At 68.9% G+C, this 111350-nt stretch carries 105 protein-coding genes, 5 tRNA genes and 1 pseudogene (2 of these 111 running past the window's edge); 34 read left to right on the top strand and 77 right to left on the bottom strand.

The features are described from left to right. The 11 genes from guaA to ndk all read right to left on the bottom strand — a co-directional run. Positions 1 to 1395, bottom strand: partial view of a glutamine-hydrolyzing GMP synthase gene (guaA, locus tag IE066_RS03705; protein ID WP_189447008.1) — the 5' portion only. 174 nt of this gene lie to the left of the window's left edge; the window shows 1395 of its 1569 coding nt (coding positions 1–1395); it begins with the start codon at positions 1393 to 1395; the stop codon falls past the left edge of the window. 105 nt (positions 1396 to 1500) lie between these two features. Next, a complete protein-coding gene (guaB, locus tag IE066_RS03700; RefSeq protein WP_189447007.1) occupies positions 1501 to 2958 on the bottom strand; it encodes an IMP dehydrogenase in 1458 nt (485 codons plus the stop codon). 76 nt (positions 2959 to 3034) lie between these two features. After that, positions 3035 to 3910, bottom strand: coding sequence for a bifunctional methylenetetrahydrofolate dehydrogenase/methenyltetrahydrofolate cyclohydrolase FolD (gene folD / locus IE066_RS03695; RefSeq protein ID WP_189447006.1), 876 nt, complete (start codon positions 3908 to 3910; stop codon positions 3035 to 3037). A 63-nt stretch (positions 3911 to 3973) separates the two neighbouring features. Further along, positions 3974 to 5083, bottom strand: a complete 1110-nt coding sequence (gene moeB, locus IE066_RS03690) for a molybdopterin-synthase adenylyltransferase MoeB (RefSeq protein WP_189447005.1) — start codon at positions 5081 to 5083, stop codon at positions 3974 to 3976. A gap of 89 nt (positions 5084 to 5172) precedes the next feature. Next, positions 5173 to 6570: a ribosome biogenesis GTPase Der gene (gene der, locus IE066_RS03685; RefSeq protein ID WP_189447004.1), complete on the bottom strand. Its 1398-nt coding sequence runs from the start codon at positions 6568 to 6570 to the stop codon at positions 5173 to 5175. Positions 6571 to 6646: 76 nt separating this feature from the next. Further along, positions 6647 to 7840 (bottom strand): outer membrane protein assembly factor BamB, encoded by a 1194-nt coding sequence (bamB, locus tag IE066_RS03680; RefSeq protein WP_189447003.1) that lies wholly within the window; start codon positions 7838 to 7840, stop codon positions 6647 to 6649. Between the two features lie 11 nt (positions 7841 to 7851). Then, positions 7852 to 8475: a YfgM family protein gene (locus IE066_RS03675; protein ID WP_189447002.1), complete on the bottom strand. Its 624-nt coding sequence runs from the start codon at positions 8473 to 8475 to the stop codon at positions 7852 to 7854. Between the two features lie 87 nt (positions 8476 to 8562). After that, on the bottom strand, positions 8563 to 9333 hold the full coding sequence (locus IE066_RS03670; protein ID WP_189447001.1) for a helix-turn-helix domain-containing protein: 771 nt from the start codon (positions 9331 to 9333) through the stop codon (positions 8563 to 8565). Further along, positions 9326 to 10147, bottom strand: coding sequence for a tetratricopeptide repeat protein (locus IE066_RS03665; protein WP_189447000.1), 822 nt, complete (start codon positions 10145 to 10147; stop codon positions 9326 to 9328). Before IE066_RS03665 ends, IE066_RS03670 begins: the two co-directional genes overlap by 8 nt. Further along, entirely contained in the window at positions 10134 to 11375 is a 1242-nt protein-coding gene (gene rlmN / locus IE066_RS03660; RefSeq protein ID WP_189446999.1) for a dual-specificity RNA methyltransferase RlmN, read from the bottom strand. The genes IE066_RS03665 and rlmN overlap by 14 nt, the downstream gene beginning before the upstream one ends. A 14-nt stretch (positions 11376 to 11389) precedes the next feature. Further along, positions 11390 to 11815, bottom strand: a complete 426-nt coding sequence (gene ndk / locus IE066_RS03655; RefSeq protein WP_133501104.1) for a nucleoside-diphosphate kinase — start codon at positions 11813 to 11815, stop codon at positions 11390 to 11392. A gap of 227 nt (positions 11816 to 12042) precedes the next feature. Between ndk and IE066_RS03650 the strand changes: the two genes are divergently transcribed. Genes IE066_RS03650 through IE066_RS03640 form a run of 3 tightly spaced genes read left to right on the top strand, consistent with a single transcriptional unit; the run spans position 12043 to position 16337 of the window. Then, a complete protein-coding gene (locus IE066_RS03650) occupies positions 12043 to 12681 on the top strand; it encodes a TetR/AcrR family transcriptional regulator (RefSeq protein ID WP_189446998.1) in 639 nt (212 codons plus the stop codon). Between the two features lie 21 nt (positions 12682 to 12702). Continuing rightward, positions 12703 to 15072, top strand: coding sequence for a 3-hydroxyacyl-CoA dehydrogenase/enoyl-CoA hydratase family protein (locus tag IE066_RS03645; protein ID WP_189446997.1), 2370 nt, complete (start codon positions 12703 to 12705; stop codon positions 15070 to 15072). A gap of 53 nt (positions 15073 to 15125) precedes the next feature. After that, the gene (locus IE066_RS03640) at positions 15126 to 16337 is read left to right on the top strand and encodes an acetyl-CoA C-acyltransferase (protein WP_189446996.1); all 1212 of its coding nucleotides are present in this window, start codon (positions 15126 to 15128) and stop codon (positions 16335 to 16337) included. A gap of 47 nt (positions 16338 to 16384) precedes the next feature. Here IE066_RS03640 and IE066_RS03635 read toward each other — a convergent pair whose 3' ends face one another. The 9 genes from IE066_RS03635 to cmk form a co-directional block, all read right to left on the bottom strand. Then, entirely contained in the window at positions 16385 to 16723 is a 339-nt protein-coding gene (locus tag IE066_RS03635) for a tRNA-binding protein (RefSeq protein ID WP_229790646.1), read from the bottom strand. Then, the gene (locus IE066_RS03630) at positions 16720 to 18015 is read right to left on the bottom strand and encodes an NAD(P)/FAD-dependent oxidoreductase (RefSeq protein ID WP_189446994.1); all 1296 of its coding nucleotides are present in this window, start codon (positions 18013 to 18015) and stop codon (positions 16720 to 16722) included. The genes IE066_RS03635 and IE066_RS03630 overlap by 4 nt, the downstream gene beginning before the upstream one ends. A 42-nt stretch (positions 18016 to 18057) precedes the next feature. After that, positions 18058 to 18969, bottom strand: a complete 912-nt coding sequence (gene galU / locus IE066_RS03625) for a UTP--glucose-1-phosphate uridylyltransferase GalU (protein WP_189446993.1) — start codon at positions 18967 to 18969, stop codon at positions 18058 to 18060. 27 nt (positions 18970 to 18996) lie between these two features. Continuing rightward, on the bottom strand, positions 18997 to 20895 hold the full coding sequence (locus IE066_RS03620; protein ID WP_189448785.1) for a polysaccharide biosynthesis protein: 1899 nt from the start codon (positions 20893 to 20895) through the stop codon (positions 18997 to 18999). A 5-nt stretch (positions 20896 to 20900) separates the two neighbouring features. Further along, positions 20901 to 21884: an MraY family glycosyltransferase gene (locus tag IE066_RS03615; RefSeq protein ID WP_189446992.1), complete on the bottom strand. Its 984-nt coding sequence runs from the start codon at positions 21882 to 21884 to the stop codon at positions 20901 to 20903. Next, positions 21881 to 23056 (bottom strand): lipopolysaccharide assembly protein LapB, encoded by a 1176-nt coding sequence (lapB, locus tag IE066_RS03610; protein ID WP_189446991.1) that lies wholly within the window; start codon positions 23054 to 23056, stop codon positions 21881 to 21883. The genes IE066_RS03615 and lapB overlap by 4 nt, the downstream gene beginning before the upstream one ends. Before the next feature lie 76 nt (positions 23057 to 23132). Next, entirely contained in the window at positions 23133 to 23462 is a 330-nt protein-coding gene (locus tag IE066_RS03605; protein ID WP_268244871.1) for an integration host factor subunit beta, read from the bottom strand. Between the two features lie 90 nt (positions 23463 to 23552). Then, positions 23553 to 25241 (bottom strand): 30S ribosomal protein S1, encoded by a 1689-nt coding sequence (rpsA, locus tag IE066_RS03600; protein WP_189446989.1) that lies wholly within the window; start codon positions 25239 to 25241, stop codon positions 23553 to 23555. 189 nt (positions 25242 to 25430) lie between these two features. Then, complete coding sequence (gene cmk / locus IE066_RS03595) at positions 25431 to 26102, bottom strand: (d)CMP kinase (RefSeq protein WP_189446988.1); 672 nt, start codon at positions 26100 to 26102, stop codon at positions 25431 to 25433. 240 nt (positions 26103 to 26342) lie between these two features. On the opposite strand from cmk, the gene ykgO reads away from it, so the two are divergent. The 6 genes from ykgO (at position 26343) to IE066_RS03565 (ending at position 30704) form a co-directional block, all read left to right on the top strand. Further along, positions 26343 to 26468, top strand: a complete 126-nt coding sequence (ykgO, locus tag IE066_RS03590; protein ID WP_010342887.1) for a type B 50S ribosomal protein L36 — start codon at positions 26343 to 26345, stop codon at positions 26466 to 26468. Positions 26469 to 26632: 164 nt separating this feature from the next. Then, on the top strand, positions 26633 to 26956 hold the full coding sequence (locus IE066_RS03585; RefSeq protein ID WP_189446987.1) for a hypothetical protein: 324 nt from the start codon (positions 26633 to 26635) through the stop codon (positions 26954 to 26956). Positions 26957 to 26967: 11 nt separating this feature from the next. Beyond that, positions 26968 to 27999, top strand: a complete 1032-nt coding sequence (locus IE066_RS03580; RefSeq protein WP_189446986.1) for an agmatine deiminase family protein — start codon at positions 26968 to 26970, stop codon at positions 27997 to 27999. After that, a complete protein-coding gene (locus tag IE066_RS03575; protein ID WP_189446985.1) occupies positions 27999 to 28889 on the top strand; it encodes a carbon-nitrogen hydrolase in 891 nt (296 codons plus the stop codon). Before IE066_RS03580 ends, IE066_RS03575 begins: the two co-directional genes overlap by 1 nt. Before the next feature lies 1 nt (position 28890). Beyond that, entirely contained in the window at positions 28891 to 29436 is a 546-nt protein-coding gene (locus IE066_RS03570) for a GNAT family N-acetyltransferase (RefSeq protein ID WP_229790645.1), read from the top strand. Positions 29437 to 29489: 53 nt separating this feature from the next. After that, positions 29490 to 30704: a TraB/GumN family protein gene (locus tag IE066_RS03565; RefSeq protein WP_189446983.1), complete on the top strand. Its 1215-nt coding sequence runs from the start codon at positions 29490 to 29492 to the stop codon at positions 30702 to 30704. 47 nt (positions 30705 to 30751) lie between these two features. On the opposite strand, the gene IE066_RS03560 is transcribed toward IE066_RS03565, so the two are convergent. From IE066_RS03560 to IE066_RS03550, 3 genes are read right to left on the bottom strand one after another with little or no spacing between them, the layout of a single operon-like run. Further along, on the bottom strand, positions 30752 to 33856 hold the full coding sequence (locus IE066_RS03560; RefSeq protein WP_189446982.1) for an efflux RND transporter permease subunit: 3105 nt from the start codon (positions 33854 to 33856) through the stop codon (positions 30752 to 30754). After that, a complete protein-coding gene (locus IE066_RS03555) occupies positions 33853 to 37329 on the bottom strand; it encodes an efflux RND transporter permease subunit (RefSeq protein WP_189446981.1) in 3477 nt (1158 codons plus the stop codon). Before IE066_RS03555 ends, IE066_RS03560 begins: the two co-directional genes overlap by 4 nt. Before the next feature lie 10 nt (positions 37330 to 37339). Then, positions 37340 to 38458 (bottom strand): efflux RND transporter periplasmic adaptor subunit, encoded by a 1119-nt coding sequence (locus IE066_RS03550; protein ID WP_189446980.1) that lies wholly within the window; start codon positions 38456 to 38458, stop codon positions 37340 to 37342. A 288-nt stretch (positions 38459 to 38746) separates the two neighbouring features. Here IE066_RS03550 and IE066_RS03545 point away from each other — a divergent pair, with 288 nt between their 5' ends. Next, entirely contained in the window at positions 38747 to 39127 is a 381-nt protein-coding gene (locus IE066_RS03545) for a c-type cytochrome (protein ID WP_189446979.1), read from the top strand. Positions 39128 to 39135: 8 nt separating this feature from the next. Further along, positions 39136 to 39582 carry a c-type cytochrome gene (locus IE066_RS03540; protein ID WP_189446978.1) on the top strand — a complete coding sequence of 149 codons (447 nt, stop codon included), beginning with the start codon at positions 39136 to 39138 and terminating at the stop codon, positions 39580 to 39582. A gap of 81 nt (positions 39583 to 39663) precedes the next feature. Here the strand turns inward: IE066_RS03540 and IE066_RS03535 are convergent, their stop codons facing one another. Both IE066_RS03535 and IE066_RS03530 read right to left on the bottom strand, forming a co-directional pair. After that, positions 39664 to 41331: a hypothetical protein gene (locus tag IE066_RS03535; RefSeq protein WP_189446977.1), complete on the bottom strand. Its 1668-nt coding sequence runs from the start codon at positions 41329 to 41331 to the stop codon at positions 39664 to 39666. A 16-nt stretch (positions 41332 to 41347) separates the two neighbouring features. Further along, entirely contained in the window at positions 41348 to 41944 is a 597-nt protein-coding gene (locus tag IE066_RS03530) for an NfuA family Fe-S biogenesis protein (protein WP_189446976.1), read from the bottom strand. A gap of 118 nt (positions 41945 to 42062) precedes the next feature. Here IE066_RS03530 and IE066_RS03525 point away from each other — a divergent pair, with 118 nt between their 5' ends. Both IE066_RS03525 and IE066_RS03520 read left to right on the top strand, forming a co-directional pair. Next, positions 42063 to 42398 (top strand): 4a-hydroxytetrahydrobiopterin dehydratase, encoded by a 336-nt coding sequence (locus IE066_RS03525; RefSeq protein ID WP_189446975.1) that lies wholly within the window; start codon positions 42063 to 42065, stop codon positions 42396 to 42398. A 4-nt stretch (positions 42399 to 42402) separates the two neighbouring features. Beyond that, the gene (locus IE066_RS03520) at positions 42403 to 42822 is read left to right on the top strand and encodes an energy transducer TonB (RefSeq protein ID WP_189446974.1); all 420 of its coding nucleotides are present in this window, start codon (positions 42403 to 42405) and stop codon (positions 42820 to 42822) included. Between the two features lie 24 nt (positions 42823 to 42846). Here the strand turns inward: IE066_RS03520 and IE066_RS03515 are convergent, their stop codons facing one another. Beyond that, complete coding sequence (locus IE066_RS03515) at positions 42847 to 43797, bottom strand: RluA family pseudouridine synthase (protein ID WP_189446973.1); 951 nt, start codon at positions 43795 to 43797, stop codon at positions 42847 to 42849. Between the two features lie 429 nt (positions 43798 to 44226). On the opposite strand from IE066_RS03515, the gene IE066_RS03510 reads away from it, so the two are divergent. Next, complete coding sequence (locus IE066_RS03510) at positions 44227 to 47484, top strand: Rne/Rng family ribonuclease (protein WP_268244870.1); 3258 nt, start codon at positions 44227 to 44229, stop codon at positions 47482 to 47484. Between the two features lie 73 nt (positions 47485 to 47557). Here the strand turns inward: IE066_RS03510 and IE066_RS03505 are convergent, their stop codons facing one another. From IE066_RS03505 to IE066_RS03490, 4 genes are all read right to left on the bottom strand, one after another. Beyond that, positions 47558 to 48217 (bottom strand): response regulator, encoded by a 660-nt coding sequence (locus IE066_RS03505; RefSeq protein WP_189446971.1) that lies wholly within the window; start codon positions 48215 to 48217, stop codon positions 47558 to 47560. Between the two features lie 77 nt (positions 48218 to 48294). After that, positions 48295 to 49215, bottom strand: a complete 921-nt coding sequence (locus tag IE066_RS03500) for a DUF4097 family beta strand repeat-containing protein (protein ID WP_189446970.1) — start codon at positions 49213 to 49215, stop codon at positions 48295 to 48297. Positions 49216 to 49227: 12 nt separating this feature from the next. After that, positions 49228 to 49713: a hypothetical protein gene (locus tag IE066_RS03495; protein WP_189446969.1), complete on the bottom strand. Its 486-nt coding sequence runs from the start codon at positions 49711 to 49713 to the stop codon at positions 49228 to 49230. Beyond that, the gene (locus IE066_RS03490; RefSeq protein WP_425488890.1) at positions 49710 to 50318 is read right to left on the bottom strand and encodes an RNA polymerase sigma factor; all 609 of its coding nucleotides are present in this window, start codon (positions 50316 to 50318) and stop codon (positions 49710 to 49712) included. The genes IE066_RS03495 and IE066_RS03490 overlap by 4 nt, the downstream gene beginning before the upstream one ends. Positions 50319 to 50403: 85 nt before the next feature. Between IE066_RS03490 and IE066_RS03485 the strand changes: the two genes are divergently transcribed. Beyond that, the gene (locus IE066_RS03485; protein WP_189446968.1) at positions 50404 to 52131 is read left to right on the top strand and encodes a putative bifunctional diguanylate cyclase/phosphodiesterase; all 1728 of its coding nucleotides are present in this window, start codon (positions 50404 to 50406) and stop codon (positions 52129 to 52131) included. An 814-nt stretch (positions 52132 to 52945) separates the two neighbouring features. Here IE066_RS03485 and IE066_RS03480 read toward each other — a convergent pair. Continuing rightward, positions 52946 to 53686 carry a hypothetical protein gene (locus tag IE066_RS03480; RefSeq protein ID WP_189446967.1) on the bottom strand — a complete coding sequence of 247 codons (741 nt, stop codon included), beginning with the start codon at positions 53684 to 53686 and terminating at the stop codon, positions 52946 to 52948. Between the two features lie 146 nt (positions 53687 to 53832). Then, positions 53833 to 54054: a hypothetical protein gene (locus IE066_RS03475; protein WP_189446966.1), complete on the bottom strand. Its 222-nt coding sequence runs from the start codon at positions 54052 to 54054 to the stop codon at positions 53833 to 53835. Between the two features lie 181 nt (positions 54055 to 54235). Here IE066_RS03475 and IE066_RS03470 point away from each other — a divergent pair, with 181 nt between their 5' ends. Beyond that, positions 54236 to 54853, top strand: coding sequence for a hypothetical protein (locus IE066_RS03470; RefSeq protein WP_189446965.1), 618 nt, complete (start codon positions 54236 to 54238; stop codon positions 54851 to 54853). Between the two features lie 121 nt (positions 54854 to 54974). Here IE066_RS03470 and IE066_RS03465 read toward each other — a convergent pair whose 3' ends face one another. From IE066_RS03465 to IE066_RS03415, 11 genes are all read right to left on the bottom strand, one after another. Beyond that, a complete protein-coding gene (locus IE066_RS03465) occupies positions 54975 to 55565 on the bottom strand; it encodes a hypothetical protein (RefSeq protein WP_189446964.1) in 591 nt (196 codons plus the stop codon). Positions 55566 to 55970: 405 nt separating this feature from the next. Further along, entirely contained in the window at positions 55971 to 56153 is a 183-nt protein-coding gene (locus tag IE066_RS03460) for a hypothetical protein (protein WP_189446963.1), read from the bottom strand. Continuing rightward, positions 56153 to 57385 (bottom strand): phage major capsid protein, encoded by a 1233-nt coding sequence (locus tag IE066_RS03455; RefSeq protein WP_189446962.1) that lies wholly within the window; start codon positions 57383 to 57385, stop codon positions 56153 to 56155. The genes IE066_RS03460 and IE066_RS03455 overlap by 1 nt, the downstream gene beginning before the upstream one ends. A gap of 73 nt (positions 57386 to 57458) precedes the next feature. Beyond that, positions 57459 to 57731, bottom strand: a complete 273-nt coding sequence (locus IE066_RS03450) for a hypothetical protein (protein ID WP_189446961.1) — start codon at positions 57729 to 57731, stop codon at positions 57459 to 57461. Between the two features lie 565 nt (positions 57732 to 58296). Then, positions 58297 to 59274 carry an AAA family ATPase gene (locus tag IE066_RS03445; protein ID WP_189446960.1) on the bottom strand — a complete coding sequence of 326 codons (978 nt, stop codon included), beginning with the start codon at positions 59272 to 59274 and terminating at the stop codon, positions 58297 to 58299. Between the two features lie 222 nt (positions 59275 to 59496). Beyond that, complete coding sequence (locus IE066_RS03440; protein WP_189446959.1) at positions 59497 to 59703, bottom strand: DNA-binding protein; 207 nt, start codon at positions 59701 to 59703, stop codon at positions 59497 to 59499. Positions 59704 to 59815: 112 nt separating this feature from the next. Then, positions 59816 to 60436 (bottom strand): hypothetical protein, encoded by a 621-nt coding sequence (locus IE066_RS03435; RefSeq protein WP_189446958.1) that lies wholly within the window; start codon positions 60434 to 60436, stop codon positions 59816 to 59818. A gap of 226 nt (positions 60437 to 60662) precedes the next feature. After that, on the bottom strand, positions 60663 to 60887 hold the full coding sequence (locus IE066_RS03430; RefSeq protein WP_189446957.1) for a hypothetical protein: 225 nt from the start codon (positions 60885 to 60887) through the stop codon (positions 60663 to 60665). Positions 60888 to 61130: 243 nt separating this feature from the next. Further along, positions 61131 to 62180, bottom strand: a complete 1050-nt coding sequence (locus IE066_RS03425; protein ID WP_189446956.1) for a tyrosine-type recombinase/integrase — start codon at positions 62178 to 62180, stop codon at positions 61131 to 61133. A gap of 78 nt (positions 62181 to 62258) precedes the next feature. Then, a tRNA-Ser gene (locus IE066_RS03420) sits at positions 62259 to 62348 on the bottom strand. Between the two features lie 55 nt (positions 62349 to 62403). Then, complete coding sequence (locus IE066_RS03415; RefSeq protein ID WP_189446955.1) at positions 62404 to 63396, bottom strand: LysR family transcriptional regulator; 993 nt, start codon at positions 63394 to 63396, stop codon at positions 62404 to 62406. 109 nt (positions 63397 to 63505) lie between these two features. Here IE066_RS03415 and IE066_RS03410 point away from each other — a divergent pair, with 109 nt between their 5' ends. Further along, the gene (locus tag IE066_RS03410; protein ID WP_189446954.1) at positions 63506 to 64078 is read left to right on the top strand and encodes an FMN-dependent NADH-azoreductase; all 573 of its coding nucleotides are present in this window, start codon (positions 63506 to 63508) and stop codon (positions 64076 to 64078) included. Positions 64079 to 64139: 61 nt separating this feature from the next. Here IE066_RS03410 and serS read toward each other — a convergent pair whose 3' ends face one another. Beyond that, the gene (gene serS / locus IE066_RS03405; RefSeq protein ID WP_189446953.1) at positions 64140 to 65420 is read right to left on the bottom strand and encodes a serine--tRNA ligase; all 1281 of its coding nucleotides are present in this window, start codon (positions 65418 to 65420) and stop codon (positions 64140 to 64142) included. A 113-nt stretch (positions 65421 to 65533) separates the two neighbouring features. On the opposite strand from serS, the gene IE066_RS03400 reads away from it, so the two are divergent. Beyond that, on the top strand, positions 65534 to 66172 hold the full coding sequence (locus tag IE066_RS03400; protein WP_189446952.1) for an energy transducer TonB: 639 nt from the start codon (positions 65534 to 65536) through the stop codon (positions 66170 to 66172). On the opposite strand, the gene aroA is transcribed toward IE066_RS03400, so the two are convergent. Genes aroA through serC form a run of 3 tightly spaced genes read right to left on the bottom strand, consistent with a single transcriptional unit; the run spans position 66156 to position 69675 of the window. Next, the gene (aroA, locus tag IE066_RS03395; RefSeq protein ID WP_189446951.1) at positions 66156 to 67469 is read right to left on the bottom strand and encodes a 3-phosphoshikimate 1-carboxyvinyltransferase; all 1314 of its coding nucleotides are present in this window, start codon (positions 67467 to 67469) and stop codon (positions 66156 to 66158) included. The two genes, IE066_RS03400 and aroA, sit on opposite strands and share 17 nt — an antisense overlap. Continuing rightward, a complete protein-coding gene (gene hisC, locus IE066_RS03390; RefSeq protein ID WP_189446950.1) occupies positions 67466 to 68593 on the bottom strand; it encodes a histidinol-phosphate transaminase in 1128 nt (375 codons plus the stop codon). Before hisC ends, aroA begins: the two co-directional genes overlap by 4 nt. Beyond that, positions 68590 to 69675: a 3-phosphoserine/phosphohydroxythreonine transaminase gene (gene serC, locus IE066_RS03385; RefSeq protein ID WP_189446949.1), complete on the bottom strand. Its 1086-nt coding sequence runs from the start codon at positions 69673 to 69675 to the stop codon at positions 68590 to 68592. The genes hisC and serC overlap by 4 nt, the downstream gene beginning before the upstream one ends. A gap of 122 nt (positions 69676 to 69797) precedes the next feature. Between serC and msrP the strand changes: the two genes are divergently transcribed. Both msrP and IE066_RS03375 read left to right on the top strand, forming a co-directional pair. Beyond that, positions 69798 to 70769: a protein-methionine-sulfoxide reductase catalytic subunit MsrP gene (gene msrP / locus IE066_RS03380; RefSeq protein ID WP_189446948.1), complete on the top strand. Its 972-nt coding sequence runs from the start codon at positions 69798 to 69800 to the stop codon at positions 70767 to 70769. Beyond that, the gene (locus tag IE066_RS03375) at positions 70766 to 71431 is read left to right on the top strand and encodes a protein-methionine-sulfoxide reductase heme-binding subunit MsrQ (protein ID WP_229790726.1); all 666 of its coding nucleotides are present in this window, start codon (positions 70766 to 70768) and stop codon (positions 71429 to 71431) included. Before msrP ends, IE066_RS03375 begins: the two co-directional genes overlap by 4 nt. Here the strand turns inward: IE066_RS03375 and IE066_RS03370 are convergent. Further along, positions 71400 to 72185, bottom strand: coding sequence for an FHA domain-containing protein (locus IE066_RS03370; RefSeq protein WP_189446946.1), 786 nt, complete (start codon positions 72183 to 72185; stop codon positions 71400 to 71402). The two genes, IE066_RS03375 and IE066_RS03370, sit on opposite strands and share 32 nt — an antisense overlap. A gap of 61 nt (positions 72186 to 72246) precedes the next feature. Here IE066_RS03370 and IE066_RS03365 point away from each other — a divergent pair, with 61 nt between their 5' ends. Both IE066_RS03365 and IE066_RS03360 read left to right on the top strand, forming a co-directional pair. Further along, positions 72247 to 72522: a polyhydroxyalkanoic acid system family protein gene (locus tag IE066_RS03365; protein ID WP_189446945.1), complete on the top strand. Its 276-nt coding sequence runs from the start codon at positions 72247 to 72249 to the stop codon at positions 72520 to 72522. Between the two features lie 52 nt (positions 72523 to 72574). After that, on the top strand, positions 72575 to 73513 hold the full coding sequence (locus tag IE066_RS03360) for a restriction endonuclease (protein ID WP_189446944.1): 939 nt from the start codon (positions 72575 to 72577) through the stop codon (positions 73511 to 73513). 16 nt (positions 73514 to 73529) lie between these two features. On the opposite strand, the gene fabB is transcribed toward IE066_RS03360, so the two are convergent. Both fabB and fabA read right to left on the bottom strand, forming a co-directional pair. Beyond that, positions 73530 to 74744, bottom strand: coding sequence for a beta-ketoacyl-ACP synthase I (fabB, locus tag IE066_RS03355; RefSeq protein WP_189446943.1), 1215 nt, complete (start codon positions 74742 to 74744; stop codon positions 73530 to 73532). Beyond that, positions 74744 to 75259, bottom strand: a complete 516-nt coding sequence (fabA, locus tag IE066_RS03350) for a 3-hydroxyacyl-[acyl-carrier-protein] dehydratase FabA (protein ID WP_189446942.1) — start codon at positions 75257 to 75259, stop codon at positions 74744 to 74746. The genes fabB and fabA overlap by 1 nt, the downstream gene beginning before the upstream one ends. 211 nt (positions 75260 to 75470) lie before the next feature. Here fabA and IE066_RS03345 point away from each other — a divergent pair, with 211 nt between their 5' ends. Next, positions 75471 to 77264 carry a GGDEF domain-containing protein gene (locus IE066_RS03345; protein WP_189446941.1) on the top strand — a complete coding sequence of 598 codons (1794 nt, stop codon included), beginning with the start codon at positions 75471 to 75473 and terminating at the stop codon, positions 77262 to 77264. A 41-nt stretch (positions 77265 to 77305) separates the two neighbouring features. Here IE066_RS03345 and IE066_RS03340 read toward each other — a convergent pair whose 3' ends face one another. Then, positions 77306 to 77929, bottom strand: a complete 624-nt coding sequence (locus IE066_RS03340; RefSeq protein ID WP_189446940.1) for a response regulator transcription factor — start codon at positions 77927 to 77929, stop codon at positions 77306 to 77308. Between the two features lie 42 nt (positions 77930 to 77971). Here IE066_RS03340 and IE066_RS03335 point away from each other — a divergent pair, with 42 nt between their 5' ends. From IE066_RS03335 to IE066_RS03320, 4 genes are all read left to right on the top strand, one after another. Continuing rightward, positions 77972 to 79627 carry a histidine kinase gene (locus IE066_RS03335; RefSeq protein WP_189446939.1) on the top strand — a complete coding sequence of 552 codons (1656 nt, stop codon included), beginning with the start codon at positions 77972 to 77974 and terminating at the stop codon, positions 79625 to 79627. Between the two features lie 99 nt (positions 79628 to 79726). Further along, positions 79727 to 79801, top strand: a tRNA-Val gene (locus IE066_RS03330). Between the two features lie 294 nt (positions 79802 to 80095). Next, on the top strand, positions 80096 to 81439 hold the full coding sequence (locus IE066_RS03325) for a sigma-54-dependent transcriptional regulator (RefSeq protein WP_189446938.1): 1344 nt from the start codon (positions 80096 to 80098) through the stop codon (positions 81437 to 81439). Then, positions 81432 to 81662, top strand: coding sequence for a hypothetical protein (locus tag IE066_RS03320; protein ID WP_189446937.1), 231 nt, complete (start codon positions 81432 to 81434; stop codon positions 81660 to 81662). The genes IE066_RS03325 and IE066_RS03320 overlap by 8 nt, the downstream gene beginning before the upstream one ends. A gap of 58 nt (positions 81663 to 81720) precedes the next feature. Here IE066_RS03320 and IE066_RS03315 read toward each other — a convergent pair whose 3' ends face one another. Then, positions 81721 to 83526, bottom strand: coding sequence for a BON domain-containing protein (locus IE066_RS03315; RefSeq protein WP_229790644.1), 1806 nt, complete (start codon positions 83524 to 83526; stop codon positions 81721 to 81723). Between the two features lie 391 nt (positions 83527 to 83917). Here IE066_RS03315 and IE066_RS03310 point away from each other — a divergent pair, with 391 nt between their 5' ends. After that, on the top strand, positions 83918 to 84307 hold the full coding sequence (locus IE066_RS03310) for a hypothetical protein (protein ID WP_189446936.1): 390 nt from the start codon (positions 83918 to 83920) through the stop codon (positions 84305 to 84307). Positions 84308 to 84450: 143 nt separating this feature from the next. Here IE066_RS03310 and ligD read toward each other — a convergent pair whose 3' ends face one another. Continuing rightward, a complete protein-coding gene (gene ligD, locus IE066_RS03305; protein ID WP_189446935.1) occupies positions 84451 to 87189 on the bottom strand; it encodes a DNA ligase D in 2739 nt (912 codons plus the stop codon). Between the two features lie 3 nt (positions 87190 to 87192). Further along, positions 87193 to 88077, bottom strand: a complete 885-nt coding sequence (gene ku, locus IE066_RS03300) for a non-homologous end joining protein Ku (RefSeq protein WP_189446934.1) — start codon at positions 88075 to 88077, stop codon at positions 87193 to 87195. A gap of 101 nt (positions 88078 to 88178) precedes the next feature. Here ku and IE066_RS03295 point away from each other — a divergent pair, with 101 nt between their 5' ends. After that, a complete protein-coding gene (locus IE066_RS03295) occupies positions 88179 to 88541 on the top strand; it encodes an arsenate reductase family protein (RefSeq protein ID WP_189446933.1) in 363 nt (120 codons plus the stop codon). A 3-nt stretch (positions 88542 to 88544) separates the two neighbouring features. Here IE066_RS03295 and IE066_RS03290 read toward each other — a convergent pair whose 3' ends face one another. After that, a complete protein-coding gene (locus IE066_RS03290) occupies positions 88545 to 90164 on the bottom strand; it encodes an FMN-binding glutamate synthase family protein (RefSeq protein WP_189446932.1) in 1620 nt (539 codons plus the stop codon). 52 nt (positions 90165 to 90216) lie between these two features. Beyond that, positions 90217 to 90552 carry a hypothetical protein gene (locus IE066_RS03285; RefSeq protein WP_189446931.1) on the bottom strand — a complete coding sequence of 112 codons (336 nt, stop codon included), beginning with the start codon at positions 90550 to 90552 and terminating at the stop codon, positions 90217 to 90219. A 94-nt stretch (positions 90553 to 90646) separates the two neighbouring features. Here IE066_RS03285 and IE066_RS03280 point away from each other — a divergent pair, with 94 nt between their 5' ends. The 3 genes from IE066_RS03280 (at position 90647) to IE066_RS03270 (ending at position 93333) form a co-directional block, all read left to right on the top strand. Further along, complete coding sequence (locus tag IE066_RS03280) at positions 90647 to 91381, top strand: HupB (protein WP_425488889.1); 735 nt, start codon at positions 90647 to 90649, stop codon at positions 91379 to 91381. Positions 91382 to 91582: 201 nt separating this feature from the next. Further along, a complete protein-coding gene (locus IE066_RS03275; RefSeq protein WP_189446930.1) occupies positions 91583 to 91855 on the top strand; it encodes an HU family DNA-binding protein in 273 nt (90 codons plus the stop codon). Between the two features lie 149 nt (positions 91856 to 92004). Further along, on the top strand, positions 92005 to 93333 hold the full coding sequence (locus tag IE066_RS03270) for a hypothetical protein (RefSeq protein ID WP_189446929.1): 1329 nt from the start codon (positions 92005 to 92007) through the stop codon (positions 93331 to 93333). An 80-nt stretch (positions 93334 to 93413) separates the two neighbouring features. Here the strand turns inward: IE066_RS03270 and IE066_RS03265 are convergent, their stop codons facing one another. After that, positions 93414 to 93707 carry a hypothetical protein gene (locus IE066_RS03265; protein ID WP_189446928.1) on the bottom strand — a complete coding sequence of 98 codons (294 nt, stop codon included), beginning with the start codon at positions 93705 to 93707 and terminating at the stop codon, positions 93414 to 93416. 176 nt (positions 93708 to 93883) lie between these two features. Here IE066_RS03265 and IE066_RS03260 point away from each other — a divergent pair, with 176 nt between their 5' ends. Beyond that, entirely contained in the window at positions 93884 to 94378 is a 495-nt protein-coding gene (locus IE066_RS03260; RefSeq protein ID WP_189446927.1) for an MgtC/SapB family protein, read from the top strand. Positions 94379 to 94571: 193 nt separating this feature from the next. Here the strand turns inward: IE066_RS03260 and IE066_RS03255 are convergent. The 20 genes and pseudogenes from IE066_RS03255 to IE066_RS03160 form a co-directional block, all read right to left on the bottom strand. Continuing rightward, positions 94572 to 94652 (bottom strand) — tRNA-Leu (locus IE066_RS03255). 72 nt (positions 94653 to 94724) lie between these two features. Continuing rightward, positions 94725 to 94798 (bottom strand) — tRNA-Cys (locus tag IE066_RS03250). A gap of 100 nt (positions 94799 to 94898) precedes the next feature. Then, positions 94899 to 94974 (bottom strand) — tRNA-Gly (locus tag IE066_RS03245). A 66-nt stretch (positions 94975 to 95040) separates the two neighbouring features. Then, positions 95041 to 95616, bottom strand: a complete 576-nt coding sequence (gene pgsA / locus IE066_RS03240; protein ID WP_189446926.1) for a CDP-diacylglycerol--glycerol-3-phosphate 3-phosphatidyltransferase — start codon at positions 95614 to 95616, stop codon at positions 95041 to 95043. Positions 95617 to 95618: 2 nt separating this feature from the next. Further along, positions 95619 to 97520: an excinuclease ABC subunit UvrC gene (gene uvrC / locus IE066_RS03235; RefSeq protein ID WP_189446925.1), complete on the bottom strand. Its 1902-nt coding sequence runs from the start codon at positions 97518 to 97520 to the stop codon at positions 95619 to 95621. Positions 97521 to 97643: 123 nt separating this feature from the next. Next, positions 97644 to 98411 (bottom strand): 3-deoxy-manno-octulosonate cytidylyltransferase, encoded by a 768-nt coding sequence (gene kdsB / locus IE066_RS03230; RefSeq protein WP_189446924.1) that lies wholly within the window; start codon positions 98409 to 98411, stop codon positions 97644 to 97646. Further along, positions 98408 to 99409 carry a tetraacyldisaccharide 4'-kinase gene (lpxK, locus tag IE066_RS03225; protein WP_189446923.1) on the bottom strand — a complete coding sequence of 334 codons (1002 nt, stop codon included), beginning with the start codon at positions 99407 to 99409 and terminating at the stop codon, positions 98408 to 98410. Before lpxK ends, kdsB begins: the two co-directional genes overlap by 4 nt. Beyond that, entirely contained in the window at positions 99409 to 101157 is a 1749-nt protein-coding gene (gene msbA / locus IE066_RS03220; protein ID WP_189446922.1) for a lipid A export permease/ATP-binding protein MsbA, read from the bottom strand. The genes lpxK and msbA overlap by 1 nt, the downstream gene beginning before the upstream one ends. Then, positions 101154 to 101588, bottom strand: a complete 435-nt coding sequence (locus IE066_RS03215; RefSeq protein WP_189446921.1) for an ExbD/TolR family protein — start codon at positions 101586 to 101588, stop codon at positions 101154 to 101156. The genes msbA and IE066_RS03215 overlap by 4 nt, the downstream gene beginning before the upstream one ends. Next, positions 101588 to 102217, bottom strand: a complete 630-nt coding sequence (locus IE066_RS03210) for a MotA/TolQ/ExbB proton channel family protein (protein ID WP_189446920.1) — start codon at positions 102215 to 102217, stop codon at positions 101588 to 101590. Before IE066_RS03210 ends, IE066_RS03215 begins: the two co-directional genes overlap by 1 nt. A gap of 16 nt (positions 102218 to 102233) precedes the next feature. Next, entirely contained in the window at positions 102234 to 104561 is a 2328-nt protein-coding gene (locus IE066_RS03205; RefSeq protein WP_189446919.1) for a DNA internalization-related competence protein ComEC/Rec2, read from the bottom strand. A 6-nt stretch (positions 104562 to 104567) separates the two neighbouring features. Further along, the gene (gene lolD / locus IE066_RS03200; RefSeq protein ID WP_189446918.1) at positions 104568 to 105302 is read right to left on the bottom strand and encodes a lipoprotein-releasing ABC transporter ATP-binding protein LolD; all 735 of its coding nucleotides are present in this window, start codon (positions 105300 to 105302) and stop codon (positions 104568 to 104570) included. Further along, positions 105295 to 106539, bottom strand: coding sequence for a lipoprotein-releasing ABC transporter permease subunit (locus IE066_RS03195; protein WP_189446917.1), 1245 nt, complete (start codon positions 106537 to 106539; stop codon positions 105295 to 105297). Before IE066_RS03195 ends, lolD begins: the two co-directional genes overlap by 8 nt. 23 nt (positions 106540 to 106562) lie before the next feature. After that, complete coding sequence (locus tag IE066_RS03190) at positions 106563 to 107006, bottom strand: hypothetical protein (protein WP_189446916.1); 444 nt, start codon at positions 107004 to 107006, stop codon at positions 106563 to 106565. Beyond that, positions 106957 to 107211 (bottom strand): FAD assembly factor SdhE, encoded by a 255-nt coding sequence (locus IE066_RS03185; RefSeq protein ID WP_189446915.1) that lies wholly within the window; start codon positions 107209 to 107211, stop codon positions 106957 to 106959. The genes IE066_RS03190 and IE066_RS03185 overlap by 50 nt, the downstream gene beginning before the upstream one ends. Before the next feature lie 22 nt (positions 107212 to 107233). Continuing rightward, positions 107234 to 107921 (bottom strand): annotated as a pseudogene (locus IE066_RS03180) (succinate dehydrogenase iron-sulfur subunit). A 43-nt stretch (positions 107922 to 107964) separates the two neighbouring features. After that, positions 107965 to 109758 (bottom strand): succinate dehydrogenase flavoprotein subunit, encoded by a 1794-nt coding sequence (gene sdhA / locus IE066_RS03175; RefSeq protein WP_189446914.1) that lies wholly within the window; start codon positions 109756 to 109758, stop codon positions 107965 to 107967. Positions 109759 to 109772: 14 nt separating this feature from the next. Then, the gene (gene sdhD, locus IE066_RS03170) at positions 109773 to 110183 is read right to left on the bottom strand and encodes a succinate dehydrogenase, hydrophobic membrane anchor protein (protein ID WP_189446913.1); all 411 of its coding nucleotides are present in this window, start codon (positions 110181 to 110183) and stop codon (positions 109773 to 109775) included. Continuing rightward, positions 110180 to 110575, bottom strand: coding sequence for a succinate dehydrogenase, cytochrome b556 subunit (gene sdhC, locus IE066_RS03165; RefSeq protein ID WP_189446912.1), 396 nt, complete (start codon positions 110573 to 110575; stop codon positions 110180 to 110182). Before sdhC ends, sdhD begins: the two co-directional genes overlap by 4 nt. 49 nt (positions 110576 to 110624) lie before the next feature. Continuing rightward, on the bottom strand, positions 110625 to 110798 hold the full coding sequence (locus IE066_RS03160; RefSeq protein ID WP_189446911.1) for a DUF1674 domain-containing protein: 174 nt from the start codon (positions 110796 to 110798) through the stop codon (positions 110625 to 110627). A 29-nt stretch (positions 110799 to 110827) separates the two neighbouring features. Here IE066_RS03160 and ygfZ point away from each other — a divergent pair, with 29 nt between their 5' ends. After that, positions 110828 to 111350: the 5' portion of a CAF17-like 4Fe-4S cluster assembly/insertion protein YgfZ gene (gene ygfZ, locus IE066_RS03155; protein ID WP_189446910.1), read on the top strand. Its footprint extends 341 nt past the window's final position; 523 of the gene's 864 nt are visible here — the first part of the coding sequence; its start codon is at positions 110828 to 110830; its stop codon lies beyond the right edge, outside the window.

Below are 111350 nucleotides of genomic sequence, written 5' to 3'. Positions count from 1 at the left end.
CCACTCGTAGGCGCGCGCGTCGCCGACGACACCGACGGACCGCACCGGCAGGAACACCGCGAACGCCTGGCTCACCTTGTCGTAGAGGCCGGCGCGCCGCAGCTCGTCGATGAAGATGTGATCCGCCTTCGCGAGGATCTCCGCGTACTCCGGACGCACTTCGCCGAGGATGCGCACGCCGAGCCCGGGGCCGGGGAACGGATGACGGTAGACCATCGAGTGCGGTAGGCCGAGTTCGGTGCCGAGCCGGCGTACCTCGTCCTTGAACAGCTCGCGCAGCGGCTCGACCAGGCCGAGCTTCATGTGCTCCGGCAGGCCACCGACGTTGTGGTGGCTCTTGATGACGTGCGCCTTGCCGGTCTTGCTGCCGGCCGACTCGATCACGTCCGGATAGATCGTGCCCTGCGCGAGCCAGCGCGCATTGGTGAGCCTGTTGGACTCCTCGTCGAAGATCTCGACGAACAGGCGGCCGATGATCTTGCGCTTGGCCTCCGGGTCGTTCACGCCTTCCAGCGCGCGGAAGTAGCGCTCGCGCGCATTGACTCGGATCACGCGCACGCCCATGTGCTCGGCGAACATCGCCATGACCTGATCGCCTTCCTCGAAGCGCAGCAGGCCGGTGTCGACGAAGACGCAGGTGAGCTGGTCGCCGATCGCGCGATGCAGCAGCGCGGCGACGACCGACGAATCGACGCCGCCCGACAGGCCGAGGATCACCTCGTCGCTGCCGACCTGCGCGCGCACGCGCGCGATCTGGTCCTCGATGATGTTCGCCGCGTTCCACAGCGTGCGGCAGCCGCAGATGTCGACGACGAAGCGGCCGAGAAGCGCCTGGCCGGATTTGGTGTGCGTCACCTCGGGATGGAACTGCACCGCGTACCAGCGCTTGGCCTCGTTGGCCATCGCCGCGACCGGAATCCGGTCGGTGCGCGCGGTGACGACGAAGCCGGGCGGCGCCTTCGACACGTGGTCGCCGTGGCTCATCCACACGTCGAGCCTGGGCGGTGCGCCCGGGTGATCCTTGAGGTCGCCGAACAGCGAATCCTGCGCGACCAGTTCGACGGTGGCATGGCCGAATTCGCGCGCGTCGGCGGCTTCCGTCGCGCCGCCCAGCTGCGCGGCCATCGTCTGCATGCCGTAGCAGATGCCCAGCACCGGCAGGCCGGAATCGAAGACTTCCTGCGGCGCACGCGGCGCGCCCGGCAGCGTGGTCGACTCGGGGCCGCCCGACAGAATGATGCCCTTCGGCCCGAACGCCGCGATCTCGGCGGGATCGTGGTCCCAGGCCCAGATCTCGCAGTAGACGCCCAGCTCGCGCACGCGGCGGGCGATCAGCTGCGTGTACTGCGCGCCGAAGTCGAGGATCAGGATCTTGTCGCTGTGGATGTCGTGCACGGCCTGTTCCGGTCGTAGCGACGGCCCTGCGCCGGCGGGGCCGCGATGCGACGGCACGGCGGCCGTCGTCGATACCGCCGCGCGGCGCACGGCGGGAGCCGCGAACTACGTACGGTAGTTCGGCGGCTCCTTGGTGATCTGCACGTCGTGCACGTGGCTCTCGCGCGTGCCGGCGCTGGTGACGCGCACGAAGCTCGGCTTCTTGCGCATCTCCTCGATGGTCGCGCAGCCGACATAACCCATCGTCGCGCGCAGGCCGCCGGCGAGCTGGTGCACGACGCCGCGCAGCGGGCCGCGATACGGCACGCGGCCTTCGATGCCTTCGGGCACGAGCTTGTCGGCGTCGGAGGCGTCCTGGAAATAGCGGTCCTTGGACCCCTTCTCCATCGCGCCCAGCGAGCCCATGCCGCGATAGCTCTTGTAGCTGCGCCCCTGGAACAGCTCGGTCTCGCCCGGCGATTCCTCGGTGCCCGCGAACAGGCCACCGATCATCACGCTCGACGCGCCGGCCACGATCGCCTTGCCGATGTCGCCCGAGTAGCGGATGCCGCCGTCGGCGATCAGCGGAATGCGGTCCTGCAGCGCCTCGGCGACCATGTCGACCGCGGTGATCTGCGGCACGCCCACGCCCGCGACGATGCGCGTGGTGCAGATCGAACCGGGCCCGACGCCGACCTTCACCGCGTCTGCACCGTGGTCCATGAGCGCAAGCGCCGCGTCGCCGGTGACGATGTTGCCGCCGATGACCTGCACCTTCGGGAACTTCGACTTCACCCACTTCACGCGGTCGAGCACGCCCTGCGAATGGCCGTGCGCGGTGTCGACCACGATCACGTCGACGCCCGCGGCGACCAGCGCTTCGACGCGCGCTTCGGTATCGCCGCCCACGCCCACCGCCGCGCCGACCAGCAGGCGCTCGCTCGCGTCGTACGCCGCATTGGGGTTGTCGCGCTTCTTCTGGATGTCCTTGACGGTGATCAGGCCGCGCAGCGCGAAGTCGTCGTTGACGACCAGCACCTTCTCGATGCGGTGCTTGTGCAGCAGGCCGAGGACCTCGTCGTCCGACGCGCCTTCCTTGACGGTCACCAGGCGGTCCTTGCGCGTCATGATGTTGCGCACCGGATCGTCGAGCTGCTTTTCAAAGCGCATGTCGCGGCTGGTGACGATGCCGACCAGCTGGCCGTTCTCGTCGACCACCGGCACGCCCGAGATATTGCGGGCGCGCGTGAGCTTGAGGACTTCGGCGATCGTCGTGGACGGCCCGACGGTGAACGGCTCCTTGATCACGCCGGCCTCGAAGTTCTTGACCTGCGCGACCTGCGCGGCCTGCTGCTCGGCCGTCATGTTCTTGTGGATGATCGAGATGCCGCCCAGCTGCGCCATCGCGATGGCGAGGCGGGCTTCGGACACGGTATCCATCGCCGCCGACACGATCGGCAGGCGGATGGTCAGGTCGCGGGTAAGGCGGGTGGCGAGCGAGACGTCCTTGGGCAGGACCGTCGAGTGCGCGGGGACGAGCGAGACGTCGTCGAAGGTAAGCGCTTCAGCCTGGATGCGCAGCATGGGCGACCCCGGGAGGATGAAGCGCGTCATTCTACCGTGAGCGCCGCTCCCGCGACGAGGGCGCACGTGCGGCCACTCAGGCGGGATCCAGCGCCTCGGCGGCGTCCAGCGTGTTTTCCATCAGCGTGGCGACCGTCATCGGCCCCACGCCGCCCGGCACCGGCGTGATCCAGCTGGCGCGCTGCGCCGCCGCCTCGAAACCCACGTCGCCGACCAGGCGGCCGTCGTCGAGCCGGTTGATGCCGACGTCGATCACGACCGCCCCCGGCTTCACCCACTCGCCCGGGATCAGGCCCGGCTTGCCCGCCGCGACCACCAGGATGTCCGCGCCGCGCACCGACGCTTCGAGCACCGCTGGCGGCGTGAAGCGATGACAGGCGGTGACGGTGCAGCCGGCGATCAGCAGCTCGAGCGCCATCGGCCGGCCGACGTGGTTGCTCACGCCGACGATGGTCGCGCTCTGCCCCCGCACCGGCCGGTCGGTGTAGCCCAGCAGCGTGGTGATGCCGCGGGGCGTGCAGGGCCGCAGGCCGAACTCCCGCAGCACCAGCGCGCCCACGTTCTGCGGATGGAAGCCATCGACGTCCTTGCGCGGGTTGATGCGGTTGATCAGCGCGCTCGCGTCGCGCCGGTCCGGAAGCGGCAGTTGCAACAGGATGCCGTGGATCGACGGATCGGCGTTCAGGCGGTCGATCAGCGCGAGCAGCGTCGCATCGTCGGTATCGGCCGGCAGGTCGTGGTCGACGGCACGGATGCCGACCTTCTGCGCGGCGCGCCGCTTGTTGCGCACGTACACCGCCGACGCCGGGTCATCCCCGACCAGGATCACCGCGAGTCCCGGGGCCTGCCTGCCGGCGGCGAGGCGCGCGTCGACGCGGGACTTCAACTCGTCCAGCAGGGATTCGGCGATGCGCTTTCCATCGAGGATGCGGGCGGTCGTGGTGTCGGTCATCGGCGCGCCGTGGGAAACGGGGTGCGCATTATCGCCGGTCCGCCGACGCGCTGCGTCGCTGGCTCAACCCGCGCAGAAACGTACGTAGTCGATATAGCCCGGAAACGCGCGGCCGGGGGCGCAGACCGGGCACTCGGGGTCCGGCGGAATGCGCGTCTCGCGAAAACGCGTGGCCAGCGCGTCGACATGCAGCAATCGTCCGGCGAGCGGCTCGCCGATGCCGAGCAGCAGCTTGAGCACTTCGTTGGCCTGTAGCAGGCCGACGATGCCCGGCAGCACGCCGAGCACACCCGCCTCGGAGCAGTTGGGCGCGGCCTCCGGCGGCGGCGGCTCGGGAAACAGGCAGCGGTAGCAGGGCTGCTCGCCGCGGCGGCGTCCGGCGTCGAACACCGCCAGCTGGCCTTCGAAGCGGTGCACGGCGCCGTAGACCATCGGCTTGCCGTGCTTCACGCAGGCGTCGTTGAGCAGGTAGCGCGCGGGGAAGTTGTCGGCGCCGTCGAGCACCACGTCCACGTCGGCGACGAGGGCATCGACGCTTTCGGCGGTGACGCGTTGCTGCACCGCCTCGACCCGCACGCGCGGGTTCAGCGCCGCCAGCGTCTGTGCCGCGGACTCCACCTTCGGCCGGCCGATGCGCGCCTCGGCATGGAGGATCTGGCGCTGCAGGTTGCTGCGATCGACCACGTCGTCGTCGGCGATGCGGAGCGTGCCGATACCCGCCGCGGCGAGGTAGTAGGCGGAAGGCGAACCGAGGCCACCGGCGCCCACCACGAGCACGCGCGCAGCTTCCAGGCGCCGCTGCCCCTCCACGCCGACCTCCGGAAGCCGGAGATGGCGGGAGTAGCGGTCGAAGAAGTCGGCATCGCCTTCGGGCACGACGATCGGCAGCCCGTCGGCGCGCCAGCGACGCGTGCCGCCGTCGACCGAGGACACCCTCGCGTAGCCCGATTCGAGCAGCCGCTCGGCGGCCCTTGCCGAGCGGACGCCCGACTCGCAGATCACACAGATCTCGCGCGATCGGTCAGTCACGGCCGATTCGATGTCGGCTGCGGCGCAGGCCATGGCGCCCGCGGCCATGCCGGTCGCGCGTTCGTGGAGTTCGCGCACGTCAATGAGGACGGCGCCGGCCAGCTGACGCTCGCGCGCCTGATCGGGGGTGACGGTCGGGATCATCGACACATTGTCGCGCCTGGACGCGCCCGCGGGCGCCACCCGGCGGCATGGCGCGTTCCGCCAGGCTGGGGACGGAACGCGCGGAGCCCTTACTTCCGCTTGGCGTGGCGGATCAGGCGGCGCTTCTTGGCGACCTGCTTCTCGGTCAGCACGTTCTTCTTGCCCTCGTACGGGTTCGCGCCTTCCTTGAACACGAAACGCACCGGCGTGCCGACGAGCTTGAAGCGCTTGCGGAAGAAATTCTCGAGGTAGCGCCGGTACGTATCGCTGAGCGTGCGCAGGCGTGTGCCGTGCACGACGAATGTCGGCGGATTACTGCCAGCCGGGTGCGCGAAGCGCATCTTGGCGACGTGGCCGCGCACCGTCGGCGGCGGATTGGTCTCGTACGCGATCTCGACCGCGCGCGTGACCTCGCTGGTGCTGAATTCCTTCGTCGCCGAGGCATGCGCGCGGTGGATGGCGGCGAACAGCTCGCGCAGGCCCGAGCCGTGCTTCGCGCTGATGCGCACGGCTTCCGCCCAGTCGACGAAGCCCAGCTTGCGCGACAGCAGCGCCTGCGCCTGGTCGCGCTGGTATTCGGTCAGGCCGTCCCACTTGTTCACGGCGATGACCAGCGCGCGGCCCGCGTCGAGCGCGTAGCTCAGTACGGTGGCGTCCTGGTCGGTAATGCCTTCAGAGCCGTCGAGCAGCACTACGGCGACCTGGCACTGCTCGATCGCCGCCAGCGTCTTGAACGCGGAGAACTTCTCGACCGCCTCGTCCACCCGCGAGCGGCGGCGCAGGCCGGCGGTGTCGATCAGCCGGTAGCGACGGCCGTCGCGCTCCATGTCGATCGACACCGAGTCGCGCGTCGTGCCCGGCACCTCGGAGGCGATCATGCGCTCCTCGCCGAGCAGGCGGTTCACCAGCGTCGACTTGCCGACGTTCGGGCGGCCGATGAAGGCCACGCGGATGCGCGTGGGATCCTCGTCGAGCACCGGCGCGGCGCCCTCTTCCGGCAGGTGCGCGTACACGCGCGCGAGCAGCGCGTCGACGCCGTGCCGGTGCGAGGCCGCGACGGCGATACGGTCCGACAGGCCGTAGCGCACGAACTCGTTGAGCGCCTGCTGCGCGTCAATGCCGTCGGTCTTGTTGACCACGAGCACCGTCGGCCGGCCGGTGCGGCGCAGCCACTGCAGGATCTCGTCGTCGAGCGCGGACGGGCCTTCGCGGCCGTCGACGACGAACAGCACGACGTCCGCTTCCTCGGCGGCGGCGCGCGCCTGGCGCGCGGTCGCGCCGGCGAGGCCCTCGTCCTCGCCCGCGATGCCGCCGGTGTCGACGACCGCGAATGCAGGCCGCCCTTCCGGGCGCGCGACGCCGTAGTTGCGGTCACGGGTGACGCCGGGCTCGTCGTGCACGAGCGCATCGCGCGTGCGCGTGAGCACGTTGAAGAGCGTGGATTTGCCGACGTTGGGACGACCGACGAGGGCGACGAGCGGGAGCATGTTTCGACCTCGGAAGGTGCCGGAAAACGAAACGGGTCGCGCGGTGGCCGTGCCACCGACGCGACCCGGTCGGAACTTACTGTGCGCGAAGTGCGATCAGGCTGCCGTCGACGTCCTGCACCAGCACGACGTCGCCGGCGACGACGGGCGTCGCACGGATGGCGTCGCGGGTCGCGCGCAGGCGCGCGGCGAAGGCGCCGTCGGAGAGGCGCAGCCAGTGGACGTAGCCATCGAGGTCGCCGACCACGGCCGACTCGCCGACCACGGCCGGAGCAGTCACGTCGCGGCGCAGCAGCCCGGGCTGCTGCCAGAGGGCGGCGCCGCTCTGCTTGTCGAGCGCGAAGACGCCACCGTCGGCCTCGGTCACCACGACCGCTTCGGACGCGACACCGGGACGACCCGGGCCGCCGTGGTCGGCCGACCACAGCGGACGGCCGTTGGGCGCGTCGATGGCAACGGTCGAACGCTTCATGCTGGTCGCGAACAGCAGCCCGCCTTCCAGCACCGGCGTGCCGTCCACGTCGGCCACGCGCTCAAGCTCGTTGCGGCCCTCGGGCAAGCCGACGGGGAGTTCCCACAGCGGGCGGCCGTCATTGACCGCCAGCATGGCGACCGTGCCGTCGTCGTTGCCGACGAAGACCACGCCCGGGCCCAGGGTGACGCTGTCGTTGCCGCGGACCGCGAGCGACGGCAGGTCGTGATTCCAGAACCAGCGACGCTCGCCGGTCGCCGCGTCGAACGCGGTGACGCGGCCGTCGTTCGAACGCACGAAGACGCGGCCCTGGCCGATCGCCGGCGCGGACACCACTTCGGCGCCGACCTTGGCGGTCCACTTCTCCGTGCCGGTCGAGGAATCGAGCGCGATCACTTCGCCCTCCAGGCCGCCGACGACCACGAGGCCCTCGCCCACGCCCGGGCCACCGGAAATGTTGACCTTCGACTCGTAATGCCAGGCCGGCTTGCCGGTCTGCAGGTCGAGCGCGTAGACGCCACCTTTCACCGCGGCCGCGTAGACACGGTCGCCGTCGACGACAGGGCCCTGACGCAGGCCGAGACGGCCTTCGCCGCCGCCCACGTCCGCGCTCCACAGCTTGGCGACGTTGAGCGTCGGCGTGATTTCCGTCAGCTCGCTGGGCTTGGCGGCCTTCTTGCTCGAATCCTTGCCGCCGAACCAGCCACGCACCGTCGAGCAACCCGAGAGGGCGACGACCACGGCCGCGACCAGCGCCACGCGCGCGACGCGCACCGAGAGGGGACGAGCGGAATTCATCAGGGAGGACCTCACGGTGTCTGCGGCTGGGCGGGCACGCCGCCGACCTGGGTGTACTTGAGTTCGATCAGGCGACGCTGCGGCGAACCGACCTCCGTCGCGGCGAGCGCCTTACGGTAAGACTCGCGCGCCGCATCGACCTGACCGAGAGCGAACTGCGCGTCGCCGCGCAGGTCGAGGGTCGCGCCATCGGTGCCGTCGAGCAGCTTCAGCGCCTCCGCCGCCTTGCCCGTATCGATCTGCAGTCGCGCGACGCGCTGCTGGAAGACCGTACGCAGCGCGGGATCCTTCGGCATTGCGCGCTGCAGCGTGGCGATCGCCGCCGCCGCATCCTTTGCATCGGCCTGCGACTTCGCCAGGCGCAGCGCGGCAAGGCTGCGGAAGACGCCTTCCGGCAGTGCCGCCACGCTCGTCGCGGCCTTCACGCCATCGCGCTCGACAGCCTCGACCGCCGCCTGGAACGCGTCGGCCTCGCGCATATGCGCCTGGGCCTGACGCTGCTGCCACCACTTCCAGCCGCCGATCGCGGCCATTCCGAGCAGGACGCCGCCGATCAGGCCCGCGCCATTGCGGCGAAGCCATTCCTGGACGCGCCGGCTCTGTTCGTGTTCGTCGAGAATTTCGTCGATCGCCATGCTGTCTCGCCCTGCGTCGTTCGCAGGGACCGCTGGAGGACTGGGCCTCGCGCGGTGTCGGCCGGATCCTCCGGCCGGATGGCGGGATCAGGGCGCCGACGGCGCGAGGGAACCGTCAGAGGATAACGTAAAGCGCGCGACGTTCGCTCGTGTAAAGGGCGCGAGGTCGACGGGCTGGCCATGCAGGCGCGCCCTGACGGCCGTCGCGTTGCCCAGCACCAGTCGCGATGCGGAGGACGGCTTGAGTACGCGACGATCGCCGACCCGCAGCAGTCCCTTTTCGACGACGGAGCCGTCGGCGGCGAACACCTGCACCCAGCTCTCGCCCTCGAACACCAGCTCGAGCGGCGTGACGGAAGGCGCTTCCGCGGTGATCGGCGCGATGGAGGCCACCATCGGCGTCCGGACCGTTTCCGCCAGCGCGGTCTGCGAGGGCGCGAGATCCAGCGACGCCACCTCCGGCGCGCCACCGTGGCCGCGCGTCGCCAGCCAGACGGGCACCACGAGGGAGACCGTCAGGACGACGTACACCGCCCGGCGCGCGAGGTTCTCCGCCATGTGGCGATAGCGTGGTACGTGCGCGTGGCTGACGAGGCTGGGGATCTGCGTCGTCGTGAACGGGCTCGGAAGCACGTCGCTGTCGAGGTTGACGCCGAGCATCCGCGCATATGTGCGGGCCTGGCCGCGAACGAATACCGGCGGCCCCAGCGATTCCCACTCGCCGCGCTCGAGGGTATCGAGCACGCGGACCGGCAGCTTCATGCGCAACGAGGCATCGGCCAGGCTCATCCCGGCAGCTTCGCGCGCCCGCTTCAAACGCTCGCCGGCGGCAGGACCGGCCGAGTGCGTATCAGTCATCGTTTGTCCCCGTGGGACGGGAGTTTGGGGGGAACTCCGTCCGCAGGCGCTGAACGTAGCGTTCGGCCGCGGCGGTGTCGCCGAGCGATTTCTCAATTTGTGACGCCAGCAGCAAGGTGTCGGCATCTGCCGGACCAGCGGCAAGCCGCCGCTCGACGAAAGCGCGCGCTTCCAGGCCACGGCCGGCGTCGAAGGCGAGTCTCGCCAGGGTCGCCAGCGCTACCGGATTGGCCCGATCGATATCGAGCGCGCGCCGTGCCGACACCGCCGCGCGTGCCGCGTCTCCACTCTGCCGCGCGCAACTCGCCGCATTGGCATGAGCGGCGCCCGGCGTGTCATAGCCGGGCGCGGCCGCGGCGCGGTCGAACCAGTCCAGGGACGCCGACGCCTGCCCATTGCTGCAGAGCCAGATCCCGTAATTGTTGAGGAACGCGCCGCGATCGGGCGCCAGTTCGGCGGCGCGGCGATGATGCGGGCCCGACTGCTTGCCACGGCCCAGTGCATCGAGCGACAGCCCCAGCAGGCTGTGCGCCTCGGGCGATTGCGGATACGCCTTGAGGGCGCTTTCGGCGGCGGAGGCGGCGCCCGCTGCGTCGCCGGACACCAGGCGCATCTGCGACACCTGGACCATCGTGTAGGCGGTGCCGCGCGCCTTCGCGGCCGGATCGATCTGCACTTCGCGGGCGACCTGGCGATACGCGCCCCGGCTGCCGTCGCGGCGGATGGCGGTGGAATTACTGCAGGCGGGCAGGAGCAGGACGATGGCAGCGCCGACGAGCAGCGCCGCGGACTTCACCGACTCATGCTGCGGCATCGCCCTGTCCCTGCTGTTCGAGCCGGCGCCGGAAATCGGCATTGCGGCGAGTGCGGTCCATCACCTGCCCCTTGAGTTGCCCGCAGGCCGCGTCGATGTCGTCGCCGCGCGTGCGGCGCACCGGCGCGATCATGCCGGCCTCGTTGAGCAGTTTCTGGAAGGCGCGGATCGCCTGGTCCGTCGGGCGCTCGAAGCGCGTGCCGGGGAATGGATTGAACGGAATGAGGTTGACCTTCGCGGCGCCCTTCATCTGCACCGAGCGGTCGAAGGCTTTCATCAGGCGGACGAGTTCGCGCGCATGCTGCGGCTGGTCGTTGACGCCCTTCATCAGCGTGTATTCGAACGTCACCGACGTGCCCGGCTTGCGCAGCGCGTAGCGCACGCAGGACTCCATCAGCTGCTCGATGCCGTACTTCTTGTTGAGCGGCACCAGCTCGCTGCGCAGGTCGTCGTTCGGCGCATGCAGGGAGACCGCGAGCGAGACGTCGCTCACCTCCCCCAGTTTGTCGATCTGCGGGACCATGCCCGCCGTCGAGAGCGTCACGCGCTTGTTGGCGAGGCCGTAGCCGAGGTCGTCGCGCATGATGCTCATCGCGCGCACGACGTTATCGAAATTCGCCAGCGGTTCGCCCATGCCCATCATCACCACGTTGGTGAGACGGCGCTGTTGGTGCGGCACGTTGCCGAGGTGGCGCGCCGCGACCCAGACCTGGCCGATGATCTCGGCGGTCGACAGGTTGCGGTTGAAGCCCTGTGTAGCCGTGGAGCAGAACTGGCAGTTGAGCGCGCAGCCCACCTGCGAGGACACGCACAGCGTGCCGCGGCCCTTGTCGGGGATGTAGACCGTCTCGATGGCGTTCTTCGGGTCCATGCCGAGCAGCCACTTGTGCGTGCCGTCCTCGGAGGCCTTGTCGAACACGACCGACGGCGCATGCACGACGGCATGCTGCTCCAGCTTGGCGCGCAGCGCCTTGCCGAGGTCGGTCATCTGGTCGAACTCGGTGACGTAGCGGTGGTGGATCCACTTCATCACCTGGTGCGCGCGATAGCGCTTCTCACCGAGCACTTGCTCGAAGAAGTCTTCTAGCTGCACGCGCTCGAGGTCGAAGAGGTTGGTCCTCTTCGCCTCGACCTTCGGGACAGGCACGTCCGCGCGCGCGGCCGCGTCCGCCGGCACGGCGGGTGCCGTGTCGATCAGCGTGGCATCGAGGTCGCGGGACGTACTCATCGTTTCTCTCTTTCTTAGCGCGCGTAGACGTCGGTCTGCGGGAAGAAGTACGCGATCTCGATCGCGGCGTTCTCCAGGCTGTCCGAGCCGTGCACGGCATTGGCATCGATGGAATCGGCGAAGTCGGCGCGGATCGTGCCCGGCGCCGCATCCTTCGGGTTGGTGGCGCCCATGAGCTCACGGTTCTTGGCGACGGCGTTCTCGCCTTCGAGGACCTGGATCATGACCGGGCCGGAGACCATGAACTCGACCAGCGCGTTGAAGAACGGACGCTCACGGTGCACGGCGTAGAAGCCTTCGGCCTCCTGGCGCGACAGCTGCTTCATCTTGGCGGCGACGATCTTCAGGCCGGCCTGCTCGAAGCGGGCGTAGATCTGGCCGATCACGTTCTTGGCGACCGCGTCGGGCTTGATGATGGAAATGGTGCGCTCCAGCGCCATGGGACTGCTCTCCGAGGTTGGCGGGCGCCGGGTGCGTCTCAGCGCCCAAGATAACAAGAAAAACCCGCGTAGCTACGCGGGTTTAGCCGAACTGGCAGTGCCGGATTCTACGCGTTCAGACACTTTCCATAAAGCGGCAGCGAGCAGGTGCGGGAAGCGGCGGCGCGACCATTGACCCCCGTATGGTGACGGCCTACCATCAAACAAGCGTTTGATTAGGCCTTGCGATGTCGACCCCCGCCCCCTTCTCCACCAAGGACCGCATTCTCGGCGCCGCCGAGGAGCTGTTCGCCCAGTACGGCTTCAGCGGCACCTCGCTGCGGCAGGTCACCAGCCGCGCCGACGTCAACATCGCCGCGGTGAACTACCACTTCGGCAGCAAGGAGAACCTCGTCAACGAGGTCTTCCGCCGTCGCATGGACGAGATGACCGAGAAGCGGCTCAGCGCACTTCGCGAGGCGGTCGAGAAGCGCCCGGGCGAGCTGGAGCCGATCCTCGCGGCCTTCGTCGAGCCGGCGCTGGCGATCGCGCAGGACCGCCACGGCGGCGCGTCCTTCGTGCGGGTTCTGGCCCGCGCCTACGCCGAGAAGAACGACGCATTGCGCAAGTTCCTCTCCGACCACTATGGCCACGTGCTGCGCGACTTCGCCAAGGCGATCGCGGCGGTCGTGCCGGGGCTCAGCAAGGAAACGCTGTACTGGCGCCTCGATTTCCTCTCGGGCGCCCTGACCTATGCGATGTCCGACTTCGGCCTGATCAAGCGGCCGACCGGCGCCGCCGAGGCCACCCACCGGGCCCGCGCCGCGCGCGAGCTCATCCGTTTCGCCGCCGCGGGCATCCAGTGCCCGTCCGCGGACCCTGCCTGATTCAACCGGGACCGATACGACATGTCGAAGAAACTGCTCGTCCGCCGCGCCGCCGTTCTCGGCGCCGGCGTCATGGGGGCGCAGATCGCCGCGCACCTGACCAACGCCGGCGTCGATACCGTGCTGTTCGACCTTGCCGCGAAGGAAGGGGACCCGAACGGCGTCGTGACGAAGGCGATCGCGAACGTCGCCAAGCTCTCCCCCGCCCCGCTGGCCGACAAGTCGCTGGCCGAGCGCATCACGCCGGCCAACTACGAGACGGGTCTCGAGCTGCTGCGCGGCTGCGACCTGGTGATCGAGGCGATCGCCGAGCGCATGGACTGGAAGCAGGACCTCTACAGGAAGATCGCGCCATTCGTGCCGGCCCACGCGGTGCTGGCGAGCAACACCTCGGGCCTCGGCATCAATGCACTCGCCGACGTGCTGCCGGAGGAACTGCGCCACCGTTTCCTCGGCGTGCACTTCTTCAATCCGCCGCGCTACATGCACCTCGCCGAGCTGATCCCGGCGAAGATGACCGACCGCGAGGTGCTGGACGGCCTCGAAACCTTCCTTACGACCACGCTCGGCAAGGGTGTGGTCATCGCCAAGGACACGCCGAACTTCATCGGCAACCGCATCGGCGTGTTCTCGATGCTGGCGGCGATGCACCACACCGAGCGCCTCGGCCTGGGCTTCGACACGGTTGATTCGCTGACGGGCCCGGCGATCGGTCGCCCGAAGTCCGCGACGTACCGCACCGCGGACGTGGTGGGCCTCGACACGATGGCGCACGTCATCAAGACTATGGCCGACACGCTCCCGGATGATCCCTGGCATCGGCACTTCAAGGCGCCGGTGTGGCTGACCGGCCTCGTCGAGAAGGGCGCGCTCGGCCAGAAGACCGGCGCGGGCTTCTACACGAAGCGCGGCAAGGACATTCTGGTGCTCGACGTCGCGGCGCGTGACTATCGCCCGACCGCGGGCGATCTCGATCCGGACGTCGCGGCGATCCTCAAGGAGCGCGACCCGGCCAAGAAGTTCGCCGCGCTGCGCGCGAGCGAGCACCCGCAGGCGCAGTTCCTGTGGTCGGTGTTCCGCGACACGTTCCACTACAGCGCCTATCACCTGCAGGACATCGCCGACACCGCGCGCGACGTCGATTTCGCGATGCGCTGGGGCTACGGCTGGTCGCAGGGGCCGTTCGAGACGTGGCAGGCGGCCGGCTGGCAGCAGGTCGCGCAGTGGATCGCCGAGGACGTCGCCGCCGGCAAGACGATGGCGGATGCGCCGCTGCCGGCATGGGTCGCCGCGCGCAACGGCGCGCACGAGCCCGCGGGCAGCTTCAGCCCGGCGCAGAACACCGCCGTCGCACGCTCGTCGAACCCGGTCTACGCGCGCCAGCGCTTCCCAGATGCGCTGCTCGGCGAGCAGTTCGCACCCGGCAAGACGCTTTTCGAGAACGACGGCGTCCGCCTCTGGGCCGACGACGACGACATCGCGGTCGTCAGCTTCAAGACCAAGATGCACACCGTCTCGGACCAGGTGCTGGACGGCCTGCAGGAAGCGATCGGCATCGCCGAGCGCGACTTCGGCGGCCTCGTGATCTGGCAGCCGAAGGAGCCGTTCTCCGCCGGCGCCGACCTCGCCGGTGCGCTCGGCCTGCTGCAGGCCGGCAACGTCGCGGGTTTCGAGGCGATGGTGGAGAACTTCCAGCGCACCAGCCAGCGCATCAAGTACGCGCTGGTGCCGGTCGTCGCGGCCGTGCGCGGTCTCGCACTTGGCGGCGGTTGCGAGTTCCAGATGCATGCGGCGCGCAGCGTGTTCGCGCTCGAGAGCTACGTCGGCCTCGTCGAGGCGGGCGTCGGCCTGCTGCCGGCGGGCGGCGGCCTCAAGGAATTCGCGGTGCGTGCCTCGCAGGCCGCCGGTCCGGGCGGCGACGTGTTCGCGCAGCTGAAAGCACCGTTCGAGAGCGTGGCGATGGCCAAGGTGTCGACGTCGGCGTTCGAGGCCAAGTCGCTGAAGCTCGCGCGCGAGAGCGACGTGGTGACGTTCAACAGCCACGAGCTGCTGCACGTTGCCAAGGCCAATGCGCGTGCTCTGGCCGAAGCCGGCTATCGCCCGCCTCTGCCGGCGCGCAACATCGCGGTCGCCGGCGACGTCGGCATCGCCTCGCTGCAGATGATGCTGATCAACATGCTCGAAGGCATGTTCATCTCGCCCCACGACTACGAGATCGCGACCCGCATCGCCACCATCATGTGCGGCGGCATGGTCGACCGTGGTTCGGTGGTGGACGAGGAATGGCTGCTCAAGCTCGAGCGCCAGCACTTCGTCGAGCTCGCGCAGATGCCGAAGACGCAGGAGCGCATCGCGCACATGCTCAAGACCGGCAAGCCGCTTCGTAACTGAGGTTCGAAGGCACGTCTTCGAATCGACCTTTGGACCTCACGAGAGAGAACACCATGAGCAAGCAAGTCCAGGACGCCTACATCGTCGCCGCCACCCGCACCCCGGTGGGCAAGGCGCCGCGCGGCTTCTTCCGCAACACCCGCCCCGACGACATGCTCGCGCACGTGCTGCGCAGCGTGGTTGCGCAGGCGCCGGGCATCGACGTCAACCAGATCGACGACGCCATCATCGGCTGCGCGATGCCCGAGGCCGAGCAGGGCATGAACGTGGCGCGCATCGGCGTGCTGCTGTCGGGCCTTCCGCATACCGTGGCGGCACAGACGATCAATCGCTTCTGCTCGTCGGGTATCCAAGCTGTCGCGCTCGCGGCCGATCAGGTGCGTCTCGGCAATGCGGACCTGATCCTCGCCGGCGGCACCGAGTCGATGTCGATGGTGCCGATGATGGGCCACAAGATCGCGCTCAATCCGCGCGTCTTCAACAAGGACGAGGACCACATCGCGATCGCCTACGGCATGGGCATTACTGCCGAGAACGTCGCGAAGGAATGGAACATCTCGCGCGAGGCGCAGGACGCGTTCGCGGTCGAATCGCATCGCAAGGCGCTGGCCGCGATCGCCGCCGGTGAATTCAAGGACGAGATCACGCCGTACGAGGTGGTGTCGCACGTGCCGGATCTGGCCGGCAACGCGATTCAGCTTAAGAAGCGCATCGTCGACACCGACGAGGGCCCGCGCGCCGATACGTCGATGGAAGGCCTTGCCAAGCTGCGCCCGGTGTTCAAGAACGGCCAGTTCGGCGGCTCCGTCACCGCGGGCAACGCCTCGCAGATGAGCGACGGTGCGGCCGCCGTCCTCATCGCGTCGGAAGCGGCGATCAAGCAGTACGGCCTCACGCCCCTCGCCCGCTTCGTCAGCTTCTCTGTCGCGGGCGTGCCGCCGCACATCATGGGCATCGGCCCGAACGCGGCCATCCCGAAGGCGCTGAAGCAGGCTGGCCTGACCCGCGATCAGCTCGACTGGATCGAGCTCAACGAGGCCTTCGCCGCCCAGGCGCTCGCGGTGATCAAGGACTCCGAGCTCGACCCGTCGAAGGTCAACCCGCTCGGCGGCGCGATCGCGCTCGGCCATCCGCTCGGCGCCACCGGTGCGATCCGCACCGCGACAATCGTCCACGGCATGCGTCGTCGCCAGCAGAAGTACGGCATGGTGACCATGTGCATCGGCACCGGCATGGGCGCCGCGGGCATCCTCGAAGCGCTCTGAGCCACTCGCTTGAGATCTCGACGGGGCCTGCGGGCCCCGTCGTCGTTTCAGGCCAGCCGCGCGCCATTCGGGACGGGGCGCTCGACCGTCGTGATCACCACGCCGTCGTCGGTGTGGAAGCCGGTCAGCAGGAATTCCGAGGTGAACGGGCCGATTCGCTTGGGCGGGAAGTTAACCACCCCGACGATCTGTCGGCCGATGAGCGCATCGGCATCGTAGAGGTCGACGATCTGCGCACTGGTCTGGCGGACGCCGAGTTCGCCGAAGTCCACCCACAGCTTCCATGCCGGCTTGCGTGCCTCGGGGAAGGACTCGACGCGCAGCACCGTGCCCGCGCGGATGTCGACGCGCTGGAAGTCGCTCCAATCGATGCTGCCATTGGTCACCGCCACCCCCTCTCCCGGCGGTCGCGCCAGTCGTCTTTCGCCTGTGCCCACCAGTATCCCAGCTGGGCTGCGACGAACCCGGCAGGCTTGAACGCCGGCGTCAGGCCGTAGCGTTCGAGCATCCGCCAGCCCGGGTCGTCTTCGGCGATGGCCGCCGCGAGCAGTTCACCCGCGGCCGTGGTCGGCGCAACGCCGTGCCCCCCGAAGGCCTGCCCCACCCAGAGGCCCGGCTCGACCTGCAGCACGTGCGGCATCTGGTGCCGCGCATAGCTCATCAGCCCCGACCAGGCGAAGTCGATCGTCACGCCCTCCAGCTGCGGAAACACACGCAGCATGTCGCGGACGAGCAGCGACTCGACTTCCTGCGGCGAGCGATCGAGCACCGAGATCCGCCCGCCCCACAACAGGCGCGTGTCGGGCAGCGGTCGGTAATAGTCGAATGCGAAGCGCGTGTCGTAGATCGCGGCGCGCGTGCGCAACACGTCGTCCATCCGCGCGCCGAGCGGCTCGGTCACCATGACGTAGGTCGCGATCGGCAGTACCGCCGCGTCCACGCGTCGCGACAGGCCCGCGAGATAACCGCCGCAGGACAGCACGACGTCGCGGGCCCTTACGACGCCTTCCGGCGTCGCCACTTCCCAGCCGTTGGACATCCGTCGCAGTCTCGTTGCGGGCGTCTGCTCGTACACGCGCGCACCCGACGCCGCCAGCACGCGCGCGAGGCCGCGCGCGTAAGCCAACGGATGGAAGTGGAACGCGGACGGCTCGAACAGGCCATCGGCATAGCGATTCGAACGGATCAGCTCGCGCATCGCCCGCCGGTCGAGCCATTGCCAGTCGACACCGTAGCGGTCGCCCAGCAGCTCGCGACGCGCGTGGAGAACATCGGGACGACCGAACCAGTTGGCCCAGATCACCCCGGCATCGACGGGATCGCAATCGATGCCGTAGCGGTCGATGCGCTGCCGAATGCGTGCGACGGCCGCGCTGGTCAGGCGGTAGACCTCGCGCGCGCGCTGCGGCCCGAGGTCCGCGAGTAGTGCATCCTCGCCGCGCGAAAAGCCGCCGAACACGAAGCCGCCGTTGCGGCCCGTCGCGCCATCGCCGATGTGCTCGGCTTCAACGAGGACGACGCCCTGCATCCCACGCTCGACGAGGCCCAGCGCCGTATTCAGCCCGGCGAAGCCTCCGCCCACCACGCAGACGGAGGCGTCCACAGGTCCCTGAAGCGCCGGGCGATCCGGCGCTGCGGGCGCGGTGGCGGCGTAGTAATCACCCTGGAATCGCGGCATGCGCCAAGCGTGTCGGCGCGTCCGCGACTTGTCCAGCCGGCGTCAGCTGATCTCGACGACGCCCAGCTCGCGAAGCGCGTTGCGCATGGTTTCGGCAGCGGCGTCGCTGAGCTTCTCGTGATCCAGCGCGTAACGGATGGTGGCCTCGATCAGGCCGATGTGCGTGCCGCAGTCGAAGCGCGTGCCGCGGAAACGGTAGGCGTCGACGCACTCCTCCTGCAGCAGGCGGTCGATCGCGTCGGTCAGCTGGATCTCGCCGCCGGCGCCGGGCGTCGTGCTCTCCAGCAGCTCGAAGATGCGCGGCTGCAGGATGTAGCGGCCGACGACCGCGAGGTTGCTCGGCGCGTCGGCCGGCTTGGGCTTCTCGACGATGCGGGTAATGCGGCCCTGACGATTGGCGAAGTCCTGGGTGGCCACGATGCCGTAGCTCGCCGTCTTCTCCGGCGCGACGTCCTGCACCGCGATGACGCTGCAGCCGCTCTGCTGGGCGGCATCGGCCATCTGCCTCAGCGCGCCCGGGCCACGATTCCAGATGAGGTCGTCCGGCAGCAGGACGGCGAAGGGTTCGTCACCGATGACATCCTTGGCGCACAGCACGGCGTGGCCGAGGCCGAGTGCCTCCGTCTGGGTCACGAACACGGTCTTGACGCCCGGCGGCAGCACGTCGCGGATCAGCTCGAGCTGTTCGACCTTGCCCGCGCGCTCGAGCTTCTGCTCGAGTTCGTAAGCCTTGTCGAAGTAGTCAGCGACCGCGTGCTTGTAGCGATTGGTGATGAACACCAGCGTGTCGCACCCGGCTTCGATCGCCTCGTCGACCGCGTACTGGATCAGCGGCTTGTCGATCACCGGCAGCATTTCCTTCGGCACCGTCTTGGTAGCCGGAAGGAAACGGGTGCCGAGGCCCGCAACGGGAAACACGGCCTTGCGGATGCGACGCGACGGAGTCGAAGTCATCGTGTGGTTTTCAGAAGCCAAAGTCGCTCAGATTTTCCGAGACTGGCGTGCAGGAAATGCGACGACCGTAGCCGTCGAATGCGTACTCATGCGGTTGCCGATCGGCACGAACTCGGGCACCGAACCGCGAAGCAGGACGGCCAGACTGTCGAGGTCGTAGCGCGAACACGCGTCGCGGAAGCGTTCTACGGAAACGGCGACTTCCGTGCCGGACACCTTGCGCGGCTCGGCCTGCAGGATCTTCGGATGCTGGGTCGGACGGTAGCGCTCGTCTGCATGGAACAGCGTCTCGTGCAGCTTTTCGCCTGGACGCAGGCCGGTGTAGACAATCGCGATGTCACGGCCCGGCTGCTTGCCCGCGAGGCGGATCATCTGCTCGGCGAGCAGGCGGATCGGCACCGGCTCGCCCATGTCGAGCGTATACACCGCCTCGTGCGTGCCGATCGCCGACGCCTGCAGGATCAGCTGGCAGGCTTCGGGAATGGTCATGAAGAAGCGCGTGACCTCGGGGTCGGTGACCGTCACAGGGCCGCCTGCGCGGATCTGTTCGCGGAACAGAGGCACGACGCTGCCGGCCGAATCCAGCACGTTGCCGAAGCGCACCGTGACGTAACGCGTGGGGCTGTCCGCGAGCGCCTGGCAGATCATCTCCGCCATGCGCTTGGTGGCGCCAAGCACGTTGACTGGGTCCACCGCCTTGTCCGTGGAAATCAACACGAAGGTGCCGACGCCCGCGTCGCGGCAGGCCTGCGCGACGGTATGCGTCGCGAGCACGTTGTTGCGCACGGCCTCGCGCAGCTGCGCCTCCAGCACCGGCACCTGCTTGTAGGCCGCCGCGTGGAAGACGGCTTCCGGCTGCGCGCGCGCGATGGCATGGCGCGCCACCGCCGGGTCGCCGCAGTCGCCGAGCACGGGGATCAGCTCGATGTCCGGGAAGTCACGACGCAGCGCGCCCTCCGTCGTCATCAGCGCGAGCTCGTCGATCTCCACGAGCGCGATGCGCCGCGCACCATGACGCGCGCACTGGCGGCAGAGCTCCGCACCGATCGAGCCGCCCGCGCCCGTGACCATGACGGAGCGGCCGCCCAGCCATGCGCGGATCGCCTTCCAGTCGGGCAGCACCGGCTTGCGGCCGAGCAGGTCCTCGATCGCGACTTCCTTGAGCTCGCCCGGCAACGAACGGCCTTCGAGGACGTCCTGCAAGCGCGGGACCATGCGGAACGGAATCGCGCTTCGCTCGCAGATGCCGACAATGCGCTGCAGCGCCGTGGCGTCGGCCGACGGGATCGCGATCACAACGAGCTTGGCCGCGGTCTCGCGCGCGATGTCCGGCAGCTCCTCGATGCGACCAAGCACCGGAATGCCATGCATCTTCGAGCCACGCAGGCGCGGCGCGTCGTCGAGGAAGCCCACGGGCTGGTAGGTGCCGAAGCGGCGCAGGTCGCGCAGCAGCGCCTCGCCGGCCTGGCCGGCGCCGAGGATGAGCACCCGCGTGGAGGATTTCTGGCGGCCCTCGGCCTGCGAGTCCTTCCAGGCCCGATAGATCAGGCGCGGTGCGCCAAGCATCGCGGCCAGAACGACCGGGTACAGGACGAGCACGGCGCGCGGCACCGAGTCCACCCGGTTGTAGAGAAACAACCCGAGCGCTACGCCCAGCAGGCCGATGACGGACGCCTTGAGGATGTTCCAGAGGTCCGGGACGCTGGCGAAGCGCCACAGGCCGCGGTACAGGCCGACGTACCAGAACACCGCGCCCTGCACCGCCAGTACGAGCATGGTCTCGATCGACCAGGCGTGGATCTCCGGCGCGTCGGGCGCCACCGCGTAGCGCATCACGTGCAGCCCGTACCAGACGAGCCAGACCATCGCGAGGTCGTGCGTCGCGATGGCGATGCGTGGCAGGCGTGCGCGCCAAGGGGACGTCATCAGGCTCATAGATCCTTCTCTCTGCGAGGTCGGTCGCATCCTTCAGCCGGCCGCCGTCGAAGCCGCAACCACATCAGGGTCGCGGTCGTATACCACGCGGCGACGACACCCGCGGTAAACAGCGGGCGACCGATCGGCAGGCCTAGCGACAGCAAGCCGGCGGCGCCTGTCCAGATCAAGTAGCCCAGCGTGACTCGCGTATGGCCATGCCGCCGTGCCAGTGCCTGATACAGGTGCTGCGTATGCGGTTCCCACCACTTTTCGCGACGCAGAACACGCCGTGAAAGTGTCAGCCCCGCGTCGACGAGAAATGCGGATAGCGGCAGCAGCAAAACGGCGGCGTTCCATGACGCAGTGCGGTAAAAGTCGCTCCAGAGTAGCGCCAATGCCACGCCGAGCGCGCCGCTTCCCACGTCACCCAGAAAAATTCGGGCCTTCGGAAAGTTGAAGGGCAGGAACGCGAGGCAGGCGACGGCGACGGCGAGCGCGGCCACCGACGGCGGCGCGGAGAGGCAGGCGGCCGTTGCGGCGACCAATGCGGCCTGCGAGGCAGCGATGCCGTTGATGCCGTCCATGAAATTCCAGACGTTCACCAGCACCGCGACCGCAGCCACCGTGCCGACGATCGCGACGGCGTTCCCGCTCGGGCCGAACATGGCGGCGGCCAGCATCAGACCCGCGGCGACATGCACTAGAAGGCGCCATCGGGCAGGAAGCGGACGGTGGTCGTCCCAGCTGCCGATCGCCGCGACCGCTGCAATCGCCAGTGCGGCTCCCGCGTACGCCGTCCTGTGCGCGGACATGACGAGCAGCGCACCCACGATCGCGACCACCGGCCCTGCCCCGCCGCCGCGCGGCGTCGCCACCGTATGGCTGCGCCGCTCGCCGGGCTCGTCGACGAGACGCCGGCGCAGCGCATAGGCACGCGCGAGCCACGTGCCCACCGCGGACACGCAGGCGACGGCGATGAGCAGCGGAAGCTCGCTCACACCACCGCGTAGTTGAGAAGCGGCTTCACCGAACCCCACTCCTTGCAGCTCGGGCACTGCCAGTGATGGCTGCGCGCGCCGAAGCCACAGCGGGTACAGCGATAGCTCGGATTGCGCACGAGCAGCTGGTCGGTGATGTGCTTGAGGTCCACCAGGGTCGCCGTGGGATCGGCACGCTCGGCCAGCGACAGCTCGATCAGCGCCGCCTCGCCGCGCACCGACGGCCGGTCCTTGAGCTCCTTGCCCAGGTAGGCACGCGCGGCGCCCACGCCCTCTTCCTTCTCGATCATCCGCGTCAGCGCCAGCACCGGCGCGATGCCGCGGTAGTGCTCGCACATCTCGGCGAGGAAGCTCCGCGCGCCCGGCACGTCGCCGACGGCGTCGTAGCACTCCAGCAGCTGCGGCATCACTTCGGGCAGGTAGTCGGGATCGCTGCGGGCCACGCGCTCGAACGAGCGGATCGCGGCGGCGTGGTTGCCCGACTCCAGTTCGATACGGCCCTCGAGCATGCCGGCGCGAACCGAATTCGCGTCCGCCCCATAGGCACGCGCCACCGCGGCGCGCGCCGCATCGATGTCGCCCGCGACGCGATGCCGGTCGGCGAGTTCGCATTCGAAATGCGCGACGAGCTTGCCCATCGGCTCGCCGGTCGCGGACTCGAAGCGGCGCGCGTTCTCGATCGCCTTGGCCCAGTCGCGCTCGGCCTGGTATATGCCGATCAGGTGCTTGAGCGCCAGCGGCGAGAGGTCGAGTTCGACGAGTTCGCTGAAGACCGTCTCGGCACGATCGAGCAGGCCGGACTTCATGTAGTCCTCGCCCAGTGCGAGCAGCGCCTGCACGCGCTGGCCATCGGTAAGGTCGTTCCGCTGCACGAGCGCCTGGTGCAGGCGGATCGCGCGGTCGACCTCGCCGCGGCGGCGGAACAGATGGCCGAGCGCGACCTGCGTCTCGAAGGTTTCCTTGTCGAGCTCCGCGATGTGCAGGAACAGCTCGATCGCCTTGTCCGGCTGCTCGTTGAGCAGGTAGTTCAGGCCGCGGAAATAGGTCGTCGACAGGTGGCTGACCTGGCTCTCGCTATGCAGCTTGCCGCCGCGTCGACCGATGACCCAGCCCGAGAGGGCGGCCAGCGGGAGCAGCAGGAAGAACCAAAGCCATTCGGTAATGAATGCCATCACGGGCTCCGTCGATATCGGCGGGAGGTTCACCCAGCCCGGCAATGAAGGCAAGCCGGCATCGCCGGCTCGGGGCTCAGACGTCCTCGTCCAGCGGTTGCACGCCGCTCACGCGTTCGCGTAGTTCCTTGCCCGGCTTGAAATGCGGGACGTGCTTGCCGCGAAGCGCGACCGACTCGCCCGTCTTGGGATTGCGGCCCACGCGCGGCGGGCGGTAATGCAGGCAGAAGCTGCCGAAGCCGCGGATCTCGATGCGTTCGCCGCCGGAAAGCGACCCGCTCATCATGTCCAGCAACGATTTCACCGCCAGCTCGACGTCTTCGGCCTTCAGGTGGGCCTGTCGCTGGGCGAGGATCTCGATGAGCTCGGACTTGGTCATGGACGCGGTTTCGAACGCCTGTCGCAGGTGGAAATCGCGGGAGGGCGCGAAACGCCGCTTCCCATAAAAAAGGACGGCCCGACAAGGCCGGGCCGTCCCGGTTTTACCGCGGAGCGATTACTCGCCCTTCTGACCCAGCTGCTCGCGCAGCAGCGCGCCGAGGCGCGTCGTGCCGCTGGCGGCTTCCTGCGACTGACGGTTGTAGTCGGCCACGGCCTCGCTCTCTTCCGCGTAGTCCTTCGCCTTGATCGACAGCTGCATCTGGCGGGTACGACGATCGTTGCCGATCACCTTCGCTTCGACCTGGTCGCCGACCTTCAGGCGCGTGGTCGCATCGTCGACGCGCTCGCGGGCGATGTCACGGGCCTGGATGTAGCCCTCGACGCCGTCCGACAGCTCGACGACGGCACCCTTCGCGTCGACGTTCGTCACCGTGCCGCGCACGATCGAGCCGCGCGAGTTGGTGGCGACGTACGAACCCATCGGGTCCTGCTCCATCTGCTTGATGCCGAGGCTGATGCGCTCGCGCTCCGGATCCACGGCCAGGACGACGGCTTCGACCGTGTCGCCCTTCTTGTAGTTGCGGACCACATCCTCGCCCGTGGTGTTCCACGAGATGTCGGACAGGTGCACGAGGCCGTCGATGCCGCCATCGAGACCGATGAAGATGCCGAAGTCGGTGATCGACTTGACCTGGCCCTCGACCTTGTCGCCCTTCTTGTGGATGGCCGCGAAGGTCTCCCACGGGTTCGACGAGACCTGCTTCATGCCCAGCGAGATGCGGCGACGGTCCTCGTCGACGTCCAGGACCATGACCTCGACCTCGTCGCCGACCTGCACGATCTTCGACGGGTTGACGTTCTTGTTGGTCCAGTCCATCTCGGACACGTGCACCAGGCCCTCGACGCCCGGCTCGATCTCGACGAACGCGCCGTAATCGGTGACGTTCGAGACCTTGCCGAACACGCGGCTGTTGGCCGGGTAGCGACGGGCGATGTTGTCCCACGGATCCTCGCCGAGCTGCTTCAGGCCGAGCGAAACGCGGTTGCGCTCGCGGTCGTACTTGAGCACGCGGACGTCGAGCTCCTGACCGACTTCCACGACTTCCGACGGATGACGCACGCGCTTCCACGCCATGTCGGTGATGTGCAGCAGGCCGTCGATGCCGCCGAGGTCGACGAACGCACCGTAATCGGTGAGGTTCTTGACGACGCCCTTGAGCACGGCGCCCTCGACCAGCTTCTCCATCAGCTGCTCGCGCTCTTCCGAGTGCTCGCTCTCGACGACGGCGCGGCGCGACACCACGATGTTGTTGCGCTTGCGGTCGAGCTTGATGAGCTTGAACTCGAGTTCCTTGCCCTCGAGGTAGCTCGAATCGCGGACCGGGCGCACGTCGACCAGCGAACCGGGCAGGAAGCCGCGGACGTCCTTGATGTCGACGGTGAAGCCGCCCTTGACCTTGCCGCTGATGCGGCCGGTGATGGTCTCGTTCTTCTCGAGCGCCTGCTCGAGCTCGTCCCACACCATCGCGCGCTTGGCCTTCTCGCGCGAAAGGACGGTCTCGCCGAAGCCGTTCTCGATCGAGTCGAGGGCGACCTTGACTTCGTCGCCCACGCCCACGTCGATCTCGCCGGCGTCGTTCCGGAACTGTTCGATCGGCACGATGCCTTCGGACTTCAGACCGGCGTTGATCACCACGACATCGCCGCGGACATCCACGACGACGCCGGTGACGATCGCACCCGGCTTCAGCTTGGCCAGGTTCTGCTGGCTCTGTTCAAACAGTTCGGCAAATGATTCGGTCATTGGAAAAATGCTCTGTTGGACACACAGGCTCTGCACGCGCCCTGTGGCGTCATCGCAGGCCCACCCGTTGGGGGTGCGGAAATCGCACCGTGTAGTGGAGATCCGCCGCGGGATGCGACGGGCCGGTTTCTGCTGGCGGACGTGGGCCGCCCTGGGCCGAAAGCGATTGCGGCGGCGACCGCGTGGCGGTTACCGCTGGACCAGGGACAGCACGCGTTCGACCACCGCTTCGATGCCGGTGCCGGTGGTATCGATGCAGACGGCGTCGTCGGCCGGCCGCAGCGGCGCCACCGCGCGGGAGGCATCGCGGGCGTCGCGGGCGAGAATCTCCCGCAGCAGATCACCCAAATTAACCGAAACTCCCTTTTCCTTCAACTGCTTATACCGCCGCTCGGCCCGCTCCTCGGCACTGGCGGTCAGGAAGACTTTGGTCGCCGCGTCCGGGAAGATCACCGTGCCCATGTCGCGGCCATCGGCTACCAGGCCCGGCAGCTGGCGGAAATTGCGCTGGCGCTCCTTGAGCGCGGTGCGGACCTCGGGAATGGCAGCGATCGCCGATGCCGCGGCACCGGCCGTCTCGGTGCGGATCTCGTCGGTGGCGTCACGGCCGTTCACGAGAATCCGCAGCTCCTGCCCCGGCACCTCGACGAACTCGATGCGGCTGTCGAAGCAGCAGCGGACGAGCGCGCCCGGGTCGCTCAGGTCGAGGTCCGCCCAACCGGCCGCGACGCCTACGGCGCGGTAGAGCGCGCCCGAATCCAGGTAATGCCAGCCCAGCTGCTGGGCAACGAGACGGCTGATGGTGCCCTTGCCCGAGCCGGACGGGCCATCGATGGTGAGGACGGGTGCGTTCAGATCCATGAGGCGCATTCTCGCCCGTCCGCCGGGAAAAGCCCATGTCGGCGGCCGGCTGCGGGCGCGATCGGGCGGGCTTGGCCGGCAGCCGGACGGCCTGTGCGGGGGTCGGATGAGCGCGTGCCGGTGGGGGCGCCGCCGCAGGCGCTGGCACGCGACGCGTGAAGCCATTGTTTTTCAAAAAGTTAGGCCGCTATAATGCGCGGCTTCGTTCGCCCGCTTTCTTCTTTTGCCGAGGTTTTACTCATGAAGGTCCTGTCCTCCCTGAAGTCGGCGAAGGCCCGTCACCGTGACTGCAAGGTCGTCCGCCGCCGCGGCAAGGTCTTCGTGATCTGCAAGTCGAACCCGCGTTTCAAGGCCCGCCAGCGCTGATCGCGCCGGAACCTGCAGGTTCGCAGAAAGGCCGCCGCAAGGCGGCCTTTCTCGTTGTGGGACGCCAGCCGCATTCACCGCCCGGTTCCGGGAGCCCACGGACAATGCGGCCGCTGCATACAATCGCGGCTCAACCCGCTGCGGGCGCCGCCCGAGGAGTCACCATGGTCCGTACAGTTCTGGCCGTCACCGCCCTCGCCCTGATGATGGCGGGCGCCGCGAACGCGGAAACGCTGCTCATCGACCGCGTCAAGCAGGAGCGCGGCGCGATGCCCACCCGCGGGCTCAGCGCGGCCGAGGTCGAGAGGCGCTTCGGTGCGCCGACCGACCGCCTCGATCCGGCCGGCGGCCAGAAGCGGCAGTGGCCGACGATCCAGCGCTGGGTCTATCCCGCGTTCACCGTGTACTTCGAGAAGGGCCGCGTGATCGACGCCGTGGCCAACAAGGCCGCGCCGACCGAGGTCGGCCCGAAGCCCCCGATCCGCTGACAGGAACCTTGATGACCCGAACCGATGCACGGCTCCCCGCCGAGTGGGAGCCGCAGTCCGCCGTCCTCGTCGCCTGGCCCCACTCCGAAACGGATTGGGCCGATCGCCTGGCCGAGGTCGAGACGACCTACGTCGCGCTTGTCGGCGCCATCGTGCGCTTCGAGCGCGCGATCGTCTGCGTGGCCGACCATGCGTTGGAAGCCCATGCGCGCGCCGCACTGCAGGCCGCGGGCGTCGATATGGACCGCGTGCGCTTCGTTCGCGCCGAGTACGACGACACCTGGCTTCGCGACTCCGGCCCGATCACGCTGCGCACGGCCGGCGGCTTCCGCCTGCTGGACTTCCGCTTCACCGGCTGGGGCGGCAAGTTCGAAGCCAGCCGCGACGATGCGCTGGTCGAAACGCTGGAGCGCGGCGGCCTGTTCGAGCGCGCGGAGCGGGCATCCATCGCCTTCGCGCTGGAAGGCGGCGCCATCGACACCGACGGCGACGGCACGCTGCTCACCACCTGGCAGTGCCTCAACCAGCGCCACCCGGACGCCTCGCGCGAGGAGCTGTCGGCGAAGCTGGCCGACTGGCTGGCGCAGGATCGCGTGCTCTGGCTCGACCACGGCTACCTCGAAGGCGACGACACCGACGCGCACGTCGACACCCTCGCCCGCTTCGCGTCGCCGGATTCGATCGTCTTCCAGGGCTGCGACGACCCGAACGACTCGCACTACCCGCACTTGCGTGCCATGGCCGACGAGCTGGCCGCGCTGCGCACGAAGGACGGGCAGCCGTATCGCCTGTTCGAGCTGCCCTGGGCGCAGCCCATCCTCGACGAGGGCCGCCGGCTTGCGGCGAGCTACGCGAACTTCCTCATCGTCAACGGCGCCGTGCTGGCGCCGTCGTATGGCGAAGAGGCCGATGCGCGAGCGCAGGCCGTGCTGCGCGAAGCGTTCCCGGCGCACGAGATCGTGATGGTCCCGTGCCGCCCGTTGATCTGGCAGAACGGCAGCCTGCACTGCATCACCATGCAGCTGCCGGAAGGAGTGGTCTGATGGCGAACAAGAAGGTCCTGCCCGTCGCGCTGGTGCAGGAGTCCAACCAGGGCTCCGCCGAGGCGAACCTCGACGTCATCGAGAAGCGCATCGCCGAGGCCGCGGGCAATGGCGCGAAGCTCGTGCTGCTACAGGAGTTGCACAACGGCGCCTACTTCTGCCAGCACCAGTGCGTCACCGAGTTCGAGAACGCCGAGCCGATCCCGGGCCCGACGACGGAGCGCCTGTCCGCGCTGGCGAAGAAGCACGGCGTGGTGATCGTTGGATCGCTGTTCGAGCGCCGTGGCGCCGGGCTGTACCACAACACCGCCGTGGTGCTGGAAAGGGACGGCAGCCTCGCCGGCAAGTACCGCAAGATGCACATCCCCGACGACCCGGGCTTCAACGAGAAGTTCTACTTCACGCCGGGCGACATGGGCTTCCATCCCATCGACACCTCGGTCGGTCGCCTCGGCGTGATGGTCTGCTGGGACCAGTGGTACCCCGAAGGCGCGCGCCTGATGGCGCTCGCCGGCGCGGACCTGCTGCTCTATCCCACCGCCATCGGCTGGGATCCGACCGACGAGCAGGACGAGAAGGACCGCCAGCGCGGCGCGTGGATCCTGTCGCATCGCGGGCATGCGGTCGCCAACGGGCTGCCGGTGCTGTCATGCAATCGCGTCGGGCACGAGCCCTCGCCTATCGGCCGTTCCGGCATCGATTTCTGGGGCTCGAGCCACGTGCTCGGGCCGCAGGGCGAGTTCCTCGCCGAGGCCTCCATCGATCAGCCGCAGGTGCTGATGGCCGACGTCGACCTGCGCCGCAGCGAGGACGTGCGCCGCATCTGGCCGTTCCTGCGCGATCGCCGCATCGATGCCTACGGCGATCTGCTCAAGCGCTATCGCGACTGACGTGTCGCCGCGGATCCGCCCGGCCACGGTCGCGGATCTCGCGGCGATCCGGCGCATCTATGCGCGCGAGGTCGAGCACGGCACGTCCAGCTACGAGTGGACGGTGCCGGATGCGGACGAAATGGCGCGGCGATGGCAGGCCATCGTCGATGCCGGCTACCCCTACCTCGCCGCGGAATTCGACGGCCACGTTGCGGGCTACGCCTATGCGAGTGCCTACCGCGCACGCGAGGGCTACCGGTGGGCCGTCGAGGACAGCGTCTACGTCGACGCCGACTCTCAGGGGCGCGGCATCGGCCGTGCCCTTCTCTCGGCACTGATCTCGCGCTGCGAGGCGCTGGGCTACCGATGCATGGTGGCCGTCATCGGCGACGCCACGAACGCTGCGTCGATCGCGCTCCACGAACGCCTCGGCTTCCGCGTCGCAGGACGTTTCCCGGCGCTCGGCCGCAAGCACGAGCGCTGGCTCGAGAACGTGCAGATGCTGCGACCGCTCGGCCCCGCTGATGCCGATTCGTCCGATCCGCCGTTGCCCGCCCGCGACTGAGTCCCTAGGCTTGGATGCGGGCGCCGATCGGCGCCACTTTTTTGCAGGACCCCATGGACCCGACCTCCGACACCGCAAGCGCCCTCGCCGGCCAGCCGCATGCCATCGTCGAACGCGATGGCGTGCGATACACCCTGCTCGGCACCGCGCACGTCTCCCGCGCGAGCGTGGACGCCGTGCGCGAGGCGATCGCCTCCGGCGAATACGACCATGTCGCCGTCGAGCTCGACCCCGCTCGCATGCAGGCGCTGGTCGAGCCCGAGGCCATGGCCAGGCTCGATCTGGTCGAGGTGATCCGTACCGGACGCACCGCGATGTTCGCCGCGAACCTCGCGCTCGCCGCCTATCAGCGGCGCCTCGCCGAGCAGCTCGGCATCGAGCCGGGCGCGGAGCTGAAGCAGGCCGTGCTGGACGCGCGCGAGCGGGGGCTGCCGTACACGCTGATCGACCGCGACGTCGGCTTGACCTTCCGGCGTGCGGCCGCGCGGCTGGGCTGGTGGCAGCGCATCAAGCTCGGCGGCGGCCTGGTGGCGTCGCTGGTGGCCAGCGACGAGGTGCCCGAGCACGAGATCGAGAAGCTCAAGGAAGGCGACATCCTCGAATCGAGCTTCGCCGAATTCGCCAGCCACAGCCCGGAACTCTACGAGACCGTCATCGCCGAGCGCGACCGCTACATGGCGGCCGGGTTGCGCGAAGCCGGCGCATCGAATCCGCGCAACGTGCTCGCCGTGGTCGGCGCGGGGCATCTCGCCGGGCTCGCACGCGAGCTGCAGACGCAGCAGTCCGACCCCGCGCAGTTGCGCGGCGAGCTGGAGGCCACGGCGAAGAAGCGGAAGGTTCCGTGGATCGCTATCGTCGTCGCGCTGCTGCTCGTCGGCGGCGTCGTCTGGGGCTTCCAGCATGGCGGCCTGAAGATGGCATCGGGCGTCGTCGTCCAGTGGTTGTGGATCACCGCGCTGGCGACCGCGATCGGCGCGGCCGCGGCGCGTGCGCACCCCGTCAGCATTCTCGTCGCCGCGCTCGTCGGCCCGTTCAAGCCGTTCCGGCCGACGGTGCCGTCGGGCGCGTTCGCGGCGCTCGCCGAGGCCCGCCTGCGCAAGCCGACCTATGCGGATTTCATCTCGCTGCGCGAAGACGTCCGCACGGTGGCCGGCTGGTATCGCAACCGGGTCGCACGCACGCTGCTGGTGTTCATGCTGACCTGCTTCGGCACCGTTGCCGGCGAATGGATCGCGATCGCGCGGATCGTCGGCAAGCTCGCGACCTGATTCTCCCGCCGCGAAGAAAAAAGGGGCTTCTCGGCCCCTTTTTCGTGTCAGTCGGGCAGGAGCGCCGCGACCGTAGCGGGTGCCGGTCCAGTCACCGGCACACCGCGCGCCTTCCGCCAGAGGCGCGACGTTGCATTGCGCATGTCGTCGAGGATCGCGTAGATCGTCGGCAGGAACAGCAGGCTGACGATCGTGGAGAAAGCGAGGCCGCCGGCGATCGCGCGGGCCATCGGGTAGTACGGCGGACCGTCACCGGCCATCTGCGTTTTCGCCAGCGCGATCGGCACCATCGCCAGGATCGCCGTCCCCATCGTCATCAAGATCGGCCGCAGTCGCTCACGGCTGCCCTCCACCAGCGCATCGGTGCGCGACAGGCCGCGCCGGCGCAGGTTGTTGATGTGCTCGATCATGACGATGCCGTTGTTCACCACCACGCCCATCAGCACCAGGATGCCGATGAAGGCCATGATGTTGAATTCGGTGCCCGTCAGCCAGAAAAGCCAGAACACGCCGAAGATCGAGAACAGCACGCCGGACATGATGGCCGACGGGAACAGCAGCGATTCGAACACCGCCGCCATCACCACGTAGATCATGACCAGCGCGATCAGCAGGTTGAACATCATCTGCTTGCCGGCCTCGTCCTCCTCCTGGAACGCGCTGCCGTCGAAGCTGTAGCTGTAGCCGGGCGGGAACTGCACCGACGCCAACGTGTCTTCCATCGCCTTGCGCGCGTCCTTCGGCTCGACCTTGTCGGCGAGGCTGGCCTGGATCGTGATCGTCGTCTGGCGGTTCGTGCGCTGGATCTGCGAGGCCGAGGGCCTCACGTCGACGTCGACCATCGCCAGCAGCGGCACCGCACGGCCATCCGGCGCGCGCACGGTGAATCCCGCGATGTCGGCGACGCCGAAGCTTTCCGCGCCGGCGAAGCGCACCCACACGGGCACCTCGGTATCGCCGCGGCGGAACTCGCGCAGCTGGGCACCGCGTAGCGCCAGCCCCACGAACTGCGACACCTGCTGAGCCGTGAAGCCGAATGCGGCGGCGCGCTCGCGGTCGACCCGCACCGCGAGCTCGCTGTTCTTGTCGCCGGTGTCGATCCTCACGTCGCGTAGCTCGGCGCGCTTGCCGAGGATCGGCACGACGTCGCGGCCCAGCTCCTCCAGCGTCTGCGTGGAGTCGCCCACAAGCTGCACCTGGACCTTCTGGCCCGGGCCGCCATTGCCGCCGCCGTTGTTGCCGATGGTGATGTCGGCCCGCGCCGACTTGGGCAGTTCCTTGCGTAGCTTTTCCGCGTAGGCCTTCATGTCCGGCACGACCTTCGTGTCGACCGTCAGGCGCGTGGACGCCCCACCCTGCTCGCTGTAGTAGGAGTAGAGCTGAGTGATGCCGAGTTCCTTGCGGCGCGCATCGAGGTAGTTCTCGATGCGCTTCAGCTCGTCCGACATCTGTTCCTTGGTGTAGGCGCCCTTCCACTGGTAGTTGACGTTGACCTCGTCGCCGTCGCTGCCGCCGAACATGTTCTTCTTGGTCAGCATCATGGGAACGACGCTGACCGCGACGATCAGCAGGATGCCCATCACGCTCGCGGCGCGGTGCTCCAGCGTCCAGCGCAGCAGTACGGCGTAGCGACGCTGCAGGCGCGGGATCAGCCCGTTCTCGCTGCGCACCGCCGGCGGCGTCTTCATGCGCGCCGACAGCATCGGGATCAGGCTCACGGCCACCAGCCACGAGGCCAGCAGCGATACCGAGATCGTGATGGCGATCTGCGACAGGTAGATCGACAGGAAGTTGCGCTCGCCGAAAAGGTTCGGCAGGAACACGATGCAGTGGCAGAGCGTGCCCGCCGACAGCGCGATCGCGACGTGGCGCGTGCCGAGGATCGACGCGCGCACCGGATTGCCCGGCATCTTCTCGCGCTCCTGGTAGATCGACTCGACCACCACGACCGCATTGTCGACCAGCATGCCGATGGCCAGCAGCAGGCCCATCATCGACAGGATGTTGAGCGTGACGCCGGCGAAATACATGAAGCCGAGCGTCATCACGAAGCAGATCGGAATCGCCAGCGTGACCATCGCGGTGGACGCCCAGTGGCGCAGGAAGAAGAACAGCACCGCGACCGACAGCAGCAGGCCGACCGCGCCTGCCTCGGCGAGTTCGGACAGCGAATCGGTGACGCTCTCGCCCTGGTTGCTGATGATCTTGACCTGCACGTCGCGCAGCGACGGGTCCTTGCGGATCTCCTCCACTTCCGCGAGCGCACGGCTCGACACGTCGACGAGGTTCGCGCTGCGTTCCTTGAAGATGTCGATGCCCACCGCGGGGCGGCCGTCGAGACGGCGCCCGTAGTCGATGCGTGCCGGCTTCAGGCGCACGTCGGCGATGTCGCGCAGGCGCGTACCGCGGGAATCCACGACCACGTCGCGCAGCTGGTCGAGGTCCTTCAGCTCGCCGACCGGCTGCACACGCAGGCGGCGTCCGCCGTCATCGATCTGGCCGCCGGAAACCGAGAAATTCAGCGCCTGCAGCCGCGTCGTCAGCTCGTTGAGCACCACGCCGCGGGCGGTGAGCGCATTCGGATCGATCGCGATCTCGACCTCGTTGGGCGCCGCGCCCGACACATCCACGCGGGCGACGCCGGGAATGCGTTCCAGGCGTCGCTTGAACTCGCGCTCGATGAGGTCGTACGCCCCGGTCAGGTCGCGGCCGCTCGCGAGGCGCACCTGCAGCACCGGCTGGTCGGTCGTCGAGAACTTGTTGACGTAGTAGCGCTTGAGGTCCTCGGGAAGCTGGTCGCGGATCGCGTCGATGCGCTCGCGGGCCTCGGATGCGGCGATGGCGACGTCACGGCTCCAGTCGGAGAAGAACACGCCGATGCTCGCGCCCTCCGAGCGTGCGTTCGACTCCATGCGCTTGACGCCCGTGAGCGTCGACAGCGCTTCCTCGGTCGGGCGCAGCACCGTGCGCTCGACTTCCTCGGGCGTGGAGCCCGCGTAGGGCATCTCGATGAAGACGCCGGGGAAGGTGACCTCGGGAAACGCCTCCAGCGGGAGCCGCACCGCGGCGATCAGGCCGATCACCACGAGCGACACGAAGAACATGATCGCCGTGACGGGCCGGCGGATGCTCAGCTCGGCGACGCTGCTCATGCGGGCTGTGCCTCCGCGTCGTCGAGGCCGGCATCGCGATCGGCGATCTTGCGGGCGCGGCGCACGTAGTACTCGTCGGCGCGGCGGTCGAGGCGGTCGTACACCACCGGGATCACCACCAGCGTCAGCAGCGTGGACACCAGCAGGCCGCCGATCACCGTGATCGCCATCGGCGAGCGCACCTCCGCACCTTCACCGAAGGCGAGCGCCAGCGGCAGGAAGCCGAACAGGGTGCACAGCGTGGTCATCGCGATCGGGCGCAGTCGCGAGCGCGCGCCCTCGACCAGCGCCTCGCGCTTGGGCACGCCGGCCTCGCGCAGCTGGTTCACCTTGTCGATCAGGATGATCGCGTTCTTCACCACCAGACCCACCAGCAGGATCAGGCCGATGAACACCACCACCGACACCGGCGAGCGCGTCAGCAGCAGTGCGAGCACGGCGCCGACCATCGCGAGCGGAATGGTAAAGAGGATGACGAAGGGGTGCAGCAGCGACTCGAACTGCGAGGCCATCACGAGGTAGACGAGGAAGATCGCGAGACCGAACGCGAAGAGCAGCGAGCGCACCGATTCGCCGAGCTCCTCGCCCTGGCCGCCGATGTGCATCGAGACGTCGGTGCCCAGCGGGTTCTTTTCGACGAGGTCCTGCACTTCCTGGATCGCGGCGCCGAGATCGATGCCGCGGAGGTTCGACGAAACGATCGCCACGCGCACCTGGTCGGCGCGGTGGATCTCGCTCGGGCCCGTCGTCGCCACCACGTCGGCCACTGAGGCCAGCGTCACCGGCGCGCGGCCGGTGCCCGGGTTCACGATCAGCCGGCGGATGCTTTCCACCGAGCCGCGATCGCTCTCGTTGGCACGCACCAGCACGTCGATCTTGCGATCGCGGAAGCTGTAGCGGGTGGCGACGTCGCCGCGCACCTTCTTGACCACGGCGTCGGCGATCTGGCGCGTGGTCAGGCCGAGCGCGGCGGCACGTTCCTGGTCGAAGCGGACCTGGATCTCGGGGAAGCCCTGCTCCACCGTCGACTTCACGTCCGCGTAGTGCGGATTCGCGCGCAGCAGCGTGGTCAGGCGGTCGCCGGCCTGGCGCAGGCTTTCGAGGTCCTGCCCGCGCAGTTCGATTTCCAGCGGCGCGGAAAAGCTGAAGAGCTGCGGGCGACGGAAGTCGACCTGCGCCTGCGGCACGCCCTTCATCGACTCGCGCAGCTTCTCGGTTTCCGCGGCCTCGACTTCCTGGCTGCCGCCATCGGCCATCACGATGCTGATCTTGCCGATGTTCTCGCCGCTCTCGGTGGGATTCGCGTCCAGGCGCGTGCCGCTGCCGCTGACGCCGAACATGGCGCGGATGCCGTCGTCCTTCTCATGCGCCTGCTGGAGCCGGCGGACGATGGCGTCGGTCTCGCGCAGCGGCGTACCGGGCGGCAGCTTGACCGTCATCTCGAAGCGATCCTGCGCGAGCTGCGGGATGAGATCGGCACCGAGCATCGGCACAGCCGCGAGCGTGGCCACGAACGCGGCGGCCGCGAGGCCCACCACGAGCAGCGGGCGATCGAGCGCGGTCGGCAGGATCTTCAGGTAGCGACGCTCCGCCGGGTCGTAGAACGACATGGCGATGTCGCTGGCCTTGCGCATCACCGGACCGATCACGGCCACCAGCAGGCGCCACAGGCGGACGACGAGGAAGGCGAAGCCGAAGAACAGCCAGCCGACGACCGCCTTGATGCCACGGCGACCTGCCGCGAACGGCCGGCGCCAGCCCGATGCCGGGGGCGTCACGCGCGGCGGCTCTTCCGGATAACCGTCCGTGCCGGCGCTGCGTAGCGCGCTCAGCATCGGGATCAGTGTCATCGACACGATCAGCGAGATCGCGATCGCGACCGCCACCGTGAGCGCCTGGTCGCGGAACAGCTGGCCCGCGATGCCTTGCACGAACACCAGAGGCAGGAACACCGAGATCGTGGTGAGCGTGGAGGCGACAACCGCCATGCTCACCTCGCGCGTGCCCTCGATGGCTGCACGCAGCACGCCCAGCCCGCGCTCGCGCGCCTTGGCGATGCTCTCGAGCACCACGATCGAATCGTCCACGACGAGGCCCGTCGCGAGCGCGAGGCCGCCCAGCGACATCACGTTGAGGCTCAGGCCGAAGCGGCCCATGAAGAAGAACGTGGTGATGATCGACACGGGCAGCGACAGCGCGACCACGAACGTGCTCCAGCCATCGCGCAGAAACAGGAAGATGATCAGCACCGCCAGCGCGCCACCGATGACGGCATCGTGCTTGACGCTCGAGATCGCATTGCGGATGAACTGCGACTGGTCGTCGATGGTGGTCAGCTCGACGTCCTTGGGCATGTGCTCGCGGATGTCCTTGAGCCGCGCTTCGATCGCGTCGGCGGTCGACACCGTATTGGCGTCGCCTTCCTTATAGATCGCAAGTTCGACGGCTTCGCGCCCGCCGAGGCGGATCACCGACTCACGCTCCTTGAAGCCCTGGCGCACGGTGGCGATGTCCTTCAGGCGTACCGGCAGGCCGTTCGCGGGCACGGACGAGCCCTGCGACGCGTTCTGCACCGACGCGGCGGCGGCCATCGCGCTCGCGTTGCCGGTCGCGGCGGCGACCCGGAACATTTCCTGCGCCGCGGACTGCGCCGCGCCACCGCCGGCCGACGTCGTGGTCACCAGCATCTCGCGGATCTCGTCGACAGTCTGGAACTGGTTGACCGTACGCACGAGATAGCGCTGCGTGCCCTCCTCCAGCCGGCCACCGGAGACGTTGACGTTCTCCTGGCCCAGGCGTTGGATCACGGTATCGATCGACAGGCCGAGCTGCGCGAGCTTCTGCTGGTCGATGTCGACCTGGATCTCGTCCTCGAGGCCGCCGCCGACCTTTACCGCGGCCACGCCGTCGACGGGCTCGAGCTTTTTCTTCAGGTCCTCGTCGGCATAGCGGCGCAGCTCCGTCAGGCGGCGCACCGAATCGGCCTCGTTCGCGGCCTTCGCGGTCAGCGCGAGGCGGATCACCGGCTCGGTCGACGGATTGAAGCGCAGCAGCACCGGCGGCTTCGCCTCCAGCGGCAGCTGCAGCGTCTCGATCTTGTCTCGCACCTCCAGGCTCGCCTGGTCCATGTCGGTGCCCCAGGCGAATTCGAGCACGACGTCGCTCTGCCCCGTGCGCGACACACTGCGCAGCTTGCGCAGGTTCTTGACCACGCCCAGCGCTTCCTCCGACGGCTCGGAGATCAGCGTCTCCACTTCCGACGGCGCGGCGCCCGGGTATTCGGTGCGCACCGTCAGCGTCGGATAGCTGAGGTCGGGCAGCAGGTTGACCTTGAGCTCCTTCAGCGCGAGCAGACCGAAGAGCAGGAAGGTGATCGTGATCATCGCGATGGTGACGCGACGACGCACGGCGAACTCGACGATGCCGCCCGCGGTCAGCGGCGTGCGGTGTTCTGCGTGGTCGGGAGCTGACATGCGGGCGTCCTCAGCGAACCGCGACCGGCGCGCCGGTGGCGGCCGCGGCCGGCGTCGTCGACGGCAGTACCTGCACCTCGCTGCCTTCGCGCAGCGCGGTCTTGCCGGCCACGACCACCTGGTCGCCGGACTTCAGACCCTCGCGCACCTCCATCCAGCCGCCCTCGGTGTAGCCGAGCTTGACCGGCACGCGTACCGCCTTCTTCGCCCGCACGACGTAGACCGACGGATCGGCATCGTCCTCGAGCAGCGCGGTGCGCGGCACCACGAGCGCATCGGTGCGCTGGTCGTAGTCGATGCGGATGCGGCCGAACATGCCCGGCTGCAGCAGCCCGCCGCCGGCGAACGCGCAGATCACACGGAACGTGCCGCTGCCCGAATCGACGACCGGCGCGATGCGGTCGACGGCACCGGTGAAGGTCCGGCCCGGCAGCGCGTCGACGCTGAGCTGCACCGGAAGCCCGGCCTTGAGCGTAGCGAGTTCGCGCTCGGGCACATTGAGCACGGCCTCGAGCTTCGACGTATCGACGATGCGGAAGATCGGCGTGTTGATCTGCACGAAATTGCCGGGCTTGATCGAACGCTGCGCGATCACGCCCGAGATCGGCGCCACCACGCCGGCGTACGACACCTCGAGATTAGCGAGGCGGTTCGCGGCGCGCGCGTTCTCGAGGTCGAAGCGGATCTGGTCGATGTCGCTGGCGCTGATCAGCTTCTCCGACGACAGCTTCTGCGCACGCGCGTAGTTCGCTTCGAGTTTGCGCATCTGCGCGGCGGTCTGTGCGGCCTGCAGCGCCGAACGCGCGGCATCCAGGCGCACCAGTGTCTGCCCGGCGCGGACCTGCTGGCCCTCCTCGGCGAACACGCCCAGCGCAACGCCAGAGGTCTTGGCGACGACCTGTGCCTCGCTGCGCGGCTCCAGCGGCGCGGTGCCGGTGTAGCTCGCGGCGATCGGACGCGTGGTCACCAGCGCGACTTCCACGGGAACGGCCTCGGGCCCCTCCTTCTTGCCGTCCGGGCCTTCGCCCTCGGGCTTGGGGCCGCCCTTGCAGGCCGCGAGCATGAGGCAGGGCAGCAGCACGAGCGAAAGGCGCGTCAGGCGGGCGCGCGGGACGGAAACGGTACGCATCGGAAGGTCCTTCGAGGCGATGGCAGGTGGGCGTGCGGCACTAAGCCGGTGTTGTACATATGTATATCACCCGCTTTCACATGTCCCATGCGCCGAAGGTCATAGGTGCGAAAGTCATGGTGTCAGGAGCGGCTCCGCACGTTCCCGCATGCGCCGGTAGAAGCACGACGCCGGCCGCGATCGTTCATGAAGGTCGTCGAAGCCGGGGGCGCAGGCTATACTCGGCCGCTTGTGCGATCGCCTTTCGCATCGCATTCCACGCCTGCTCGAGAACCGCGGACCCCAGACATGCGACCGCTGACGATCGCCCTCGCCCTTACCGTGCTGCTCGCCTCCGGCGCGCATGCCCAGCAAACCGCCCCGGCCGCCACCCCGGCTGCCCAGCCCACCGCCGCCCCGGCCGCCGCCGCGCCCGCCAAGGGCGATCCCGCCCGCGGTCGCGAGCTGGTCTTCACCTGCAAGGGCTGCCACGGCGTGACGGGTTACAAGAACGCCTATCCGAACTACCACGTGCCGCGCATCGCGGGCCAGAGCGAGCAGTACCTGGTCAACGCGCTGACGGGCTACCGCGAGGGCAGCCGCAAGCATCCGACGATGCAGGCGCAGGCCCAGAGCCTGTCCGAGAAGGACATCGCCGACATCGCCGCCTACCTCGCGACCCTGAAGTGAGCACGACCATGACGACTATCCGACTCCTGTCCGGCAGCCTCGCCATCGCCCTGCTCCTCACCGCCTGCGGCCCGCAGAAGGAAGGCGCCGAAGGCGCCGAGGCCGGCCACGCGCCCGTTTCCGAGCATTCCTCCGCCGGCCTGCCGGCCGGCAACATCGCCGCGGGCGAGAAGCTCGCCAATGCCAAGCAGGCGTCGACGGGCCAGGCCTGCGTCGAATGCCACGGCAAGGAAGGCGCCGCGCCGATCGATCCGACCTACCCGGCGCTCGCCGGCCAGTACGCCGACTACGTCGCCTACGCGTTGGAGATGTACCGCGACGGCCGTCGCCAGAACACGTTGATGGCCTCGCAGGCGAAGGAATTGAAGGACCAGGACATCGCCGACCTCGCGGCGTATTTCGCGTCGCGCGAGCGCAAGGTGTACGACCTGCACGAGCACGAAGCCGGCAAGTAACCCCGGCCTCGACGCACGAAGAAACGGCCCGCATCGCGGGCCGTTCTTCTTTGGATCGTCCGACGCGCTGCGGCGAGCGCTTCAGTCGCCCGCATCGGTCGTGGGCGCGGCGCCGGGCGGCACGCCAGTCTTCGGCGGCGCGAACAAGCCGGGCAACGGCGGCGAAGCCGGCGGCTTGCCGTTCTTGTCCCAGGTCGCGCCGTTGCCTTCCTGCAACTCCGGCTTGAACGGGACGTCCGGCGGCGGGCGCGCAGTGGCGGGCTGGTCGTTGAGGTTCGGATCGCTGACGCCGCAACCGCCGCCCAGCTGCAGGATCGAGATCACGCAGATGATTCGCTTGTTGGTGCCGGGGATCGGAATGCCGACCTGCTTGACGCCGCGATCGACCCACTCGTCGAGCATCGTCTGGTTCGGCCGCCAGAAACGGTCCCAGCGCGTGGGCTCGTAGGGATACGGCTTGCGACGCAGCCATGTACCGGCGCGGTCGATGTCCTTGATCTCCTGCGTGATCATCCCCGGCGGATGGCCGGCCGACGCCGATCCCGGCCCATCGGCTAGACGCGGGCGCCCGTCGCCGTCGAAAACACTGTTGCCGGGCCGGTCGCGCGTGGATTCGCCCCAGTCGTCCGCGCGTCGCGGCGTGGCCCAGGAACCCGGCGCCGGCTTCGCCGCCGGCCCCGTGCCTACGCCGGCACTCGGCCGCGCCGTCGCAGGGCCGGCATTCGTCGCCGCACGGGAAGGCGTGCGCGCGGGTGTCGCAGTATTAGCCGGCGCGGGCGAAGCCGATGGCACGGCTGCCGCCCTTGCAGGCACTTCGCGCGCCTGCAGTTCGACCGACTGCGCCGTCGTGCGCGGCGCGTCGACGCGCGCATCGACGCGTGCATCCATGCGCGGTGCCGTCGGAACCTGCGCGACCTCGCGCTCCACGAGCGTAGGCGAGGCAGCAGGCACGGCAGGCACGTCGACGCGCGGCAGCGTCGTCGCGATGCGCGGCGCGTCAGCACGCTGGGGGATCTCCACCACCTGCAGCTCGGGCACGTCGGCGCGCACCGTTTCCACCCGCGGCGACGGCAGCGTCGTCGGTGGGACGGTGAACACCGGCGGCTCCGGCGACACCGGCGTGGTCGTCACCAATGGCTGCGGTGCCGTCGCAGCTGCCTCCGCCTGGGTAGCGGATTCGGTCGGCTCCGCCGACTGGGTGGCGACCGATGCGGGGTTGGCCTGCACGGGTTGCTGCTCCGCGCCCGTGGCGCCCGCCGCTGCGGCCGGCGATTCGGTCGCCTCCGTCGCGGCAGGCGATGGCGCGGGTCCGCCCCCTTCCTCGGCCGGCGTGCCTTCGCCGAGGTACTCGACCTGGATGATTTCTTCCTCGACAGGCGTCGGCGGTATCACGCGCAGCGCGGTGACGACGAGCAGCAGAACGACGATGAGCACGTGCCAGCCGAACGACACGCCGCCGGCGGTCCAGCGCCACCATCGCTCGTCGCGGGAGGCGGGCTGCCAGTTCTGACGCCACAGCGTTGCGAACGCCTGCCAGCGGTTGAGCGTTCCCGCGCGCGCCGGCGGCAGGCCGGGTTCGCGCGCGGCGAGCTGCGCGACCACGTCCGCGGCCGGCGCGCCGGTAACGCGCGCCCTGCCCGCGCCGCGGTCGAGCCAGGCCAGCCAGCTTTCGCGTGCGGCCTGGCGCAGTCGCGCCGTCGGCGCGGCGCGGGAGTTGAGTGCTTCGATGATGTCGGCGGCGGTATTCACTGCCGGCGCCGGTCGGTCAGGCCGCCGAATCGCGCGGGATGTACGGCGCCGCGCCGCTCGCGTGGTCCGTCGCGTCGCGCACGGCGGTCACGCCCGGCGCCTTCTCGATCAGCGTGCGCTCGATGCCCTGTTTCAGCGTCACGTCGGCCATGCCGCAGCCGTGGCAGCCGCCGCCGAAGCGCAGGTAGACGACGCCCTCGGCATCGACCGATTCCAGCGTGACGTGACCCCGATGCGAGGCGAGCTGCGGATTGACCTCGTTGTCGATCACGTAGCGCACGCGCTCGACCAGGCCCGCGCTCTCGGACGGCGCCTGGCCCTTGATGCGCGGCGCGCGGATCTGCAGCTGGCCGCCGGTCGCCCGGGTCTCGTAATCGATGCTCGCGCCTTCAAGGAAGGCCACGCTCGCGGCTTCGAGCCACAGCGTGAACCCATCGCAGTCGATGGCCCATTCGTCGCCGGCGAGGTCGGCCGGCTCGGCGAACTCGAGGCGCACGTCCGCGCGGGGCGTGCCCGCGTGGACGGCGGACAGGCGCACACCGAGGCCCTGGATTCCCTCGCGTTCGATCAGGCGACGGAAATGGGTCTGCGCGGATTCGGAAATATCGATCATCCGGCTATTCTAGCCACGCGTCCTGCCGCTTCATTGCGCCGCCTTCACGCGGTCGCGCCCGGCGGACGGCCCCGATTCATGCGCCGCGCCTTGCCCGCCGCGCCTTCCGGAGATCGCCATGTCCTCGAGCCTCGCCCAGAGCCGCTGCATTCCGCGCCGTGGCGCCGAACACCGTATCGATCCCGCCCGCGCCGGCGAGCTGATGCGCGAGCTGCCCGAGTGGTCGATCGTCGAGGACGGTCAGGCCATCACACGCACGTTCCGCTTTCCGGACTATTACCGGACGATGGCTTTCGTGAACGCGCTCGCGTACATCGCCCATGAGCAGGATCACCACCCCGACCTCGGCGTGCATTACGACCGCTGCATGGTGCGCTACTCGACGCACGACGTCGGCGGCCTGTCCGAGAACGACTTCATCTGCGCGGCCAAGGCCGACGTGCTGCTGGGCTGACGCCGTGCGCCCGTTCGTTGCCGCCCTCGCCGCCGTCGCGCTGGCCGCCTGTAGCGGCGGCAACACGCCTCCGCCCGTCGCCGTGGGCGCGTCATCGCCACCGAGCGCCGTGCAGACGCCGCCCCCCGCCTACCCCGAAGCGCTCGCCTGCAACGGCGTCGGCGGTACCGTGCAACTGCGGATCCGCATCGAGACGGACGGACGCATCGGCGACGTGCAGGTGCAGAACAGCAGCGGAAACGCCGAGCTCGACGCGGCCGCGCAGGCCGCCGTGCGCGATTGGACGTTCAATCCCGCCAGGCAGGCGGGCAAGCCGGTGGCCCAATGGATCGCGGTGCCGATGACCTTCCACGTCCCGCAACCGCGCCCGGATCGCTGCTTCGCGCTGGACGAGCAGCAGGCGAACGCCTTGCAGCCGGAATAATCGACGCCAAGCGGAACGCCCGGCCTATTTCAGGCGATCGAGCACCTCGACCAGCTCGGGTGCGAGCGGCGCAGTGAGCAGATAAGGCGCGCGACCGCCGTCGAGCGCGAACTCCAGCGTCGAGGCGTGCAGGAACAAGCGCTTCAACCCGACCTGCTCGCGCAGGCGCCGGTTGACCTCGGCGTCGCCGTACTTGTCGTCGCCCGCGACCGGATGACCGATGTGCGCCGAATGCACGCGGATCTGGTGCGTGCGACCGGTCTCGATGCGCACTTCCGAATAGGAATGCCCACCGCGGCGCTCGAGCACCCGGATATGGCTCAGCGACGGCTTGCCGGCGGCATTGACCTGCACGTGGCGCTCGCCGCCCTGGCGCAGGCCGATGTGCAGCGGCGCGTCGACCGACATCGTCCCGTCCGGCATCCGCCCCACCAGCAGCGCGAGGTAGCGCTTGGCGATGCCGCCCTCCTCGCGCATCAGCGCCTGCAGCTCGGTCAGCGCCGAGCGCTTCTTGGCGACGATCAGCAGGCCGGAGGTGTCGCGGTCGAGGCGATGCACCAGCTCCAGGCTCTGGTTCGGTCGCAGCGCGCGGAGCGACTCGATCGCCCCGTGGCTGATGCCGCTGCCGCCGTGGCTGGCCAGGCCCGAAGGCTTGTTGAGCGCGAGCAGTCGCGCGTCCTCGAAGACGATCGCCGCGTCCAGCGCCGACAGCAGGCCCTTCGGCGGCGGCGCACGCTCGCCCTCGTCGGCCAACCGGACGGGCGGAATGCGCACCTCGTCGCCGGCCTCGAGCTTGCGCTCGGCCTTGGCGCGGCCGCCGTTGACGCGCACCTGCCCCGACCGCACCAGCTTGTAGACCAGCGAGCGCGGCGCGCCCTTGAGCTGGCCGAGCAGGAAGTTGTCCAGGCGCTGGCCTTCGCGGTCTTCCGGAACGCGGACGATTCGGGCGCCGCTAGCGGCCGGCTGGGTGGTCATCTTGGGGTTATCTGTTAAACTCGCGCCGCGAGATAAGGTTTTGATTTCGCTGGAAGATCGTCGCTTTTCCCCCAGCCGGAGGGCTGGTGCGGCCCGGGCCGAAAGCCCTCTTCCGCGATCCGGTGCGCGCCTGACCACGACCCGCGGGGTCGGCCATGTTAGCAGCGCGCCCCGGTCAAGCCGGCCCTCGACCGACGGGTGACGCCGTCGGGCTGAGACAAACGAACCTGCGGCGCCGATGGAAAACCGGACGCAGCCGCGGGCCCCAAGGTTTCACAAAGAGTTTCACGAACAAGCGCTCCCGCGGCCCGCCGTGGTGTGCAGCGCTGGACCAGCGGCCCACCCGCGCGATGCGCGACGGGCCCGACACCAGACGACGCCACGGCGCCGTCGCGCGGATGCGCGCGAGGACGCCACACAATGAAGCGAATGCTCATCAACGCGACGCAGGCGGAAGAACTGCGCGTCGCGATCGTCGATGGACAGACCCTGTACGACATCGACATCGAACAGCCGGCGAAGGAACAGAAGAAGTCGAACATCTACAAGGGCCGGATCACGCGGCTCGAGCCGTCCCTCGAGGCGGCGTTCGTCGAATACGGCGCCGAGCGCCACGGCTTCCTCCCGCTGAAGGAAATCTCCCGCGACTACTTCCAGGCCGGCGTCGACCCGAACAAGGCCGGCCTGAAGGAGCTCCTGCGCGAAGGCCAGGAAGTGGTCGTGCAGGTCGACAAGGAGGAGCGCGGCAACAAGGGCGCGGCCCTCACCACCTTCATCTCGCTGGCCGGCCGCTACATGGTGCTGATGCCGAACTCGCCGACGGCGGGTGGCGTGTCGCGTCGCATCGAGGGCGATGACCGCGCCGAGCTCAAGAAGGCGATGGACTCGCTGAACATCCCCGACGACATGGGGGTGATCATCCGCACCGCCGGCGTCGGCCGCGACGCCGAAGAGCTGCAGTGGGACCTCGACTACCTGCTGCAGATCTGGCGCGCCGTCTGCGAGGCCGCGCTGGCCAAGCCCGCGCCGTTCCTGATCTACCAGGAATCGCGCCTGATCATCCGCGCCCTGCGCGACTACATGCGCCCGGACATCGGCGAGGTACTGGTCGATACGCCGGAGATGTACGCGGAGGCCAAGGACTTCGTGCAGCAGGTGATGCCGCACAACGTGCGCAAGCTCAAGCACTACACGGACGATGTCCCGCTGTTTAACCGCTACCAGATCGAGTCGCAGATCGAGAACGCCTACGAGCGCACGGTGAAGCTGCCGTCCGGCGGCGCGCTGGTGATCGACCAGACCGAGGCGCTGACCGCGATCGACGTCAACTCCGCGCGCGCCACCAAGGGTGGCGACATCGAGGAGACGGCGTTCAACACCAATCTCGAAGCAGCCGAGGAAGTCGCGCGCCAGATGCGCCTTCGCGACCTTGGTGGCCTGGTGGTCATCGACTTCATCGACATGTCGTCCTCCAAGCACCAGCGCGAGGTCGAGAACCGGCTGTCCAACGCACTGCGCCACGACCGCGCGCGCGTGCAGATCGGCCGCATCTCGCGCTTCGGCCTGCTGGAGCTGTCGCGCCAGCGCCTGCGCCCGAGCCTGGGCGAGTCGAGCCAGATCGTCTGCCCGCGCTGCGAGGGCCACGGCCGCATGCGCAGCGTCGAGTCGCTGTCGCTGTCGGTGCTGCGTCTCGCGGAAGAACACGCGATGAAGGACAACACCGGCCAGGTGCTGGTGCAGGCGCCGGTCGAGATCGCGAACTTCCTGCTCAACGAGAAGCGCCGCGCGCTGGCCGAGATCGAGCAGCGCCATGACGCGCCGATCGTGATCGTCGCCGACGACCAGCTGGAGACGCCGCACTTCGAAGTGACGCGCATCCGCGAGAACGAGCTCGGCGAGGAAACGAGCAGGCCGAGCTACCAGCGCGGCACGCCGCGCAAGCTGGCGACGCACGCACTGACCAAGGCGCACCTCAACATCCCGCCGCCGCCGGCCGTCACCAACGTCAAGCCGGCGACGCCCGCGCCGCTGCGCGAGCCGAAGGAGCCGACGCCTGCGCCCGTCGCCACCGCCCCGGCACCCAAGCCCGCGCCGACGCCGGCTCCGACCCATTCGGTCGGCCTGGTCGAGCGCATCATGCGTTTCTTCCGTGGCCAGACCCCGGTCGCGCCGCCGCCGGCGCCTGCGCCGAGCCAGCGCGACGCGCGTGGCGAGCACGGCCGTCGCGATCGCAACGATCGTCGTGGCCGCAACGAGCAGCGTCGCGAGGAGCGCGGCCAGAACGGTCGCGGCCAGCCGCAGGCGCAGCAGCCGGCCAAACAACCGCAGCAGCCGGGCGGCCGCAATGCCCAGCACCCGGGCAAGAAGGGCACGCCCGCCAACGAGCGCGGCCCGCAGCCGCCGACGCCGCAGCCGAAGCCGCAGTCGCAGCCGTCCGCACCGAAGCCGCCCAAGCAGGGCCGCGATGAGAACCGCGAGCCGCGCGAGAAGCAGCCTGGCGTCGCCACCCCGGCGCCGGTGAGCGACGCCAAGACCGCGAAGGCGGCACCGGATGCCGTCAATGCGGCAGCCGTCGCCGTGCTGGTGAACGAAGTCGCGCAGGCGACGAACGAATCGGCCACCGAGACGAAGGTCGCGGCGCCCGACGCCGCCACGGTCGCGTTCGAGCAGGTCGAGACGATCGATGCGGCGAAGGGCGAGAACGGCGCGCGTCGCCGTCGCGGCCGCCGCGGTGGCCGCCGCCGTCGTCGCGGCGCGGAAGGCGCCGAGGGCCTGGAGGGCATCGACTCGCTGGACGCGGCGGACCTGCAGGACGAGGGCGAGGACGAGGAGCTGTCGACGTCCGCCGCACCGGCCACGCCGTCCGCACCGCAGTCGCAGCCCGAGTTCGAGTTCGACGACATCCCGGCACCTGCGGCGCCGGCCGATGCCGGCCGCGAGCCGCGCGCGCCCAAGCCTTTGACGTCGACCGCGCCGGTAGCCGCCGCGGCAGTTGCTGCGACGCTGCCTGAAACCGTGCCGGCGCAGGCCGATAGCGCCCCGCGCGGGGCCACGTCGTCTTCGGGGCAGGCTGCATCGAACGCCGGCGTAGCGGTCGAGGCCGCCTACGCGGCCCCCGCCCCCGCCGCCGCCCCGGCGGCTGCGGCGCCCGCCATCGAGCGCGTCGAGCCCGTCGAGCCGGTAACTCCGGCGCCTATGCAGGCCATCGCCGACGCGCCGACCGCTGCGGCTCCCTCCCCGTCCGACGCCGCCGCGGCCACCGCCGCCGCCACGTCGCGAGACGCCGAGGCGGCGAAGCCGGCACCGACGCCTGGCCCGACGGCGGAGGATGCCCCGAGCGCGCCTTCGATCGAACCTGCGAAGGTCGACGAGGTCGCCAGCGCACCCGCGGACGCGGCCGCCGAAGCCGCCGCGGGGGTGCAGAGCGGTGCCGACGCGACGGTCGAAAACGACACGCTGGCCGACATCGGACCGGGCCAGGTCGATGCCACCGGCGACGTCGCGTCGAAGGCCTTGTCGACCGAGAGCGTCGAAGGCCCGGTGTCCGCCGACGCCCCCGGTGAAGCCGACGAGCTGCCGTCGAGCGACGCCGATGCGGCCGGCTCCACCGGCGTCAACTCGCTTTCGGGTGGCGTCGCCGACGCGCCGATCGCCAACGAGAAGCCTGAAGGCGACGATCGCGCCTGATCGACGTGCCGGAAACGAAAAGGGCCGCAGCGATGCGGCCCTTTTTCTTTGTGCGGATGTCCGCGCTATGCGGTCAGGCCATCACGCTCGTCGACGGATTCCCGAGACCGTACTGCGCGACCAGCCGCGCCAACCCGACCGTGTCGCTGATCGACAGCCCGAGCTTCTCGAACATGCGGCTCTTGTGCGTGTTCACCGTTTTGGGGCTGAGGCTGAGGCGACGCGCGATTTCCTGCTGCTGCATGCCCTGCACGAGCAGAAGGGCGATCTCGATCTCGCGCGGCGAGCATTCGTCAAACGGCGACCCGCCACCGCCGATGCCCGCGAGCGCGAGGTTCTGCGCGACCGAAGACGCGAGATAGCGACGCCCGCGCGCCACGTCGCGGATCGCACGCAGCAGCTCGTTCGCATCGCCCGCCTTGCCGACGTAGCCGGAGGCGCCTGCCTCGATCAGGCGCTTGGGCAGCGGCCCGTCCTCCATCACCGAGACCACGATGACGCGTGCACCGTAGTCGCCGCGCACGATGCGCTCGGTGACTTCGAGGCCGCTGAGGCCCGGAAGGTGCAGGTCGCAGAGAACGACGTCGGGCTTGAGCGCCCGGATCTGCGGCAGCGCCTGCTCACCGCTGTCGGCCTCGCCGACCACATCGATATCGGTTTCCTTCGACAGGATCATGCGCACGCCGGTGCGCACGATGGCATGGTCGTCGACCATGAAAACGCGGATGGACATCCTTTCCCCCCGACTTCGAGTTTTTCCCCGGGGAAAAGGCTACTGATGGCCGGTCGCCGGCGCAACCGGCCGGCCGGTCACTCCAGGCGCACGTCGGCGTCGCCCGAGAACGTTTCGATCGACACGTCCGCGCTGCCGCTGCCGTAGCGCTGGCGGAAGTTGGAACCGGGGCCGTGCTCGGGGCGCTCGACCCTCGCACCGGGCGCGCGCAGCGTGCCGCTGAAGGATTCGCCACGGATCTCCGCCGACACCGTGCGCGGCAGGCGCAGCTGCACGTCGCCGCTGACGGTTTCCAGCTTGACCCTCGCCTGCGGCGCGAGCGCCGTGCGCACGTCCAGATCGCCGCTCACGCTGTTGCCTTCGAAGCGCTCGATCGCGGTGTCGAGCACGTTGACCGCGACGTCGCCCGACACCGATTCGACGCTGACCTCGCGCCCCAGGCGCCCGCTCAGGCGAATCGTGCCGCTCACGCTCTCGATGTTGACGTTCGCGCGATTGACGGTCACCTCGACGTCGCCGCTCACGCTGTCGATGTCGACGTTGTCCGCCGCGCCGGCAATCGTGGTGCGTCCGCTCACGTTGTCGACACTGAGCTGCGAGGGCGCGACGCCCCAGGCGAGCACGTCGGCCGACACCGCCGAGATGTCGAGGTCGGCGCGGCGCGGCACCATCAGCTTCAGCACCGTGGGTTCGGCCTGCTTGCGGTTGCCGAGGATGCGCAGGCCGCGGCTCTGTGGATAGCGCACGGAGATGCTGAGCTCGCGGCCGTCACCTTCGATCTCCAGTTTCTCGACGCCCTCGCCCAGCATGCCTTCGATCTTCACCTCAGCCCGATCCCAGGCGCGCACCTCGATCGTGCCCTTCATGTTCTCGATCTCGACGCGACCGCGCGGATCGAGTGGGCGTGACTGGTTGATCGGCGTGGCCGCGAAGGCCGGTGCCGCCGCGAAGGCGACGGCGGCCGCGAGCGCGAGCGAGGTGACGTGGACGGTCTTCATGGAACTCTCCGATTAGCTCAGGGCCGCGCGCTGGGACAGCTCGAGGCGGAGTGAATAGGTGCGGCGCAGCTGGTCGAGCAGCAGGCGCGAATTCGGGTCGCGATCGAGCGCGCGGCGGATCTCGCGGGTACTGCGGTCCAGTTCCGCCATCGCTGGCGCGAGGTCCCGCGATGCCGATGCGGTGGGCATGCGACGCAGCGCCGCGTCGTACTCGCGCGCCATGCGTTGCGCTTCCTGCCGTGCGACCGCGTCCGGCGTGCCGACGTAGGACGGCCGGACCAGTACGCCGGCGGTCACCGCCAGCAGCAGGCTCGCCGCCAGCGCGTACCAGTGCGTGCGTCGGGCGACGCGCGGCTTCGGCGGCTCCAGTCGCGCGGCGATGCCGGCCCAGAGGTCGTTCGCGGGCTCGACGTCGCGACGCTGGGCGCGCAGCTGCCAGCGCAGCGCATCGGGCAGCGCGCGATCCTCGTCGAGCGGAAGGTTGCGATCGTCGTTCATGCGGGGTCTCCTAGGCGCTCGCGGAGCAGAGTGCGAGCGCGGTGCAACTGCGCTTTCGAACTGCCGACGGCCATGCCGAGTTCTTCGGCGATCTCCTCGTGCCGCCAGCCCTCGATGTCGTAGAGCACGAGGACAGCGCGGGCGCGCGGCGGCAGGCTGGCCACGGCTTTCTCCAAGTCCATGCGAAGCGCCGTACGGGCACCGGCCGAATCCTGCTGGCCGACGAACTCCAAGCCGTCCTCGTCGCCCTCGTCGTGGCGGCGCACGCGGCGCGCGCGCATGTCCATCAGCGTGGTGTTGACCGCCAGCCGGTGCAGCCAGGTGCCGAACGCGGATTCGTTGCGGAAGTCGCGCAGCGCCTGCCAGGCGCGCACGAAGGTCTCCTGCGTGAGGTCCTCGGCACGCGTGCCCTGCCCGCCGACCAGCCGGCAGATCACGCCATGCACGCGGCCGGCATGGCGCCGGTACAGCGATTCGAACGCCGCCGTGCTGCCGGCGCTGGCAGACGCCACGAGTGCCCGATCCTCGTCGGCGGGCGCGCTGGCGTTCGAAGGAAGATCGAGCACGGCGGTGAGCATACCCTTCGGATGCGCGGCACCGGCCATGGGTTTAAACCGTCCTCACGAAGCTTCCATCCGCCCGGTGCGAGCGTGGGGCCATCGACGCCGTGCACCGTGATGGAGCCCAGGCATGCGTCTCGATCTCGACAACCCCGGCCTGCTCGCCGCGCTACTGGAAAGCATGGCGGACCACGCCGTGATCCTGATGGACCCGGACGGCCACGTGCGGCTCTGGAGCGTGGGCGCCGAGCAACTGCTCGGCCACCCTGCCGGGGGCATGCTCGGCCGGCCGCTATCGACGGTGCTGCCGCCGGAGGATCGCGCCGCCGCGAGCCTGGACGCCGTGCTGCACGCCGCGCTGCGCGACGGTCGCGCGCTCGACATACGCCGCCTCGTGCGTGCCGACGGCACGACGCTATGGGCCGACTGCTCGTTCTCGCCCATTCGCGAACGCGACGGCCGCCTCGCCGGCGTGATCACCGTCTGCCGCGACGCAACCGAGCGCAAACGCGACGAGGAGACCATGCTGCACCTCGCGCGCATCGACCCGCTTACGGGCCTCGCCGCGCGCACCGCGTTCGGCAAGAAGCTGGCCGATTCCATCGCCGCCGCGCTGCGCGTCCGCCGGACCATGGTGCTGCAGGTCGTCAACATTGATCACCTCAAGCGCATCAACGAGCGCTACGGGCGTGCCGTCGGCGACGAGCTGCTGCGAGAGGCCGCCCAGCGCATCGCGCAACTGGTGCGCCCCACCGACCTGCTCGCACGCCTGGGCGACGACGAGTTCGCGCTCCTGCAGCCCGACGTCGACGATGCGACGGCGGGCGGCCGCATGGCGACGGACATCCTCGAGGCGCTCGCGCGCCCCTTCGACATCGAGGGCAGGTCGCTCTCGATCGGTGCGGGCATCGGCATCAGCGTGTTCCCACAGGACTCGGTCGACGCCAAGCAACTGCTGCGCATGGCGGATGTCGCCCTGTACAAGGTCAAGGCCACGCGGCGCAGCGGCTACCACTACTTCACCGAAGACCTCGACCGCATCGCGCATCGACTCGGGAGCGACCGCGCGCAGCTTCGCGAGGCGCTGGAGCGCCGTGCCTTCAGCCTGCACTACCAGCCGCAGATCGATACACGCAGCGGGCGGCCGGTCGGCATGGAGGCGCTGCTGCGCTGCAGCCATCCGCCCCTGGCCGACCATCCGATTCCCGAGATCATCGCGCTCGCCGCACGCACCGGCATGATGCGCGACCTCGGCGTGTGGTGCCTCGGCGAAGCCTGCCGGCAAGCGCGGGCCTGGCGCGACCTCGGCATTCCGCCGCTTCGCATGTGCGTGAACTTCCGTGCCAGCGAACTCAATGACGCGAGCCTGCTCGACCGCGTCGCCGAGATCCTGGCCCGCAACGGCCTGACGTCGGGCGACATCGAGATCGAGATCACCGAGCAACAGCTGGTGGAATACGGCCGGCCCGGTGCGTCGGTCCTGGATGAGCTGCGCGCGATGGGCGCGTCGCTCGCGATCGACGACTTCGGTACCGGGTACTCGTCGCTCGGCTATCTCGCGCAGCTGCCCGTCGACCGCATCAAGCTCGATCGCTCGTTCGTCGAGCGCGTCCCGGACGACCGGCTGAGCTGCACGATCGCCCTCGCCGTGGTGAACCTCGCGCACACGCTGGAACTCGGCATCGTGGCCGAAGGCGTGGAGACCGAGGCACAGGCCCGGTTCCTCGACTCGACGCGCTGCGAGGCGCAGCAGGGCTACTACTTCAGCCGCCCGATGGACGCGGAGTCGATGACGCGCTGGCTGCTGGAGCACGGGCGCTCGCTCGATGCGCGCGAACCGATAGCGCGCCGGCACTGAAGACCGGGAATGGCGGAGAGGGTGGGATTCGAACCCACGGAAGGTTTGACCCTTCGGCGGTTTTCAAGTGCGAATCCCCCAATAATCAGCAACTTACGCCATTAACGCCCCGCAACTAAATCAGTCAGTTACCGCGCTCGCCATTCGTCGGCATTGCTGCCCGTCAACGGCGGCGCTGTCCCAAATTTGTCCCACGCCGACAGGCGGCCGAGTCAAGCCCTGACTGTGTGACGGGCAGGCGGTATGGTGACCGTAGGCCGCTACGGTGGCTTAGACGAACCTTAGCGGGGGAGTCGGGGTGGCTTAGCGGCTGCTCAATGGGGCGGAAGCGATGCAGCTGGCCACCGGAACCTCGTCCTTGCGGACGCTAAAAAGCATGCTGACTTGTTAGGCAAGCCAGCTATTTCGGCCCAGCCAAGCGGAGCGGAACCTTCGAACTCGCGCGAGCTGATCGCGACAGCAGACCGCGACGTCGTAGCAACGCGACGATAAAGAACGCCAGGCATCCCAACGGGTGCTCTGGGCCGGCCTGGAGTGCCCACATGCCGTGAGAACGACATGTTCAAGCTCCAGTTTAAGGTCGAGATAGACCTGCGCCAGCTCGCGAAGCTTCTCGCTTCGCTCTGGCTCTATCTCGCATCCTGAGGTAGTGCGGCGGGGGCGCAGGGCTCCCGCCGTTTATGTGCTCAGCTGGCGGGTCGGCGCCACGGTCAGGATCGCGGAGCAATCGAAGGCGACGCGCAGGTAGTGGCTATGGAACAGGACGTGGCGGGGCAGAAGCACCCGGCTACGCCCAGACCGCGAGGCTAGCTTGCTAGCTACGCTGGAGCGATCGAACTTCGAGCTCCTCAAAGTCCATCGCATTCCTCACGGTGACCGGCAGCAAGCCCATCGCATCGATCGTCAAAACACCATATGCCAAGCGCCGGCGATAGTAGTCGGCGACCGTGCGGTTGCCTGCTTCTACTTCGTACGCATTGCAATAGGCCGCAATCTCGTGAAGGAGGTGGCGGGCATCGTTGACGATCGGCTCCCAAGCCGCCCTCGCCTTGCCGGCCTCTGCAGGGACAGCGACGGTAGCCCAGATCTGGTTTCTGAACTGCTCTGAGTCGATAGCGTCGCCAAGCGTTTGCCAGGTTGAAACCTCGGTTAGCTGGCTGCCGTTGTAGATTACCAATCGACGTACCGGGCGCTCCATTAACCGTCGCCACTCATCCATCGCGCCATCAAGACGCTTCAGCATTTCTCCAAGACGATGTTGCTTACGCAGGAGGTTCAGCTGATCGTCTAACTGCTGCCGCGTCCGATGGGCCTCTGTACGCGTAACTTTGAGCGTAAAGACGACAAGTAGTGCCGTAGCAATGCCCACGGCAGGATTTACTACGCCCCCCAAGAAGTCTCCGAAGAGGCCCCATTGATCTACGTCACCCCACTCTCGCTTACCGAAGCGGATGACATATGCGACTAGAGCGATAACAGCAACTACGTATGACGACCCGGCGATGAAAAGGGCCCGGGTGACGCTGTCGTCGATATCCTTTTGGTCGTCGCTCACGCCAGCCTCGAAGCACTAGAAATTGGCAGCAATCTTAGAGCCCCGCGCGGTTATCGGCGCCTGCCTTCGGGTCTCCCCTGAACCCCGCGCGGGGCAACGTCAGATTGCAGCGTCGGGCTTAGCCGGTCTGTCGGATTTCTCCGAGATCAGCGTCGGACCTGCGCCCAGGCGTACTTGCGCGCCCAGTAGGCCATTTCCTTGAGGCAGGACTCGTAGTCGTCGTGCCAGCTTGGGTAGTCGTCGCCATGGCACCGCAACTGCCAGCGCCCGTCCTTCATTGCGCTCGCGTAGGCGATCCGAGCGCCGCGCAGGCGGCACTCGACCATGTTCTCGGTGCGGCGGTACCGGAGGTCAGGGTGCCGATTCATACCCGGGAGTATCCCGGCTCGCGTCGCAGGGGCTGAGCCCACGCTGCGAATTTATGCCGAGCGAAGGCGGTAGAGCGCCTGAAACAGTGCTGCACTGCGCACGGTTGACGGCACGTGCGCACGTAAAGCAGTCACTTGATCATGAGAAGATCTAGCCAACAGTTTCGACTTGGGGAAGTCGATGGACTTTAGCTTGTGCCCGCTGGAGCCGGCGTGGGGTACGGTCGCCGACTACGTTGCGGCTGCAATTTCACTAGGCCTAGGCCTCGCCGTTTACCAGCTTTCTCGCCGTACCCACCAGGTGTCCGAGCAAGCGGTAGGGCTGTCCGAGCGAGCCGTTGCTTTGCAGCAGGATGGTGAAGCCAAACGCGCCGCTCATGACCGTGGCGAACGGGACTTACTGCTGATTCGCTTCGTGACGGAACTAAGCTATACAGATTTGGCGTTGAAGCGGATCGCTGATGAGCTTTTGCCCGCTCTCAAGAGCAGTTCGCGCCCGGAAGGAGACCCTTGGAAGGAGATCCGGGCCGAGTTCCTACGGATCGGCGTACCGTCACTGGACGCACATTTCGATCGTCTCCACGTGATCGGCAACCCAGACGCGGCAAGATTGGTCCGTCTCGCGGGTTCATGCGCCGCCCTTCAAGAACTCCCTAATGCACTTCGAGAAGTGGACGTAGAGGAGCGCGACAAAAACATTGACACAATGATTCCGGCACTCAGGAATCTCCATCGCGACACGTTGGTGCTAATTGAGCTCTGCAAAGTAGCTCAACGCAATTCGGGTCTAACAAAGTGACATTTTTTCTGTCGCGCAGCGACAGCCGCCACGCGCTGAGACGTAACAATACTCGGCGTTAGATTCGTCGGCGCCTTTTGGGTATTCGTCTACGCGTGGCGGCACTTGCATGCGCTGGACGTTAAATGTTCCCGCGATACGAAAGCTCGACGCGGCCTGGCCAAATCTCTGCGACTAGCAGCCGACCGCCGATAGGCGCATCACTACGAGACCGGATCTCAGCCACCTGCAGTCGAGCGACAGCTTGCATTTCCGCGCCGTCGGTCGGTACCGGCGGATCCTTAACGTTAGGCGCTAGCCGGCAGTGCTGGACCTCGCTGCGTTCGAAGCCCTTCCCACCGGCCGCCAGGTAGAAGCCGACCGCCGCCATCCTGCCGCGCTTGGCCGACCAGCCGACGAGCATCACTTCGCACTCTGAGGCCGCCACAAGGGCAGGCTTTACGTTGGCGCGGAATGCGTCTAGCGCCCATTTCAGACGCGCGCCCATGGACGCCTCCAGCGCGTCGAATGATTCGCCGCCGGGCACCATGTGGACCTGCGCCAGCACCTGGAAGCACAGCACCCGCTCGCCGCGAAAGCCGAGCGCCACGCCGGCGTGGGGCACGATCTCCAGCTTGCTCCACTCGCCCGGCTTTCCAGCCAAGTCCCGGCCGGCCGTGTCGACCGCGAGCAGCGCCCGGTCACCATCCAGGTAAACGTTACAGATGCTCATGGGCTTCCTCACTGTCACCCGGCGCCACGTCGACGTAGCCGCCTTCCGCCGGCCCAATCATGAAGCCCCACTGGAAGCCCGCAGGGTTGAAGCCCGAGGCGACCCAGCCAATTACCCCACCGACAAAGCCACCGATAGTCGAGCCAGAAATGGTCCTTCTCCTTGCATTGGGAGGATGAGACGCCGACGGTTAGTCATGTCGGCCTCCTAGAAAAGATGCCCGGTCACCACTGCTCCTTACGTCACGCTTGGTGATCAAGCGACACGTCCGCTACGCGGCTATGCAACGGCCCGGGCTGCCGTGGTTGTTTTGGAGTAGCCGACACTCACGGCTGGTCGGCTTGGGGTTGGCAGTGACAACCCCGTCGAGGCGCGGACGCTGCCGGCGCACACGCCTCGATGGTTCTAGGTGCCGCTGCCCGAGCCGTCGATCGGCTCGGATTCGGCGCCGGAAGACTCGCTTTCCGGTGGGCCGCTGCTGCGCCATCCGGCGCGCCAGCGCTTGTACGCCTCGAGATACTCCTCATCGGTCTCGAGGGCATGCACCTGCGGGCGGAAGCCCGTCCGGAATGAGTCGAAAGGCTCCATCAGGTCACGTTGCCGAAGTCGCCAGCGATCAGCGCCTCCGGGCGATACACCGCGAGGCCGAGACGCTCCTCGGCGCGGAACATGACCATGTTGCGAGCGAAGAAGTCCTCGTGGTCGAAGCTGATCTCGACGACGGCCTGCTGGCGGTCGCGGATCTCGCCGGCCAGGCGCGAGCCGACCAGGAACTTGTCGACCGTCATGCCCTGCGTGGGGACCACCGGCGTCTGCCACAGGCGCGCGACGTCGGCGTCCGAGAACGGACCGTTGCCGAGGTAGCGACCGTCGCCGTCCTTGAGCATCTGCATCCGCGTCCAGTCCAGCGGATTGACGATGATGAAGTCCGTCTCGTAGCCGGTCTGCGCGAGCTGCGCCATCGCGAGCAGCAGCACGTCGAGCATGGTCTCGGTGCCGGCCGGATCGAACGGCGCGGAGTACGCGGTCGCCTGCGAGAACAGGCCCAGCAGGTTCTGGCCCGTGCCGTCGCCCATCAGCAGTTGCGCCTCTTCCTTCTCCGCGAGCATGTAGCGGAGCTGGTTGTCGACCAGGCTCTGGAACTGCGGCGCGTCGTCGAAGATCTGCTTGGTCGCCGGCAGCAGCGTCGCCAGCGTGCGCACCGGCGCGGTCGCTGCCTCCCACGCCAGCACGCTCTCGGGCTTGAGCGCGCCCTCGGCCACCATCGCGGCGTTGTTCGTGCGCGTCTTCTGCTTGAGGAACTCGAGCATGTTGCTGGTCGTCGAGCTCACCGGCAGCACGTCGCGCACGCGCAGGCGGCGCTGCGGCAGGTTGGAGATGCCGATGCGCTGGCGCTGGACCAGGTCGCCGCCAGAGCCGGTGGCCGAGGTCACCGCGGCCTGCACGTCGAAGCGGGCCTTGCCTGCGCCTTCCTTCACGAAGGCGTTGAAGCGCTCGTTCGCCACGAGGTCATCCGACCAGGCGCGAGGAGCCGGCGCCGAGCCACTACCGCCGCCCTGGTCGATCCTCGCGACAATCTGCTCGATGGTCGCCAGGCGGTTCGCGACTTCGGCGCCACCGCTCGCGGCGATGCGCTGTTCGATCTCCTGGACACGCTGCGTCGTGGCCTTGAACTGCTTTGCCGCCTCGACCATCGCCGGAATCAGCTCCTCGTCGGATGCGCCAGCATGGACATTGTTGGGGCGGCTCAGGCCCGACGCCTCGTAGCGGTCGAACGCGGGGCCGAGATCGATCGCGGGCATACGGTTCTGGTTGCGCATTTGTCGTGTCTCCGATGTTTCGATCACGATGCGCGTCGAGCTGCAGATGCTCAACGCGCTGGTGATACAAAACTCAATGCGCGAGTGACGAAACGCTGCCCGAAGGCGGTTTCGACGGCACAGCGATTACCCATCGCAGCTTCTGGTAGTCGTCGACCGTGCACAGGCCGACGCGCGTACCCGCAGCGTCACACTCCATCGCGATCAGCATTCGATGACCGTTCTCCAACGCTTGGCAGACGCCTTGCGCCATCTCCGGGTGCTGTCGCGTCAGTTCCTGCACCAGCGTCTCGCAAAGCGCGCCCGCAGCGGTCACAAAGGCTCGGGCTTCCGGGTGTTCCGACATTGGGTGTCTCCTCAGACATGGCCGACCTGATCTCGTGCAGGGCGGCGCGGATGATGTTTCGGTTGCGCCAGGCTTTGACTCGGCAGGCGCTGCAGCAGTAGCGACGGGCTCGACCGGTGGCCGGCTGGCCGATCGGATGGCCGCAGACATCGCAGGCGACTCGCTTAGTGGCGCCCATGGCGGGAAAAGAAAATTGTTAGGGTTTGGCACAAAGCGATGGTCGGCGCGGTGTACCCGAAAGCCGCGCCAGACTTAGCTCTCACCCCTCCCGAGGGGGGTCGTCTTTTGAATTGGGGATGCACGTAGAAACCTTCGGCGGCGGTGTCCGTCCGCAAGGGCTGTGAACTCTTCCCCCACCCTGGGCGGGTCGGAAGTCCACGACCGAGACGGCGGAAGCCGCCCGCCAAGTCATTTTTTCGCATCTCCAAAACTGAAAGTCGGACCTGTCCCGCTTGTCCCACGCTGTCCCGGGACACGCTGTCCCGCGAGACACCCAACTGTCCCGTCCCGCTCCCCTGTCTAGAGACAGGGGACGTGGGACAGTGGTCCGAGACGCCGATTCGACTCATGGCTCGACCTCCTCGCCAAGCCGCTTGAGCGCACGCTCGACAGCAGACTTGGACATCTCCAGCTCCTTGCCGATCGCCCGCACGCTGAGCCCCTGCTCGCGCAGCTCACGCACAGCGCCGTCTCGGTCTGCCGGACGCTCGGCCTTTCCACCATTCATCAGCACCAGCGTCGTGGTCTGCGTGTCGGTGCCGGGCACAGTCACGAACACAGGCGACGGCTTGAGCAGGATCGGGTGCGGTGGCTGCCAGTCCTTCGCCTTGGTCTGCTTCAGCTCCAGCGCGTTGGCCCGCGGCTTCATCAGTACCTCGCTGTCGAGCGCGGCATAGAAGCTGCTGGACCCGCGCGCACGGCCTGAGGCGTCGTGTCCCGTGTGATGCACCGCCAGCACCGTGGCGCCCCAGCGGTCTCGCAGCAGGTCCATGCAAGCGATCAGCTCGCCAACGTCCTGGGCGCTGTTCTCGTTCTTCCCGGCCATCGCACGTGCAACGGTGTCGATCACGATCAGGGACGGCTCGATGCCACCGCAGTTGAAGAACAGCTCGTCCGTCAGCTCCTCGATCTCGGCGATGACGTGCACCCCACCAAAGCCGTCCGCGAGCGGCGGCATGGTCGACGCGATGAAAAGCGGCGCGCCCTCGATCGAGACGCCCGTGTGGAACGACCAGCCTTCGATGCGCTTGCGGAGCCCGTTCCTGCCCTCGCCTGCGATGACGAACACCGCACCGCGCTGCACGTCGCACCCATTCCACGGCGTGCCCGTGGCGACCCGGCAGGCCCAATCGATCGCCAGGAAGCTTTTGCACGACCCGGAGGGACCGACGAGGCCAGCGAGCGAGTCCTTTGCGATCCATCCGTCGATCAGCCAGTCGATCGGCTGGATCTGGATGGAGTCGGCCCGGGCGAAACCGACGACGGGCTTCCGCGCCGGCGCAGGGCTGGCGAGGGGCACCACGTTTGCGCGCTCATTCGCCATGCCCCTCCCCTTCGACTAGGAGGCGCTCGCGGTAACGGCGGACGTGCAGGAGTGCGCCCTCGAGGTTCACGGCGAGGCGGTCGCATCGATCGGCGCAGGGACGCTTGTGAAGCTCGTCAAGCTGCGCCGCGAGACTTTCGCCCAGCTCGGGCAGGTAACGGCGCAACTGCTCAGCCGAGGGCTGATAGAGGGCCTGATAGGCGCGCAGAGCATCCGCCCCTGTCACGCGGCACCAGCCTGAGGCTGCTGCGCCTCCAGCCAAGCGTCGAACTTCTCGGGGTCGATATAGACGCGGCGCCCGATCCGCATGACGACGCCGAGCGCTTGCATGCCGTTCGCCGCCGCGTTGAAGATCCACCAGCGAATCGAGGGCTCCGTGAAGCCTCGCTCCGCAGCGAACTGAGAAACCGTCTGTAGCCTGCGTGCCACTGCCTGCTCCTACTGTGTTGGGCGGTATGCCCGTTGCTGTAGGTGCAGGTTGTCCGCTGGAGTATTCGCGTAAGAGGCAGGATTTTCTCCGGCGCCGGAAAAATCCTGCCGGTTACCGTCCGGTGGTTAGTCGACGAACCAGTCGAACATTGATGGCGTCGTCGTCGAACATCACCTCCGCGGTCGTCGCTATAGCGTCCTGCAGCGGCGCCCCGTAGTTCGACACTAGCCAATCAGACAGATTGATGATGAAGCGTGCCCTCGGAGCCTTTATGTCTCGTGGCTTGCTCAGAGGCTGCTCAATCCACGATCTATGGCACTGCTCGCGATAGTGTCTGAGCGCTTCTGGGATCGACCATTCATTTCTGGACAGGTCCCAGAGCTGACTGTGGTCCACCGTATTGGACCCTTCCGAATAGGCAGTTCCATTCGGCGCAACGCCGCGGACACCGACGCCCAGCTTTCTCAGCAGGTCGCGTAGCACCGGAAACGGTAGAGCCTCGGCCGGTGCGGGACCTTCAGTGGCGAGTGATTCCAGCACATCAACCGCGGCATCCATCTTTGCCATCCACTCCCGGCGCTCCCGCTGCGTCTTCTGCTCCCAAGGGTCATCAGTGGCGGCACGATCGAATGCATACAGTGCACCGAGCAGGAAGGTGACTGCCCAGTCCGACCCGAAGTAGCCACCCGGCGCCCCCGCGGCGCGCTCAATCATCACCCAGACCGACCGCATGCGGTCATCGGTTACAAGCCTCGGAGCAACTTGCCACGTCTCCGCGGCAACGGAATCCTTGTAACGAGGGTCTTCAAAGACTCGCCTGGCGCTGCACGGCACCACATCTAGATAGCGAGTTTTCCCTTGTGCCACGACGCGCACCCCTGCGCCCCCGTTAGAGAGCCGCGCCGAGCCGGTGGGGTAACCGGCTTTTCGGGGATCAGCCTAGGCGCGGATTAGACAGTCACTGCTTGCGAGGCGCGCGCTCTATCGCGTTAGCAATCGCCCGCGCGAGACGCGCATCTACGTCGTCGGATTCGGTGTCCTGATGTTCGCCGCGCATGACAGCCGCGATCATTTCCTCGAGACGCCGCAGCAGGCGGTCTTCGCGTGCCTCAAGTGCAAGCTTGCGCTGGCGTTCAACGTCCGGCTGCTGCCGTGCCGGGAACCTAAGAATCTGCGCGCTCACTTCCGAGCCCTCGACGCCTGATACCGCGCGAACGCGTCCTGCATGTTGCGATAGCAGGATCGCAGCTCCGCATCCGAGTTGTGGCGGAGAAAGGCCAACTCGTCGTCCGTGCGAACCGTACGGACAAAGTCGTCTTCAGCGCGGCGCTGCTTTGGAAAGGCGATAATCGTTGCCGCCATGGTCGTCCCCTATCAGACGGTTGTGGAAGGCGGGCCGAGTGTTAGCGCACTCGGTTCCGCCGCTTTAGCCGAGGAACCGCTCGGCCATTCGATCGACCGCTGCGGTCGTGTGCTGCTCGCTCAGGTGGCTGTAGCGCTTCACCATGGCGAGTGTTTTGTGTCCGAGGATGGCCGCAATATCCATCAGCGACGCGCCGCTCATCGCGAGGTAGCTCGCCGCTGAGTGCCTCAGGTCGTGGAATCGGAAGTCGGTCAGGCCAGCGTCCCCGCGGGCCTCGCGCCAGTATTTGTCGACGACGTCCACCGTCTCCGGGAATACCGCGCCGACAGGTAGGCGCCCTGCCTTCCACTGGCGCAGCACTTCCACCGCGGCCGGCGCGAGCGGGACCGTTCGGGACTCGCCGTTCTTGGTGTCCAGGAAGCGCACCGTTCGGCGATCGAGGTCGACGTGCTGCCACTGCAGGCCCAGCAGCTCGCCCTTGCGCGCGCCAGTGGCCAGCGCGAGGCGAACCAGCGGGCCCAATAGCTTGAGGTCGGAGACGTCGCAGCAGGCCAGCAGGTCGCGGCGCTCGGTCTCGGAGAGGAAGCGCTCGCGCGCCTTGCTGTCCGGCATCCGCGTGACGTTGGGAACCGGATTCTTCGGGATCCAGCCGTATTCCTTCACGGCGACCGTCAGCACAGCCGACAGCGCAGCAATGCGGCGATTTACGGTGGCGCCCGACCGGACCTTGCCCGTGCGCGTCTTCTCGAGCGCGATTCGGTCGCGAACCTCGGCGATGGTCGACGCGGTAACGGTTACCAGCGGGCGGCTGCCGAGTTCCTCTTTCCACCACGTCAGCATCCGCGTCTGCTCGCGGGTGTTCTTCTGGAACTTCGACTGCGGGAGCGTGACCTGCAGGTAGCGGTCGATCGCATCGCCAAGCGTGCGCTTGCGGGCTTCCGATGACGGCACGCTCTCGCCCGTGTCGAGCTTGTGCTCGATGGATCGCGCCCACGCCTCAGCCTCGATTTTTCTCGCAAACGACTTGGTCAGCCACGGGCCGGACTGACGACGCACGCGAACGCGCCAGGTCGTCTTTCCCGTCTTGCCGACTCGCTTCTCGAAGGTCGCCACTCGCTGTCCCAAAGTGTCCCAACGGGGACAACCATGGACCGGCCGGCGGAGGCTTGCAAGCCCCTAAACCCTTGAATTTGGCGGAGAGGGTGGGATTCGAACCCACGGAAGGTTTGACCCTTCGGCGGTTTTCAAGACCGCTGCCTTAAACCACTCGGCCACCTCTCCGTGGCACGCCGTCGGAACGGCGCCGCATTGCGCGGCGCCGGATTGTCGCATGGACTCAGGCGGTTGCGACCTGCACGCCGCGGGTCGCGAGCTCCATCGACTCGGTGCACGGGCGACCATGGATCTCGGAGCACTGCAGCCGCGCGGATTCGACCATTGCCGGCGCGCGTTCGGCCAGGAAGTCGATGAAGACGCGCACGGCCGGCAGCATGCCGCGACGCGAGGCGAACACCGCGTGGAAGATGCCCTGCGGCAGGCGCCAGTCGGGCAGCACCACCTCGAGCTCGCCGGTGCGCACGGCCTCGGCGCAGATCGTCTCCGGCAGCAGCGTGATGCCGATGCCCTGCTTCGCGAGCTGCATCAGCATCGGGAAGTCGAAGCCCATGATGCGGGGCTTGAGTTCCATGCGACGCACCTCGCCGTTGCGGCCGTGCAGCTCCCAGCGCTGGCGCGCCTCGTCCTCGCTCATCGACATGGTGACGTGCTCGGTGAGCTCATCCGGCGTCTGCGGGCGCCCCATGCGCTTGAGGTACTGCGGGCTGGCGACGAGCAGCTCCTGGATCTGGCCGAAGCTGCGCATCACCAGGCTGCCGTCGTCGTCGAGCTTGGTGCGTACGCGCAGCGCAACGTCGAAGCCTTCGTTGATGACGTCCACGCGCCGGTTGCTGATGTGCATCTGCACGCGCACCTGCGGGTACAGCGCGAGGAATTCCGGCAGCAGCTTGGGCATGTGCTGCTGCGCGATGCCGACCGGCACGCTGACGCGGATCACGCCGCGCGGCTCGGCGCTCAGGCGATCGACCACCTCGCGCGCGGCCTTGGCTTCTTCGAGCATGGACTGCGCATGGCGGTACACGCTCTGGCCGACGTCGGTGACGGCGAAGCGGCGCGTCGAGCGCTGCAAGAGACGCACGCCGAGATCGTTCTCGAGCTGGCTGATGCGTCGGCTCAGGCGCGACTTCGGGATGCCGAGCGCGCGTTCGGCGGCGGCGAAGCCGGAGTGCTCGACGACGGCGGCGAAGTAGTACAGGTCATTCAGATCGTTCATGACGACAGTTCCATGCCCGCAACGGTACGTGACATTAGACTACCTTAATTCTATTTCTGCAACGCCATAGGTTTCCTGCACCCCGGCCATGCCGCAGACAGGACAATCCATGAAGCTCCTCCACCTCGACTCCAGCGCCCTCGGCGCCAATTCCGTCAGCCGCCAGATCACGGCCGCCATCGTCGAGCAGCAGCGGCGCGCAAACCCGGCGGTCGAGGTGCTGCGCCGGGACCTCGACACCGACGCCTTGCCCCACCTGTCCTCGGCGACGTTCGGCAACGAAGCGGCGGCAGCCGAGTCGGCCGCCGTGCTGGAGGAGTTCCTCGCCGCCGACACCGTGGTGATCGGCGCACCGATGTACAACTTCGCGATCCCGTCGGCGCTGAAGGCATGGATCGACCGGATCACCGTCGCCGGCAAGACGTTCCGCTACACCGAGGCCGGCCCGGAGGGCCTGGTCCCCGACAAGACCGTGATCGTGGCGATCGCGGCCGGCGGCGACCACGCGGGCCAGCCGACCGACTTCATCGAGCCCTACCTGCGTTTCATCTTCGGCTTCCTGGGCGTGCGCGCACTGCGCTTCGTCCGTGCGGACGGCGTGTCCATCTCGCCCGAACGCCGCGCGGCGGCGATCGAAGCGGCCATGGCCGGCCTGCGCGAGCCGCTGTCCCGCGCAGCCTGAGCCGCGGACAGAAAAAAGCCCGCTCGACGAGCGGGCCTTTTCATCGGGTGCCAGCGGACGCTCAGCGCAGGACGTCGACGCCGCCCATGTACGGGCGCAACACCTCGGGCACGACGATGCTGCCGTCGGCCTGCTGGTAGTTCTCCATCACCGCGATCATCGCGCGGCCGACGGCGACGCCCGAGCCGTTGAGCGTGTGCACGGGCTCCGGCTTGCCGGTCGCCGGATTGCGCCAGCGGGCTTGCATGCGGCGGGCCTGGAAGGCGTCGCAGTTCGAGCAGGACGAGATCTCGCGATAGGTGTCCTGCGACGGCAGCCAGACCTCCAGGTCGAAGGTCTTGGACGCCGAGAAGCCCATGTCGCCGCTGCACAGCAGCATGCGACGGTACGGCAGGCCCAGGCGCTCGAGGACGACCTCGGCGCAGCGCGTCATGCGCTCGTGCTCGGCGTCGCTCTCCTCTGGGCGCGCGATGGACACGAGCTCGACCTTCTCGAACTGGTGCTGGCGGATCATGCCGCGCGTGTCGCGGCCATGGCTGCCGGCCTCGGCGCGGAAGCACATCGAATGCGCGGACATGCGCAGCGGCAGCTGGGCGTCTTCCACGATCTCGTCGCGCACGATGTTGGTCAGCGGCACTTCCGACGTGGGGATCAGGTAGCGCTTCGAGTCGCCGACCGCGGTGGAGAAGAGGTCTTCCTCGAACTTCGGCAACTGGCCGGTGCCGCGCATCGAGTCGGCGTTGACGATCACCGGCACGTTGACTTCGAGGTAGCCGTGCTCGCCCGTGTGCAGGTCGAGCATGAACTGCGCGAGCGCGCGGTGCAGGCGCGCCAGCGGGCCGCGCAGCACCGTGAAGCGCGCTCCCGACAGCTTGGCCGCCGTGTCGCCATCGAGCCAACCGTTGCGCGCACCGAGCTCGACGTGATCCAGCACTTTGAAGTCGAAGCTGCGCGGCGTGCCCCAGCGGTGCTGCTCGACGTTGCCGCTCTCGTCCTCGCCCGGCGGCACCGAATCCTGCGGCAGGTTCGGGATGCCGCTCGCGATGGCCTCGATCTCGTCGCGGATCGTCTCGAGTCGCGACTCGCTGGCCTTGAGCTCGTCGGCGATGCCGGCCACTTCCGCCATCAGCGGTGCAACGTCCTCGCCCTTCGCCTTGGCCTGCCCGATCGCCTTGCTGCGCGTGTTGCGAAGGTTCTGCAGCTCCTGCGTGCGCGTCTGGATCTGCTTGCGCTCGCTCTCGAGCGACTCCAGCACGGCGGCATCGAGCGCGTAGCCACGCGTGGCCTTGAGGCGTTCGGCGATTTCGGCGGGACGCTGGCGCAGGAGGACCGGATCGAGCATGGCGGGTTCGTCGAGCGGGGAAAGACGGGCATTATCACCGCAGCGCGTGGTTCGCGCTCTTCCCGGCGCGTCGACGGGCGCGCTGCGAACATCTACCAATGGAACCGACACGCATGGCGACGCCCGATCCCACGCCCCCGCCCGCTCCCCGGCCGCCGTCGCAATGGAAGCCGTCGCGGCGCACGTGGTTGTGGGCGCTGCTGGCCTTCGGCGTCGGGCTGGTGCTGTTCGTGATCGCCATGCGCAGCCATCGCGACAATGCGTTCTTCCGCGCGGGCGGCGTGCCACCGGCAACGTCCCAGCCGGATTACGCGCCACTGCCGGCGCCCATCGCAGGTGATAGCGGCGCCGGCATCGGGCCGCTGGAACCGCCGCCGCCGGAGCCGCGCCCGGTCGAGCGGCCCGCGCCCCGCCCCGCCCCCGCGCCCGTCGCGCAGGCGCAGCCGGAAGCGCCCGTCGCGTCGTCGGCGGTCGATCGCAAACCACGCCCGATCCCCGGCCAGACGCCGCCGCCGGATTACCCGCCGCGCGCCTTGCGCTCGGGCGAGCGCGGGACCGTGCTGGTGGTCGTCTACATCGGGCCGGACGGCGTGCCGACGTCGACCTCGCTCGCCCAGTCCAGCGGCTCGCGCGACCTGGACCGCGCCGCGATGCAGGCGGTGCGCCGTTGGCGCTTCGAGCCCGCGATGGCGGGCGGCCAGCCGACGGTCGGCCAGGTGATCGTGCCGATCGACTTCAATCTGGGCGACTGACCGCCAGCGCCATTCCGCTCCCGTTCGCGAGTTCGACGAATCCGGGGAACGAAGTGGCGACATTGGCCACGTCGCCGATCGACACATCCCGTTCCGCGCGCTGCGCGAGCACCGCCAGGCTCATCGCGATGCGGTGATCGCCCAGGCTGTCGACGCGCCCGCCGTGCGTCTGCCCGCCTTGGATCAGCGCGCCGTCGGGGGTCTCCGTGACGGCAATGCCCAGTGCACGCAGGGCGGTGGCCATCGCAGCGATGCGGTCCGATTCCTTGACGCGAAGTTCCTCGGCGCCACGCACGACGGTGGTGCCCGTGGCACAGGCCGCGGCGGCGAACAGCGCCGGGAACTCGTCGATCATGTCGGGCACGACCTCGGCCGGCACCTCGATGGCGCGCAGCTCGCTGGCCCGCACGCGCAGGTCGGCCACCGGCTCACCGCCTTCCTCGCGCGGCGAGCCGACCTCGATGTCGGCGCCCATCAGCCGCAGCGCGTCGAGCAGGCCCGTGCGGCGCGGGTTCATGCCCACGCCCTCGATGACGAGATCCGAGCCGGGGACCACGCATGCGGCGACAATGAAGAACGCGGCCGACGAGAAGTCGGACGGCACATGCACGTCGACGGCGCGCAGGCGCGGCCGGCCCATGAGGCTTGCACGGCCCGGCGCGAACTCGATGTCGGCGCCGAATGCACGCAGCATACGCTCGGTGTAGTCGCGCGTCGGGCGCGGCTCGACGACGCTGGTGCGGCCGTCCGCGTACAGGCCCGCGAGCAGCACGGCCGATTTCACCTGTGCGCTGGCCACCGGGGAATCGAAATCGATGCCGTTCAGGGCTGCACCACCCTCGATGCGCAGCGGTGGCAGGCCGCCGTCCGCCGTTTCGATGCGCGCGCCCATGCGCGCCAGCGGCTCGGTGACGCGGCGCATCGGCCGTCGCGACAGCGATTCGTCGCCCACCAGCACGCTGTCGAACGACTGCCCGGCAAGCAGGCCCGCGAGCAGCCGCATGCCGGTGCCGGCGTTGCCGCAGTCGAGCGGCGACGCGGATGCGCGCAGGCCGTCGAGCCCGACCCCGTGCACGATGCGCTCGCTCGGCGACGCTGCTTCGATGCGCACGCCGAGCTGTTCGAACACGCGCGCGGTGGCACGCGTATCCTCGCCTTCGAGGAAACCGGTGATGCGACTGGTGCCTTCGGCCAGCGCCGCGAACATGATCGCGCGGTGCGAGATCGACTTGTCGCCCGGCACACGCACGCGTCCGCGCAGCGGTCCGCCGCGACGTGCGATCCAATCCAGGCTCATGCCAGCACCTCGTCCAGCGCCGCGAGCAGGCGGCGGTTCTCATCGGCGCTGCCGACGGTGATGCGCGTCCAGCCGTGCAGCCCGTAGCCGCCCATCGGGCGCAGGACCACGTCGCGCTGCAGCAGGTGCGCCTCGATCGCCGGCGCGCGCTCGCCGAGCCCGACCAGCAGGAAATTCGTCTGCGACGGCAGCACCCGCAGGCCGCGGCGCGACAGCGCATCGCCGAGCACGGTGCGCTGCTCCGCATTGCGCGCGCGGCTCCATTCGAGATGCGCAGCATCGCCGAGCGCCGCCTCGCAGGCCGCCAGCGCGGCCGAATTGACATTGAAGCTCTCGCGCAGCCGCTCCATCACGGCCACGAAGCCTGACGCCGCGATCGCGTAGCCGCAGCGCAGCCCCGCGAGCGCATACGCCTTGCTGAAGGTTCGGGTGACGACGAGGTTGCCGTGCGCGGCCGTCAGCGCGAGCGCGCTCCGGTAGTCCGGTGCGTCCGCGAGTTCGGCATAGGCCTCGTCCACCACGACGATGACCTCCGGCGGGACAGCGGCGACGAACCGCTGCAGCGTCGCCGCATCGATCCACGTACCGGTCGGATTGTTCGGATTGGCGATGTAGAGCAGCCGCGTGGCGGGCGTGATGGCCGCAAGCAGCGCATCGCCGTCGTGACCCAGCGGCATGGCCGATTCCACCGGCAGCGCCGGCGCAACGCGCGCGTTCGCGCCCGCCGCCTGCGTCGCCAGCGCGAACACGGCGAAGCCGTATCGCGGATAGACGACGTCGTCGCCCGCGCCGGCGAAAGCCTGCGCGAACTGCATCAGCAGCTCGTGCGACCCGTTGCCGAGCAGGATGCACGCGGGCTCGACGCCGTGCAGCGCGGCCAGTGCGTGCTTGAGGCGGGTGCCGCGCGGGTCCGGATAGCGATGCATCCCGTGAAGCGCATCGAGCACCGCGGCGCGCGCGGCCGGCGACGGGCCGTACGGGTTCTCGTTGGAACCGAGTTCGACCAGCCACTCGGTGCGCTCGCGCATCGCCGCCACGTCGTGGCCCGGGTCGTACGCCGCCAGCCCGCGAACGCCCGCGACCGCGCGATCCGCGAACCAGGCTTCGTCGTAGGCGGGTGTCACCCGTGGCGCTTCCTGAAATCGTCCATGAACCCGATCAGCGCGCGCACGCCCGCTTCGGGCATCGCGTTGTAGATCGACGCGCGCATGCCGCCGAGCGCGCGATGGCCCTTCAGGCCGATCAGGCCCGCGGCCTCGGACTCGGCAAGGAAGGCCTTGTCGAGCGACGCGTCGTGCAGGAAGAACGGAACGTTCATGCGCGAGCGCACCGGCGCGGCCACGTCGTTGCGGTAGAAGCCGCCCGAGCCGTCGATCGCGGCATAGAGCGCAGCGGCCTTGCGCGCGTTGCGTCGCGCGAACTCCTCGACGCCGCCTTCGGCGAGCATCCACTTGAATACCAGGCCGGCCAAGTACCAGTTCCACGTTGGCGGCGTGTTGAGCATCGACTCGCCCTTGACGTGTGAGCGGTAGTCGAAGATGTCGGCACGCGGCTGCCCGGCGCGTTCGAGCAGGTTGCGACGCAGGATCACCACGGTCACGCCGACCGGGCCCAGGTTCTTCTGCGCGCCGGCATAGATGACGCCGAACTTCGACACGTCCAGCGGCTCGGAGGCGATGCTCGAGCTGAAGTCGGCCACCAGCGGAACGTCACCGACGTCCGGGATGTCGCGGAACTCGACGCCGTGGATGGTCTCGTTCGCGGTGATGTGCACGTAGGCGGCGTCGGGCGACAGCTGCCAGTCGGCGCGCGCGGGCAGGTCGCGGAAGCCGCCGGCCTCGCTCGTCGCCGCGATGTTCACGTCGACGTAGGGCCTGGCCTGCTTGATCGCCGTCTTGCCCCAGTGCCCCGTCACGACGTAGTCCGCGCGCTGGCCGGCGCTGGCGAGGTTCAGCGGCACCAGCGCCTGCGCGGTGGTGGCGCCGCCCGCGAGGAACAGCACGACGTAGTCGTCGGAAATCGACAGCAGCCGGCGCAAGTCGGCCTCGGCCTCGGCCGCGACGCCCATGAACTCCTTGCCGCGATGGCTGAGCTCGACAATGGAGGCACCGACGCCGCGCCAGTCCAGAAGCTCGTCGCGCGCCTGCTCGAGGACGACGTCCGGAAGGGTGGCGGGGCCGGCACTGAAGTTGAAGACGCGGGGCATCGCAGGGCACCTGATGGCGGGGTGAAGGTCGAGTATGCCGCAGCGCAGCACGGCCGCCAGCCCCGGCGCTGCAACTTTTTCATGCATGCCGTCGTCTAATCGACCGTCCACCGGAGATGGCCATGTCGCTGCGCGATGCCCTGAGGATCCCCGCCCGCGAAATCACCGACGAGGCGGTCTATCGCGACCGTCGGCGACTGGTCGCCGGGCTTGTCGCCGCGCCGGCACTCGCGCTTTCCGGCTGCGCGGACGCCGAGCCACCGCCGGCGCCGGCCGCGGTGCGCGTTGACCCCGCGCGCATGCGCTCGGGCTTCACCACGGCCGAGACGCGCACGACCTACCAGGACATCACGCACTACAACAACTTCTACGAGTTCGGCACCGGCAAGGCGGACCCGTCCAAGGCAGCGCGCACGCTGCGGACGACGCCATGGACGGTCGCCGTGGGCGGAGAATGCGCGAAGCCCGGCCGCATCGCGCTGGACGACCTCATCAGGGGCCCGACGCCCGAGGAGCGCGTCTACCGGCTGCGCTGCGTGGAAGGCTGGTCGATGGTGATCCCCTGGCTCGGCGTTCCGCTGGCCTCGGTACTCAAGCGCTTCGAGCCGACGTCGAAGGCGAAGTTCGTCGCTTTCACCACCCTCGCCGACCGCAAGCAGATGCCGGGCCTTGGCTATCCGGCGCTCGACTGGCCGTATCGCGAAGGCCTGCGGATGGACGAGGCGATGCATCCGCTGACGCTGCTCGCCACCGGCATTTACGGCAAGCCGCTGCTGCAGCAGAACGGTGCGCCGCTGCGGCTGGTCGTGCCTTGGAAGTACGGCTTCAAGAGCATCAAGTCCATCGTGCGCATCGACTTCGTCGAGAAGCGCCCGTTCACCAGCTGGAACGACTACGCCTCGAACGAGTACGGCTTTTTCTCCAACGTCAATCCGGCGGTCGACCATCCGCGCTGGAGCCAGAAGACCGAGCGACGCATCGCCGGCACCACCACGCGCCTGTTCGCCGACCGCATCGCCACGCGGCCGTTCAACGGCTACGGCGACCAGGTGGCATCGCTGTACGCGGGCATGGACCTGAGGAAGTGGTTCTGAGCCGCCCTGCCCCGAGGGCGGGCAAGCGTCGTAGCGAGCCGGCCGTCGTCGTCGCCAAGACGCTCGTCCACCTGCTCGCGCTCGCACCTGCGGCGTGGCTCGCGTGGCAGATCCGCTCGGAGTTGGTACTCGGCAGCGGCGCGCTGGGCGCGGACCCGGTCGCCGCCGTCGAGCACTTCCTGGGCCTGTGGGCGATCCGCTTCCTGATGGTCACCCTGGCCGTGACGCCACTGCGTCAGGTCACTGGCAAGCCGGTACTGCTGCGCTTCCGGCGCATGCTGGGGCTGTACGCGTTCTTCTACGCGACGTTGCACTTTGCCGCCTGGGCCGTGCTGGACCTGCGCTTGGACGTGTCGCAGATCGCGACCGAGATCGCCAAGCGCCCCTACATCACGGTCGGGTTCGCCGCGTGGCTGCTGCTGGTCCCGCTGGCGGCGACGTCGTTCCAGCGCGCGATGCGGCGACTCGGGCGTCGCTGGGGCCAGCTGCACCGGCTGGTGTACGCCGTGGCGATACTCGCCGTGCTGCACTTCTGGTGGCTGGTGAAGTCGGACATCCGCGAGCCCGCGCTGTATGCGGCCATCGCCGCAGTGCTGCTGGGCTGGCGCCTGTGGCGCCGCCTGCGGCCGGTCAGCCCGCGCCGTACAGCAGCAGCAGGCTGAGCGCGCCCGCGAGCAATACCGCGGCGACGATCAGCCACGGCAGCCGCCGCGCGGCGCGCCGTGCCTGCGCAGGCGGTGCATGCCGTTCGCTGGGCCGGCGCTCGCCGGTCGGCTCGTCCTCGTGCGGTGGGCGCGAGGCCTCGACGACGAAGCGGTGCTGCCCCGCGACGACAAGCTGGTCGCCCGGCACCAGCAGCGCGTTGGTGAGCGGATGGCCGTTGACCCAGACGGGCGCGCCCGGGGTACTGGCCGTGGCACGAACGCCCTTGGCGGTCGCATGCAACGCCACCTCACGCGGGCCGATGGCCTCATCGTCGATCGGAATGTCGGCGTCGTCCGCACGGCCGAGCACGCATTCGCGCTCCAGCGCGAAGCAGCGCCCGTGGTGGCGGCCTGCGATCGCGCGCAACACCGCGCGGCCTTCCGAGCGCTGCGTGCCGCTGCCGGCCGGGTCGGGACGACGACCGATCAGCACGCACTCGATGCCCGCCATGAACACGGAATCGCCCGCGCGCAGCATCGACATGCGGCGTATCGGCCGACCGTTGACGTAGACGCCGCGCACGCCTTCGCGCAACTGGAGCCAGACACCGCGCGAGTCGACATAGACGTGCGCGATCGGCGCGTCGTCCGCCTGCCGCGCATCGAGCGTGGACGGCAGGATGGCGTGCACGCCCGGCTCGAATTCGAGCAGGTCGCGGTCGGAATCGGTCGGGCGCAGTCGGAGGACGGTCACGCGCAGGGAATCTAGCATGGCGACGCCGCGTTGCCGGCCGATGTCGGACAATGCGTGCGATCCCCGCCCTGGAGGCCGCATGCCCACGATCGACATCCGCCACACGCACGCCCTCGCCGCCGATCGCGCCCGCGAGGCGGTGCAGCACATCGCCGAGACGCTCGCGAGCCGTTTCGGCGTCGAGCACGGCTGGCAGGGCGACTCGCTGATGTTCCGCCGCAGCGGCGTCGACGGCCGCGTGCATCTCGAGCCGGGTGCCGTGCGCGTCACGGCCGAACTCGGTTTCCTGCTCGGTGCGATGAAGGGCACGATCGAGGACGAGATCCGCCGCGTGCTCAACGAGCGTTTCCGCTGACCGTCACCGCGGCCACGGTTATAGTCCTCGCCCCGTCCCGCCTGGCCCGCCCATGTCGCCTGCCGTTGCGCTGATCGCCGGACTCGTCGTTGCGCTGCTGATCGCCGCCATCTCGATCGCATGGATCTGGAAGGCCCAGCGCGCGCGCCTGGAGACCCGCGAAGGCCTGGCGATCCTGTCCGGCATGCGCTGGCGCGAGCTGTCGAACCTCGTCGTCGACGCATTGGCGGCATCGGGCTTCGAGCGCGAATCGCCCGAGCAGCAGGCGCGCCGAGGCACCGCCGGCGAAGTGCACGTCTACCGCGACGGCCGGCCGTGGATCCTGACCTGCCGTCAGGGCCTGTCGCACGTCGTCACCCGCGCCTCGGTCGAGGAATTCACGCGTGCGTTCCGCACCTCGCAGGCGGTGGGTGGCCTCGTGGTCACGCCCGGCCGCGTCGAGCCGCAGGCGCGGGACGCCACCGGCAACGTCGAACTGGTCGACGGCGAGGAGCTTTGGAAGCTGGTCGGCCCTCTGCTGCCGCCGAGCGTGCATGCCGAAGTCGCCGCACGCGCCCATGCACGAGCACTGCGCACCACCGGCACGGCATTGGCCGCGGCGACGGCGGTCGGGCTGGCGGTCGGCTTCGGGCTGTCGCAGTTCGCAGACGAGACCGTTGCCGATTCCGCGGACGTCCCGGCGACCGTGACGCGGACGTCCCCGCCTCGCGTTGCCGCAACGCCCACGCCGGCTCCCGCCGCGCCGATGAGCGAGGACGAGGAGCGCGAGGCCATCGTGCGCGAGATCAAGGAACTGCCGGGCGTCGAACGCGCGCTGTGGTCGACGCGCTCGACGCTGCAGGTCTATCTCGCCGACCCGTCGGTCGCGAACGACGATGCGATCTGCTCGGTGATGAAGCGTTACGAGCTGCTGCGTGCCTCGCGACTGCAGATCCAGAGCCCCGACTCCTCGGGCCGGCCGGTGCGCTTCATGCAGTGCGCGGTCTACTGACCGCGCACCGCTGCGCTCATCCTTCGAAGCGCGAGAACACCAGGCACGCATTCGTGCCGCCGAAGCCGAAGCTATTGGACATGACCGTGCGCAGCTGCGCCGGCGTGGTCTCGCGCAGCACCGGATAGCCTTCCGCGCGCTCGTCGAGCGTCCGGATGTTGTTCGAGGCCGCCATGAAGCCGCCCTGCATCATCAGCAGGCAATAGATCGCCTCGTGCACGCTGGCCGCACCGAGCGAGTGGCCGCTCAGAGCCTTCGTCGACGACAGCGGCGGGATTGCGTCGCCGAACACCGCGCGCACCGCCTGCAGCTCGGTGATGTCGCCAACCGGGGTCGAGGTACCGTGCGTGTTGAGGTAGTCGATCGGGCGATCCAGCCCGTCCAGCGCCATGCGCATGCACCGCACCGCGCCCTCGCCGGACGGCGCGACCATGTCGACGCCGTCGGACGTCACGCCGTAGCCGACCAGCTCGGCCAGGATCGTCGCGCCGCGCGCCTGCGCATGCCCGAGCGACTCCAGCACGAACATGCCGCCACCGCCGGCGATGACGAAGCCGTCGCGGTCGGCGTCGTAGGGGCGCGACGCCGTTTCCGGCGTGTCGTTGAACGACGTGGACAGCGCGCCCATCGCGTCGAACTGGGAGGTCATGCCCCAGTGCAGTTCCTCACCGCCGCCGGCGAGAACGATGTCCTGCATACCGTGGCGGATCATGTCAGCGGCTGCGCCGATGCAGTGCGCGGAGGTCGCGCAGGCCGCGGAAATCGAATAGCTGACGCCCTGGATGCCGAAGGCGGTGGCGAGCGCGGCTGACACGGTCGAGCACATCGTGCGCGGCACCATGTACGGCCCGATGCGGCGCACGCCCTTGTTCTTCAGCAGCTCGCCGGTCTCGATCTGCCACTGCGCCGAGCCGCCGCCCGAGCCGGCGATCGCGCCCGCGCGCGGGCTGCGCAGCAGTGCCGGGTCGAGGCCTGCATGCGCGACCGCGTCCATCGCCGCGACGTAAGCATGCGCCGCGGCATCGCCCATGAAGCGCCGAAGCTTGCGATCCACAAGCGCGTCCAAGTCGAGGCCCGGATCGCCCGCGACGCGGCTGCGCAGGCCCAGCTCCTCGTATTCGGGGATGTAGCGGATGCCCGAGCGCCCCTCACGCAGCGAGGTCGACACGGTGTCGAGCTCGCGGCCGAGGCAGGAGGTCAGACCCATGCCGGTGACGACGACGCGCCGCATCAGAAGCCCTCCGTCGAGCCGAACAGGCCGACTCGCAGGTCCTTCGCGACGTAGATCTCGCGGCCGTCGACGTACGTGCGGCCGTCGGCGATGACCAGCGCGAGCTTGCCGCGCATCACCCGCCGGATGTCGATCTCGTAGGACACGACCTTCGCCTCGGGCAGGACTTGCCCGGTGAACTTGACCTCGCCCACGCCGAGCGCGCGGCCGCGCCCGGGCTCACCCAGCCACGGCAGGTAGAAGCCGGCCAGCTGCCACATGGCGTCGACGCCGAGGCAGCCGGGCATCACCGGGTCGCCGAGGAAGTGGCATTCGAAGAACCAGAGGTCCGGGCGGATGTCGAGCTCCGCCCGGATCACGCCCTTGCCGTAGCGGCCACCCGTTTCGGCGATCTCGGTGATGCGATCGAACATCAGCATGGGCGGCGCCGGCAGCTTGGCGTTGCCGGGGCCGAACATCTCGCCACGGGCACAGGCCAGCAGCTGGTCGCGGTCGAAGGAGGAAGGTCGGGTCATCGATGGGGGACATGAACGACTGAGCCCGCAAGTCTACCCTTCACCCGCGATACACCCCGTACGACCACGTACTGTCAAAGCGACGGTCGGGATCGGCTCCGCCCGTGGCGTTGCGATCCTCCCGTTCACTTAGCCTCGCGCGACCGACTCAAGTTTATCGGTCGCGCGCCGCATAATCAGTGTCAGGGACGCGTGAAGCCCAGGGGACACCGTGGCGAATTTTCCGATGGGCCGCCGGATACTTGCGGCGGCACTACTTCTGCTCGCGCATGCCTTGCCGGCATGGGGCTCGGCACTGGGCGACCTACTCGCGCGTGCGGACAGCGTGCGGTCGTCGGACGTGCGGCAATTCCGCGCCCTGCTGGCGCAGGCCAGGACTCTCGACGGCGATGCCACGCGCGCGGAGCGCGAACTCTTCGAATTCCTGCAGGCGCACGAGCAGATCGTGCTCGGCAATTATCCCGCCGGCATCGCCGTCGCAAAGCGCCTCGCTCGCGACGCCGGCGACATGGATCTCCGTTATCGCGCCGCGCTGCTGATCGCCAACACCGGCGCGCTGACGCGCGACTATCCGGACGGGTTGCACTACCTGTCGGAAGCGCTGGCCATGGAGCGCAAGGTGCGCGATCCGGCGATCCGCCAGCTCGGGTTGGCAGTCGCCGCCACGCTGTACAACCAGCTCGGCGAAGCGAAGCTGGCACGTGCGTACGCAGAGCGCCAGATCAAGCTTGGCGGCACGCCGCGTGTCCTCTGCGCCGCGCACGAGAATCGCGTGCGCGCCATGAATGCTCTGGCCGACACGGGCGGCATCCCGGATGCCGTCTTCGACCAAGCGATAGCCGCCTGCGATGCGGCCAAGGAGCCCATCGGCGTCTATCTCGTCATTGCCTCGCGCGCGCGCCACCTGCAGAACATCGGCGAACCGGCCGAGGCGATCGAACTGTTGCGCAACAATCTCGACGGCGTGCGCGACGTCGCCTACGGTCGCCTCACCGCCGAGTACTACGGCCAGCTCACCGACCTGCATTTCGCCGACGGCGATCTCGAGGCGGCCGAACGCACTGCCCAGCAGATCGTGGCGCTGGACGGCAAGGATCCGCACTGGATGCCCCTTGCCACCGCCTATCGCGTGCTCTACCTCAGCGCGAAGCGCAAAGGCGAGCTGGGGCGTGCGCTGAACTACATGGAGGAGTACCACGCCGCCGACAAGACGCTCGTCGACGATGCGCAGGCCCGCGAATACGCGATGGAACTCGCGCGCCACCAGGCGCTGGAGCGCGAACAGCAGGCCGCGGTACTGACCCATCAGAACCGTGCGCTCACCGCGGAGAAGCGCGCGCTCGCCGAGTCGGCCCGCGCCATGCGGCTGGCGATCGTGCTGATGGGACTGGCGATCGCGGTGGTCGCCTACTGGGCATGGCATTCGCGCCGCACGCACCGCGTGCTGCGCCGCCTGAGCCAGACCGACTCGCTCACGGGCCTGGCCACGCGCCGGCATTTCGGCGCGACCGCCGCACGCCTGCTGTCGGACTGCGAGCAGCGCCAGCGTCCGCTCAGCGTGCTGCTGCTGGACATCGACCACTTCAAGCGCATCAACGACGAATGCGGGCATGCCGTCGGCGACTGGGTGCTCAAGCAGGTCGCCGACATCGGTCGCGGCCTGTGTCCTGAGCGCGATGCGATCGGCCGCCTTGGCGGCGAGGAGTTCGCACTCGCGCTGTCGGATCTCGACATCGACCAGGCGGCTGCGCTGGCCGAAGGCTTCCGGAGGGCGATCGGCGAGCTCGACTATCTCTCGGGCGGCTGCCATGTCCCCGTCACCGCCAGCATTGGCGTGGCGTGTACGAGCCACTCGGGCTACGGCTACCAGAAGCTGCTGTCGGAAGCCGATCGCGCCATGTACATGGCCAAGCAGGCCGGTCGCAACCGCGTCGCGTCCGCCGTGCCGCCTACGGGCTACGTGCCCGGCCCGGTCGGTCGCGCCGCGGAGAACGATCCCGCCTGAGGGCGGAGGCGGCCCCGGTGCGCTTCCGCGCCGTGCGAGCGCTAGATGACGCCACGCTTCAGCGCCAGCTGGCGCAGTTCGTGGTCCGACGAGACACCCAGCTTGGTGTAGATGCTGCTGCGATGCGCATAGACCGTCTTCGGACTGACGTCCATCGTCCTGGCCACGCGCGCGACCGTATGACCGCGCGCCAGCAGCAGCCAGACCTGCGCCTCGCGCGCGGTGAGCTCCGGCGCGTGGAGGTTGCCCGCCGCCGGATTCTGCGCGTACGCACGGATGTCCTGGCTGAGGTATTGCTGGTCCGCGGCGACGGCATTGACGGCATCCACGATCTCGTCCGGGCCCGAGCGCTTGGTGACGTAGCCCATCGCACCCGCCGCGAGGGCGTCCTGCACGTAGAGCCCGCTGTCGTGCATGGAAAGAACGATGATGGGCAGCGTCGGCTTCGCGGCGAGGACCTGCCGGATCAGCACGAGGCCGTCGGCATCGGCGAGGGAGAGGTCGAGGACGAGCACGTCGACCTCGCCGCCGCGCAGGTAGGCGGCCAGTTCGGCCGCGCTGCCGAGCTCGACGACGCCCCAGCCGGACTGCATGTCCAGCAGCTGGCGGAAACCCGCACGGACGATCGGATGATCGTCGACCAGAATAATTCTTAGAGCGCGCATGTGATGACGATTCGCGGGGCCGGAAATTCTATCGGGACGGCGATGAGAAGCTGGCGTCGTGCGCCGTGGATGATCTTCATCCTTTATCCCGCCGCTTGGCCAGCACTGTATTCCCTGTCCTCCGCGTACTGGTTCCTGCCGGCCGGAATGCGCGTGGCCGCGCTGTGGGCTACGCCGATGCGCTTCTGGCCCGGCCTCGCACTCGCCGAGTGGGCGGGCATCCTGATCACCTCGCCGGTGTTCCCGGTCTTCGACGACCTCGTCCCCGCCATCGGCGGAACACTCGTGCCGTGGCTCATCTACGCCGTAGTCGTGCGCGAGGTACGCCAGTACGCGGCACGCAGCGACGGCGACGCGTCGACGCACGCGTTGTCGTACGCCGTGGTCGCGGGCCTCGTCGGGGCCGCCGCGAACGGGCTGTTCCTCGTCGGCCTGCGCTGGCTGGACGACGAGACGGTGACGCACCCGGTGCAGCTCTTCCTCACGTTCGCCTTCGGCGACTACGCCGGGATCATGACGCTCGTCCCGCTCGTCGTGATGGCGCTCGACAAGCGCGATCCCGTCCCGAAACGAACGCGGCGCATGCGCTACGCGCTGGCGTTGCTGCCCAGCCTCGGCGTGGGCCTCACCCTCGTGCCGGGCCTGGGCATTCCGACCATCTACAACTGGGTATTCGTCACCGTACCGCTGACGGTGATCGGCGCCACCCGCGGCCGGCGCGCGGCAGTGGCGGCGCTCGCGCTGGTCTCGTGCTGCTTCCTCGCGGTGGCGCATGGTGCCTTCGCGGCCTGGCCTGCGGAGGAGATCCAGCGCATCTTCGCGGTGGCCGCCACCGGTGCCTTGCTGCTGGGCACGCGCCGCGATGCCATGCTCGCGCAGCGCATCGACCTGTCGCGCTCGATCGAGGAGCTGCAGTACAAGACGCAAGCGCTGCGCGATGCCGCGACGCGACTCTCGGCGCAGCGCGAGGCGGAAAGCCGCCGCGTGGGCCTCGAACTGCACGACGAGATCGGCCAGGACATGACGGCGCTCGCGACGCGCCTGCGGCTCGCCGAACGCCTCGCCACGACGGACGGGATGCGCGCGGAACTCGAACTGCTGCGCGGCATGGTCGCCGAAGCGCACGGCCACCTGCGCAACGTGATCCGCCGGCTGCATCCGATCGCGTTGGAACGCTTCGGGCTGGAGCGCGCGCTCGCCGCGGGGCCGCTCGCCGAGATCGCGGCCGATGCCGGCGTCGCCTACACCTGTGCCATTCGCGGCGACGTCGCCCCGCTGCCGCTCGACATCGCGACCGGCGTCTACCGGATCAGCCAGGAGGCCGTGACCAACGGCGTGCGCCACGGTTGCGGCGGCGAGATCCACGTCCAGCTCGACCTTCAGGACACGGGTGCAGGCCGCGAGCTGCAACTGTCGATCAGCGATGCGCAGGGGGCGATCGACGTCCCGGCGCAGCCCGACAGCCTGGGCCTGCAGGGCATTCGCGACCGCGCCAATGCGCTCGGCGCTACATACCACTTCAGCGCGTCAAGCGGCCGCCCCCGCCACTGGATGCGCCTGGTGCTGGCACCGGTGACTCCGCATGCGGGCCGCGTCGACGGCTTCGACGCCGGGAACGATGCGAGCGGAACGGGCCGCGGCTTCCCGTTTCCGCCGATTGAGGCCCCTCGCCGGCCGGCAGGGTGGCCGCTCGACTGAGCCACTGTGGGCGGGCCGCCGTCGTCGCTTCCCAACCGGATCGCATCACGCGGAATGTTGGCAAAGCCGCTCGCGGCTTCTATACTTCGCGCCCCACCCGGGCGGTTAGCTCAGCGGTAGAGCATTGCCTTCACACGGCAAGGGTCGCAGGTTCGAACCCTGCACCGCCCACCAGGTTCACGACGTCATCGTCGTTCGCAGGCCGCCTCCGGGCGGCTTTCGCGTTTCAGGGGCAAGTATTGGCACGGAAGCTGCGTTCGCGCCGCGCCTGCGGCGACCGCAGGCGGCGTCGATGCACGGATCACGCATAGCGCGGGCATTTCGCGCAGGCCGCGGGTGATACACGCGTGACAGCAGCCGCATCAGGCGAGCGAAGCTTCTGCAGGCCTGCGAAAGGATTGCAGGCTCATACGTCGCGTTAACCGCGGCACGACTAGCCTGCGGGCCACTCGTAACACGGGCCCGCCCATGGCCGACGCTCAACCGTCCGTACTCATCATCGACGACGACGCCACGTTCGCATCCGCCGCCGCCGATTTCGCGCGTGCGCACGGCTTCCAGGCGTCCATCGCCCATTCGCTCGAGGAATCGCGCCGCGCGATGGGCCGCGGCATGAGCGACCTCACCATGCTCGACGTCAGCCTGCCCGATGGCACTGCGTTCGACCTGCTCGAAGAACTCGACGCGCACCAGCACAGCCGCATTGCGCTGATGACCGGCGAGCCGTCGGTCGAGAACGCCGCGCGAGCGGTCGGGCTGCCGGTGCTGGACTATCTGCTCAAGCCGCTGTGCCCGCGCCAGTTCGAGTCGCTGCTGCAGGCCGCATCGGCGCGCGCGATGGCGCTGGCGGCCGGCAACCGGCCCGACGGCATCGTCGGCGAATGCGATGCCGTGCGCAGGCTCGCGAGCGACATCGACCGCGTCGCGCCCACGCCGATCTCGGTGCTCGTCACCGGCGAGAGCGGCACGGGCAAGGAACTCGTCGCACGCGCGGTGCATGCACGCAGCGGGCGGCGTGGCTCGTTCGTCGCGGTCAACTGCGGCGCCATCGCGCCCGACCTCCTGGCCAGCCACCTGTTCGGCCACGAGCGCGGCAGCTTCACCGGCGCGCAGCAGCGCCATGTCGGCTATTTCGAGCAGGCCCATCGAGGCACGCTGTTCCTGGACGAGGTCACCGAGATGTCGACGGCGCTGCAGGTCTACCTGCTGCGCGTGCTCGAGACGGGCGAGGTCACGCGCGTCGGCGGCACGGAGGCGATTCCGGTCGACGTGCGCATCGTCGCGGCCACCAATCGCGATCCTGTGCAGGCGATCGAACAGGGCGTGCTTCGCGAGGACCTCTACTACCGCCTCGCCGACTTCATCGTCGCCCTGCCCCCGCTGCGCGCGCGGGGGGAGGACGTGATCCTGCTCGCGCACGTATTCGTCGACCGGCTCAATCGCGACCACGGCCAGGACAAGCGCCTGTCGCCCGACGCGGAGCGCATGCTGCTGCGGCACGGCTGGCCCGGCAACGTGCGCGAGTTGCGCAGCGTGGTGCAGCGCGCCTACCTGATGAGCGACGGCGGCTTGATACGCATCCCGCCGCTGGGCCGGCGCGCGCTGCCGCTGCATCAGGACGACAGCAGCATCGTGTTCCACGTCGGAATGAGCTACGCCGACGTGGAGCGCGAGATGCTTCTCAAGACGCTCGCGAAGGTGGACGGCGACAAGACCGAGGCGGCGCGCATTCTCGGCGTCAGCGTGCGCACGATCCACAACCAGCTCGCGCGCCTGTCGGTGCCCGGCGAACCCGTGACGTCACATGCATGAGGGGTTCCCGCCGGCCGGCCCGTTCCCGCGGCCGGTGCATTACACCGGTCGCTGGCGCCACGACCTCTCCAACGAGGTAAACGCGCTGACGATGGCGACCGCCGCGGCGCGACACATGATCGAGATCGGCGACATTCCCGCTGCGATGGCCAATCTCTCGCGCGCGGAGGACGCGGGCATGCGCTGCATCGAGATCCTCCGCCACATGCCGCCGATGCCCTGAGGGCGGAACGGCAGGCAAAAGAAAAGGCCCGCGTAGGCGGGCCTTTTCCGTGATCGCGTCAGTGCTGCGAAGCGCTGCCGCCGGTAGTGCCGCTGGTGCCCGAGCGCGAGGACGAGCCGTCCTTGCTGCGCGACGCGCCGGCCGTGCCGCCAGCCTGGCGCGAGCCGGCGTCGCCCGACTCGCTGCTCGCCGATTCCGAGCCGCTCAGCGACTGCGAACCGGAGCTGCCCGACAGCGAGGACTGCGACTGCTCGCCGGTCGAACCCGACGACAACGACGAGCCGCTGCTGCCGGCCGAGGACGACGAAGACGACGACTGGGAGCCCATCGACGAGCGCGAACCCGACGTCGACGACTGCGACGAGCCGACGCGCACGCGGTTGTCGATGTCACGAACACCCGCGCAGGACTCGGCGATGTCCTCGATGCGGTGCTTCATCCAGCGCTGCTCGACGGTGCCGTCCAGCACGATCTTGCCGCCCTCGCAGCGCACCTCGACATCGGACACGTCGATGTCGTGCGCATTCATCAGGCGCTCGTTGAGGTCGTCGATGATGCGCTCGTCCGAACGTACGTAGTTCTTCGGGCCGCGGCCACGATGCTGGCCCTGCGACTGGCTGCCGTAGCCGTGCATGCCGCCCTGCGCACCCTGCGCAAACTGCGACGAGCCCGAGCCCTGGCCGAACTGCGTCTGGCTGTTGCCGGAGAAGCTCGACTGCGAGCGGTTGGAGTAGCCACCGTCGCCATAGCCGCGGCTCGAACCGAACTGGGACTGGCCCGTGCCGTACTGCGACTCGCCGAAGCCGTTGCCCTGCTGCCCGTAGCCCTGCGAGCCGCCCGACTGCTGGGAGCCCTGCCCGTAGCCCTGCGAACCAAACTGCTGCGAGCCGTGCGAGCCGTACTGCTGCGAGCCCTGCGAGCCGTACTGCTGCGACGACGCCTGCGGGTTCATCTGCGTGCTGCCGTAGTCGCCCTGCCCGCGCCAGCTCGAGAAGCTGGTCTCGTGCTGCATGTACGGGCTGCCGTAACCGCCGTGTACGCCCGTCTGCGACGCACCGAAGCCGCCGACGAGATACTCGCGATCGCGCGAGAAATCACCGCCGCCGTAGCTGCTGCCCTGCTGGCCGTAGCTACTGCCGCTCGAGCCCGCGCCGTACTGCTGGCCGTAGCCGCCCTGCGAGCCGTAGCCCGAGCTGGAACCGTAGCCTTGGCCGAACGAGCGGCCGCCCGAGCCCTGGCTCTCGCCGCCATAGGCGCCGTAGCCCGGCGTACGGCCGTACTGCTCGCCGAAGCCCTGCGACTGGCCCTGCTGCGAGCTGCCGTGCATCTGCGAGCCGTACTGCGAACCCTGCGAGGCCTGGCCGTACTGAGAGCCTTGGCCATAGGCGCCCTGACCATGCTGCTGCGAGCCCTGGCCGTACTGCTGGCTCTGCGGGCCGCCGTAGCCGCGCTGCGCGTCGTGCTGCTGCGACTGCGAGCTGCCCTGGCCGTACTGCTGCTGCGACGAGCCGTAGCCGCTATAGCCCATCGAACCCGAGGCCTGACCACTCTGCGCACCGTAGCCGCTCTGTCCGTACTGCTGGCCCTGCCCGTACTGGCCCGAGCTGCCCTGGAACTGAGAGCCGTAGCCCTGGCCGCTCGAGCTCTGCTGGCCGTAGTCGGACGTGCCGTAGTTGTTCTGACCGTACTGGTTGCCGCGCCCGAACATCTCGCCCTGGTTCATCTGGTTGGTATAGCCCGGCTCCCACTGTCCACTTTCGCGCCCGCTGCCCTGACGCGAGCTGTGCGCGTTCTCCGACTGATAACCGTGCTGGCCGCGCTCGCTACCGCTCGAGTGCTGATTGCCGTGTTCGTTGTGATGCATGTCTTGCCTCCTGTCATTGAGCCAGTTTCGACCTGCGTTGAATGCCTGCGCCCCGAGTCGCGCGACATCGCTCGCGACGTCCTTGAGCTGGCGTCCCAACTGTTGATCACGCACTGAACTGCCCTCCTTCATCCGGAATCTGCGTGCATGGAGCCGCGCTGTAATGCGACCAAGGACTATCCGCAAGAGGCATGCCAACGCGAAGCCTGCGCGGGGCGGTAAAACTCATGCGGGATTCACGCGCTTGTTGCGCCGAAGGGAAGTTTTTTCCGGAGTTCGACACTCGCGCGGCCGAACATTGCGCTCACATGCGTTTGACGAATTCCTGCCATCGCATCTGCGAGAGTTCATCGCGGGTCATCGGGCCCTCCCCCACGAGCGAGAAACGATCATGAAGAAGACTCTGGCCATTGCGGCGACGGTGCTGCTGGTGAGCGCCTGCGGCCGCCAGGAAACCGCCGACCAGTCCGCCACTACCGCGGCGGGCTCCGACACCACCGCGACAACCGCACCCGTCACCGATACGACGGGCACCACCGGCACCGACATGACCGGCACCGGCACCACCGGTACGTCCGCCGACATGACGGGCACCGGCACGACGGGCACGACCGGGACCGACACCATGGGCACGGGTACCGACACGATGGGTACCGGTACCGGTACTGGCACGGATACGACGAACGCCGGCACGGGCACGGGCACCGGTACGGGCACGGGAACTACGAGCACCGATTCGGACCAGCAGAACGGCAATACGACCACGCCGCCGACGCCTTGATCCGACATCGAACAGGTCAAATGAACGGCGGCGCGATGCCGCCGTTCTTCTTTGTGCGGGCCACAGCACCTAGTCGTGCCACGCATGTCCTGTCGCGCACGCGCGCTCTCGCGACACGCGGATAGGACGGCAGCGAAAATCGATCAGACCGGCAAGGGCTTGGCGCGCGCGATGATCGCCGCGGCCTCGTCGGGCATGCCGCGCTTGGCCGCGTCCTTCAGCGTGTAACGGGCCGGGCTGCGCACGCGCGACAGCTCCGCCCACGTCACCGGCACAGCGACCGGCGCGCCCTTGCGCGCCCGCAGCGACCAGCTCGCCACGCTGGTGGCGCCCCGCCCGTTACGCAGCCAGTCGATGAAGATGCGGCCCTTGCGCTGCGCCTTGCTCATGGTCGCCACGTAGCGCTCGGGCGACTGCCGGGCCATCGTGTCCGCGAACGCGTCGCAGAACCGGCGCACCGCCTCCCAGTCGGCCTTCGGCTTGAGCGGCGCGACCACGTGCACGCCCTTGCCACCGGACAGTTTCGGGAAGGATTCGATGCCGACCTCCAGCAGGCGATCGCGGACGTCCCTGGCGGCGGCGCGAATCGTCGGCCAGTCGATGGAAGGATCCGGATCGAGATCGAACACGATCCGGTCGGGCTGCTCCAGTGTTTCGATGCGCGAGCCCCAGGGGTGGATCTCGATCGTGTTCATCTGCACGAGCGACATCAGCCCTTCGAGGCTGTCGACGTAGAAGTAGGTCGCCTCGTCGCCGTCGTTCTCGGTGAGCTTGAACGGCTTCACCTCGTCGCCGAAGCCGTGCTTCACGTGCTTCTGGAAGAAGTGCTGGCCGCCGATCCCATCGGGGCAGCGGACGATGGATATCAGGCGGCCGCCGATCTCCTCCAGCAGCTGTGGCGCGGCGGCGAGGTAGTAATTCCAGACGTCCTGCTTGGTGTAGCCGGCATCCGGGTAGACCACGCGGCCAGGGCTGCTGAGCGTTGGCAGGTTGGAGTCGTCGAGGTCGATGCCGCGCGACTTGCCGCGCTTCGTGGCCGGCGCTTTCTTCGCCACGGTGCGTTTACTCGCGGCTTTCTTTGCAGCTGCCTTCCTGACGGTGCTCTTGGCGGCCGTTGTCGCCGTCGCAGTCGCCACCGCCTTCCTGGCGCGCCTGGTCGCTGTGGCCGACGTGACCGGTTCGGGCTGCTCGAGCGCGTCCGGCGTCGCTGGCTTGTCGTCGCGCAGGCGATGGAACGACGCCTGCCGTACCAGCCCTTCCTTGCCCCAGCCGCGGAAGAACACTTCGACCACCATCTTCGGCTGCACCCAGTGGATGCGCCCCTTCGGCAGCGGCACGTGCTTCGGGATCTCGACCACCGGGTCGTCGGTTTCGATGTCGCGCAGCTGGCGGACCAGGTCGAGCAGGAAATCGTTGTTCATCCCGGAACCGACGCGCCCGGCATAGACCAGCGTGCGGTCCTTGTACTGGCCGAGCATCAGCGAGCCCAACCCTTGGCGCGACCCCTTCGGCGGGGTGTAACCGACCACGACGAAGTCGCGCGTTTCCGCCGTCTTGACCTTCAGCCACTGCTCGGAACGCCCGTCGACGTAGAGCGAGTCCGCGCGCTTGCTGATGATCCCTTCCATACCGCGGCCCCGCGCCGCCTCGAAGATCTCGGGCCCGCGCCCCACGATGTGCGTGCTGTAGAAGAAGCGCGGATCGGCGCCTTCGAGCAGCCGCTCCAGCAGCGCCTTGCGCTCGATGAGCGGCACGGCGCGAAGATCGTGGCCGTCGAGCGAGAGCAGGTCGAAGACGACGTAGCGCAGGCAGCGCGCGTCCTTCTCGGACAGCGCGCGCTGCAGCGCGTTGAAATCGCTGTAGCCCGAGGTGTCGACCGCGATCAGCTCGCCGTCGAGCACCGCGGTGGTGCCGAGCGACTTCAGCATCTTCACCAGCTCGGGGGCGCGCTCGTTCCACGGAATCCCGTTGCGCGACCACAGCATCGGCGAGCGCCCGCTCTGCCCGATGAGCCGGTAGCCGTCCCATTTCCATTCGTGGATCCATTCCTCGCCCGACGGCGCCTTCTCCGCCGCGACCGTGAGCATGGGCTGCACGAATTCGCCGGTCGGGAACTTCGCGCCGTCGGCCAGCCGTGCCGCCTCGCGCTTGAGCGCACGCAGGTCGCGCGCTGGCGCGGCGCGGGCGGACTTGCGAGCCGATGTCGTCTTCGCGGCAGCCGTACGCGCGCGCGGCGCGGCGGTCGTGCGGGTGGCGGTCTTGCGTGGCTTGGCCATTGGCGACGTTCCGGTATCGAAGCCCTTGCGGGCGCGGATCTCGAGGCCCGACTTCGTCGACGCGCCGGGGGCATCCGGCGGCGGCGCGGGCAGGTCGCCGATCAAATCGTCGGCCTCGAGGTCGGCGGCGTACTCGTCGGTGCGCTTGAGCAGCATCCACTGGCCGCGCCGCCCCTGGTGGTGCGTGCGCACCAGCGACCAGCGTCCCTTCAGGCGGTCGCCGTCGAGGTGGAAGTCGAGGCGCCCCTTGCGCAGCGCCTCGTGCAGGTCGCCCTCGGGCGCCCATGTGCCGTGGTCGAAGATGGCCATGTGGCCCGCGCCGTACTCGCCTTCCGGGATCAGGCCCTGGAAGTGTTCGTAGGTGAGCGGATGGTCCTCGGTTTCGACCGCGAGCCGTTTCTCGCCGGGCCGGAAGGACGGACCGCGCGGCACCGCCCAACTGCGCAGCACGCCGTCCACTTCCAGCCGGAAGTCGTAGTGCCGAGCCCGCGCATGATGCAGCTGCACGACGAACGACAGCGGCCCGGCGTGCCGGCGCGCGGCCTCGCCCTTGGGCTCCGGTGTCTTCGCGAAGCGCCGCTTGCGGTTGTACTCCTGCAGGCCCATGCGTCAGGCCCGCTTCTTGGCCGCCCGGCGTTTCGCGGTCTTCTTCGCGGGCGTCTTGCGCGCGGTCTTCTTGGCGGGCTTGGACGCGCCGCCGCCCTTGCCTTCCAGGCTCTTCTTCAGCAGCGCCATGAAGTCGACGACGTTCGTCGCCTCCTCGCCCTCGTCCTCGCGCTCGTCCTCGATGTGCGCCGTCTCCTTCTGCTTGATGCGCTTCTTGATGACCTCCGACAGCCGCTCGCGGAACTCGTCCTTGTAGTCGGCGGGCTTCCACTCGTCGGTCATCGATTCCATCAGCATCTCGGCCATTTCCATCTCGCGCGGCGTTACGTGCCAGGCGCGTGCGCTGCCGGCGGGAAGCTCGTATTCGGAGGCGTCGACGAGTTCCTGCGGGAAGCGCATCAGCATCAGCATCAGCGCGTCGCCCTCGGGCACGAGCATGCACAGGTACTCGCGGGTGCGGATAACCACGCGGCCGATGCCGACGCGGCCGTTCTTCTTCAGCACCTCGCGCAGCAACACGTAGCCCTTCTCCGCCTTCTTGCCCGGCACGAGGATGTAGGGCTTTTCCAGGTAACCCAGCGGAATGGATTCGGCGTCGACGAAGGCCTCGATCGCGATGGTCTCGTGGTTCTCGGTCGCCGCGCGCTCGATGTCCTCGGGCTGCAGCACCACGTAGTTGTCCTTGGAGAACTCGTAGGCCTTGACGATCTCCTTCCACGGCACTTCCTCGCCGGTCTCCGCGTTGACGCGCTCGTAGCGCACCGGGGAGTTGTTGCGCGAGTCGAGCATGCGGAAGTGGATGTCGGTGCGGCGCTCGCCCGACATCAGCTTGATCGGGATGTTGAGCAGACCGAACGAGATCGCGCCGGTCCAGATGGGCCTCGCCATGACGTACCTCCAGCGGTTTTCCGAAACGTCGCCCAGCGCGCGTACTCGCCGGGTGAAGCGGCCGCGCGATAATCGGCGCCCATCGAACGCGAGGAAGACGCATGGCTACCGACCGTCCCCTGCTGCTCCACAACAAGGCCAGCTGCTCGAAATGCCGCGGTGCGCTGGATCTGCTGCGCGAGCGCGACATCGAGCCCGAGGTGGTCGACCTGATGGCGACGCCGCTTTCAGCGCAACGGCTGCGCGAGATCGTCGCGATGACGGGCGAGTCGCCGCGCGCGCTTCTACGGACTGGTGAGGCCGCCTACGAGGCGCTCGGGCTGGGCCATGCCTCGCTCACGGAGGAGCGATTGATCGAGGCGATGGCGGCGCACCCGGAACTCGTCGAGCGGCCGATCCTCGTATACGGCGGCCGCGCCGTCGTCGGCCGCCCGCCCGAACGCGTGCTCACGCTGCTGGACTGAGCCTCACAGGCTCTTGCTGTCGCGCCGGGCGGCGATGCGCGCCGGCGGTGCGAAGGAATCGCTGCGCGACTCACCCCAGTACTGCTCGAACACCGCGTGCCGCGGGGTGCCGGTCAGCAGCTCGCCGGGCTCGAGGAAGTTGTAGATGGTCGCCAGCGAGCGCACCTCGGTGGGCGAGATGCGGCGCAGGATGTGCTCCGGCCCGAGCTGGCCGGGGTGCTGCAGGCCCGCCGCGCAGATCAGGTCGCGCAGCGCCTTCAGCGTGTTCTCGTGGAAGTTGTGCACGCGCGTGGCCTTGTCCGGCACGTCCAGCGCCTTCCATCGCTTGGGGTTCTGCGTGGCGACGCCCGTGGGGCATTGATCGGTATGGCAGCTCTGCGCCTGGATGCAGCCGACCGCGAACATGTAGCCGCGGCCGGCGTTGCACCAGTCCGCGCCCATCGCCATCGTTCGCGCGATGTCGAAGCCGCTGATGATCTTGCCCGCCGCCGCGATGCGGATTCGGTCGCGCAGCCCGAGCCCCACCAGCGTGTTGTGCACCAGGATCAGCCCTTCGTGCATCGGCACACCGACGTGATCGATGAACTCGGCCGGCGACGCGCCGGTGCCGCCTTCCGCGCCGTCGACGACGATGAAGTCCGGCAGGATGCCCGTCTCGTGCATCGCCTTGGCGATGCCGAACCATTCCCACGGATGCCCGATCGCCAGCTTGAAACCGGCAGGCTTGCCGCCGGACAGCGTGCGCAGGCGGTCGACGAACTCCAGCAATCCCTTGGGCGTATCGAACGTCGAATGACGCGCCGGCGAGATGCAGTCGACCCCGACAGGCACGCCGCGCGTCGCCGCGATCTCGGGGGTCACCTTCGCGCCCGGCAGCACGCCCCCATGGCCCGGCTTCGCCCCTTGCGACAGCTTCACCTCGATCATCTTGACCTGCGGGTCGGCGGCCGCGGCGGCGAACTTCTCCTCGCTGAAGCTGCCGTCCTCGTTGCGGCAACCGAAGTAGCCCGAGGCGACTTCCCAGACGAGGTCGCCCCCGAACTCGCGGTGGTAGGGCGAGATCGAGCCCTCGCCCGTGTCGTGGTAGAAGCCGCCCATCTGCGCGCCGCGGTTGAGCGCGCGGATCGCATTGGCCGACAGCGAGCCGAAGCTCATCGCCGAGATGTTGAACACACTGGCCGAGTACGGCTGCGCGCGCCCCTCGCCGACCGTCACGCGGAAGTCGTGCGGCATGTATTCCGAAGGCTGCAGCGAGTGGTTGATCCACTCGTACTGGTCGCCGTAGATGTCGCGCAGCGTGCCGAAGGGCCGTGTGTCGAGCACCGACTTGGCACGCTGGTAGGCAAGCGCCCGCTCCTGGCGCGAGAACGGCACCTCGGCGGTGTCGGCCTCGATGAAGTACTGGCGCATTTCCGGGCCGATGGCTTCAAGCCCGTAGCGGAAATGCGCGAGCAGCGGATAGTTGCGACGCAGAGTGCTGCGTCGCTGGATCAGGTCCCAGCTGCCCAGCGCCGCGAACGGCAGCAGCAGCGCGAGCACGATCCTCCCCTCGCCTATCGTCAGTACGCAGGCCAGCGCGACGAGCGTCGCGACCATCACGGCGATGTAGAGCGCGTAGCGCATGCAGCCCTCCTGTGTCGCAGAGAGCATACCGGCCCGGGTGCGAAGGCCGTCGTCAGTCGTCGCCGAGCGCGGCGTACCACGCCGCGTACGGCGTGTTGCGCGCGAGATGCCGGCCGTAGTCGGGCGCGCCGTCGCACCACCACACCGGGCCACGCTCGCCCAGCGCGACCTTCGCCGCATGCACGCGCGCACGCGCCGCCTTCTCCGCGGCCGCGTCGCCCGCGCGCAAGGCCGCACCGACTTCGCGTCGCGCGTGCATCAGCGCATCGGTGAGGCGCTGTCGCTCGTCCTCGGGGATCTCCGGGTTCGCACGCCGCCACAGGCGCCCGCGCACGACGATGTAGCGGCCATCGGCGGTGACGGGCGGTGGGCGACGGTCCGGCGACATGCGCACAGCGTGGGGCGGAGGAGGTCGCGATGGCGTGGCGGATGCCCGACCGGTTGGCTTCGCCCGGCATCAGCGTTCGCGTGCGATGTCCAGCGTGTCGCACGTCTTCGGCAGCCTGGCATCCCGATGGCCGGGCGCGATATCCGATGCATCGGACTGCTACCCGCCATTCCACCGCGGCGAAACCCGTGACGCCTTTGTCACTGTCTCCACTTCGCGGCTGCTACATCGGCCGCGGCGCAGAACGCGCCCATCTGAGGAGACCGACATGCCCCGTGGTGACAAGTCGTCCTATTCGAGCAAGCAACGCAGGCAGGCTGAGCACATCGAGGAGAGCGAGCGACGCCAAGGACGTTCGGAGGAAGCCGCCGAGCGCATCGCCTGGGCAACGGTGAACAAGCAGGACGGCGGCGCGAAGGGCGGCGGTCGCAAGTCCACCGCCAAGAAGGCGACGAAAAAGGCGGCAAGAAAGGCCGCGAAGAAGAGCGGCGCGCGGAAGAGCGCGGTGAGGAAGGCGACGGCGAAGAAGGCCGGTGCGCGCAAGTCGACGGCCAAGAAGGCGACCCGCAAGGCGGCGGCGAAGAAGACGACGCGCAAGACCGCCGCCAAGAAGTCCGCACGCAAGACCTCGGCCAAGAAGACGGCGCGCAAGACTCCGTCGACCGCGCGCAAGGCAGCGGCGAGCAAGGCCGGACGCGCGTCGGCGGCCAAGAAGAGCGCGCGCAAGACGGCTGCGAAGAAGGGCGGCGCACGCAAGTCGACGGCGAAGAAGGCCACGCGCAAGGCCGCCGCGAAGAAGTCGGCTCGCAAGAGTTCGCGAAGCCGTTGATCGTTTGGCGATCGGCCGCGCCCGTGACGCAGCCGGTCGCCGTTTTGCCAGTTAATCGCGCCGATCGCCCAGCCGCGATCACCTGCGACGCCACGCATCCCGCGCACCGACGGCAGCCGACCACACGCGTCGCGCCGGGCCGCGCGCCGCGCATCGGCTACCCTACGCGCCCTTCCGCAACCCAGACCAGGTCGTACCCCAATGAACAAAGGCCAGCTCGTCGACGCCATCGCCCAACGCTCGGACCTGACGAAGGGCCAGGCCGAGGCCGCCCTCAACGCGACGATCGAGTCGATCACCGATGCGCTCAAGCGCGGCGAAGCTGTGACGCTGGTCGGCTTCGGCACCTTCGAGGCGCGCAACCGCGCCGGCCGCCAGGGCCGCAACCCGAAGACGGGCGAGACCATCGAGATCCCCGCGTCGATCAATGCCGCGTTCAAGCCCGGCAAGGCGCTGAAGGACGCGCTGCAGTAAGCCGTACGGGTGTGGCTTCGGGAAGGGCGGCTTCGGCCGCCCTTCTGCTATGCGCGCGCCGCTGATCGGACCTCGGCATTTTTTCTGACTGCCTCACCGCGCCGCGCCGCCATAATCCGTGGACGGCGGGGAGCGCCGGGGAGGACGCAATGAGGATCGGAACGCTGGCGCGAGGCGCCGCATGGACGGTGGGCGGGCTTTCGCTGCTTGTGGCGCTGTTGCTGGTGCTGCTGCTCGGCATCAACTGGAACGACCGCCCGCCCTCTGCGGCGACACACCGGCTGGAGCGCGTGCTCGCCGAACGTCCCGCGGTCGCCGATGAGGACAACGGCTTCGTCTACCTGCTCGGCATGCCGGTGCCGCGCGACGAGGATCCCGCGACCTGGGGCGTGCGTCGCAAGGCATGGCTCGAAGCGACGACGTCGGCCTCCAGGCGCCCCTACGTTCTGCCGGGCCCGGCTGCGCAGGCTGCCGCTTCGTCGCCCGAAACGGATCCATGCAAGGAAGCGGTTGCCGCATGCGCCGACGCACTGCAGTCCGACCCGGCCGCGCTGGACACGCGCATCGCGGAGAACGCGTGGCGGGTCGAACGCTACGAAGCCCTGCTCTCGCGTCGCCGCTGGCTGGAAACGATTCCGGCCGAGCCGGACATGCCGCTGCCGCAGTATCAGGTGGCTCTGAACGCGCAGCGGCTCTTCCTGCTGGACACCTGGCGCCGCGCGCGAGCCGGCGATGTCGCCGCCGTGCGCGAGCGGCTCGATCGCGATGCCCGATTCTGGCGCGGCGCATTGGCGAACTCGGACCTGCTGGTCGGCAAGGTGATCGCCGTGGCCGCGCTGCGCAGGAACTTCGCGTACGGCGGCCTGGCGCTGCGCGAGTTGCCGGCGGATCGTGTTCAAGCCGCCGCGCCACCCAGCTGGGCCACGCCGCTGTCCGGCGAGGAGCGGTCGATGCTGCGTGCCATGGCCGGCGAGTGGCGCTGGTCCAGCAGCCTCATGCGGCGTAACGCGGAAGCCGGGACGAAACCGCGATTCGGTGAACGCCTGTCGAACCCGCTCTGGAAGGTGCAGGACTCGATCAATCGCTACGCGGATTTCATCGTCGGCTTCGCGGACGCGACGGGCGCGCCGTACGCGCAGCTCGGCGCGGCGATGGCGGGAACGATGCCGACGTCCAGCTTCGACCTGTACAACCCCGTCGGTGCGATGCTGCACAGCGTCGCGCCGCACGCCTATCCGGATTACGCATTCCGCGTCGCTGACCTCGAGGGACTTCGTCGCTCGGCACTCGCTGCCGCGTCGCTGCACGCCGACGGTGTCGCGCGGCATGACGCGCCGCGAGCGCTCGCGGCGCTGCCGGAGTCGCTGCGCGATCCGTATACCGGCAGGTCGCTGCAATGGGACGCCGGCGCGGGTGCCATCGGGTTCGCCGCGCACGGTCGCTACGGGCGGCCATCGGATACGCGCATCCCGTACTGATCGCGGACGTCACGCCACGCATCGATCCGGTGCCATTCGACTACCGCAATGGCAACCATGCTGCGCACGGATGCGAGGGTTCAGCCCGCGCTTTCGACCGCGTACAGCATCACCGCGACACCGTCCCGCTTCGCATCCTCGTACGCCTGCTTCATCGGCCCGCTGTAGCGCGCGGTATCGGGCGCGGGCGGCAGCCTCACGGCGTCGACGAAGGTGCAGGACTCGAAGCCGAGGCGATCCAGCGCAAGCAGCGCGCCGTCGCGCGCGAGCTGCACGTCGTCGTTGTCGACCAGTACCGCGCCGTTGAGCGCCGTGCCTTCCGCAGCCGCGGTGCAGGCCGCGCCCGCGGTCATCGAGAGCTTGAATACGTGCATCGCCTCAGCCGTGTCCGGTAGGACGGGCGATTGTCCGGCATGGACGGCTGCGCGGCTACGGCGGGTCGCCACGTGTGATGGCGTCGCCGCCGCGGACTCGCGCGGCGCACACGTCTCGACGGCCAGACTCGACGTCCCGACCCGGTATCGCACCCGTGCTCGAGCATCGGACCGGCATGACCTTCCTCGACGCCTTCGTGGCCGAATTCGCGCTGCCGGAGCCGGCCGTATTCGCCGTGGTGCTCGCACGGGTGATCGCCGCCGCCGTGCTCGGCGGGCTGGTCGGCTACGACCGCGAGCGCAAGGGGCGCTCGGCGGGCCTGAAGACGCATATGCTGGTGTCGATCGGCTCCGCGCTGTTCGTGCTGGCACCGGCGGTAGCGGGCACGGCGCTGGGCGACCTGACGCGCGTCATGCAGGGCATAGTGTCCGGCATCGGCTTCCTCGGCGCCGGCGCGATCATCAAGATGGAACGCGGCGGACGTGTCGAGGGCCTCACCACCGCCGCCGGCATCTGGATGACCTGCGCGATCGGCATGGCCGCCGGCATCGGCATGGAGATGGTCGCGCTGGTGACGACCATCGTGGCATTGATGGTCGTCAACGCCGTGCCGCGGATATTTCCATCGCCACAGCACGACGACGGCGCACCGCGCGATCGTGAGCGCTGAACCGTCGTACGACGAAGACCTGGCGCGATGGGCGCTGCACCCTGCCGACCGAAATGACCGCCCGAAACGGGCATCGCCGAGCCAGCTTATCGCTGCCATCACAGAGCAGCGGGCCGCATGGCGCAAGCGTCCCACTACCGGCGGCGGCAAGGGATGCCGACAGAAGCATCCATCCAGACACGAGGCTTGATTGTGCCCGGAGCGGGACTCGAACCCGCACGACAGGGTCGGCGGATTTTAAGTCCGCTGCGTCTACCGGTTTCGCCATCCGGGCGTGCGTACAGCTTACGCGCGGCCGCCATGCGCCGGGCAAAAAAAACCCCGCATCGCTGCGGGGTCTTCGATCTGGAGGCCGAGGTCGGAATTGAACCGGCGTACGCGGATTTGCAGTCCGCTGCATAACCACTCTGCCACCCGGCCGGGAAGCGTCAGGGAAACTATCGAAGCGTATCCCTGAAAAGACAAGACCCCGCGAGCGGGGTCTTGTCACACGGTTCCGATGTACTGGCTCCGATGAATCTGGAGCGGGAAAAGGGACTCGAACCCTCGACCCCGACCTTGGCAAGGTCGTGCTCTACCAACTGAGCTATTCCCGCGGAACAGGCTGCGCATTCTACGGACACAGCCGGCCGTGTCAACACTTTTGCGCAACGAAATTTCGATCAGTTCACGCCGGTGCGTTCGTCCCTGCCCAGCACCGGCCACGCGGCGCGCAGATACGCCCATCCGGACCACAACGTCAGCAGCGCGGCGACCGCGAGCAGCCACTCGCCGATCGCGAACACCGGCAGGCCCAGCAGCGGCTCCTGGTACAGCAGGCAGGTCAGCGCGACCATCTGCACGATCGTCTTGAACTTGCCGATCGAAGCCACCTTCACCCTCGCGCGCTCGCCCAGCGCGGCCATCCACTCGCGCAGGGCGGAGACGGCGATCTCGCGGCCGATGATCACCGCGGCCCACAACGCCATCCACTTCGTCGGGTGCACCTGCACGATCAGCAGCAGCGCCACTGCGACCATGAGCTTGTCGGCGACCGGATCCAGGAAGGCGCCGAACGCCGAGTACTGGTTGTAGCGTCGTGCGATCCAGCCATCGAGCCAGTCGGTGACGGAGGCGAACGCGAATACCGCGGCCGCGGCGAAGCTCGTCCATTTGTAGGGCAGGTAGAACACCACCACGAGCACCGGGATCAGCACGATCCGCATCAGCGTGAGGGCGGTGGGTACGGTGATGCGCATGCTTACTCCGCGCCTTCCGAAGGCGTCAGGCCGTGCAGGGTGTCATAGATGCGTTGCGCGAGGGCGGCGTTCACGCCCTCGGCGCGGGCGATTTCCTCGACGCCGGCGGCCTTGAGGCCGCCCAGGCCGCCGAAGTGCTTGAGCAGCGCCGCGCGACGGCGAGGGCCGATGCCCGGGATGTCCTCGAGGCGGCTCGTGGTGCGCGCCTTCTGCCGCTTGCCGCGGTGGCCGGTGATGGCGAAACGGTGCGCCTCGTCGCGCACCTGCTGCACCAGCTGCAGTGCGGGCGACTGCGCACCCGGATGTACGCAGCGGCCGTCGGGCAGCAGCAGGTCCTCGTCGCCCGGACGGCGCTCGGGGCCCTTCGCGACGCCCACGACACGCACGCCCTCGACGCCCAGCTCGTCGAGTACCGCCTTCGCCTGTGCCACCTGCCCTGCGCCGCCGTCGATCAGCAGCACGTCCGGCAGTATCGCCGCCGACGCCTGCTTCGCCCGCGCGGCAGGTGTCGCCCGCTCGTCCGCCAGCGCGGCCTCGCGCGCCTCCATCGACCGCCGGAATCGGCGGTGGATGGCCTGGTGCATGGCCGCGTAGTCGTCGCCCGGCGTGATGCCGGTGATGTTGTAGCGCCGGTACTGCCCGCGCACGGCGCCCTCGACATCGAACACGACGCAGGAGGCGACCGTGGCCTCGCCCATGGTGTGCGAGATGTCGAAGCACTCGATGCGGCCCGGCACGTCGTCCATGCCGAGAAGATCGCGCAGCGATTCCACGCGCGCGCGCTGCGCCGAGGCGCTGGTCATCTCCGAGGCCAGCGCCATCTGCGCATTGCGACGCGCGATGTCGAGATAGCCCGCACGCTCGCCGCGCACGCTGCAGCGGATCTGCACCTTGCGCTCGCTGGACAGCGCGAACGCCTGTTCCAGCAGGTCGCGATCCGGGATGTCGCGGTCGAGCACGATCTCGCGCGGCGGCGTCTTGTCGATGTAGTGCTGCGACACGAACGCGCCGAGCACCTCGTCGGGCTGGTCGCTGCCGTTCGTCTTCGGGAAGAAGGCGCGCGTGCCGAGGTTGCGGCCGTCGCGGAAGGCCATCAGCACGACGCAGGCGTTCGCGCCCTGCATGGCGATCGCGAGGACGTCGAGGTCGGCGGCGCGGCCGTCCACGTACTGGCGGGCCTGCAGCGTGCGGATCGAGGCGACGAGGTCGCGCAGGCGCGCGGCTTCCTCGAAGTCGAGGTTCATGCTCGCCTCTTCCATGCCGCGCGCGAGCTCGTTGGTGAGCTCGTCGCTGCGGCCTTCCAGCATCATCGACGCGCGCCGCACGCTGCGGGTGTACTCCTCGCGCGAGATAAGATCGACGCAGGGCGCGCTGCAGCGCCCGATCTGGAACTGCAGGCACGGCCGCGAGCGGTTTCGGAAGACGCTGTCCTCGCAGCTGCGCAGCTTGAACAGCTTGTGCATCAGGTTGAGCGTCTCGCGCACCGCGCCGACGCTCGCGTACGGGCCGAAATACTTGCCCTGAACAGCGCGCGGGCCACGGTGGACGGCGATGCGCGGGTAGTCCTCGCCCGTCAGCAGCACGTACGGATAACTCTTGTCGTCGCGCAGCAGCACGTTGTAGCGCGGCTTGAGCGACTTGATCAGCTCGTTCTCCAGGATCAGCGCCTCGGCCTCGGTGCGCGTGACCGTGACCTCGATGCGCGCGATCTGCGACACCATCGACGCGATGCGCGCCGACTTCGGCGTGTTGTTGAAGTAGCTGGAGACGCGATTCTTCAGCGCGCTCGCCTTGCCGACGTACAGCACGCTGTCGTCCGCACCGATCATCCGGTACACGCCGGGCGCGGTGCTGAGGTTGCGGACGAAGTCCTTGGCGTCGAACGCGGGCACGGGCGGCTTCATCGGCCGGCGGCCCCCGGGTCGCGCGCGGGGCGGCGGATCATGCGGGAGAAAGACATCTACGCGAGGTGGGGCCGATTATCGGCCGCGGCAAGCGCAGGCGATGAGAACCCGCTCCCACGGGGCTCAGCCGCGCAGCGTGGCCAGGTGGCGCTCGGCGCGCTCCAGGTCCTCGGGCGTGTCCACGCCGGGCGGGAAAGGCTCCGGCGTGACGGCGACCGCGATGCGGTAGCCGGCCTCCATCACGCGCAATTGCTCCAGCGACTCGATGACCTCCAGGCGCCCCGGCGGCATGTCCGCGAAGGTCTGCAGGAAGCCGGCGCGGTAGGCGTAGATGCCGATGTGGCGCAGCCACGGACCGCCGGCCGGCAGCGCGTCGCGCGACCGGGCGAAGGCATCGCGCGGCCACGGGATGGGCGCGCGACTGAAATACAGCGCGTGCCCGGTCGCGTCGGCCACCAGCTTCACCGCATTGGGGTCGAACAGTTGCTCGACATCGTTGATCACCGCGCCCAACGTCGCCATCGGCGCGGTCGAGCGCTCCAGCAGGCCGGCCACGGCGCGGATCCCGGCCACGGGCGCGAACGGCTCGTCGCCCTGCAGGTTGACCACGATGGTGTCGTCGCTCCAGCCGGCGATGCGCGCGCATTCGGCAAGGCGATCGGTGCCGGACGCATGGTCGGCGGCAGTCATCGCGATGCGCACGCCGCTGCCGTCGAGTGCGTCGGCGATGCGGGCGTCGTCCGTCGCCACCCAGACCTCGCGGGCACCCGCGGCCAGCGCGCGGCGGGCGACGTGCAGCACCAGCGGTTCGCCGCCCAGCGGCCTCAGGGGCTTGCCCGGCAGGCGCGACGCGGCATGGCGCGCAGGGATGGCGACGACGAATCCGGTCATGGGGTACGGGGCCTGCGCAGACGGTCGAGACGGTCGATGAATGCGGTCCAGAACGCTTCCGGCAGCTCGGCGCTGACCGGCACGGCGTAGCTGTGCTCGGGAGCGAACGCGACGCACTTGACCGCGTCCTTTTCGGTCATCAGTACCGGTAGCGGGCTGGTGAACGCGAGGTCCGCAGGCTGGAAGGCGTGATGGTCGGGAAACGCGTGCGGGATCACCGCGATGCCGCGCGCCTTGAGCGTATCGAAGAAGCGCGCCGGATCGCCGATACCGGCGACCGCATGCACGCGCTGGCCGGTGAATATCGTCAGCGGCCGCGCGCGGCGGCCCTGCAGCGGCATCGCGTCACGCACGGCCAGGCGCATCGGCCACTCGCCGAAGCCCGCCTCGCCCTGCCCCCCGTCGCCGAAATTGACCACGCGGAAATCGCAGCGGCTCGCGCGTTCGGCGGGCTCGCGCAGGGGGCCGGCCGGCAGCAGGCGGCCGTTGCCGTAACGACGGCGGCCATCCACCACCTCGATCTCGATGTCGCGCGCCAGCCGGTAGTGCTGCAGGCCGTCGTCGCAGACGATCACGTCGCAGCCGGCGGCCACCAGCGCGCGCGCGGCAGCGGCGCGGTCGCGGTCCACGCGTACGGGCACGCCGGTGCGACGCGCGATCAGTAGCGGTTCGTCGCCGGCCTCCACCGCGGAGGTGCCCGCCTCCACCCACAGCGGCGCCTTGCCGCGGCGGCCGTAGCCGCGGCTCGCGACGCCGGGCGACCAGCCGGCGTCACGCAGGCGCTCGACCACCGCGACGGTCATCGGCGTCTTGCCGGTGCCTCCCGCGGTGACGTTGCCGATCACCACCACCGGCACGCCGGGATGGCGTCCGTGCAGCAGCCGGCGGCGGTACAGCCCGCCGCGCAGCCGCGTGAGCGCCGCGTACAGCGGCTCCAGCACCCGCGCCGCCAGCGGCACCGGGGCGTCGCCGTACCAGTGGCGCGGCGTGCGGGCCATCAGCCGGCCTCGCGGAACTGCATCCGGTGCAGGTGCGCGTAGAGCCCGCCCCGCGCGAGCAGCTCGGTGTGCGTGCCGCGCTCGACGATGCGCCCCTGGTCGAGCACCAGCACCTGGTCGGCGTGCTCGATGGTGGACAGGCGATGCGCGATCACCAGCGTCGTGCGATCCGGCATCAGGCGTTCGAGCGCGTCCTGCACCAGCCGCTCGGATTCGGTGTCGAGCGCTGCGGTGGCCTCGTCGAGGATCAGCACCGGCGCGTCCTTGAGCATGGCGCGGGCGATGGCGAGGCGCTGGCGCTGGCCGCCGGAAAGGCGCCCGCCGCGAACGCCGATCGGGCTGCGCTCGCCCTCGTCCATGCGATCGACGAACTCGGCGGCATTCGCGCCCTCGATCGCGCGCCGCAGCCGGTCAGCTTCGACGTCCGCAAGCTCGCCATAGGCGACGTTCTCCATCACCGAGCCGTCGAACAGCATCACCTGCTGGCCGACCAGCGCGATCTGGCGGCGGAGGTCGGCGAGCCGGTACTCGGGCAGCGGATGGCCATCCAGGAGGATCTGCCCCGCTTCGGGGTCGTAGAAGCGCGGGATGAGCTTGACCAGCGTCGACTTGCCGCTGCCCGAGCGCCCGACGATCGCGGTGACCGTTCCGGGACGGGCGACGAAACTGATGTCCGACAGCACCGGCGCGGCCTGGCCCGGATAGCGGGCGGCGACGTCGCGGAATTCGAGCTCGCCGCGCGCGCGGGCGAGCTCGCGCGTGCCGGAATCGGGCTCGTCGGGCGAATCGAGGATCTCGAACAGGCGCTCGGACGACGCCAGCCCGCGCTGCAGCATGCCCTGCACGTTCGTGAGCTGCTTGATCGCCGGGATGATCGCCATCATCGCGACCATCAGACCGACGAAATCGCCCGCGGTGAGGCGCCCCGCGGCCGCCTCGCGTCCGGCCATGAACGCGAGCGCCGCGAGCCCGATCGAGCCCATCAGCTGCACCATCGCCGAGGAGATGCTGCGCGTGGATTCGACCTTGAGGCTGAGCTTCAGGACGTCGTCGGCCTGGCGGGCGTAGCGGCCCGTCTCGATGCCCTGCGCGCCGTAGGCCTTGACGTCCTGGTGGCTGCCCAGCGCCTGATCGGCGTACTGCATGAGCTGCGAGTTGCTTTCCTGGATGCGGTGGCCGATGCGGCGGTAGCGGCGACCGACGTTGTCCATCACCCAGGCGAGCGGCGGCGCGAGCACCAGCACCGCCAGCGTCACCTTCCAGCTGTACCAGAACATCATCCCGAGCATGGCGATGACCTGCAGCGACTGCTGGATCATCACCTTCAGCGCATCCACGGCCGCGAGCGCGACCTGGTCGCTGTCCGAGCCGAGGCGATTGAGCATGGACGGGACCGATTCCGCGTCGAAACGCTGGCCCGGCAGGCGCAGGTATTTCGACAACACCTGCACGCGAAGGTCGCGCGCGATGCCGCGGCCCGCGCGCGCCGATGCCATGTCGGCGATATAGCCCGAAATGCCGCGGAGCACGAACAGCGCGACGATGCCGAGCGGCACGTTCCACGCGGCCTCGGGCGCGCGCGCGACGATGGTTTCGTCGATCAGCGGCTTCATGATGCGGGCGAAACCCGCGCTGCCGATCGCCTCCAGCCCCATGCCGATGAAGGCCAGCACGAGGAAGGCGCGATAGGGCCGGCCGAACGTCTGCAGGCGCGCGTACGTCGCCCAGCTGCTGGCGCGATCGCTCACTTGGACGCCGCCTTCTTCTCTGTCGGCGTCGACACCGCGAGCAGGATCTGCCGGTAACCGAGCTGGCCGAGCGCTTCCTGGGCCGTGATCACCGCCTGGTAGGGCGTGCGCGCGTCGGCGCGCAGCATCACCGCGCGGTTGCGGTCGCGGCCGCCGACCTCGTTGATGGTCGCCTTCAGCGACGCCGCGTCGTCGCGGATCACCTCCCGGTCCTCGACGAAGTACCGGCCCTGCGCGTTGACGAGCACGTCGAGCGGGTCCTTCGCCTGCGTCGATTCGCCGTTCGCCTTCGGCAGCTCGAGCTTGAGCGCCGAGCGGCCCTCGAACGTCGCGGTCACCACGAAGAAGATGACCAGCACGAGGATCACGTCGATCAGCGGAACCAGGTTGATGTCCGGCTCGTCGTTCGGCCGGTGCCCGCCGATGCGCATCAGGCGACCTGCGGCGCGGGGCGCTGGGCGCGCTGCTCGACCACGTCCATCAGCGCGATCGCCTCGTGCTCCATGTCGACGATGTATTCCGCGATACGGCCGCGGAACCAGCGATGCGCGATGAGCGCGGGGATGGCCACGATCATGCCGGTGGCGGTGCAGACCAGCGCCTTGCCGATGCCGCCGGCGAGCTGGTTCACGTCGCCGATGCCGTAGTCGAGAATGCCGAGGAACATCTGGATCATGCCGACCACGGTGCCGAACAGGCCGAGCAGCGGGCCCGCGGCGGCGATCGTGCCGAGCGTGTTGAGGTAGCGCTCCATGCGGTGCACGAGGTGGCGCCCGACGTCCTCGACGCGCTCGCGCATCACTTCCCGCGAGCGGTTGCGCATGTCGAGCACCGCGGCGAGCAGCGTGCCCAGCGGCGAGGTCTCCCGCAGCGAGTCGATGTGGGCGGGATCGAGGTTGCCCCGAGCGGCCCAGGTGCGGACCTCGTCGCCGAGCTTGGCCGGCATGACGCGGCTGCGGCGCAGCGTCCAGCCGCGCTCGACGATCAGCGCCAGCGCAAGTGCCGACAGCAGCAGCAGCGGGATCATCGGCCAGCCGCCGGCTTTCACGAGTTCGAGCACGTCCCCTCCAGGGCGTTCAGTCGCGTCGATAGGATAGCCCAGCGTCCGCAGTTGCCCGGCGCGCGGCGTCCCACAACCGCGGGCGGGCCTCGCGCCGCCCCGAGGCCACGATACCGCCCGGCCCGCTGCGCAGCGTCACCGCGCCGGCGTCGGCCGTATCGATGACCCGGGCGCCTGCGGTCTGCCAGCGCTCGACGACCTGCCGGTTGGGATGCCGGAACCGGTTCGAATGGCCGGCCGAGACGATCGCCAGCCGCGCGCCGGTGGCGCGCACGAAGGCCTGGCTTGAGGAATGCCGGCTGCCGTGGTGCGGCACGAAGACGGCGTCCACGCGCAGCGCCGCGGACTGCATCGCCACCAGCCGCGCCTCGATGGCCTCGCCGATGTCGCCGGTCAGCAGGACAGCACCATGCCGCGTCTCGATCCGCAGCACGCAGCTGGCCTCGTTCGCGAGATACGGGAAGTAAGGTGGCGGATGCAGGACCCGGAAGCGCACGCCGTCCCAGCTCCATGAGCTTCCTGCGAGACAGGGTCGCGCGTCCTGCACGCCCGCGCCGTCGGGGGCGAACAGCGCGTCGGCGCGGATTTCGCGGCGCACGGCGTCGAGTCCTCCGATGTGGTCGAGGTCGGCATGGCTGACCATCATCCGGTCCAGCCGTCGCACGCCGCGGGCGTGCAGCACGGGCACAACCGCGCGCTCGCCGGCGTCGAAGCCCTCCGGCACCGCGGGCCCCATGTCGTACAGCAGGCTGTGCGTGCGCGTGCGCACCAGCACCGACAGCCCCTGCCCCACGTCGATCGCGGTCACCTCGGCGTCGCCGTCGGCGGGCGCGTGGCGATCGGGCCAGAGCAGCGGCAGCCACAGCAGCACGCCAAGTGCGCGCCCGGGCGTGCCACGCGGCATCAGGCACCAGGCCGCGCCGAGCAAGGCGAGGACGACCGCGACGCCGGAGGCCTCGGGCAGGTACCAGAGCGACAAGGGCGAATCCGCGAGACGCTCGAACAGTGGCCACGCCAGCTCGAAACACCGCGCGGCGAGTCGCCAGGCCGCGGCGCCGGCCACGGGATGCACGGCATCCAGCGCCACGCCCGCCACCGACAGCGGTGCGACCACGAGGCTCCACCACGGCACCGCGACCAGATTGGCGACCGGGCCCGCCAGCGAGGCCTGACCGAACAGCACCACCGTGAGCGGCAGCAGGCCAACCGTCGCGACGCCCTGCGCGCGCAGCAGGTCGCGAACCGGCGACGTCGCCAACGGCATGCACCACAGCAGCCAGGCCACGCCCGCGAAGCTCAGCCAGAATCCCGCGGACAGCACGCAGAGCGGATCGATCAGCAGCATCGGCACCGCCGCCATCGCCAGCGCCTGCGGCATGCCGATCGAACGACGCGTGCCGCGCGCGAGCGCCACCACGGCGATCATCAGCAGCGTGCGCACCGTCGGCATAGAGAAACCGGAGGCCGCCGCGTAAACGAGTGCGCCGCCGACGCCGGCCATTGCCATCGCGATGCGGGCCGGCAGGCGTCGTGCCAGCGCCGGCAGCAGCCACCACAAGGCGCGTACGAGCAACGCCGCGACGCTGGCCACCATGCCGACATGGAAGCCGCTGATCGCGATCAGGTGCGTCAGCCCGTCCGCACGCAGCCGCGTCCAGTCGTCATCGGTGAGGCCGCGCGTGTCGCCGAGCGCGAGCGCACGCACGAAGCGCGAGCTGGGCCCGTCGACCGCACGTTCGATGCGCAGAGACGTGGCGTCACGCCAGCCCTGCAGCCCGGTCGACGGCCCGACGCGCTCGCCATCCGCGACATAGCCCAGCGCGGTGAGGCGATCGGCGAACGCGTGCATCTCGCCGTCGGCCGCGCCCGGATTGCGCAGGCCCCGCGGCGCCCGCAGACGCAGGGCGAAGCGCCATCGCTCGCCCGCTCGCAGGATCGGCGGGGCGGCATTGCCACGCGCGTACCAGGACAGTCGCAGCCGACGACCTTCGAGCCGCTCCTGCGGGTCCCGCTCCACCTCGGCTTCGAACACCGTGCGCAGCGGCTCGACGCGCGGGAGGTCGACGATTCGCACGTCGAGCGTCGCATCCTGCCGTTCCGGGTGCGCGGGCAACTGCAGCACGAGCGCATGGATCGCGTGCAGGCCGGCGAGCCCGGCGCCCAGAAGCAGCGCGCCAACCCAGCGCCTCGACGGCCAGCGCCATGCGAGGACGGCGCCTCCGGCGGCAACCGGTAGGGCGATCGCGAGCGGCGGCACCGAGGGCAGCGACAGGCAGGCGCACACGCCCGCCAGCAAGGCGAGCGCGATGAGCGGGGTGATCAGCGGCGTCCTTGCCGCGTGCATGCCGGACTAGACCTCGTCCGGCGCGAGCTCGCGCAATCGGCCTTCGTGCAGTTCCAGCACACGGTCGAGGCGTCGCGCGAGGCGGCGATCGTGGGTGACCAGCACGAGGCTGGTGCGCTGGTCGCGGTTGAGGTCGAGCATCAGGTCGAACACCGTCGCGGCGGTCTTCTCGTCGAGATTGCCGGTGGGTTCGTCGCCCAGCACGCAGCCCGGGCGGTTCACCAGCGCACGCGCGACCGCCGCACGCTGCCGCTCACCACCGGACAGCTCGCCGGGCTTGTGCGCCATGCGATGGCCGAGGCCTACGGCGTCCAGCAGCGCCCTCGCCTTCTGCTCGGCCTGCGGCACGCGCGCGCCGCCCAGCACCACCGGCAGCATCACGTTCTCGAGCGCGGTGAACTCGGGCAGCAGGTGGTGAAACTGGTAGATGAAGCCCAGCGCGCGGTTGCGCAGGCGCCCGCGCTCGGCGTCGGACAGCGCGCTCATCTTCTGCCCGTCGACATAGACCTCGCCGGCACTCGGCGTGTCGAGCCCGCCCAGCAGGTGCAGCAGCGTGCTCTTGCCGGCGCCGGACGCACCGAGGATGGCGACGGTCTCGCCGCGCGCTACCGCGAGGTCCAGACCGTCGAACACCGGCGTGCGCAGCGAGCCTTCCGCGTAGGTCTTGCCCAGGCCTCGCGCTTCGATCACGGCGCCGGTCGCCACGGCGGCATCGGCGTCGCGCATGCGTGCGTCACTCATAGCGCAGCGCCTCCGCCGGCGGCGTGCGCGAGGCGCGCCAGGCCGGGTAGATGGTGGCCAGGAAGGCCATCGCCAGTGCGACCACCGCGATGATGACGATGTCGCCCGGCTGCATGTCGGTGGGAAGGCCGGTGATGTAGTAGACGTCCTCGGGTAGCAGTTGCACGCCGAGCACCGCTTCGACGGCGTGCAGGATGTGTTCGAGGTTGAGCGTCAGCACGATGCCGCCGACGACGCCCATCAGTGTGCCAATGACCCCGATCAGCGTGCCCTGCACGATGAACACCTGCATTACGCCACGCGGCGACAGCCCGAGCGTGCGCATGATCGCGATGTCCGCCTGCTTGTCGGTGACCAGCATCACCTGCGAGGAGACCAGGTTGAACGCGCCCATCGCGATGATCAGCGACAGCAGGATCGCCATGATGGTCTTCTCCATCTTGAGCGCGCGGAACATGTTGGCGTTCTCGTCGGCCCAGTTGCCGACGTGGTACGGGCCGCCGAGCGAGAGCGCGAGGTCGCGCGCGACCTCCCAGGCCTTGTCCATGTCGTGCAGGCGCAGCCGCACGCCGGTCACGCCCTCGCCCATGCGTTGCACGCGCTGCAGGTCCTGCATGCTGGTGAAGGCCATGCCGCGGTCGTACTCGTTGTAGCCGGCTTCGAAGAGGCCGCTTACGCGGAAGCGCTTCATGCGCGGCATCGCGCCGACCGGCGTCGCGCGTGCCTCCGGCGTCATCATGATGACGTCATCGCCGACACCGACGCCGAGCCAGACCGCAAGCTCGCGGCCGAGCACGATGTTGAAGGAGCCGGGTTTCAGGTCCTCGAGCCGGCCCTGCACCATCTTCGACGCGATCACCGATACGTGGCGTTCCTGGTCCGGCAGGATGCCGCGCACGATCGCAGGCTGGTTGCGCGGGCCGGACAGCAGCGTCTGCGCCTCGACGTAGGGCGCGGCGCCGGCGACGCGCTTGTCGGCCAGTGCCTTGCGAACCGCGACGGGCCAGTCGTGGACCGGCTCGCCGAAGCCGCTGACGGTGGCGTGCGCCACCATCTGCAGCATCCGGTCGCGGATCTCGCGCTGGAAGCCGCTCATGACCGCGAGCGTGGTGATCAGCGCCGCGACGCCCAGCGCGATGCCGAGGATCGAGGCGAGCGAAATGAACGAAATGAAGCCATTGCGGCGTTTGGCGCGCAGGTAGCGCAGGCCGATGGCGACGGGGAGCGGAGTGAACATGCGATGCCTGTTCCCGGGGGCGGCTATGGTGCCACTGCCGGTGCATCGGCGTCGGGACGCCGCGTCGACACCCACAAGCGCAGTTCACGTCGCAGCCCGGCATCGACCACGTCGGGCCAGGCTACGCGTCGGTGATGGCGGCCACCGGAACGCCATGCGATGAGCGTCAGCGGTCCTCGCCAGCCGAGGTCGAGCGCCTCGACCGCAACGCCGTCCACCTGTGCGCCCGCGCCACGCAGCAGCAGCTCGACCGGCGACCGACGGCGCTCGACGCGTCCAAGGTGCGCTCCGTAGAGCACGCAGACGATGCTGCCCGGCACCGCGAGGGCGGCAGGCAGCTCGGTCAGCCAAAGACCCGCGCCGCCCAGTACGCCGAGCATCACGAGCAGGGCGGCCAGCTGCCTGGAGCCGCGCAGCTCAATCCGCAGGGGCGGCGATGCGCTGCGCGAGCGCCTGGAGGTCGGCATCGTCAAGCGGCTCGTATCCAAGGAAGGAGCGCCAGAGCCTATCGTCCTCGCAGTCCAGCAGCCGTCGGAAAAGTCCGCGATCGGCGTCGGAGGCTGTCGGCCACCGGCGGTCGAGCCAGCGCTCGAGCAACTGGTCGAGCTCGCGCATGCCGCGCCGGCAGCGCCAGCGCAGCGATTTGATCTCGGGATCGATGTCGGGACTCATGCCGCGGCGTCGACGCGTCGCGTCAGACGCGGCGCGCCAGCATCAGCTTCTTGATCTCGCCGATCGCGCGCGCCGGGTTCAGGCCCTTCGGGCAGGTGCGCGCGCAGTTCATGATCGTGTGGCAGCGGTAGAGCTTGAACGGATCCTCGAGGTCGTCCAGGCGCGCACCGGTGTCCTCGTCGCGCGAATCCACGATCCAGCGATAGGCCTGCAGCAGGATGGCCGGGCCAAGGTAGCGATCGCCGTTCCACCAGTAGCTCGGGCAGCTGGTCGAGCAGCAGGCGCAGAGGATGCACTCGTACAGGCCGTCGAGCTTCTTGCGGTCTTCCGGCGACTGCAGGCGCTCGCGGTCGCTCGGCGTCGGGCTCTGCGTGCGCAGCCACGGCTTGATCGACGCGTACTGCGCGTAGAAGTGCGTGAGGTCCGGCACGAGATCCTTCACCACCGGCATGTGCGGCAGCGGGTAGATCGCCACTTCGCCGCTGCGGCAGTCGTCGATGGCCTTCGTGCAGGCCAGCGTGTTGGTGCCGTCGATGTTCATCCGGGCCGCACGTGGCCATGTCGACTTCGTACGTATCGACGGTCGGGTTGCGCCCGTCGTCCGGGTTCCAGCGGTAGACCTTGAACACCCGCGGGTTCTTCGCGCCGGCGGCGGCGAAGTGGCGACCCTGCTGGATCTTCGAGTTCTTCGGGAGGGTGAATTCGGCCATGGTCGGGTCCGTAGTCGTCCGCGGCGATGCGCGGACGCGAGAGTCAGTAGACGCGCTTCTTCGGCGGCACCGGGGCGATGTCGTTCGTCAGCGTGTACGAATGCACCGGGCGGTAATCGATCCGGGTGTTGCCCGCGGCGTCGATCCAGCACAGCGTGTGCTTCATCCAGTTCGCGTCGTCGCGCTCCGGGAAGTCTTCGCGGGCATGCGCGCCGCGCGACTCAGTGCGGTTCTCCGCGGAGACGATCGTCACCAGCGCCTGGTCCAGCAGGTTCGCCAGCTCGAAGGTCTCGACGAGATCGGAGTTCCAGACCAGCGAGCGGTCGGACACGCGGACATCGGCGAAGGACGCGTGGATCTCGCGCATCTTGCGCACGCCGTCGGCGAGCGTCTCCCCGGTACGGAACACCGCGGCGTCGGCCTGCATGGTGCGCTGCATCTTGTCGCGGATGACTGCGGTCGGCGTACCGCCACTGGCGTTGCGCAGGGCATCGAGGCGCGCGAGGGCCGGATCGCAGGCGTCCGCGGCCAGCGGCGCGTGCGGCATGTTCGCCGGGATCGTCTCGGCGCAGCGATTGGCCACCGCGCGGCCGAACACCACGAGGTCGAGCAGCGAGTTCGAGCCGAGGCGGTTTGCGCCGTGCACCGACACGCAGGCCGCCTCGCCGATCGCGTACAGGCCCGGCACGACCGCGTCCGGGTCGCCGTCGCGCAGTTGCACGACTTCGCCGTGGTAGTTGGTGGGAATGCCGCCCATGTTGTAGTGGACGGTCGGAATTACCGGGATCGGCTGCTTCTCGACGTCGACGCCGGCGAAGATCCGCGCCGATTCCGCGATACCCGGCAGCTTCTCGTGGATCACCTCGGGGCCGAGGTGCGTCAGGTCGAGCAGGATGTGGTCCTTGTGATCGCCCACGCCGCGGCCTTCGCGGATTTCCATGGTCATCGCGCGGCTGACCATGTCGCGCGGCGCGAGGTCCTTGACGCTCGGCGCGTAGCGCTCCATGAAGCGCTCGCCCGCGCTGTTGCGCAGGATGCCGCCCTCGCCTCGCACGCCTTCCGTGATGAGGCAGCCGGCGCCGTAGATGCCGGTCGGGTGGAACTGCACGAACTCCATGTCCTGCATCGCAATGCCCGCGCGCAGCGCCATGCCGCCGCCGTCGCCGGTGCAGGTGTGCGCGGACGTCGCGCTGAAGTACGCACGGCCGTAGCCGCCCGTCGCGAGCACGGTGCCGTGCGCGCGGAACAGGTGGAGGGTGCCCGACGCCATGTCGAGCGCGAGCACGCCGCGGCAAGCGCCGGAGGCGTCCATGATCAGGTCGAGCGCGAAGTACTCGATGAAGAACTGCGCGTCGTGCGCCAGCGACTGCTGGTAGAGCGTGTGCAGGATCGCGTGGCCGGTGCGGTCGGCCGCGGCGCAGGTGCGCTGCGCCGGCGGGCCCTCGCCGAAGCGCGTCGTCATGCCGCCGAACGGGCGCTGGTAGATGCGGCCGTCCTCGGTGCGCGAGAACGGCACGCCGTAGTGCTCGAGCTCGACGATCGCCGGGATCGCCTCGCGGCACATGTATTCGATCGCGTCCTGGTCGCCCAGCCAGTCGCTGCCCTTCACCGTGTCGAAGAAGTGGTAGCGCCAGTCGTCCTCGCCCATGTTCGCGAGCGCGGCGGCCACGCCGCCCTGTGCGGCGACGGTATGCGAACGCGTCGGGAAGACCTTGGTGATGCAGGCGGTCTTCAGGCCCTTCTGGGCGAGGCCGAACGTGGCGCGCAGGCCGGCACCACCGGCGCCGACGACGACCATGTCGAACTTGTGTTCCTGGATGGGGTATGCGGCAGGCATCGAAGGATTCCGGATCAGGCGCCGAGCATGACGCGCACGACGGCAAGGACGCTGGCGAGGCCTGCGATCCAGCACGCGAACACGATGAAGAGTTGCAGCAGGCTGTAGCGCAGCGCGGTGTGCACGTAGTCCTCGACGACCACCTGCAGGCCCAGGCGGGCATGCCAGAAGTTCGCGACGAGGAAGGCGATCAGCAGCGTGGCGTTGACCGGATGGCCGACGCGCGCGCGCACCGTGGCGAAGTCGGCGCCGACCAGCGAGATCACCAGCCCGACCGCGTAGATCGACAGCAGCACCAGCGCGACGGCGGTGACGCGCTGGACGAGGAAATGATGGGTGCCGTCCTTCGCCGAGCCGAGGCCACGGGCGACCTTCAGCGGATGGCGCAGCGTCGGCGGGCGGCGGCCTTCGTTGGTCGTGCTCATGCGCCACCCCACTTCTGCATCGCCAGCACCCAGATGATCGCGGTCAGCACCAGGCTGCCGACGATCGCGGCCCAGGCGCTCTTCACGAACGCCGGCAGCGATACGCCCACACCCATGTCCTGCAGCAGGTGGCGGATGCCGCTGAAGAGATGGAAGGCCAGCGCCCAGGACCAGCCGAACAGCACCAGGAAGCCCAGCGGAGAGCGTGCGGCGTCGCTGAAGTCGGCCCAGTGCTCGGCACCGGCGGCGAGCGCCACGAGGCCCCAGGCGATCAGCAGGCTGCCGAGCGAGAGGATGATGCCGGTCGCGCGATGCAGGATCGAGCTGACCATCTGCACCTGCCAGCGGTAGACCTGCAGGTGCGGTGACAAAGGACGTTCGCGGTACGCCATGCGGAGGCTCTCGTTCGGATGCGGCGCGGCCGCGGAAGTGCGGGCGACGCTAGAAATCGATGCAGCGGCCGTCCTTTTCCCAGTCCCCGTAGCGCGTCGGCTCGGGGCCCGGGCGACCACCTATCTCGCGCGGCTGCGGCTGCGCGGGGGTCGCAGGCGTAGCGTCCGGAGCGGGATCTGCCGGCGTTTCCTGCGAAGGTTCGGGGGTCGTGTGGCCTATCATTCCAGCCGGAAAGCTTAATTCCGGACCCCATGTCTGACAACCCGCGGTATGGAACGAAGCAGCCGTTCGCGCTGCACGGCCTTCACGTGATGCGGCTTTCGGGCCGCGATGCGGTCGCGTTCGCGCAGGCGCAATTCATGAACGACGTCACCGCGCTCGCGCCCGGTTACTGGCAATGGAACGGCTGGCTGGATCCGAAGGGCCGCGTCCAGGCGCTGTTCCAGTTGCTTCGCATCGACGCGGAGACGCTGCTCGCGGTAACCGCGTCGCCGGTCGACGTGCTCGCGCCAGCGCTGCGCCGTTTCGTGTTCCGCAGCAAGGTCGCGATCGACCTGCCCGATCTCCCGGTGGCGGGCGTGTTCGCCCGTGGACGCGAGGCCGCCGACGATCGCATCGCGTCCGAGGGCGACGTCCTCGAACTCGATCTTTCCGGCGACGCGGGCGAGCGCACGCTGCTGCTGGGCGTAGAAGCCCCTGCGGACCCCGCCGCCGAACAAGAGTGGTCCGTGCTCGACCTTCGCCACGGCTGGCCCGGCATTCCGGACGCCCATC

Source organism: Cognatilysobacter xinjiangensis, from assembly GCF_014651995.1.
Taxonomy (GTDB): Bacteria; Pseudomonadota; Gammaproteobacteria; order Xanthomonadales; family Xanthomonadaceae; genus Cognatilysobacter; species Cognatilysobacter xinjiangensis.
This window is presented reverse-complemented; position numbering and strand designations above follow the sequence as displayed.

What these genes read in the sequence shown, in the direction of transcription:
- IE066_RS03650 (WP_189446998.1), top strand. Translation starts at nt 12,043, where the DNA reads ATGTCGACCCCCGCCCCCTTCTCCACCAAGGACCGCATTCTCGGCGCC.
- sdhA (WP_189446914.1), bottom strand. Translation starts at nt 109,758, where the DNA reads ATGCCTGCCGCATACCCCATCCAGGAACACAAGTTCGACATGGTCGTC.
- IE066_RS03585 (WP_189446987.1), top strand. Translation starts at nt 26,633, where the DNA reads ATGGTCCGTACAGTTCTGGCCGTCACCGCCCTCGCCCTGATGATGGCG.
- IE066_RS03315 (WP_229790644.1), bottom strand. Translation starts at nt 83,526, where the DNA reads ATGCATCACAACGAACACGGCAATCAGCACTCGAGCGGTAGCGAGCGC.
- IE066_RS03270 (WP_189446929.1), top strand. Translation starts at nt 92,005, where the DNA reads ATGAGGATCGGAACGCTGGCGCGAGGCGCCGCATGGACGGTGGGCGGG.
- IE066_RS03495 (WP_189446969.1), bottom strand. Translation starts at nt 49,713, where the DNA reads ATGAACGACGATCGCAACCTTCCGCTCGACGAGGATCGCGCGCTGCCC.
- IE066_RS03445 (WP_189446960.1), bottom strand. Translation starts at nt 59,274, where the DNA reads ATGGCGAATGAGCGCGCAAACGTGGTGCCCCTCGCCAGCCCTGCGCCG.
- IE066_RS03640 (WP_189446996.1), top strand. Translation starts at nt 15,126, where the DNA reads ATGAGCAAGCAAGTCCAGGACGCCTACATCGTCGCCGCCACCCGCACC.
- IE066_RS03500 (WP_189446970.1), bottom strand. Translation starts at nt 49,215, where the DNA reads ATGAAGACCGTCCACGTCACCTCGCTCGCGCTCGCGGCCGCCGTCGCC.
- IE066_RS03400 (WP_189446952.1), top strand. Translation starts at nt 65,534, where the DNA reads ATGGCGACGCCCGATCCCACGCCCCCGCCCGCTCCCCGGCCGCCGTCG.
- IE066_RS03670 (WP_189447001.1), bottom strand. Translation starts at nt 9,333, where the DNA reads ATGACTGATACGCACTCGGCCGGTCCTGCCGCCGGCGAGCGTTTGAAG.
- IE066_RS03555 (WP_189446981.1), bottom strand. Translation starts at nt 37,329, where the DNA reads ATGTCAGCTCCCGACCACGCAGAACACCGCACGCCGCTGACCGCGGGC.
- IE066_RS03160 (WP_189446911.1), bottom strand. Translation starts at nt 110,798, where the DNA reads ATGATAGGCCACACGACCCCCGAACCTTCGCAGGAAACGCCGGCAGAT.
- IE066_RS03275 (WP_189446930.1), top strand. Translation starts at nt 91,583, where the DNA reads ATGAACAAAGGCCAGCTCGTCGACGCCATCGCCCAACGCTCGGACCTG.
- IE066_RS03285 (WP_189446931.1), bottom strand. Translation starts at nt 90,552, where the DNA reads ATGTCGCCGGACCGTCGCCCACCGCCCGTCACCGCCGATGGCCGCTAC.
- IE066_RS03530 (WP_189446976.1), bottom strand. Translation starts at nt 41,944, where the DNA reads ATGATCGATATTTCCGAATCCGCGCAGACCCATTTCCGTCGCCTGATC.
- IE066_RS03450 (WP_189446961.1), bottom strand. Translation starts at nt 57,731, where the DNA reads ATGTCGGAACACCCGGAAGCCCGAGCCTTTGTGACCGCTGCGGGCGCG.
- IE066_RS03290 (WP_189446932.1), bottom strand. Translation starts at nt 90,164, where the DNA reads ATGCGCTACGCGCTCTACATCGCCGTGATGGTCGCGACGCTCGTCGCG.
- IE066_RS03465 (WP_189446964.1), bottom strand. Translation starts at nt 55,565, where the DNA reads ATGAGCATCTGTAACGTTTACCTGGATGGTGACCGGGCGCTGCTCGCG.
- IE066_RS03215 (WP_189446921.1), bottom strand. Translation starts at nt 101,588, where the DNA reads ATGCGCATCGGCGGGCACCGGCCGAACGACGAGCCGGACATCAACCTG.
- IE066_RS03190 (WP_189446916.1), bottom strand. Translation starts at nt 107,006, where the DNA reads ATGCCGACCTCCAGGCGCTCGCGCAGCGCATCGCCGCCCCTGCGGATT.
- fabB (WP_189446943.1), bottom strand. Translation starts at nt 74,744, where the DNA reads ATGCGGCGCGTCGTCGTCACCGGCATGGGTCTGACCTCCTGCCTCGGC.
- pgsA (WP_189446926.1), bottom strand. Translation starts at nt 95,616, where the DNA reads ATGCGCATCACCGTACCCACCGCCCTCACGCTGATGCGGATCGTGCTG.
- serC (WP_189446949.1), bottom strand. Translation starts at nt 69,675, where the DNA reads ATGCCCCGCGTCTTCAACTTCAGTGCCGGCCCCGCCACCCTTCCGGAC.
- IE066_RS03435 (WP_189446958.1), bottom strand. Translation starts at nt 60,436, where the DNA reads ATGCGGTCGGTCTGGGTGATGATTGAGCGCGCCGCGGGGGCGCCGGGT.
- kdsB (WP_189446924.1), bottom strand. Translation starts at nt 98,411, where the DNA reads ATGACCGGATTCGTCGTCGCCATCCCTGCGCGCCATGCCGCGTCGCGC.
- IE066_RS03360 (WP_189446944.1), top strand. Translation starts at nt 72,575, where the DNA reads ATGTCGCCTGCCGTTGCGCTGATCGCCGGACTCGTCGTTGCGCTGCTG.
- IE066_RS03510 (WP_268244870.1), top strand. Translation starts at nt 44,227, where the DNA reads ATGCTCATCAACGCGACGCAGGCGGAAGAACTGCGCGTCGCGATCGTC.
- IE066_RS03645 (WP_189446997.1), top strand. Translation starts at nt 12,703, where the DNA reads ATGTCGAAGAAACTGCTCGTCCGCCGCGCCGCCGTTCTCGGCGCCGGC.
- IE066_RS03340 (WP_189446940.1), bottom strand. Translation starts at nt 77,929, where the DNA reads ATGCGCGCTCTAAGAATTATTCTGGTCGACGATCATCCGATCGTCCGT.
- sdhD (WP_189446913.1), bottom strand. Translation starts at nt 110,183, where the DNA reads ATGAGCACGACCAACGAAGGCCGCCGCCCGCCGACGCTGCGCCATCCG.
- IE066_RS03470 (WP_189446965.1), top strand. Translation starts at nt 54,236, where the DNA reads ATGGACTTTAGCTTGTGCCCGCTGGAGCCGGCGTGGGGTACGGTCGCC.
- IE066_RS03475 (WP_189446966.1), bottom strand. Translation starts at nt 54,054, where the DNA reads ATGAATCGGCACCCTGACCTCCGGTACCGCCGCACCGAGAACATGGTC.
- IE066_RS03675 (WP_189447002.1), bottom strand. Translation starts at nt 8,475, where the DNA reads ATGGCGATCGACGAAATTCTCGACGAACACGAACAGAGCCGGCGCGTC.
- ligD (WP_189446935.1), bottom strand. Translation starts at nt 87,189, where the DNA reads ATGGGCCTGCAGGAGTACAACCGCAAGCGGCGCTTCGCGAAGACACCG.
- der (WP_189447004.1), bottom strand. Translation starts at nt 6,570, where the DNA reads ATGCTCCCGCTCGTCGCCCTCGTCGGTCGTCCCAACGTCGGCAAATCC.
- bamB (WP_189447003.1), bottom strand. Translation starts at nt 7,840, where the DNA reads ATGAATTCCGCTCGTCCCCTCTCGGTGCGCGTCGCGCGCGTGGCGCTG.
- IE066_RS03260 (WP_189446927.1), top strand. Translation starts at nt 93,884, where the DNA reads ATGACCTTCCTCGACGCCTTCGTGGCCGAATTCGCGCTGCCGGAGCCG.
- ndk (WP_133501104.1), bottom strand. Translation starts at nt 11,815, where the DNA reads ATGGCGCTGGAGCGCACCATTTCCATCATCAAGCCCGACGCGGTCGCC.
- IE066_RS03320 (WP_189446937.1), top strand. Translation starts at nt 81,432, where the DNA reads ATGCATGAGGGGTTCCCGCCGGCCGGCCCGTTCCCGCGGCCGGTGCAT.
- IE066_RS03565 (WP_189446983.1), top strand. Translation starts at nt 29,490, where the DNA reads ATGGACCCGACCTCCGACACCGCAAGCGCCCTCGCCGGCCAGCCGCAT.
- IE066_RS03550 (WP_189446980.1), bottom strand. Translation starts at nt 38,458, where the DNA reads ATGCGTACCGTTTCCGTCCCGCGCGCCCGCCTGACGCGCCTTTCGCTC.
- IE066_RS03665 (WP_189447000.1), bottom strand. Translation starts at nt 10,147, where the DNA reads ATGCCGCAGCATGAGTCGGTGAAGTCCGCGGCGCTGCTCGTCGGCGCT.
- lpxK (WP_189446923.1), bottom strand. Translation starts at nt 99,409, where the DNA reads ATGGCCCGCACGCCGCGCCACTGGTACGGCGACGCCCCGGTGCCGCTG.
- IE066_RS03295 (WP_189446933.1), top strand. Translation starts at nt 88,179, where the DNA reads ATGGCTACCGACCGTCCCCTGCTGCTCCACAACAAGGCCAGCTGCTCG.
- cmk (WP_189446988.1), bottom strand. Translation starts at nt 26,102, where the DNA reads ATGGATCTGAACGCACCCGTCCTCACCATCGATGGCCCGTCCGGCTCG.
- IE066_RS03515 (WP_189446973.1), bottom strand. Translation starts at nt 43,797, where the DNA reads ATGACCACCCAGCCGGCCGCTAGCGGCGCCCGAATCGTCCGCGTTCCG.
- IE066_RS03205 (WP_189446919.1), bottom strand. Translation starts at nt 104,561, where the DNA reads ATGCACGCGGCAAGGACGCCGCTGATCACCCCGCTCATCGCGCTCGCC.
- IE066_RS03460 (WP_189446963.1), bottom strand. Translation starts at nt 56,153, where the DNA reads ATGGAGCCTTTCGACTCATTCCGGACGGGCTTCCGCCCGCAGGTGCAT.
- sdhC (WP_189446912.1), bottom strand. Translation starts at nt 110,575, where the DNA reads ATGGCGTACCGCGAACGTCCTTTGTCACCGCACCTGCAGGTCTACCGC.
- ykgO (WP_010342887.1), top strand. Translation starts at nt 26,343, where the DNA reads ATGAAGGTCCTGTCCTCCCTGAAGTCGGCGAAGGCCCGTCACCGTGAC.
- msrP (WP_189446948.1), top strand. Translation starts at nt 69,798, where the DNA reads ATGTCGCTGCGCGATGCCCTGAGGATCCCCGCCCGCGAAATCACCGAC.
- IE066_RS03620 (WP_189448785.1), bottom strand. Translation starts at nt 20,895, where the DNA reads ATGACGTCCCCTTGGCGCGCACGCCTGCCACGCATCGCCATCGCGACG.
- IE066_RS03545 (WP_189446979.1), top strand. Translation starts at nt 38,747, where the DNA reads ATGCGACCGCTGACGATCGCCCTCGCCCTTACCGTGCTGCTCGCCTCC.
- IE066_RS03365 (WP_189446945.1), top strand. Translation starts at nt 72,247, where the DNA reads ATGCCCACGATCGACATCCGCCACACGCACGCCCTCGCCGCCGATCGC.
- IE066_RS03455 (WP_189446962.1), bottom strand. Translation starts at nt 57,385, where the DNA reads ATGCGCAACCAGAACCGTATGCCCGCGATCGATCTCGGCCCCGCGTTC.
- galU (WP_189446993.1), bottom strand. Translation starts at nt 18,969, where the DNA reads ATGACTTCGACTCCGTCGCGTCGCATCCGCAAGGCCGTGTTTCCCGTT.
- uvrC (WP_189446925.1), bottom strand. Translation starts at nt 97,520, where the DNA reads ATGAAGCCGCCCGTGCCCGCGTTCGACGCCAAGGACTTCGTCCGCAAC.
- IE066_RS03525 (WP_189446975.1), top strand. Translation starts at nt 42,063, where the DNA reads ATGTCCTCGAGCCTCGCCCAGAGCCGCTGCATTCCGCGCCGTGGCGCC.
- IE066_RS03415 (WP_189446955.1), bottom strand. Translation starts at nt 63,396, where the DNA reads ATGAACGATCTGAATGACCTGTACTACTTCGCCGCCGTCGTCGAGCAC.
- IE066_RS03310 (WP_189446936.1), top strand. Translation starts at nt 83,918, where the DNA reads ATGAAGAAGACTCTGGCCATTGCGGCGACGGTGCTGCTGGTGAGCGCC.
- aroA (WP_189446951.1), bottom strand. Translation starts at nt 67,469, where the DNA reads ATGAGCCTGGATTGGATCGCACGTCGCGGCGGACCGCTGCGCGGACGC.
- IE066_RS03485 (WP_189446968.1), top strand. Translation starts at nt 50,404, where the DNA reads ATGCGTCTCGATCTCGACAACCCCGGCCTGCTCGCCGCGCTACTGGAA.
- IE066_RS03540 (WP_189446978.1), top strand. Translation starts at nt 39,136, where the DNA reads ATGACGACTATCCGACTCCTGTCCGGCAGCCTCGCCATCGCCCTGCTC.
- guaB (WP_189447007.1), bottom strand. Translation starts at nt 2,958, where the DNA reads ATGCTGCGCATCCAGGCTGAAGCGCTTACCTTCGACGACGTCTCGCTC.
- IE066_RS03490 (WP_425488890.1), bottom strand. Translation starts at nt 50,318, where the DNA reads ATGGCCGGTGCCGCGCATCCGAAGGGTATGCTCACCGCCGTGCTCGAT.
- IE066_RS03575 (WP_189446985.1), top strand. Translation starts at nt 27,999, where the DNA reads ATGGCGAACAAGAAGGTCCTGCCCGTCGCGCTGGTGCAGGAGTCCAAC.
- IE066_RS03195 (WP_189446917.1), bottom strand. Translation starts at nt 106,539, where the DNA reads ATGTTCACTCCGCTCCCCGTCGCCATCGGCCTGCGCTACCTGCGCGCC.
- moeB (WP_189447005.1), bottom strand. Translation starts at nt 5,083, where the DNA reads ATGATCCCGACCGTCACCCCCGATCAGGCGCGCGAGCGTCAGCTGGCC.
- fabA (WP_189446942.1), bottom strand. Translation starts at nt 75,259, where the DNA reads ATGACCCGACCTTCCTCCTTCGACCGCGACCAGCTGCTGGCCTGTGCC.
- lapB (WP_189446991.1), bottom strand. Translation starts at nt 23,056, where the DNA reads ATGGCATTCATTACCGAATGGCTTTGGTTCTTCCTGCTGCTCCCGCTG.
- folD (WP_189447006.1), bottom strand. Translation starts at nt 3,910, where the DNA reads ATGACCGACACCACGACCGCCCGCATCCTCGATGGAAAGCGCATCGCC.
- IE066_RS03630 (WP_189446994.1), bottom strand. Translation starts at nt 18,015, where the DNA reads ATGCCGCGATTCCAGGGTGATTACTACGCCGCCACCGCGCCCGCAGCG.
- serS (WP_189446953.1), bottom strand. Translation starts at nt 65,420, where the DNA reads ATGCTCGATCCGGTCCTCCTGCGCCAGCGTCCCGCCGAAATCGCCGAA.
- lolD (WP_189446918.1), bottom strand. Translation starts at nt 105,302, where the DNA reads ATGAGTGACGCACGCATGCGCGACGCCGATGCCGCCGTGGCGACCGGC.
- IE066_RS03185 (WP_189446915.1), bottom strand. Translation starts at nt 107,211, where the DNA reads ATGAGTCCCGACATCGATCCCGAGATCAAATCGCTGCGCTGGCGCTGC.
- IE066_RS03335 (WP_189446939.1), top strand. Translation starts at nt 77,972, where the DNA reads ATGAGAAGCTGGCGTCGTGCGCCGTGGATGATCTTCATCCTTTATCCC.
- rpsA (WP_189446989.1), bottom strand. Translation starts at nt 25,241, where the DNA reads ATGACCGAATCATTTGCCGAACTGTTTGAACAGAGCCAGCAGAACCTG.
- IE066_RS03410 (WP_189446954.1), top strand. Translation starts at nt 63,506, where the DNA reads ATGAAGCTCCTCCACCTCGACTCCAGCGCCCTCGGCGCCAATTCCGTC.
- IE066_RS03265 (WP_189446928.1), bottom strand. Translation starts at nt 93,707, where the DNA reads ATGCACGTATTCAAGCTCTCGATGACCGCGGGCGCGGCCTGCACCGCG.
- IE066_RS03580 (WP_189446986.1), top strand. Translation starts at nt 26,968, where the DNA reads ATGACCCGAACCGATGCACGGCTCCCCGCCGAGTGGGAGCCGCAGTCC.
- IE066_RS03560 (WP_189446982.1), bottom strand. Translation starts at nt 33,856, where the DNA reads ATGAGCAGCGTCGCCGAGCTGAGCATCCGCCGGCCCGTCACGGCGATC.
- rlmN (WP_189446999.1), bottom strand. Translation starts at nt 11,375, where the DNA reads ATGAGTACGTCCCGCGACCTCGATGCCACGCTGATCGACACGGCACCC.
- IE066_RS03505 (WP_189446971.1), bottom strand. Translation starts at nt 48,217, where the DNA reads ATGTCCATCCGCGTTTTCATGGTCGACGACCATGCCATCGTGCGCACC.
- IE066_RS03325 (WP_189446938.1), top strand. Translation starts at nt 80,096, where the DNA reads ATGGCCGACGCTCAACCGTCCGTACTCATCATCGACGACGACGCCACG.
- ku (WP_189446934.1), bottom strand. Translation starts at nt 88,077, where the DNA reads ATGGCGAGGCCCATCTGGACCGGCGCGATCTCGTTCGGTCTGCTCAAC.
- IE066_RS03370 (WP_189446946.1), bottom strand. Translation starts at nt 72,185, where the DNA reads ATGCTAGATTCCCTGCGCGTGACCGTCCTCCGACTGCGCCCGACCGAT.